107 protein-coding genes and 1 pseudogene (1 of these 108 running past the window's edge) are annotated in these 115,343 nt (G+C 64.0%); 70 read left to right on the top strand and 38 right to left on the bottom strand.

Annotated features, from left to right (window positions below):
- The 3 genes from HK401_RS16780 to HK401_RS16770 form a co-directional block, all read left to right on the top strand.
- Window positions 1–286, top strand: the final stretch of a protein-coding gene (locus HK401_RS16780; RefSeq protein ID WP_181275805.1) for a polyribonucleotide nucleotidyltransferase. It extends 1,943 nt beyond the left edge of the window; the window shows 286 of its 2,229 coding nt (coding positions 1,944–2,229); the start codon falls outside the window, past its left edge; its stop codon occupies window positions 284–286.
- A gap of 62 nt (window positions 287–348) precedes the next feature.
- Window positions 349–1,689: a M16 family metallopeptidase gene (locus HK401_RS16775; protein WP_258234292.1), complete on the top strand. Its 1,341-nt coding sequence runs from the start codon at window positions 349–351 to the stop codon at window positions 1,687–1,689.
- Between the two features lie 76 nt (window positions 1,690–1,765).
- Entirely contained in the window at window positions 1,766–2,425 is a 660-nt protein-coding gene (locus HK401_RS16770; protein ID WP_181275804.1) for a TetR/AcrR family transcriptional regulator, read from the top strand.
- Between the two features lie 107 nt (window positions 2,426–2,532).
- On the opposite strand, the gene HK401_RS16765 is transcribed toward HK401_RS16770, so the two are convergent.
- From HK401_RS16765 to HK401_RS16755, 3 genes are all read right to left on the bottom strand, one after another.
- Complete coding sequence (locus HK401_RS16765) at window positions 2,533–3,198, bottom strand: SDR family NAD(P)-dependent oxidoreductase (RefSeq protein WP_181275803.1); 666 nt, start codon at window positions 3,196–3,198, stop codon at window positions 2,533–2,535.
- Between the two features lie 67 nt (window positions 3,199–3,265).
- Window positions 3,266–3,658: a VOC family protein gene (locus HK401_RS16760; RefSeq protein WP_181275802.1), complete on the bottom strand. Its 393-nt coding sequence runs from the start codon at window positions 3,656–3,658 to the stop codon at window positions 3,266–3,268.
- Window positions 3,659–3,661: 3 nt separating this feature from the next.
- The gene (locus HK401_RS16755) at window positions 3,662–4,120 is read right to left on the bottom strand and encodes a bleomycin resistance protein (protein WP_181275801.1); all 459 of its coding nucleotides are present in this window, start codon (window positions 4,118–4,120) and stop codon (window positions 3,662–3,664) included.
- A gap of 162 nt (window positions 4,121–4,282) precedes the next feature.
- Between HK401_RS16755 and HK401_RS16750 the strand changes: the two genes are divergently transcribed.
- The 4 genes from HK401_RS16750 (at window position 4,283) to HK401_RS16735 (ending at window position 8,609) form a co-directional block, all read left to right on the top strand.
- Window positions 4,283–5,443, top strand: a complete 1,161-nt coding sequence (locus tag HK401_RS16750; RefSeq protein ID WP_181275800.1) for a glutamate dehydrogenase — start codon at window positions 4,283–4,285, stop codon at window positions 5,441–5,443.
- Between the two features lie 32 nt (window positions 5,444–5,475).
- Complete coding sequence (locus HK401_RS16745) at window positions 5,476–7,113, top strand: thiamine pyrophosphate-binding protein (RefSeq protein WP_181275799.1); 1,638 nt, start codon at window positions 5,476–5,478, stop codon at window positions 7,111–7,113.
- Between the two features lie 201 nt (window positions 7,114–7,314).
- Window positions 7,315–7,941 (top strand): superoxide dismutase, encoded by a 627-nt coding sequence (locus tag HK401_RS16740; RefSeq protein ID WP_135539373.1) that lies wholly within the window; start codon window positions 7,315–7,317, stop codon window positions 7,939–7,941.
- A gap of 116 nt (window positions 7,942–8,057) precedes the next feature.
- Window positions 8,058–8,609: a GNAT family N-acetyltransferase gene (locus tag HK401_RS16735; protein ID WP_181275798.1), complete on the top strand. Its 552-nt coding sequence runs from the start codon at window positions 8,058–8,060 to the stop codon at window positions 8,607–8,609.
- A gap of 32 nt (window positions 8,610–8,641) precedes the next feature.
- On the opposite strand, the gene HK401_RS16730 is transcribed toward HK401_RS16735, so the two are convergent.
- On the bottom strand, window positions 8,642–9,400 hold the full coding sequence (locus HK401_RS16730; RefSeq protein WP_181275797.1) for an MBL fold metallo-hydrolase: 759 nt from the start codon (window positions 9,398–9,400) through the stop codon (window positions 8,642–8,644).
- 51 nt (window positions 9,401–9,451) lie between these two features.
- Here HK401_RS16730 and HK401_RS16725 point away from each other — a divergent pair, with 51 nt between their 5' ends.
- From HK401_RS16725 to HK401_RS16715, 3 genes are all read left to right on the top strand, one after another.
- Complete coding sequence (locus tag HK401_RS16725; protein WP_181275796.1) at window positions 9,452–9,823, top strand: MerR family transcriptional regulator; 372 nt, start codon at window positions 9,452–9,454, stop codon at window positions 9,821–9,823.
- A gap of 183 nt (window positions 9,824–10,006) precedes the next feature.
- Window positions 10,007–10,753, top strand: a complete 747-nt coding sequence (gene dapB / locus HK401_RS16720; protein WP_181275795.1) for a 4-hydroxy-tetrahydrodipicolinate reductase — start codon at window positions 10,007–10,009, stop codon at window positions 10,751–10,753.
- Entirely contained in the window at window positions 10,753–11,211 is a 459-nt protein-coding gene (locus HK401_RS16715) for a hypothetical protein (RefSeq protein WP_181275794.1), read from the top strand. The genes dapB and HK401_RS16715 overlap by 1 nt, the downstream gene beginning before the upstream one ends.
- A 6-nt stretch (window positions 11,212–11,217) precedes the next feature.
- Here HK401_RS16715 and HK401_RS16710 read toward each other — a convergent pair whose 3' ends face one another.
- Entirely contained in the window at window positions 11,218–12,543 is a 1,326-nt protein-coding gene (locus HK401_RS16710) for a heparan-alpha-glucosaminide N-acetyltransferase domain-containing protein (protein ID WP_181275793.1), read from the bottom strand.
- A 71-nt stretch (window positions 12,544–12,614) separates the two neighbouring features.
- Between HK401_RS16710 and ypfJ the strand changes: the two genes are divergently transcribed.
- Window positions 12,615–13,493, top strand: coding sequence for a KPN_02809 family neutral zinc metallopeptidase (gene ypfJ, locus HK401_RS16705; RefSeq protein WP_181275792.1), 879 nt, complete (start codon window positions 12,615–12,617; stop codon window positions 13,491–13,493).
- Between the two features lie 49 nt (window positions 13,494–13,542).
- Here ypfJ and HK401_RS16700 read toward each other — a convergent pair whose 3' ends face one another.
- Complete coding sequence (locus tag HK401_RS16700; protein ID WP_181275791.1) at window positions 13,543–14,286, bottom strand: class I SAM-dependent methyltransferase; 744 nt, start codon at window positions 14,284–14,286, stop codon at window positions 13,543–13,545.
- 123 nt (window positions 14,287–14,409) lie between these two features.
- On the opposite strand from HK401_RS16700, the gene HK401_RS16695 reads away from it, so the two are divergent.
- The gene (locus HK401_RS16695; protein ID WP_181275790.1) at window positions 14,410–15,033 is read left to right on the top strand and encodes a 4a-hydroxytetrahydrobiopterin dehydratase; all 624 of its coding nucleotides are present in this window, start codon (window positions 14,410–14,412) and stop codon (window positions 15,031–15,033) included.
- A gap of 68 nt (window positions 15,034–15,101) precedes the next feature.
- Here the strand turns inward: HK401_RS16695 and HK401_RS16690 are convergent, their stop codons facing one another.
- Window positions 15,102–16,427, bottom strand: coding sequence for an ATP-binding protein (locus HK401_RS16690; RefSeq protein WP_181275789.1), 1,326 nt, complete (start codon window positions 16,425–16,427; stop codon window positions 15,102–15,104).
- Window positions 16,428–16,666: 239 nt separating this feature from the next.
- On the opposite strand from HK401_RS16690, the gene dapA reads away from it, so the two are divergent.
- From dapA to HK401_RS16670, 4 genes are all read left to right on the top strand, one after another.
- The gene (dapA, locus tag HK401_RS16685; protein WP_181275788.1) at window positions 16,667–17,590 is read left to right on the top strand and encodes a 4-hydroxy-tetrahydrodipicolinate synthase; all 924 of its coding nucleotides are present in this window, start codon (window positions 16,667–16,669) and stop codon (window positions 17,588–17,590) included.
- Window positions 17,591–17,624: 34 nt separating this feature from the next.
- Complete coding sequence (locus HK401_RS16680; protein ID WP_181275893.1) at window positions 17,625–19,271, top strand: ribonuclease J; 1,647 nt, start codon at window positions 17,625–17,627, stop codon at window positions 19,269–19,271.
- Window positions 19,272–19,742: 471 nt separating this feature from the next.
- The gene (gene aceB, locus HK401_RS16675) at window positions 19,743–21,347 is read left to right on the top strand and encodes a malate synthase A (RefSeq protein ID WP_181275787.1); all 1,605 of its coding nucleotides are present in this window, start codon (window positions 19,743–19,745) and stop codon (window positions 21,345–21,347) included.
- Between the two features lie 160 nt (window positions 21,348–21,507).
- Window positions 21,508–22,722: an FAD-binding oxidoreductase gene (locus tag HK401_RS16670; RefSeq protein ID WP_181275786.1), complete on the top strand. Its 1,215-nt coding sequence runs from the start codon at window positions 21,508–21,510 to the stop codon at window positions 22,720–22,722.
- Window positions 22,723–22,798: 76 nt separating this feature from the next.
- On the opposite strand, the gene HK401_RS16665 is transcribed toward HK401_RS16670, so the two are convergent.
- Both HK401_RS16665 and HK401_RS16660 read right to left on the bottom strand, forming a co-directional pair.
- Window positions 22,799–23,260 (bottom strand): universal stress protein, encoded by a 462-nt coding sequence (locus tag HK401_RS16665; RefSeq protein ID WP_181275785.1) that lies wholly within the window; start codon window positions 23,258–23,260, stop codon window positions 22,799–22,801.
- A gap of 13 nt (window positions 23,261–23,273) precedes the next feature.
- A complete protein-coding gene (locus HK401_RS16660; RefSeq protein ID WP_181275784.1) occupies window positions 23,274–24,785 on the bottom strand; it encodes a CitMHS family transporter in 1,512 nt (503 codons plus the stop codon).
- A 143-nt stretch (window positions 24,786–24,928) separates the two neighbouring features.
- Between HK401_RS16660 and HK401_RS16655 the strand changes: the two genes are divergently transcribed.
- Complete coding sequence (locus HK401_RS16655) at window positions 24,929–26,716, top strand: ATP-binding protein (protein ID WP_181275783.1); 1,788 nt, start codon at window positions 24,929–24,931, stop codon at window positions 26,714–26,716.
- Complete coding sequence (locus HK401_RS16650; RefSeq protein WP_181275782.1) at window positions 26,716–27,372, top strand: response regulator; 657 nt, start codon at window positions 26,716–26,718, stop codon at window positions 27,370–27,372. The genes HK401_RS16655 and HK401_RS16650 overlap by 1 nt, the downstream gene beginning before the upstream one ends.
- Window positions 27,373–27,513: 141 nt before the next feature.
- Here the strand turns inward: HK401_RS16650 and HK401_RS16645 are convergent, their stop codons facing one another.
- Window positions 27,514–28,866, bottom strand: a complete 1,353-nt coding sequence (locus HK401_RS16645) for an MFS transporter (RefSeq protein WP_373563661.1) — start codon at window positions 28,864–28,866, stop codon at window positions 27,514–27,516.
- Between the two features lie 130 nt (window positions 28,867–28,996).
- On the opposite strand from HK401_RS16645, the gene HK401_RS16640 reads away from it, so the two are divergent.
- The 14 genes from HK401_RS16640 to HK401_RS21105 all read left to right on the top strand — a co-directional run bounded on the left by HK401_RS16640 (window position 28,997) and on the right by HK401_RS21105 (window position 43,016).
- Window positions 28,997–29,614: an ArsR/SmtB family transcription factor gene (locus HK401_RS16640; protein WP_181275780.1), complete on the top strand. Its 618-nt coding sequence runs from the start codon at window positions 28,997–28,999 to the stop codon at window positions 29,612–29,614.
- Between the two features lie 352 nt (window positions 29,615–29,966).
- The gene (locus HK401_RS16635) at window positions 29,967–32,735 is read left to right on the top strand and encodes an FtsK/SpoIIIE family DNA translocase (protein WP_181275779.1); all 2,769 of its coding nucleotides are present in this window, start codon (window positions 29,967–29,969) and stop codon (window positions 32,733–32,735) included.
- Between the two features lie 154 nt (window positions 32,736–32,889).
- Window positions 32,890–33,615, top strand: coding sequence for a CDP-diacylglycerol--glycerol-3-phosphate 3-phosphatidyltransferase (gene pgsA, locus HK401_RS16630; protein WP_181275778.1), 726 nt, complete (start codon window positions 32,890–32,892; stop codon window positions 33,613–33,615).
- Window positions 33,608–34,189, top strand: a complete 582-nt coding sequence (locus HK401_RS16625) for a CinA family protein (protein ID WP_309136028.1) — start codon at window positions 33,608–33,610, stop codon at window positions 34,187–34,189. Before pgsA ends, HK401_RS16625 begins: the two co-directional genes overlap by 8 nt.
- 177 nt (window positions 34,190–34,366) lie before the next feature.
- Window positions 34,367–34,696 carry a helix-turn-helix domain-containing protein gene (locus HK401_RS16620; protein ID WP_139470108.1) on the top strand — a complete coding sequence of 110 codons (330 nt, stop codon included), beginning with the start codon at window positions 34,367–34,369 and terminating at the stop codon, window positions 34,694–34,696.
- Window positions 34,696–34,923 (top strand): DUF3046 domain-containing protein, encoded by a 228-nt coding sequence (locus HK401_RS16615; protein WP_166972610.1) that lies wholly within the window; start codon window positions 34,696–34,698, stop codon window positions 34,921–34,923. Before HK401_RS16620 ends, HK401_RS16615 begins: the two co-directional genes overlap by 1 nt.
- Window positions 34,924–34,975: 52 nt before the next feature.
- Window positions 34,976–35,383, top strand: coding sequence for a VOC family protein (locus tag HK401_RS16610; RefSeq protein WP_181275776.1), 408 nt, complete (start codon window positions 34,976–34,978; stop codon window positions 35,381–35,383).
- 191 nt (window positions 35,384–35,574) lie between these two features.
- The gene (recA, locus tag HK401_RS16605) at window positions 35,575–36,672 is read left to right on the top strand and encodes a recombinase RecA (protein ID WP_181275775.1); all 1,098 of its coding nucleotides are present in this window, start codon (window positions 35,575–35,577) and stop codon (window positions 36,670–36,672) included.
- Entirely contained in the window at window positions 36,653–37,648 is a 996-nt protein-coding gene (locus tag HK401_RS20860; protein ID WP_258234290.1) for a regulatory protein RecX, read from the top strand. Before recA ends, HK401_RS20860 begins: the two co-directional genes overlap by 20 nt.
- Window positions 37,649–37,765: 117 nt before the next feature.
- On the top strand, window positions 37,766–39,262 hold the full coding sequence (miaB, locus tag HK401_RS16595; protein WP_181275774.1) for a tRNA (N6-isopentenyl adenosine(37)-C2)-methylthiotransferase MiaB: 1,497 nt from the start codon (window positions 37,766–37,768) through the stop codon (window positions 39,260–39,262).
- A 1-nt stretch (window position 39,263) separates the two neighbouring features.
- Entirely contained in the window at window positions 39,264–40,022 is a 759-nt protein-coding gene (locus HK401_RS16590) for a hypothetical protein (protein WP_181275773.1), read from the top strand.
- The gene (gene miaA / locus HK401_RS16585) at window positions 40,015–40,947 is read left to right on the top strand and encodes a tRNA (adenosine(37)-N6)-dimethylallyltransferase MiaA (RefSeq protein ID WP_181275772.1); all 933 of its coding nucleotides are present in this window, start codon (window positions 40,015–40,017) and stop codon (window positions 40,945–40,947) included. The genes HK401_RS16590 and miaA overlap by 8 nt, the downstream gene beginning before the upstream one ends.
- 41 nt (window positions 40,948–40,988) lie before the next feature.
- Window positions 40,989–41,582: a hypothetical protein gene (locus HK401_RS16580; protein WP_181275771.1), complete on the top strand. Its 594-nt coding sequence runs from the start codon at window positions 40,989–40,991 to the stop codon at window positions 41,580–41,582.
- 18 nt (window positions 41,583–41,600) lie between these two features.
- Window positions 41,601–43,016, top strand: coding sequence for a helix-turn-helix transcriptional regulator (locus HK401_RS21105; RefSeq protein WP_181275770.1), 1,416 nt, complete (start codon window positions 41,601–41,603; stop codon window positions 43,014–43,016).
- 110 nt (window positions 43,017–43,126) lie between these two features.
- Here the strand turns inward: HK401_RS21105 and HK401_RS16570 are convergent, their stop codons facing one another.
- On the bottom strand, window positions 43,127–44,914 hold the full coding sequence (locus HK401_RS16570; RefSeq protein WP_181275769.1) for a sigma-70 family RNA polymerase sigma factor: 1,788 nt from the start codon (window positions 44,912–44,914) through the stop codon (window positions 43,127–43,129).
- A 488-nt stretch (window positions 44,915–45,402) separates the two neighbouring features.
- On the opposite strand from HK401_RS16570, the gene HK401_RS16565 reads away from it, so the two are divergent.
- A complete protein-coding gene (locus tag HK401_RS16565) occupies window positions 45,403–47,562 on the top strand; it encodes a SpaA isopeptide-forming pilin-related protein (protein ID WP_181275768.1) in 2,160 nt (719 codons plus the stop codon).
- A gap of 59 nt (window positions 47,563–47,621) precedes the next feature.
- Here the strand turns inward: HK401_RS16565 and HK401_RS16560 are convergent, their stop codons facing one another.
- A complete protein-coding gene (locus tag HK401_RS16560; protein ID WP_181275767.1) occupies window positions 47,622–48,401 on the bottom strand; it encodes an AraC family transcriptional regulator in 780 nt (259 codons plus the stop codon).
- Between the two features lie 7 nt (window positions 48,402–48,408).
- On the opposite strand from HK401_RS16560, the gene HK401_RS16555 reads away from it, so the two are divergent.
- The 3 genes and pseudogenes from HK401_RS16555 to dapF all read left to right on the top strand — a co-directional run bounded on the left by HK401_RS16555 (window position 48,409) and on the right by dapF (window position 50,709).
- Window positions 48,409–48,957 (top strand): DUF2000 family protein, encoded by a 549-nt coding sequence (locus HK401_RS16555; protein WP_258234289.1) that lies wholly within the window; start codon window positions 48,409–48,411, stop codon window positions 48,955–48,957.
- A gap of 12 nt (window positions 48,958–48,969) precedes the next feature.
- Window positions 48,970–49,623, top strand: a pseudogene (locus HK401_RS16550) (transposase); the annotation flags it as partial.
- Window positions 49,624–49,719: 96 nt separating this feature from the next.
- Complete coding sequence (gene dapF, locus HK401_RS16545; protein WP_181275766.1) at window positions 49,720–50,709, top strand: diaminopimelate epimerase; 990 nt, start codon at window positions 49,720–49,722, stop codon at window positions 50,707–50,709.
- Window positions 50,710–50,711: 2 nt separating this feature from the next.
- Here dapF and HK401_RS16540 read toward each other — a convergent pair whose 3' ends face one another.
- The gene (locus tag HK401_RS16540) at window positions 50,712–51,326 is read right to left on the bottom strand and encodes a class I SAM-dependent methyltransferase (RefSeq protein WP_181275765.1); all 615 of its coding nucleotides are present in this window, start codon (window positions 51,324–51,326) and stop codon (window positions 50,712–50,714) included.
- Between the two features lie 130 nt (window positions 51,327–51,456).
- On the opposite strand from HK401_RS16540, the gene hflX reads away from it, so the two are divergent.
- Together hflX and HK401_RS16530 are read left to right on the top strand one after the other, a co-directional pair.
- Complete coding sequence (gene hflX, locus HK401_RS16535) at window positions 51,457–52,929, top strand: GTPase HflX (protein ID WP_181275764.1); 1,473 nt, start codon at window positions 51,457–51,459, stop codon at window positions 52,927–52,929.
- The gene (locus HK401_RS16530) at window positions 52,926–54,893 is read left to right on the top strand and encodes an ATP-dependent DNA helicase (RefSeq protein WP_309136027.1); all 1,968 of its coding nucleotides are present in this window, start codon (window positions 52,926–52,928) and stop codon (window positions 54,891–54,893) included. The genes hflX and HK401_RS16530 overlap by 4 nt, the downstream gene beginning before the upstream one ends.
- Window positions 54,894–54,989: 96 nt before the next feature.
- Here the strand turns inward: HK401_RS16530 and lexA are convergent, their stop codons facing one another.
- Window positions 54,990–55,745 carry a transcriptional repressor LexA gene (gene lexA / locus HK401_RS16525; RefSeq protein ID WP_181275763.1) on the bottom strand — a complete coding sequence of 252 codons (756 nt, stop codon included), beginning with the start codon at window positions 55,743–55,745 and terminating at the stop codon, window positions 54,990–54,992.
- A gap of 234 nt (window positions 55,746–55,979) precedes the next feature.
- On the opposite strand from lexA, the gene HK401_RS16520 reads away from it, so the two are divergent.
- The 9 genes from HK401_RS16520 (at window position 55,980) to HK401_RS16480 (ending at window position 64,395) form a co-directional block, all read left to right on the top strand.
- The gene (locus HK401_RS16520; RefSeq protein WP_181275762.1) at window positions 55,980–56,318 is read left to right on the top strand and encodes a LysM peptidoglycan-binding domain-containing protein; all 339 of its coding nucleotides are present in this window, start codon (window positions 55,980–55,982) and stop codon (window positions 56,316–56,318) included.
- A 195-nt stretch (window positions 56,319–56,513) separates the two neighbouring features.
- A complete protein-coding gene (locus HK401_RS16515) occupies window positions 56,514–57,749 on the top strand; it encodes a histidinol-phosphate transaminase (RefSeq protein WP_181275761.1) in 1,236 nt (411 codons plus the stop codon).
- On the top strand, window positions 57,746–58,342 hold the full coding sequence (hisB, locus tag HK401_RS16510; RefSeq protein WP_181275760.1) for an imidazoleglycerol-phosphate dehydratase HisB: 597 nt from the start codon (window positions 57,746–57,748) through the stop codon (window positions 58,340–58,342). The genes HK401_RS16515 and hisB overlap by 4 nt, the downstream gene beginning before the upstream one ends.
- Complete coding sequence (locus tag HK401_RS16505; protein WP_181275759.1) at window positions 58,339–58,941, top strand: hypothetical protein; 603 nt, start codon at window positions 58,339–58,341, stop codon at window positions 58,939–58,941. The genes hisB and HK401_RS16505 overlap by 4 nt, the downstream gene beginning before the upstream one ends.
- Window positions 58,938–59,582 carry an imidazole glycerol phosphate synthase subunit HisH gene (hisH, locus tag HK401_RS16500; RefSeq protein ID WP_181275758.1) on the top strand — a complete coding sequence of 215 codons (645 nt, stop codon included), beginning with the start codon at window positions 58,938–58,940 and terminating at the stop codon, window positions 59,580–59,582. The genes HK401_RS16505 and hisH overlap by 4 nt, the downstream gene beginning before the upstream one ends.
- A 94-nt stretch (window positions 59,583–59,676) precedes the next feature.
- Window positions 59,677–60,414 carry a bifunctional 1-(5-phosphoribosyl)-5-((5-phosphoribosylamino)methylideneamino)imidazole-4-carboxamide isomerase/phosphoribosylanthranilate isomerase PriA gene (gene priA / locus HK401_RS16495; protein WP_181275757.1) on the top strand — a complete coding sequence of 246 codons (738 nt, stop codon included), beginning with the start codon at window positions 59,677–59,679 and terminating at the stop codon, window positions 60,412–60,414.
- Window positions 60,415–60,418: 4 nt separating this feature from the next.
- Complete coding sequence (locus tag HK401_RS16490; protein ID WP_181275756.1) at window positions 60,419–61,258, top strand: SseB family protein; 840 nt, start codon at window positions 60,419–60,421, stop codon at window positions 61,256–61,258.
- A gap of 80 nt (window positions 61,259–61,338) precedes the next feature.
- Complete coding sequence (locus tag HK401_RS16485; protein WP_181275755.1) at window positions 61,339–62,685, top strand: M20 family metallopeptidase; 1,347 nt, start codon at window positions 61,339–61,341, stop codon at window positions 62,683–62,685.
- A 42-nt stretch (window positions 62,686–62,727) separates the two neighbouring features.
- Window positions 62,728–64,395 (top strand): AbgT family transporter, encoded by a 1,668-nt coding sequence (locus HK401_RS16480; RefSeq protein WP_181275754.1) that lies wholly within the window; start codon window positions 62,728–62,730, stop codon window positions 64,393–64,395.
- A 40-nt stretch (window positions 64,396–64,435) separates the two neighbouring features.
- Here HK401_RS16480 and HK401_RS16475 read toward each other — a convergent pair whose 3' ends face one another.
- Complete coding sequence (locus HK401_RS16475) at window positions 64,436–65,512, bottom strand: Rossmann-fold NAD(P)-binding domain-containing protein (protein WP_181275753.1); 1,077 nt, start codon at window positions 65,510–65,512, stop codon at window positions 64,436–64,438.
- 143 nt (window positions 65,513–65,655) lie between these two features.
- Here HK401_RS16475 and HK401_RS16470 point away from each other — a divergent pair, with 143 nt between their 5' ends.
- Window positions 65,656–66,375: a TetR/AcrR family transcriptional regulator gene (locus HK401_RS16470; protein ID WP_181275752.1), complete on the top strand. Its 720-nt coding sequence runs from the start codon at window positions 65,656–65,658 to the stop codon at window positions 66,373–66,375.
- 191 nt (window positions 66,376–66,566) lie between these two features.
- On the opposite strand, the gene HK401_RS16465 is transcribed toward HK401_RS16470, so the two are convergent.
- Window positions 66,567–66,938 carry a DUF1844 domain-containing protein gene (locus HK401_RS16465; protein WP_181275751.1) on the bottom strand — a complete coding sequence of 124 codons (372 nt, stop codon included), beginning with the start codon at window positions 66,936–66,938 and terminating at the stop codon, window positions 66,567–66,569.
- A 285-nt stretch (window positions 66,939–67,223) separates the two neighbouring features.
- Here HK401_RS16465 and infC point away from each other — a divergent pair, with 285 nt between their 5' ends.
- The 4 genes from infC (at window position 67,224) to HK401_RS16445 (ending at window position 69,661) form a co-directional block, all read left to right on the top strand.
- Entirely contained in the window at window positions 67,224–67,874 is a 651-nt protein-coding gene (gene infC / locus HK401_RS16460; RefSeq protein WP_258234288.1) for a translation initiation factor IF-3, read from the top strand.
- Between the two features lie 100 nt (window positions 67,875–67,974).
- Window positions 67,975–68,181, top strand: coding sequence for a 50S ribosomal protein L35 (gene rpmI / locus HK401_RS16455; protein ID WP_181275749.1), 207 nt, complete (start codon window positions 67,975–67,977; stop codon window positions 68,179–68,181).
- A gap of 149 nt (window positions 68,182–68,330) precedes the next feature.
- Window positions 68,331–68,720: a 50S ribosomal protein L20 gene (gene rplT, locus HK401_RS16450; RefSeq protein ID WP_166972574.1), complete on the top strand. Its 390-nt coding sequence runs from the start codon at window positions 68,331–68,333 to the stop codon at window positions 68,718–68,720.
- Window positions 68,721–68,839: 119 nt separating this feature from the next.
- Window positions 68,840–69,661: a TrmH family RNA methyltransferase gene (locus HK401_RS16445; protein ID WP_181275748.1), complete on the top strand. Its 822-nt coding sequence runs from the start codon at window positions 68,840–68,842 to the stop codon at window positions 69,659–69,661.
- Window positions 69,662–69,767: 106 nt separating this feature from the next.
- On the opposite strand, the gene HK401_RS16440 is transcribed toward HK401_RS16445, so the two are convergent.
- Complete coding sequence (locus tag HK401_RS16440; RefSeq protein WP_181275747.1) at window positions 69,768–70,502, bottom strand: FadR/GntR family transcriptional regulator; 735 nt, start codon at window positions 70,500–70,502, stop codon at window positions 69,768–69,770.
- 139 nt (window positions 70,503–70,641) lie between these two features.
- Here HK401_RS16440 and HK401_RS16435 point away from each other — a divergent pair, with 139 nt between their 5' ends.
- Genes HK401_RS16435 through HK401_RS16400 form a run of 8 tightly spaced genes read left to right on the top strand, consistent with a single transcriptional unit; the run spans window position 70,642 to window position 78,331 of the window.
- Window positions 70,642–71,721: an ABC transporter ATP-binding protein gene (locus tag HK401_RS16435; protein ID WP_181275746.1), complete on the top strand. Its 1,080-nt coding sequence runs from the start codon at window positions 70,642–70,644 to the stop codon at window positions 71,719–71,721.
- Complete coding sequence (locus HK401_RS16430; protein WP_181275745.1) at window positions 71,711–72,652, top strand: ABC transporter permease; 942 nt, start codon at window positions 71,711–71,713, stop codon at window positions 72,650–72,652. The genes HK401_RS16435 and HK401_RS16430 overlap by 11 nt, the downstream gene beginning before the upstream one ends.
- 55 nt (window positions 72,653–72,707) lie before the next feature.
- Window positions 72,708–73,457: an ABC transporter permease gene (locus HK401_RS16425; RefSeq protein ID WP_181275744.1), complete on the top strand. Its 750-nt coding sequence runs from the start codon at window positions 72,708–72,710 to the stop codon at window positions 73,455–73,457.
- Window positions 73,458–73,460: 3 nt separating this feature from the next.
- On the top strand, window positions 73,461–74,210 hold the full coding sequence (locus tag HK401_RS16420; protein ID WP_181275743.1) for an SDR family NAD(P)-dependent oxidoreductase: 750 nt from the start codon (window positions 73,461–73,463) through the stop codon (window positions 74,208–74,210).
- A complete protein-coding gene (locus tag HK401_RS16415; RefSeq protein ID WP_181275742.1) occupies window positions 74,207–75,601 on the top strand; it encodes an amidase in 1,395 nt (464 codons plus the stop codon). Before HK401_RS16420 ends, HK401_RS16415 begins: the two co-directional genes overlap by 4 nt.
- A complete protein-coding gene (locus HK401_RS16410; RefSeq protein ID WP_181275741.1) occupies window positions 75,598–76,401 on the top strand; it encodes a polysaccharide deacetylase family protein in 804 nt (267 codons plus the stop codon). The genes HK401_RS16415 and HK401_RS16410 overlap by 4 nt, the downstream gene beginning before the upstream one ends.
- Window positions 76,398–77,213 (top strand): SDR family NAD(P)-dependent oxidoreductase, encoded by an 816-nt coding sequence (locus HK401_RS16405; protein WP_181275740.1) that lies wholly within the window; start codon window positions 76,398–76,400, stop codon window positions 77,211–77,213. Before HK401_RS16410 ends, HK401_RS16405 begins: the two co-directional genes overlap by 4 nt.
- Before the next feature lie 41 nt (window positions 77,214–77,254).
- Window positions 77,255–78,331 carry an ABC transporter substrate-binding protein gene (locus tag HK401_RS16400; RefSeq protein ID WP_181275739.1) on the top strand — a complete coding sequence of 359 codons (1,077 nt, stop codon included), beginning with the start codon at window positions 77,255–77,257 and terminating at the stop codon, window positions 78,329–78,331.
- Window positions 78,332–78,596: 265 nt separating this feature from the next.
- Here the strand turns inward: HK401_RS16400 and HK401_RS16395 are convergent, their stop codons facing one another.
- The 3 genes from HK401_RS16395 to HK401_RS16385 all read right to left on the bottom strand — a co-directional run bounded on the left by HK401_RS16395 (window position 78,597) and on the right by HK401_RS16385 (window position 80,743).
- A complete protein-coding gene (locus tag HK401_RS16395) occupies window positions 78,597–79,007 on the bottom strand; it encodes a VOC family protein (RefSeq protein WP_181275738.1) in 411 nt (136 codons plus the stop codon).
- Window positions 79,008–79,094: 87 nt separating this feature from the next.
- Window positions 79,095–80,138: an AF_0692 family protein gene (locus HK401_RS16390; protein ID WP_181275737.1), complete on the bottom strand. Its 1,044-nt coding sequence runs from the start codon at window positions 80,136–80,138 to the stop codon at window positions 79,095–79,097.
- Window positions 80,135–80,743: a TetR/AcrR family transcriptional regulator gene (locus tag HK401_RS16385; RefSeq protein WP_181275736.1), complete on the bottom strand. Its 609-nt coding sequence runs from the start codon at window positions 80,741–80,743 to the stop codon at window positions 80,135–80,137. The genes HK401_RS16390 and HK401_RS16385 overlap by 4 nt, the downstream gene beginning before the upstream one ends.
- 117 nt (window positions 80,744–80,860) lie before the next feature.
- On the opposite strand from HK401_RS16385, the gene HK401_RS16380 reads away from it, so the two are divergent.
- A complete protein-coding gene (locus HK401_RS16380; protein ID WP_181275735.1) occupies window positions 80,861–81,520 on the top strand; it encodes a pentapeptide repeat-containing protein in 660 nt (219 codons plus the stop codon).
- A gap of 35 nt (window positions 81,521–81,555) precedes the next feature.
- Here HK401_RS16380 and HK401_RS16375 read toward each other — a convergent pair whose 3' ends face one another.
- The 8 genes from HK401_RS16375 to HK401_RS16340 form a co-directional block, all read right to left on the bottom strand.
- On the bottom strand, window positions 81,556–82,062 hold the full coding sequence (locus HK401_RS16375) for a hypothetical protein (RefSeq protein WP_181275734.1): 507 nt from the start codon (window positions 82,060–82,062) through the stop codon (window positions 81,556–81,558).
- Between the two features lie 90 nt (window positions 82,063–82,152).
- Window positions 82,153–83,211, bottom strand: coding sequence for a DNA polymerase III subunit beta family protein (locus tag HK401_RS16370; protein ID WP_181275733.1), 1,059 nt, complete (start codon window positions 83,209–83,211; stop codon window positions 82,153–82,155).
- A 51-nt stretch (window positions 83,212–83,262) separates the two neighbouring features.
- Complete coding sequence (locus HK401_RS16365; protein ID WP_181275732.1) at window positions 83,263–84,147, bottom strand: amidohydrolase family protein; 885 nt, start codon at window positions 84,145–84,147, stop codon at window positions 83,263–83,265.
- 52 nt (window positions 84,148–84,199) lie between these two features.
- A complete protein-coding gene (locus tag HK401_RS16360) occupies window positions 84,200–85,192 on the bottom strand; it encodes a 3-hydroxyacyl-CoA dehydrogenase NAD-binding domain-containing protein (protein ID WP_181275731.1) in 993 nt (330 codons plus the stop codon).
- Complete coding sequence (locus HK401_RS16355) at window positions 85,189–87,249, bottom strand: acetoacetate--CoA ligase (RefSeq protein WP_181275730.1); 2,061 nt, start codon at window positions 87,247–87,249, stop codon at window positions 85,189–85,191. Before HK401_RS16355 ends, HK401_RS16360 begins: the two co-directional genes overlap by 4 nt.
- 11 nt (window positions 87,250–87,260) lie before the next feature.
- Window positions 87,261–88,106, bottom strand: coding sequence for a crotonase/enoyl-CoA hydratase family protein (locus HK401_RS16350; protein WP_181275729.1), 846 nt, complete (start codon window positions 88,104–88,106; stop codon window positions 87,261–87,263).
- Complete coding sequence (locus HK401_RS16345) at window positions 88,103–89,680, bottom strand: acyl-CoA synthetase (RefSeq protein ID WP_219922024.1); 1,578 nt, start codon at window positions 89,678–89,680, stop codon at window positions 88,103–88,105. Before HK401_RS16345 ends, HK401_RS16350 begins: the two co-directional genes overlap by 4 nt.
- Complete coding sequence (locus HK401_RS16340) at window positions 89,677–91,065, bottom strand: MFS transporter (protein WP_181275728.1); 1,389 nt, start codon at window positions 91,063–91,065, stop codon at window positions 89,677–89,679. Before HK401_RS16340 ends, HK401_RS16345 begins: the two co-directional genes overlap by 4 nt.
- Before the next feature lie 159 nt (window positions 91,066–91,224).
- Between HK401_RS16340 and HK401_RS16335 the strand changes: the two genes are divergently transcribed.
- Complete coding sequence (locus tag HK401_RS16335) at window positions 91,225–92,037, top strand: PaaX family transcriptional regulator (protein ID WP_181275727.1); 813 nt, start codon at window positions 91,225–91,227, stop codon at window positions 92,035–92,037.
- A 35-nt stretch (window positions 92,038–92,072) separates the two neighbouring features.
- Here the strand turns inward: HK401_RS16335 and HK401_RS16330 are convergent, their stop codons facing one another.
- Entirely contained in the window at window positions 92,073–92,987 is a 915-nt protein-coding gene (locus HK401_RS16330; protein ID WP_181275726.1) for a LysR family transcriptional regulator, read from the bottom strand.
- A gap of 139 nt (window positions 92,988–93,126) precedes the next feature.
- On the opposite strand from HK401_RS16330, the gene HK401_RS16325 reads away from it, so the two are divergent.
- Both HK401_RS16325 and HK401_RS16320 read left to right on the top strand, forming a co-directional pair.
- Window positions 93,127–96,252 (top strand): cytochrome P450, encoded by a 3,126-nt coding sequence (locus HK401_RS16325; protein WP_181275725.1) that lies wholly within the window; start codon window positions 93,127–93,129, stop codon window positions 96,250–96,252.
- A gap of 94 nt (window positions 96,253–96,346) precedes the next feature.
- Entirely contained in the window at window positions 96,347–97,732 is a 1,386-nt protein-coding gene (locus HK401_RS16320; RefSeq protein WP_181275724.1) for an MFS transporter, read from the top strand.
- Here HK401_RS16320 and HK401_RS16315 read toward each other — a convergent pair.
- Window positions 97,707–99,338: an acetolactate synthase large subunit gene (locus HK401_RS16315; RefSeq protein ID WP_181275723.1), complete on the bottom strand. Its 1,632-nt coding sequence runs from the start codon at window positions 99,336–99,338 to the stop codon at window positions 97,707–97,709. The genes HK401_RS16320 and HK401_RS16315 overlap by 26 nt on opposite strands.
- Before the next feature lie 233 nt (window positions 99,339–99,571).
- Here HK401_RS16315 and pheS point away from each other — a divergent pair, with 233 nt between their 5' ends.
- The 3 genes from pheS (at window position 99,572) to HK401_RS16300 (ending at window position 104,246) form a co-directional block, all read left to right on the top strand.
- The gene (gene pheS, locus HK401_RS16310) at window positions 99,572–100,615 is read left to right on the top strand and encodes a phenylalanine--tRNA ligase subunit alpha (RefSeq protein WP_181275722.1); all 1,044 of its coding nucleotides are present in this window, start codon (window positions 99,572–99,574) and stop codon (window positions 100,613–100,615) included.
- A 1-nt stretch (window position 100,616) separates the two neighbouring features.
- Window positions 100,617–103,202, top strand: coding sequence for a phenylalanine--tRNA ligase subunit beta (gene pheT / locus HK401_RS16305; RefSeq protein ID WP_181275721.1), 2,586 nt, complete (start codon window positions 100,617–100,619; stop codon window positions 103,200–103,202).
- 162 nt (window positions 103,203–103,364) lie between these two features.
- Window positions 103,365–104,246, top strand: coding sequence for an SDR family NAD(P)-dependent oxidoreductase (locus tag HK401_RS16300; protein WP_181275720.1), 882 nt, complete (start codon window positions 103,365–103,367; stop codon window positions 104,244–104,246).
- Between the two features lie 43 nt (window positions 104,247–104,289).
- Here the strand turns inward: HK401_RS16300 and HK401_RS16295 are convergent, their stop codons facing one another.
- The 8 genes from HK401_RS16295 to HK401_RS16260 all read right to left on the bottom strand — a co-directional run bounded on the left by HK401_RS16295 (window position 104,290) and on the right by HK401_RS16260 (window position 112,561).
- A complete protein-coding gene (locus HK401_RS16295; RefSeq protein ID WP_181275719.1) occupies window positions 104,290–105,165 on the bottom strand; it encodes an ABC transporter substrate-binding protein in 876 nt (291 codons plus the stop codon).
- A gap of 160 nt (window positions 105,166–105,325) precedes the next feature.
- Entirely contained in the window at window positions 105,326–105,736 is a 411-nt protein-coding gene (locus HK401_RS16290) for a RidA family protein (protein ID WP_181275718.1), read from the bottom strand.
- A 390-nt stretch (window positions 105,737–106,126) separates the two neighbouring features.
- Window positions 106,127–107,125 carry an Ldh family oxidoreductase gene (locus HK401_RS16285; RefSeq protein ID WP_181275717.1) on the bottom strand — a complete coding sequence of 333 codons (999 nt, stop codon included), beginning with the start codon at window positions 107,123–107,125 and terminating at the stop codon, window positions 106,127–106,129.
- Window positions 107,126–107,129: 4 nt separating this feature from the next.
- The gene (locus HK401_RS16280; protein ID WP_181275716.1) at window positions 107,130–108,146 is read right to left on the bottom strand and encodes a hydroxymethylglutaryl-CoA lyase-like TIM-barrel protein; all 1,017 of its coding nucleotides are present in this window, start codon (window positions 108,144–108,146) and stop codon (window positions 107,130–107,132) included.
- Window positions 108,147–108,156: 10 nt separating this feature from the next.
- Complete coding sequence (locus tag HK401_RS16275; RefSeq protein ID WP_181275715.1) at window positions 108,157–109,809, bottom strand: AMP-binding protein; 1,653 nt, start codon at window positions 109,807–109,809, stop codon at window positions 108,157–108,159.
- Window positions 109,810–109,812: 3 nt separating this feature from the next.
- Window positions 109,813–110,838, bottom strand: a complete 1,026-nt coding sequence (locus HK401_RS16270; RefSeq protein WP_181275714.1) for an LLM class flavin-dependent oxidoreductase — start codon at window positions 110,836–110,838, stop codon at window positions 109,813–109,815.
- Window positions 110,835–112,034 (bottom strand): flavin reductase, encoded by a 1,200-nt coding sequence (locus HK401_RS16265; protein ID WP_181275713.1) that lies wholly within the window; start codon window positions 112,032–112,034, stop codon window positions 110,835–110,837. The genes HK401_RS16270 and HK401_RS16265 overlap by 4 nt, the downstream gene beginning before the upstream one ends.
- A 41-nt stretch (window positions 112,035–112,075) precedes the next feature.
- The gene (locus HK401_RS16260; RefSeq protein ID WP_219922023.1) at window positions 112,076–112,561 is read right to left on the bottom strand and encodes a MarR family winged helix-turn-helix transcriptional regulator; all 486 of its coding nucleotides are present in this window, start codon (window positions 112,559–112,561) and stop codon (window positions 112,076–112,078) included.
- A gap of 183 nt (window positions 112,562–112,744) precedes the next feature.
- Here HK401_RS16260 and HK401_RS16255 point away from each other — a divergent pair, with 183 nt between their 5' ends.
- The 3 genes from HK401_RS16255 (at window position 112,745) to HK401_RS16245 (ending at window position 115,036) form a co-directional block, all read left to right on the top strand.
- The gene (locus tag HK401_RS16255) at window positions 112,745–114,076 is read left to right on the top strand and encodes an MFS transporter (protein WP_181275712.1); all 1,332 of its coding nucleotides are present in this window, start codon (window positions 112,745–112,747) and stop codon (window positions 114,074–114,076) included.
- A 194-nt stretch (window positions 114,077–114,270) separates the two neighbouring features.
- Window positions 114,271–114,672 (top strand): winged helix-turn-helix transcriptional regulator, encoded by a 402-nt coding sequence (locus tag HK401_RS16250; RefSeq protein WP_181275711.1) that lies wholly within the window; start codon window positions 114,271–114,273, stop codon window positions 114,670–114,672.
- A gap of 40 nt (window positions 114,673–114,712) precedes the next feature.
- Window positions 114,713–115,036, top strand: a complete 324-nt coding sequence (locus HK401_RS16245; protein WP_181275710.1) for a YciI family protein — start codon at window positions 114,713–114,715, stop codon at window positions 115,034–115,036.
- The last annotated feature ends 307 nt before the right edge of the window (window positions 115,037–115,343 follow it).

Raw genomic sequence — 115,343 nt, 5'->3', positions numbered from 1 at the left:
GCAGGTCCCCGAGGTCGGCGAACGCTACCTCGGCACCGTGGTCAAGACGATGAGCTTCGGCGCTTTCGTCTCCCTGACCCCGGGCAAGGACGGGCTGCTGCACATCTCCGAGCTGCGCAAGCTCAACGACGGCAAGCGCGTCGAGGACGTCGAGGACGTCGTCGGCGTGGGCCAGAAGGTCCAGGTCGAGATCACGAAGATCGACGATCGCGGCAAGCTCTCGCTCGCCCCGGTCACCGAGGACTCCGATGAGTCCGAGTCGAACGACGAGGGATCAGACAACTGATACTGGATAGTTCACACACCGGGGAGGGCAGCCGAATCGATCGGTCTGTCCTCCCCGGTGGTTTGACGCTGACCACCGAACACATGCCGGGCCTGGCCTCGGAGACGATCGGCATCTGGGTCGCTGCGGGTTCCCGCGACGAATCCGCCGAGACCGCAGGCTCCACCCACTTCCTCGAACACATGCTGTTCAAGGGAACGGGGTCGCGGGATGCGAAGTCGATCGCTGCGGCCTTCGACCGCACGGGCGGGGACTCGAACGCGATCACCGCCAAGGAGCTCACCTGCTATTACTCGCGGTGCCTGGTCACCGACCTGCCGAACATCACCGGGCTGCTCATCGACATGGTCTCGAACTCGCAGCTCGATGCTGACGAGTTCGAACGTGAGCGCGGTGTCATCATCGAAGAGCTTGCGATGTCGGCCGATGATCCCGGTGATGTGCTCTTCGACGATTTCGATGCTCTCGTCTTCGGTCAGCATTCGCTGGCCCGTCCCGTGGGGGCGACGAAGGATCAGATCCGCGTGCTCGGCCACCACACGGTCATCGACCATTACGCCTCGACGTATATCCCGCCGAGGCTGGTCATCGCGGCCGCCGGTGGGGCAACGCATGAAGAGGTGCTCGCGATGGTCGAGGACGCCCTCGCCGAGGCGGGGCTCGGGTCCCGCGCGGACGTCTGGTCGGGGGCGGAGAACGATCCGGGTTCGCACGACGCGGGCAGCATCGACACGCGCGCGACCGACGGCGGGGCCGCCTCGGTGGCGGTCGGTTCGGATTCGGTAGCCAAGGGATCGCACCTGGGCGGCGCCGCACGTGTGCGTCCGGAATTCCACTCGGGGACCTCGCGCACCGTCAAGGACATCGAACAGCTGGGGATCATGCTCGGCTGTGAGGGCCTGGAGGAAGGCCACGAGGATCGGTTCATCTACTCCGTCATGCTCACGATGCTCGGCGGCGGAATGTCCTCGCGACTGTTCCAGAGCGTGCGCGAGGAGCGTGGGCTGGCCTATGCCGTCAACTGTGTGGCCAGCCAGTTCACCGACACGGGAACGTTCGGCATCTACGCCGGATGCACGGCCGAGAACGCTCAGGCCGTCGTCGATCTGGCGCTGGCCGAATGGGATCGGCTGGCGCAGGAGGCTCCGAGCCGGTTCGAACTCGACGAGATCGTCTCTCAGCTGTCGGGGTCGATGGTCCTCGGGCTCGAGTCCTCGGCTGCGCGGATGAACCGGTTGGCTAGGTCGGAGATCTTCGGTCTGCCGCTCGAGGCCCCGCTGGATCTCATCGAACGCGTCCGCTCAGTCACCTCGGAGCAGGTCAGCGAGATGGCCGGTCGTCTGCTGGCGCGGCCCAAGGCATTGGCCATGGTCGGCCCCGCCGCCGAGGTGAAGCTGGCCTGAGCGTTCGTCGGCGTACCAGGGCTGTGACTTCAGCCGTGGGAAGCCAGGCGACAGGAGGCGGAAGGGAGGCGGAGAGATGGCGCGGAAGAACCCGGCCGTCCGTCGGGAGGAGATCCTGGCGGCGACGGTCGAGGAGATCGAGGCGACAGGGCTGCGCACCCTGCGCGTGTCCGATGTCGCCGCTCGTCTGGGTCTGAGCGCCAGCCTCATCATCTACCACTTCGAAACGAAGGAAGCCCTCGTCGCCGCGGCCTTCGACTATGCGGGGCGGCAGGATATCGATCGCGCGCGGAAGCTGGCGGCAGGAACCGATTCTGGGCGCGAAGTGTCGGCCGGTACCGTTTCGGCGCGGGAGCGGCTGCGAGCAGTGGTCGGCTGGTACCTGCCCAGCGGTTCCTCGCGCAGCTGGAAGATCTGGATCGACGGCTGGTCGGCCGGTCTCTTCGACGAGGAACTGAAGTCGACGTTCGCGGCGATGGACAGGGAATGGAAGTCGATCCTCGCACGTCTCTTGGAGGAAGCCATCGCAGCGGGGGAGTGTGCCGCTCCTACCAGCGGCGTCCACGCTCCTACCCGGCGTGCCGAGACTCCTACCGGCGGCACCGACGCGAGGGCAACCCGTATCCTCGCCTTCCTCGACGGACTTGCCATCCAGATGATGGTCAATCCGGAGGCCGTTGAGGCCGAGCAGCTGAGGGTGTGGGCTGACGACTTCCTCACCCATGAGCTCGGGTGACTCGTCTGCGCGGCTCTGGATGGCGATTGTTCGGTCGATCCGCCGCGTTTTCGTCGCCGAGAACGCGGTGGAATGCCCAAAATCGCGCGCAGTTCACGGCTCCGCTCTCAGCAGCGGGCTGAGAAGCCGCCGTCGGCGGAGAGGAGCTGGCCGCTGATCCACCTGCCTTCTGCGGAGAGCAGGAACGCGGTGACGCCGGCGATGTCGCGGGGAGTCCCCATTCGGCCGAGCGGTTGATAGGGAACCAGCCCGGCCCTGGTCTCCTCGTCCATCCATCCCGTGTCGATCGGGCCCGGATTGACCACATTGGCAGAGATCTTCTTGGGTCCGAGCTCTCGGGCCGCCGAGATGACGATGCGGTCGAGTGCTCCTTTCGACGCACCATACGGGAGGTTTCCGGTGGTGTGGTCGCTGGTGAAGGCGACAATGGCTCCGCCCGACTCACCGACCTGCCGTGCGAATGCGGCGATGAGGAGCAAGGAAGCACGAGCATTCACTGCGACATGGCGGTCGAAGCTGTCTGCTGTGGTGTCGAGGATCCCGGACTCCTCATCGTGAGCGTGACTGAGGACAAGCCCGTCGATCGCGCCGTGGTCCTTTCGCACTCGATCGATCAGCCCTTGCGCTTGTAGGGCCGAAGACAGGTCGCAGGGATAGTCGCCGGAATCGATGTCGCTGGTGAGCACCGTCCACCCGTCGGCCTTCAGGCGTGAGGAGACCCCTGCGGCGATGCTGTTGGTCCGGCCGGCTCCGGTGACGAGGACTGTCGGCATGCCTTGATCTTAGCGACCGGCCGCAGTAGTGGGAACCGCTCGGCCGGTGGTCGTGGTTCTGCAGCGCTCAGTCCGACTCCGCGACGATCTCAGCTTTGAAGCCGGACTGGTTCTCCAACCATCCGGCGTAGTGTTCGTCTCCTCCGGCATTGGGGTATCGGTCGTCGTAGAGCGGGATCCAGCCGTGCTCAGGTGCTTCGTCCATGACCGAATCGACGCTCGTCGGATCTCTCGCCTTGAACGCGAGGTGGTTGACACCCGGCCGCCTCCGATCGTGCGGGACCGCGGTCGAGTTCGGTGACCTTGTCAGCGACAGGTAGGCCCCGCCCGCGCTCCAAGACTGTCCGTTCTCCCACTCCGCCATGAGTGTGAAACCGAGCCGGTCCAGCAGCCAGCCCCATTCCCGCAGGTCATTCTCGAGATCGGCGAGCCAGATCTCGACATGACGGATTCCGGCCACTAGTCATTCCTCACTTATTGTCGCGAATGGGTGTGCTCGCCGGTGCCCAATCGACTCTTGGAAACGCGCAAGATATCCGTCTGGATCTGCGACGACGAATTGTCTGACTCCTGCCTCTTCGTCGCTGCCTACCCGGTACCACTTCGTCTCGGGCGGCGCGAAGAGCGGGTAAGAGGCTTGGTCAAGTGAGTCTGCGATGGATTGAACATCGGAGACTGCTATCTGGAAATTGATGCCACGTCCGAACGGCCTATCGAGATCTCCGGTGACCCAGTTACGCCCGGTTCCGTGTTGTTCCAGCATGAGGTGAGCCGAGCCGGTGGTGACGTAGGCGAAGCCCTCTTCCGGACGCTCATACATGATCTCGAACCGGCAGAGCCGGCACCAGAAGTCGAGACTGTCACCGAGATCGCTGACCAGCAGCTCCGGCACCAGCGACGGAGTGAGCGGATTCTTCACCATGCAGCCATATTCGCATACAACTCGCCTTTGACTGAGGCAGCTTCGAGCGACCACACTGAGTGGTGACACCTTACTGAACCACGATTCAGTAAGATTGACGGATCCGCAGACACCGACTGATCGATCAGCGGAGTTGCGTTCGACCGACCGCCTGGAGGCCCTATGTTCATGGACATCACCTGGCAGGACCCTGCCACCGGCGCACTCGGCTATGTCGTCATCGACACCCTCGTGCGCGGCACTGCCTCGGGCGGCTTGCGCATGCGCAAGGGCTGCACCCTCGACGAGGTGCGCGGGCTCGCCCAGGGGATGACGCGCAAGGAAGCCATCCACCTCCGCGAAGGACGGGCCTACGTGCCCGTCGGAGGTGCCAAAGGCGGCATCGACTTCGATCCCCGCGCGCCTGGCGCCAAAGATGTCCTCGAACGATTCCTCGTCGCGGTCAACCCGATCATGCACTCTTACTGGGCACTCGGGGAGGACCTCGGAGTCCGGCAGGACGACATCGACGAGATCCTCGACCGTCGTGGCCTCGGTTCGGGACTCACTGCCGTCGACAAACTCCTCGATGACCCCGCAGCCGCCTCGGCGCGCGTGGAGCGCTCCTTCACTACCGTCGTCGACGGCATCGCACAGGACGAACTCGTCGGTGGGCTCGGCGTGGCCACCTCGGTGATCGCCGCACTCGAAGCGGCCGGCCGGGAACCGGGCGAATCCACCGCCGTGATCCAAGGCTTCGGGTCGATGGGCGGCGCCACCGCCCGCTACCTCGCCGAGGCGGGACTGCGGATCGTCGGCATCGCCGACGCCGATGGGTTCGTGTCGAACCCCGACGGACTCGACGTCGAGGCCCTGCTGGCCACGCGTGATTCCTTCGGCGGCATCGACCGTGCGGCACTGCGGGCAGAAGATTGCGATGGGAATCGTGACGACTGGCTGGCCGTCGACGCGGACGTCCTCGTCCCGGCCGCCGTCAGCTACGCGATCACGCCGGAGAACTGCGATGCGATCCGAGCCTCGCTCATCGTCGAGGCCGCGAACATGCCCGTCTTCCCCGCCGCCGAAGAAGCGCTGTTGGCCCGAGGCGTCACTGTCATTCCGGACTTCCTCGCGAACTCGGCGACGAACGCCTGGTGGTGGTGGGTGACATTCGGTGACGTCGACGGCAGCTGGGACGACAGCCGCACCATCGTCACCGAGACACTGCGCGAACTCACCACCGAGGTGCTCGCCACCGCCCGTGACCAGGGCATCAGCCCTCGCGCGGCCGCCCAGACGAAGGTCGATGCGAACCTCGCCGCACTCAATGGGGGCGACAGATGAGCAGCACCGACCTCTCAGGCGAAGGGACAGTCATGACCACGCAGGACCTCACCGGCGGCGCCCACCTGGCCAAAGCTCTCAAGGCCGAAGGCATCACGCGCGTCTTCGGGATCCCCGGCACCCACAACCTCGAGATCTTCGCCCAGTTGAGTGGCCACGGCATCGAGGTCATCTCGCCCCGCCACGAACAAGGCGCCGGCTATATGGCCGACGGTGCAGCGCGGGTCACCGGTGAGGTCAACGTCGTCGTCACGACCACGGGCCCGGCCGTGCTCAACGCGCTCACCGCACTGCTCCAGTCCTTCACCGACTCGGTGCCCGTCCTCCTCATCTGTCCCGGCATGCCGCTGACCCACCCCGGGCGCGGCAACGGACTCCTCCACGAAGTGCGCAACCAATCCGGTGCACTGTCCGCCGTGCTCACCGAGGTCACACGGGTCACCAGCCCCGGCGAGGTGTCGCTGGCCGTCGGGCAGAGCCTGTCGGCGATGCGCTCAGGCCGCACCCGACCGGCTGCCATCGAGATCCCGCTCGACCTCATCGAAGCCACAGGCCCCGGCCGGCTGCACCCGTCCATCACACGCCCGCATCCGACCGCTGATCCGCAGGCCCTCGAGACCGCCGCCGAGGCGGTCGCCACCTCCCGACGTCCGCTCATCATCGCCGGCGCCGGAGCCCGATCCGCCGGTCCCGCGATCCTCGACGTGGCCGCGACCTTGGGTGCCGGGATCATCCTGTCTTCGAATGCGAAGGGCATCATCGACGACCGGGAACCGGCCTGCCTCGGGGCCGTCGGGGTCCTCGACTGTCTGCCCGAACTGCTCGCCGATGCCGATGCCGTCATCGCGATCGGCACCGAACTGGCTCCGAGCGACTTCTGGCCCGAACCGCTGCCCCTGCCCGAGACCGTTGTGCGCATCGACATCGCCGAGGTGCAGATGCTCACGAACGCGAAGGTGAGCCACCCGATCCTCGCCGACGCTCAATCCGCGACGGCCGGGCTCGACGGTGTGCTGAGGTCTCGCCGCGCTGATGAGACCACTCGGGCGGCAGCGGCATGGGTCGGGCAGCGGAAGGCGGCGGCAGCCTCGGCGGCCGAGGAATCGGGCCGACCGTGGGCGGACCTGTGCGGAGTGCTCAACTCCTTCACCGCCCAGGCGGAATCGCCCGTGATCGTCGCGGCGGATTCGACGATGGCCTGCTACTACGGAGTACAGACAGGCTGGGCTGCTCGGGCGGGGGATCGGTTCCTCTACCCGGCGGGAGCGGGAACACTCGGCTACGGTCTGCCCGCGGGGATCGGGGCGAAGCTCGCGGCCGCCTCGGCGCGGGTCATCGCCATCGAAGGCGACGGCGGATCGATGTTCACGATCGCCGAACTCGCCGCAGCGGTGCAGGCGAAGGTGCAGGTCACACTCATCATCGTCGACAACGGCGGCTACGGGGAGATCCGCAACGAGATGGCCGACCGCGGCGACGCACCCTCCGGCGTCGTCCTCGACGGGCCGGATTTCCCGGCGCTGGCACAGGCGATGGGCGCACGCGGGGTCCACGTCGAGGGAGAGGCGGACCTGCTGGCAGCCCTGCTCGAGGCTGACGAATATGCAGGGCCGACGCTCATCCACATCACCGAGCGATCGTGGGCGGGGGAGGCGATGCTCCCCGCCTGACCACCTCGGCGGCGGTCTCGACATGCAGGACACTGTGTCGGCAGAAGTCATGCGAGGGTGTGATTCGGGCAGGTTTTCCGGTCATTTCATGGGAATTGGAATAGAGGCCGCGGACCCCTTGTTGTCCGAGATGTGACCCTGGGATAGGGTCGAAATGAAGCCACCGTTCGGTGGACATCACATCTCATCAGGAGGAATCTCATGGCTGAGCAGTACACACTTCCGGAACTGCCCTACGACTACTCCGCTCTTGAGCCGCACATCTCGGCTCGCATCATGGAGCTGCACCACGACAAGCACCACGCCACCTACGTCAAGGGCGCCAACACCGCCGTTGAGCAGCTGGCCGAAGCCCGCGAATCCGGCAACCTCGCCAACGTGCCGAAGCTGACCCGCGACCTCGCGTTCAACCTGGGCGGTCACGTCAATCACTCGATCTTCTGGAACAACATGTCCCCGGACGGTGGAGACAAGCCGGTCGGTGAACTCGCTGCAGCCATCGATGACCAGTTCGGTTCGTTCGACAAGTTCCGCGAGCACTTCACCACTGCGGCCACCACGATCCAGGGCTCCGGCTGGGCCGTTCTCGTCTACGACCAGCTCGGCGGAAACCTCTTCATCGAGCAGCTCAAGGACCAGCAGTCCGACATCCAGCTCGGCGGCACCCCGGTTCTGCAGCTCGACATGTGGGAGCACGCCTTCTACCTCGACTACCAGAACGTCAAGCCCGACTACGTCAAGGCTTGGTGGAACATCGTCAACTGGGCCGACGCCGGCGCACGCTTCGACCGCGCAGTCGCTCAGACGAAGGGCCTCCTCCTCGGCTGACCCCTCCCAATTGCTACCTGACGGCGGCCCAGCAACCTCGCGCAAGGTTGCTGGGCCGCCGTCAGGTGTTTTGGGGGTACGTTTTTGGGGTGGACGAGCGCGGATAGGCTGAGCACATGAGCGCAATCCTCAGACATTGGCGCACTGAAGATGCCGAGGCATTGGCTGAGGTGTATGAGCAGGCCGACGACGCTCTGCTGTCCAACATTCCCGATGACCGCAGTCCCGATGGCGCTCGTACATGGATCGAGACCATCACCGGCGCCGAGGCGAAGGGCAAGGTCTGTGCCTTCGCCATCGTTGACCATGCCGACGGATCGGACCTACGCATCCTCGGCAACGTCATGGCCTCCGGGATCGATCACCGGCATTCGACCGCGTGGATCTCCTACTGGATTGCCGCCGAGGGAAGAGGCCGAGGTCTGACCTCGGCGGGACTGCGCAGCCTCGTCGATCATCTCCACGACGATCAAGGGATCTATCGACTCGAACTCGGGTACCGGGTGAACAATCCGGCCTCGGCCGCAGTGGCGATGAACGCTGGTTTCCTCATCGAAGGCCGCGAACGAGAGAAACTGGTCTATGACGGCATCCGCTATGACACCGAAGTCTGCGCCCGGCTGCGTGGGGACCCGCGGCACAGCGGAACCCGGCTTCGCGTGATCTGAAACATCGGCGGCGCCACAACCGGAACCCAGAACTACACCTCACTGGGGTCGTGGGAATTGACGATGCGAATGTCTTTGTCGCCAGACAGAGTGGCGATCTTCCTGACCGTGCTCATTCGTTCGGCTTCGTCGTATTGGACTGAACGGGCGAAGTCCTCTACTCCGGCCGGCGCGGTACTCAGCAATTGGGTGTGATGATGGAAGGCGTCGCCGACGTGAAGCAGCAAATGGTCGTCTGTAGGGACGAGAACCCCTACGTGTCCCGGTGAATGTCCGCCCAGAGCTATGAGTCGGATCGTATTCGGCAGCCCGTCCAATGTGAACGTGGCGAATCCTCGCCACTCGGGAGCAGGTCGGGGACTCGGCGCCCAGACGATATCGTGTGACCACTGCGCGGGCACCAGCCCGGCGCCACCGTCGCGGACAACATTGCGACACTCGTCGGCAGCATGGATTCGTGCCCACGGAAAGTCGGAGAGGCCGTCGACGTGGTCCCGGTGATGATGCGTGACGATGACGTCGGTGACTGAATGCGGGTCCCACTTGTGCGCCGTCACTTGGGATTTCAGCGTCTCGTCCGGATCGAGGGCCGGGCGTGCAAGGTCGAGCCACTGCTTTCCGAAACGAGAAACCGGGTCTGCGATTCCGGCGTGGCCGATTCCTGAATCCACCGCGATCAGCCGGGCCCCATCCTTGATGAGGAGCACACGGCAGACGAAGTGATCGGTTCCGAAAGCGGCCTCGCCGCCGCGCATGTTGAGTGTCCCGCAGTTGAGTTCGACGATGTCCATGGCTATGACTGTAGGAGTTCGAGTCGACACGAAGTCAACTACCATGACGCCATGAGGATCGGAGAAGCCGCAGAATATCTTGGGGTGAGCACACACCTGCTCAGGCACTGGGAGGGCGAGGGCGTCATAGATCCGCCTCGGACGGCCGGTGGAGCGCGGCAATACAACGCTCAGCAACTCGGTCTTGTGACAATTGCGTTGAGATGTCAGAAAGCGGGAATGCCTCTGCCTGTGATCGCACGCCTGCTCAACGGAACTCGCGATGAGAAGGTCGAACTCGTAGCCGCTCAGCGTGATGAGATCCTCCGTCAACGAGAACTTCTCAATGCGTCGGCCGGATACCTCGGCCATGTGCTCGAATGCACGCATCCGCTGATCAACGACTGTCCGGCCTGTTCGTCGTTCGCTTCCGGTGGCCGCTGACCCTGCATCTGCCCTCCAGAACTACCCGACGGGAGCCCAGATACCTCGCGCCAGGTTGCTGCGCCGCCGTCGGGTAGCAAATGGGAGTGTTCTTTGGGTCACCGGATGTGAGGAGACACCCTCAGGGTCGCTAGACTGGCGAGCGGAGATCGCAGGGATCGTCACACGAGGAGTCACAGACATATGAGCATTCGCGTAGCCGTCATCGGAGCCAAAGGGCGGATGGGATCCCATGCCGTCGATGCGATCGAGGCTGCCGATGGCCTCGAGCTCGTCGCCGCACTCGGCAGCAGCGACTCGCTCGAGGCCCTGCTCGAGAAGAATGTCGACGTCGCCGTCGAACTCACCGTCCCGAAGTCCACCGAGGACAACGTCACCTTCCTCGTCGAACATGACATCGACACCGTCGTCGGCACCACCGGCTGGGACAACGACCGACTGGCCCGCCTCGAAGGCACACTCAAGGACCACCCGAAGACCGCGGTCCTCATCGCCCCGAACTTCTCGATCGGTGCGGTCCTGGCGATGCGCTTCGCCGAACTCGCCGCCCCCTACTTCGACTCTGCCGAGGTCGTCGAAACCCACCACACCCGCAAACTTGATGCCCCCTCAGGCACCGCGAACCACACGGCCCAGCGCATCGCCGCCGCCCGCAATTCAGCCGGACTCCCGGCCGTCCCCGACTCCACGGAATCCGACCCGCTGGGTGCCCGGGGAGCGGTCATCGACGGCATCCACGTCCACGCCATCCGGCAGCAGGGCATGAACGCCCACGAGGAGATCCACTTCGGCTCCGATGGTGAAGCCCTGACCATCCGCACCGACTCGCACTCCACCTCGGCGTTCATGCCGGGCATCGTCACTGCGGTCCGCTCGATCGCCGACTATACGGGGCTCATCCACGGCCTCGAGAACATGCTCGACCTCTGATGTCGAAGGCCAAGATCGGAGCGATCGTCGTCTCCGTCGTCCTCGTCTTCTACTTCGTCCTCATGGGACAGCGGGCCTGGATCCTCGTGCGCGAACCCGACCTCATCCCGCGCATCATGGGCATCGCCCTGTTCGTGCTGCCGATCATCGGCGCCTGGACGCTCATCGTCGAACTCATCTTCGGTGCGAGGACCGAGAAACTCGCCCGCATCCTCGGCGACGAGGGCGGACTGCCCGTCGATGATCTGCCGCGGACACCAGGCGGGAAGATCATCCGTGAGGCCGCCGATGAGGAATTCGTGAAGTACCAGGCCGAAGCCGAGGCCGCACCGGATGACTGGCGATCCTGGTTCCGCCTCTCCTGCGCCTACGACGCCAGCGGCGACCGCAAACGCGCCCGCGCCACGATGCGCAAGTCGATCGCCCTGTTCCGTGAGGGGCAAAAGCAGGGCGCTTGATCGCGGTCAGGAATTGTTCGCCGAGGCGGCTGATCCCGACCCCGAACCCGACCTCGTCCCCGCCGAGCCCGTCCCCGACCCTGGCGATGCCGACCGGATGATCGCCGCGATCCCACCTTCCAAGGGCCCGCGCTGACCGACGAACATCTTCCACAACAGCGGCATGAGCACGAACGTCAGCGCGTGCACCAGATACTCCGTGGACTGTTCGGCCACGGTTCCCGCGCCCTCCGCCGGATCACCGACGATGGCCGGCCGGGTGATTTCGAGCAGGACCACATGCGCGGCATACACGCTCAGCGGCATCGATCCCGGCGCCGACAACGGTGCGAGCACCCACGACCGGTGTCCCAACAGCACCGCAGCGGCCTGGCACGCCACGATCGTCATCACCGCCGTTCCGGCCGTGGAGAGCAGGTCGAACGGCGTCGCCGAATGCGGTCCCGCGATCGCCAGCCACCACCACGAGGTCGCCGGAGTCACCCCATAGCTGCCGGTGAACAAGGCCGCGGTGAGATCGATGCCCCACATCTGTGAGTCCTCGACAAGTGCCGCATCCCCACCGAAGACGTTGAGCAGCAGCCAGGAGGAACCGCGACCAACGACGAAGAGTGAGAGTCCGACGGTGAACAGGCCGAGCAGATGTCGGCCGATGTCGAGCTTCGCCACCGCCATGCCCAGCAGAATGTAGGACATCCACTGGAGCACTGGGTAATACCCGGTGAGGAAAAGGTCGGTGAGCATCGTGCCCGGAGTGGCGAAGTCGAAGAAGCCCATCGGCAGATAGCTCGGTTCGAGGAGGAACGTCGACCGCGCCCACATCGAGACCACGGGAGTCAGGAGCATCCATGCTCCCGTGATCGCGAACAGGGCGCCGGCGCGCAGCCGCAGGAAGAGCAGTGCGAGGGCGAACATGATCCCGTAGTTGACGAGGATGACCGCCAACAGGCTGGAGATCGATCCGAGGCACAGTCCGATGAGGACGATGGCGGCCGCGCGGATGAGCACGCTCGGTAAGGCATCGCGCAGTCGCCCCCGGCTGTGATGGGCACCGTCCAATCGGGAGCGGGTGGAGAGCACCAGCGAGCAGCCGGCGAGGACCGCGAACAGGGCCGAGGCGCGACCGGCGAAGATCGCTGCCCACGTCGGCATCCCCGTGTCATCGGCGAGTGCGAAGATGTGCGTGATCATCATCGCCAGCAGGGCGATCCCGCGGGCGGCATCGAGACCGATGAGCCGTCCGGCAGGACTGAGCCGATTCGCCACCGTCGCCGAGGTGGTGCCTGGGTCGGATCCCTGCGCTCGGTGAGGGTCTGCCGGGTGAGAGCTCATGGTTCGATTCTCACACGACTTCGTCCCCTCGTGCCGTCCGCGAGGGTACGCGCCCGGGGTATCTTTATGCCATGACCTTCAACCCGAATGCCGATATCAGCGGCAACAGGACGAGCAAGCGCGGCCGCAACACCGCGATCGCCGGCGGCGGCGTCGGCATCGTCGGGCTGCTCGTCTTCCTCATCGGTCCGCTGCTCGGCGTCGATGTCACCGGACTGATGGGCGGGTTGGAACTCGATGACGGAGGCGGCCAGAATTCCTCGAGCGGGACCAGCATGTCCCAGTGCGACACCGGCGAGGATGCGAACACGAATGTCGACTGCCGTATGGCCGGGACTCAGGTCATCCTCGACGACTACTGGGAGAAGAAGGTCGATGGGTATCAGCCGCCGGAGCTGACGATTGTCGACGGGCAGACGTCGACGGCGTGCGGCACCGCGTCGAACCAGGTCGGTCCCTTCTACTGCCCCTCCGATCAGGGCGTCTACATCGACCCGAGCTTCTTCGACATCATGCGTCAGCAGTTCGGCGCTTCCGCCGACGAACTCGCCCAGCTCTACATCGTCGGCCACGAGTGGGGCCACCACATCCAGAACATCACCGGAGTCATGCGCGAACACCCCAACGACGGCACCGGGGCCGAGAGCAACAGTGTGCGCACCGAACTCCAGGCCGACTGCTACGCCGGGGCGTGGCTCGGCAATGTCACCACGCTCACCGACGACAACGGCAACCCGTACCTCGAGGAACCCACGCAGGAACAGCTCGACGACGCGCTCAACGCGGCCTTCGTCGTCGGCGATGACCACATCCAAGAGCAGTCGGGGTTCTCCAACCCGGAATCGTTCACCCACGGCTCGAGCAAACAGCGCCAGAAATGGTTCACCTCCGGCTACAACGAGGGCTTGAACAGCTGCGACACCTTCGCGGTCTCCGGCGACGAGCTCTGACGCGCGAGTTCTGGGTGTGCCGACGGCCCGAATTCGGCGCCCGATTTCCTCAGCCCCCGGCAGTGGCGATGAAGAGCCAGCCACGTCCGGGAGCATAGGGGAGATCATGAACCTCAACGTAGCTGAAGCCCGCATCCGACAGAGTCCGCTCGACCGCAGGTTGTGATCTGAAACGCAGCGTTGACGTCGAATCAATGTGTTCCTCATCGAGGTGGAAGATCGTCGGTGACTCGAAGGTGACGAACTCACCGTCGACGTGAGTCGTCGCGACCCACTGCTCCACAATGCCTACCTCGCCGAGATCGACGGTGCGGCGAGTCGTCTCTTTGGTCCACCGCTCCCAGGCGCGGTCAAACGGGTCACGCGTCTCGAACACCAGCCTTCCTCCGGGGCGAAGGCAGCATCGAATAGCACGTAACGTGGAAAGCCAGTCACTGTCGTCGAGGAAGACCTGCGCGACATTCGCAGTCATCGTTGCCATATCGAAGGAGTTCCACCGGGCAATGTCGTCAGCCACGTCCGGGGCTGTGCCGACGACAAACTCCGCTGTGCCTTGTGTCAGTTTGGACTGTGCAACGTCCACGGAGGCTTGAGCGGGATCGACGCCGAGAGCCTCGACATCCATATCGACAAGCCGAGTGATGAGTTCCCCCGTGCCGCAACCGACGTCGAGCACGGTCTCCGCTCCGAACTCGGCTACCAGATTCACATATGTGTCCAGGTCCGATCGGTCGGGATCGAGCGGGTCATAGACACGTGCGAGTCGGGAATGTGAAAAGAGGGCATCAGGCATGGCTCCAGAGTAACTGCCGCAAACCCGTCAGACATCAGGGCGGCTTGATATGTATCCCTATTGTCGACCTGGTCGGGTCCGATTAGAGTGAGCTGAAACTGTGCGACGAGGGGGTAACACGGTATGGGTTCATCGGACGCACTCAGCAGCGCACAGATCAACGCGGCAGGACTGAGCGACTGGCGACAGCTGGCCGGACCGATTCGCGCACGCTTCCTCACCGCGAACTTCGCCGAAGCGCTGGAATTCGCCGGAGCTGTCGGGGAGGCGTCGGAGCGAGCCGGCCTCGCGCCCGAGATCACGCTGACCGCTTCCAACGTTGTCGTCACCCTGAGCAGCGAAGCCGGACGAGGGGTCAGTCGCGACGATCTCGACCTTGCTCGCGCCATCAGCGAACTCGCCGCCGAACAGGAGCTTCATGCCGAACCAGCGAGCCTGCAGCAGGCGGAATTCGCTCTCAACACGACCTCGGGAGCCCGGGTGGCAGGATTCTACGCGGCCCTCCTCGATGCCGAATTCGACAGGGTCCATGCCAACGGGGGCCTCGTCGACCCGACCGGGCAGGTGAACACAGGGCTGTGGTGGCAAGAGCCGCGGACGGACAGCCGCTTCCCACTGCCCGCAACTGAGATTCCGCAACGCTGGCACCTCGACGTCTGGGTCGGCCACGACGAGGTCAAGAAACGGATCGGCTCCGCTCGCGCCGCCGGCGGACGACTCGTCAGCGACGCAGCCGCACCATCATAGTGGGTGCTCGACGACCCTGATGGCAATCGAGTCTGCATCTGCGCACCGATAATCGAAGGCTAGACCCCTCACAGCCTTGCGATGGTCTCCACATCTTCGCCGAATTCCCGGGCCGTCTCCTCGGACACCGTCGCCCGGGTCGCACGCAGCGCCTCGAGGTAGTCATTGGTCGAGAGCACATCCGTGCGCGACGCAATGTCGACCTGCTGCTGACGTAGTGCCGACGCCAGCGCCTCCTGCGAGGCACGCCGGGCGGCATATTCGATATCGGCCGGGGTCAGCCCGTCACTGGCATCGACAAGCACCGGGAGATCGACAGCAGAGACCGTGTGCTCGGGGATGTAGCGCGACCAGATCGCCTCCCTGGCCGTGGCATCGGGCAGCCCGATGGGAATGACATAGTCGAAGCGACCGTGGCGGAGGAACGCCGCATCGAGGGCGCGCACGAAGTTCGTCGCACAGATGAGCAGCCTGCCCTCCCGATCCCGGAACTCCGCGACCTGCTTGAGCAGCTCGTTCGTCACCCCCTGCGTCGGCGACGGCGGCTCACCCCCGCGCTTTGATGCGATCTCCTCGACCTCGTCGATGAACACGACCGCATGCTCGAGTTCGTTGATCTGCTCGAACGTCGACCGCAGCCCCGCGGCCACACCGCCGGGCTCCCCGGACAGACGCGAGGGGAAGACCTCGACGAACGGCCAGTCCAGACGTGAGGCCACCGCCTTCGCGAACGTCGTCTTCCCCGTCCCCGGAGGGCCGAAGAGCATCACCGCCCGAGGCGGGACGACCCCGAAATGATCCGCCAGATCAGGTTCGGCCAAAGGCACGACGAGGCGGTCCTCGAGCATGTCCTTCTCCTCCTGCATCCCGCTGACCGAATCCCACAGGTGCCGCGGCAGCACCCGACCTCCCACCGCCTTGAGCCGATCGAGCTCCCGACGTTGGACAGGCAGGTGCCGCTCGACGTACTCCAGCTCCGGCCGGGCTTCGAACCCGTTGCCCAGCAGGGCGGCGAACGCCGAGGTGGAGCCCGGCACGAGCATCGACAGCTTGCCCAACCCCAGCGGCATGAGACGGCGTTCGAGAGCATCGAGCAGCCCCGCCTCGGCGCGGGTGCCCTGCTCCGGATCATCGCGCACGGAGTCGAGCACGTGGAAGAACACGATCGCCCCCTGTCCGTGCGCGGCCCGGCCCACGGCAGCACCGACGATCTCCTCGTCCCGGACGGCGACGACGGCCTGATTGCGTTGACAGGAGGCAAGGACCTCGGACAGCGGATACAAGGCAGGGGCGGGAACAGAACCGGTCATGGCCTCCTGCTCGGCCGCCTCGACGAGGCGGATGATCCCGTCGAGATCGTCATCGTGGAAATCGCGGATGCGGGTGCGGGTCATCGAAAGCTCCTTCGGTGGCGGGCAGGCTCCCAGCGTAGACGATTTCGGACCACCACCTGTGATCTGTCTCTCATCATGCCAGGAGCACGGCCGCCTCGGCGGGGGGAGGGCCGAAGCGTGAGCGCGGGGGACCGGGCGGGAAACCCTGGCCACATACGCTGGAGAGGGGAGGCGAACATCATCCGCAACGCGGATGGGCCACTGCACGGCCCGGCGGGTGTGGGCGGTATCCTGGGGGCATGGCGATTCTCGGTGACCAGGCAGCAGCGACTGCCATTGATGCGTTCGGTACCGTCGGCACGGCAATGGTGACGCCGTTCAAGCGTGACGGCAGCATCGACTATCCGGCCGTCGAGAAGGTGGCGAACCACCTCGTCGAACTCGGAAACGACATGCTCGTCGTCTCCGGCACCACAGGAGAATCACCGACGACGACCGACGATGAGAAGATCGAACTCCTCCGCGTCGTCCGCGGAGTCATCGGCAACCGCGCGAAGATCATCGCCGGCACCGGCAACAACGTCACCGCGCACACCATCGACCTCTCGCAGCGCTCCGCGGCCGCGGGAGCCGACGGCATCCTCATCGTCACTCCCTACTATTCGAAGCCGACCCAGCCGGCGATCGAAGCGCATATGCGCGCCGCCGCGGACTCGACCGACCTGCCGGTGATGCTCTACGACATTCCCGGCCGCGCCGGTGCCCCGATCATCACCGACACGCTGCTGCGGCTGTCCGACCACCCGAACATTCTCGCGGTCAAGGACGCCAAGGGCGACCTCTTCGCCTCCTCGTTCGTGATGAACAACTCGTCGCTGGTCTACTACTCCGGCGAGGACGCACTCAACCTGCCGCTGCTCTCCCTCGGCGCGCTCGGCCTCGTGTCCGTGGCCGGACACGTCTGCTCCGACCGCTTCGCCCAGATGGTCCGAGCAGTGGCGAACAACGACCTCAACACCGCACGCATCCTCTCCCGCGACACCGCGGACGTCGTGGATGCGCTCATGAACCACATGCCGGGAGTGATCTCGGCGAAGGCCGCATTGCAGGCCCAAGGAATACTCGACAACCGCGACGTGCGCATGCCGCTGCTCCCAGCTGATGAGGAGCAGGTGGCATTCGTCGCCGCCCAATTGACCAGGAGTGGTTACCTCAGTGAATAATGCATTGACCCAAGAACTGTCCCGTCCGCCGAAGATGGACAAGGAAGCCGTTCGCATCGTCGCGCTCGGCGGACTCGGCGAGGTCGGGCGCAATATGACCGTGTTCGAATACCACGGCAAACTCCTCATCGTCGACTGCGGCGTCCTCTTCCCCGAAGAGGACCAGCCCGGCGTCGACCTCATCCTTCCCGACTTCTCGTACCTCGACGATCGCCTCGACGACATCGTCGGCCTCGTGCTCACCCACGGCCACGAAGACCACATCGGTGCCGTGCCCTACCTGCTGCGCCGCAAAGGTGATATTCCGATCCTCGGCTCGAAGCTGACGATCGCCCTCATCGAGGCCAAGCTCAAGGAACACCGGATCAAGCCGATCACGCGCGTGGTGCGTGAGGACGATCTCGACCAGCTCGGTCCCTTCGACCTCGAGTTCGTCGCCGTCAACCACTCGATCCCCGACGCCCTGGCCGTGTTCATCCGCACCGGCGCCGGCAATATCCTCCACACCGGCGACTTCAAGATGGACCAGCTGCCGCTCGACGGCCGGATCACGGACCTGCGTGCCTTCGCCCGCCTCGGCGAAGAGGGCGTGGACCTGTTCATGACGGACTCGACGAACGCCGAGGTCCCCGGCTTCACCGCGCTGGAGAAGGACATCGGGCCCGTGCTCGAGAACCTCTTCGGCACCGCCGAACGCCGCATCATCGTCGCCTCCTTCTCCTCCCACGTCCACCGCGTCCAGCAGGTGCTCAACGCGGCCAACGCCCACGGCCGCAAGGTCGCCCTCGTCGGCCGCTCCATGGTGCGGAACATGAAGATCGCCGAAGACCTCGGCTACCTCAACGTGCCGCAGGGGTCGATCATCGACATCAAGAAGGTCGACGACTACCCCGAGGACCAGATCGTCCTCATGTGCACCGGTTCGCAGGGAGAGCCGATGGCCGCCCTGTCGCGGATGGCCAACCGCAACCACCGCGTCGAGGTCGGCGACGGCGACACCGTCATCCTCGCCTCCTCGCTCATCCCCGGCAACGAGAACTCCGTGTTCAAGGTCATCAACGGCCTGATGCGCCTCGGCGCCCGCGTGATCTCGAAGGCTGATGCGAAGATCCACGTCTCCGGTCATGCCTCCGGCGGCGAGCTGCTCTACTGCTACAACATCGTCAAGCCGCGCGGAGTCATGCCCGTCCACGGCGAATGGCGCCACCTGCTGGCCAACGGCCGTCACGCCGAGGCGACCGGCGTCGATCCGGACAACATCGTGCTTGCCGATGACGGCTGGGTCGTCGACCTCAAGGACGGTCACGCCGAGGTCGTTGGCGCCGTCGACTGCAACTACGTCTTCGTCGACGGATCGTCGGTCGGTGAGATCACCGAGGCCGACCTCAAGGACCGCCTCGTGCTGTCCGGTGAGGGCTTCGTGACGATCTTCATGGCCGTGAACTCGCAGACGAAGTCGCTCATCGCCGGCCCCGAGATCCACGCCCGCGGTGTCGCCGAATCCGACGACGTCTTCGACTCGATCGTGCCGAAGGTGAAGAAGGCCGTCGAGGATGCCCTCCGTGACGGCACCACCGACCAGTACCAGCTCCAGCAGGTCGTGCGCCGCACCATCGGCCGCTGGGTGTCCTCGAAGCTGCGTCGCAAGCCGATGATCGTCCCGATGGTCGTCATCGTCTGAGGTTCAGAGTTTCTGAGTCCCTGAACTGCTGCGTGTCGCAGCGCGGAACGATCCCGCGCGAGCGCCGATGCATTTACAGCTCGGTGAACCTGCACTAGCTTGGTCCCTGCACCAAGCCCGTGCAGGTTCACCGAGCTGTTGGCGTTTCCGGGGCTGGTCCCGGTGCGACACGTGTCTCCTGCGGGTGGATCCGCCTCGATGTCTCGCTGATTTCCGCGGTGGATCCACCCGCAGGAGACATCCTCGGTCTGAGCAGCCCGCACCCCGACGGCCACCACGTTCGACATGCCGTCTCGAATCCGGGATAGGGTTTGACGAGACGTTCATCACCTCATAGTCTTTCGTCGTGTGAACAAACATTTTCACGATGTGGAAGTTCGCAGGCCAAACCCCGTTGACCAGCGAACACGGACGCACCAGTTGGTGCGGACAAGGACGCAGCACTGCGGTGCTGACTAAGGAGAACCAGCGATGACCGCTCATATCGAAAACCTGGACATCCCCGCCGGGATGGAGATCACCGGTGAGCTGCCGGACGGGGCTGAGAAGGTCCTCACCCCGCGAGCTCTCGAGCTCATCGTCGAACTGCACCGGAAGCTCAACGGCGAGAGGCTCAATCGCCTCGAAGCACGCAAGGTCCGTCAGGCAGAGATCGCCGCCGGCGCCGACCTCGACTTCCTCGAAGAGACCGCCGACATCCGCAACGATCCGACATGGCAGGTCGCACCCCCGGCTCCCGGCCTCGAGGACCGCCGAGTGGAGATGACCGGGCCGACGTACAAGAAGATGACGATCAACGCCCTGAACTCGGGGGCGAAGGTGTGGCTGGCCGACCAGGAGGACGCGAACACTCCGCAGTGGGATTCGGTCATTCAGGGTCAGCTCAATCTGCTCGACTCGCTCAACCGCGAGATCGACTTCACCTCGCCCGAGGGCAAGTCCTACACTCTGGCCCCGGATGAGGAGCTGCCGACCATCGTCGTCCGCCCCCGCGGCTGGCACATGCCGGAGAAGCACATCCTCATCGACGGTGAGGAGACCTCAGGCTCGCTCGTCGACTTCGCCCTGTACTTCTCCACTGCCGGGCAGCTCCAGATCGAAAAGGGCAAAGGGCCCTACTTCTACCTGCCGAAGATGGAATCCCACCTCGAAGCGCGCCTGTGGAACCAGGCCTTTGAGCTCGCTGAGGACACCTTCGGTCTCGACCGCGGAACCATCCGGGCCACTGTGCTCATCGAGACCTACCCGGCCGCATTCGAGATGGAGGAGATCCTCTACGAACTGCGCGAGCACTCCGCCGGACTCAACGCCGGTCGCTGGGACTACATCTTCTCGGTGATCAAGAACTTCCGCGCCCGTGGCTCGGACTACCTGCTGCCGGACCGTTCGGACGTGACCATGACCGTTCCGTTCATGGACGCCTACACCGAACTGCTCGTGCGCACCTGCCACAAGCGCGGCGCGCACGCGATCGGCGGCATGTCCGCGTTCATCCCGTCGAAGGACGAGGCCGAGAACAAGGCCGCCTTCGACAAGGTGCGCGAGGACAAGTCCCGTGAAGCAGGCAAGGGCTTCGACGGTTCGTGGGTCGCCCACCCGGGCATGGTCGCCCTGTGCAAGGAGGTCTTCACCGAGACCCTGGGTGAGAACGCCAACCAGATCGAGAACAAGCGCGAGGACGTCAAGGTCTCCGCCGCGGACCTCCTCAACGTCAAGGCCACCCCCGGTGCGATGACGGAGAAGGGCCTGCGGACGAACGTCAACGTCGGCATCCAGTACCTGCGCGCCTGGCTCGAAGGCAACGGCGCGGTCGCCATCCACGGGCTGATGGAGGACGCCGCGACCGCGGAGATCTCACGCTCGCAGGTGTGGCAGTGGCTCGATGCCGGAGTCGAACTCGACACCGGTGAGACGGTCACGAAGGACCTCGTCGAGCGCATCGTCGCCGAGGAGGTCGCCAAGCTGCCCGGTGACGAAGCCGATTGGAAGGACGCCACCGACACCTTCGTCTCGGTCGCGATCGCTCCCGACTACGTCGACTTCCTCACCCTGCCGGCCTACGCCCGCATGCCCTGACCTGCAAACGGTGACCACACCGAACGCCCCCGAAATCTGTGCCGTGCGCACCGATTCGGGGGCGTTCTTCGCTAAGCTCTAACCACACGTTCATCGGGCGGAACGCACCCCGACCCGCGGAAGTGACGTGCCGACGACGGGTGGATACACGGAGGTGGGGATGAGCCGGACCACAGACGAACTGCCGCGACTGGCCAGTCCCGACAGCATCGCCGAGCTTTCCGAGCTCATGGCCCGCGCCCATGCCGAGAACCGCACCGTCGCCGTCTTCGGCGGCGGCACCGCCTTCGACGACAATCCTCCGGCAGCGACCCCCGGGCTGCTCATCGATATGACCGGCCTCGCCGAGGTGGCCGATCACGCCGAGGTGACCGATCGTTCCCAGACGCGCGGCCGTTCCGTGCCCGCCGACCGTTCCGTGTCAGAGGGAACCCTGCGTGCCGGCGCGGGAGCGAAGATCAGCGCGCTCGAACGCCTCGCCGCCGCCTCCGGGCAGGAGATCCTTCCCGACCTGCCGGTCGACCGGATCGAGGCCGGAGCCAGCCTCGGCGGGATGATCGCCACGTCTGCGACCGGTCCGCGGCACCTGCACCGTCCCCGCCTGTCCGAGTCCGTGGCCGCGGTGACGACCGTCGGCGCCGACGGCACGATCGCCCGCACTGCTGAAGGACTCTCACCGGCCCTGACCGGCCGTGACCTGCCCGACCTGATGGCAGGGTCGTGGGGCACGCGCGCGATCATCGTCGAGGCCGAAATCCGCCTGACCGCCCGGCCCGAAACCCAAGGATTCGTCTGGATCCCCGGCGCCGAGGCGGCCGCCGACCTCCTCGCGGCCCGTCACGTCCCGGATGCGGTCGTCATCGAACGCCCGCCCGAAGCGCCGGCCGCGACCGTCGCCCTCATCGAAGGGGAGACGGCACAGGTCGAGTCCGAGGTGGGCCGCCTCGTCGAGGCTGTCCCCGGTGCCACCGCCTGTGCGCGTCCGGAGTGGTGGGGCAGGCGGGCGGGGGTGCCTGTGACGATCGGTGTGTCGATCGCTCCGGACTTCCTGCCCGACCTGCTCGAGACGACCGCCCGGCTCGAGGACGCGATCGGCTATCCGCTGCAGCTGCGGGGGAGTGCTGTGGGGCGGTTCGAACTCGGCGTCGGAGCACCGGAGACCGAACCGGGAGTGGCGACCAGAGTGGTGCTCGAACACCTGCGTTCCTTCGGCCTGCACCGCGTCGCCGCGCGGCTGGTCCATGCGCCGGCCACCGTGTGGGACGGCGTCGACGCATGGGGTCCGCTGCCGGGCATGCAGGGCCTGCAGGAACTCAAGAACGACTGCGACGCGCGCGGTATCCTCTCACCCGGACGCGGCCTCGGCGGGATCTGAGCCCTACGCCGTACTCCACGCGCCGCCGTACTCCACCCGGAGGCGGGATCTGACCTCTACTTCACCAGCAGCCCCTCTACTTGACCAGCAGCACGGGGCACTCGGCCTCGAGGATGACCTGCTGCGCGCTCGAGCCCAGCAGCAGCTTGACCACGGGGGAGCGGCGTTTGGTCGACATGACGATGAGCCTTGCGTCGTGGTCCTCGGCCAGGGCGAGGATCTGTTCGGCGGGATCGGATCCGGCTCGCTGGACCTCGAACTCGACCCCCGCCTCGGCGAGGGCCTCACCCAACCGGGTGCACTCGGCCAGAGGCGATACCGACAGAGCGGTCGTCGTATCGGTTCCGAACACGACCGCGCGCAGGCAAGCCTCCTCGCGGTGAGCGGCCGCCAGCGCGTGGTCGAGCACCGCGGGTGAGGCATCGGCGCGCATGGCCAGGACCACGGTCGCCGCGGCGGAATCGACGCCCGGAGAGGCCGTGACCCGCAGGTTCGGGGTGGGGAAGCGGGGGTGCGGGGTCGAATACAGGTCAGTCATGGCAGGTCTCCGTTCAGCCGATTCCGATGACGCCGATGGCGACACCCACGGCGAGCATGACGAGGGCGACGATGAGCGCCCGCCACAGCACCTTCTTGTGGTGGTCGCCGAGCTCGACGCCGGACAGGGACACGAGCAGCAGGATCGCGGGCACGAGCGGCGACTGCATGTGCACCGGCTGGCCGGTGATCGAGGCGCGGGCCATATCGGCGGCGGAGATGCCGAAGTGGGCGGCGGTCTCGGTGAGCACGGGCAGGATGCCGAAGTAGAAGGCGTCGTTGCTCATGAAGAACGTCATCGGGATCGACAGCAGGCCGGTGATGACGGCCATGTAGGGTCCCATCGAGTTCGGGATGACCTCGACGAGCCATTCGGCCATCGCATCGACCATTCCGGTGCCGGACATGATGCCGGTGAGCACGCCCGCGGCCATGACCATCGCGACGACGGAGATGATCGCAGTGGCGTGACTGGCCAGCTCGGCCTGCTGATCCTTCATCTTCGGGAAGTTGACCATGAGAGCGATGACCGAGGCGATCATGAACAGGTACGGCAGCGGCAGGATGTCGGCGATGAGCAGGACCATCACGGCCACCGTCAGGCCGAGGTTGAACCAGAACAGCTTCGGTCGCAGGGTCGCCCGGTTCGGGTCGAGGGCCGTGTTCGTCAGGCCCGTCCCGGAGCCCGATTCGGAGTCGGATTCTGAGTCGAGCGCGGATCCGTCGGATCCGGTCGCCGAGGCGGCCGTGCCGATCCCGTCACCGTGGCCTCCCGGGGTGGTTCCATTGCCAGTCGCGGTTCCGGTTGCCGAGGCACCCGCGGTCGCACCGTGGGCCGAGGAGCCGGCGACGGCGCCGACGAGGTCCTTACGCGGGTTCGAGCCGCGCCCCTCGACCCAGGCGACACCGTTCTTGGTCAGGCGACGGCGCTCGGAGATGCCGAGCAGGTACGCGAAGATGAGGCACACGAGCAGTCCGGCGATGAGGGAAGGCACCATCGGGGCGAAGATCTCGTTGGCATCGATCTGCAGCGCCGAGGAGGCTCGCGCCGTCGGTCCGCCCCACGGGACGATGTTGAGGGTGCCGTTGATGAGGCCGGCCACGCAGGTGAGCACGATCGGCGACATCTCGAGGCGCTGGTAGATCGGCAGCATGGCTGCGGTGACGACGATGAAGGTCGTCGATCCGTCACCGTCGAGGGAGACCGCGCCGGTGAGCAGCGCGGTGCCGAGGACGACCTTGACCGGGTCATTGCCGGCGACCTTGAGGATGAAGTCGACGAGCTTGTCGAAGAGGCCGACGTCGATCATGATGCCGAAGTAGATGATGGCGAAGAGCAGCAGCGCCGCCGTCGACGACATCGAGGCGATCGCGTCCATGACCATCTCCCCGATGCCCAGGCCGGCCCCGGCGAAGAGGCCGAAGATGGTGGGCACGAGGATGAGTGCGAGGATCGGTGAGAGTCGCTTGGTCATGATGAGCGTCATGAAGACGATGATCATGGCGAAACCGAGAATGACGAGCACGGGCTTCTCCTTCGAAGACGAATGTGAGGCTCGAAACACCGTAGGGCCCAGATCACGCACCGCGCGCGTTTGTGCGCACTGATGGCGTTTAGATCGTTGACCACCTTTTGCGCATTGCGCTCAAACGCGGCTACGCTTGCGGCGTGTCCCGCCCCCGACGATCGTTCTCCCGCCGTGTGCTGATCTCTCAGCTCGCGCTCGTCGTCGTCATCCTCGCACTCGTCACCGGCGTGTTCGCCTGGTTGGGCTCGCGCACCGTCACCGAGGTGACCGAGACCAAAGCACTGGCGACTGCCCGCACCCTGGCGATCGATCCGAATGTGCGAGCCGCCGCGACGAAGGCCTCGGCCGAACATGCCGATGAGCCCGACGAGCAGATCGTGGAGTCGATGCTGCAGATCACCGATGACCTGCGGGCCCGATCGGGCATCAGCTTCGCGGTCATCACCGACGACCGCGGCATCCGGCTCACCCACCCCGACCGGTCGAAGATCGGTCACCGCGTCTCCACCTCGCCGGAGGAGGCCCTGGCCGGGCGGGAGAACATCTCGCATGAGTCGGGAACACTTGGGGAGACGGTGCGGGCGAAGGTCCCGATCTACTCGACCGCCGATGACGAGACCGTCGTCGGTGAGGTCTCCGTGGGCATCTACGCCTCCGTGCTCGATGCCGATCTGCGTCGCGAGCTGCTCCTGCTGGGTACCGTCGCGGTGCTCGCGCTGGCGCTCGGCGGTGTCGTCTCGGTGATGCTCGGGCGCAGGCTGCGGCGCGAGACTCTCGGCGTCGGCCCCGAAGAGCTTGCCGAGATGGCCCGCGACCAGGGAGCCGTCCTCCACGGCCTCGACGACGGAGTGCTGGGCTTCAGTGCCGACGGCACCCTGACCCTGAGCAACTCGAACGCGAAGGAGCTGCTCGGTGCGGCCGACGGTCAGGACCGGGCCGACGCGAAGGACCGGGCCGACGTGAAAGTCAAGGCCGCCTCGGCGAGGGAATTCGACGACGACATCGACGTGCCTGAGGACATTGATGTGCCCGACGAGATCACCACGATGATGGCCGATGTCCCGGCCGAAGGCGCGCTGCGGCGGCGGATCACGATCGGCGAGCGGATCCTGCTCGCCACGGCCGTACGCGTCCAACGCGACGGGGTGTCCGTCGGCGGGGTCGTGACCCTGCGCGATGAGACGCAGATGCTGACGATGGCCCGCCAGCTCGAGTCCGTCACCGCGATGGCTCGGGCCCTGCGCACTCAGCGCCACGAATTCGCCAACAGGCTGCACACCGTGCTCGGGCTCGTCGACACCGGCGCCACCGACGAAGCCCACACCTATCTGTCGTCGATCCTCGGCACCGGGCCGATCGCGACCCCCGTCGAGGACATCGATCTCGTCTCCGACCCGTACCTGCGTGCCGTCCTCGAGGCGAAGGGAACGACGGCCGCCGAGGCGGGGGTGACCCTGTCCGTGGCCCCGGATTCCCTGGCCGTGGGCACCGTCCGCGACCCCGAGGCGGTCACACTCATCCTCGGCAACCTCATCGACAACGCCGTCCGCGCGGCCGTCGCGGGTCGGGGGAGTGCGGGTGCACGCGTCGTGGTGCAGCTGCTCAGCTCGGGACGCGAACTCCACGCGGTCGTCACCGACACGGGCGACGGGGTCGACGCGGACGTGGCGGAGAAGATCTTCGATGAGGGATTCTCGACGGCGGAGGCCGCCTCGGCGCCGGATTTCGGGATCGGACTGACCACGGGAACCGGGACCGGGGACGGCCACGGACTGGGCATCGGTCTCGCGCTCAGCCGCCGGGTCGCGGAGAAGGGCGGGGGCCGGGTGTGGCTCATCGACGGTCACGACCCCGACCTCGGCGGGGCGAGCTTCGGCATGGTCCTGCCCGATGCACTTGAGGAATTTCAGCAAGATGAGGAGAGTTGATGGTCAACGTTCTCGTGCTCGATGACGACTTCTTCGTGGGGCAGATCCACGCCCGCTACGTCGACGAGGTGCCCGGCTTCTCCGCGCTCGAACCGGTGCGGGATCTGGCGACGGCCAGGGAGGTCATCGCCGACCAGGACGTCGACCTGATCCTCGCGGACTACGTGCTGCCCGAAGGCACCGGGCTCGAACTCATCCGTGAGACGGACATCGATGCGATCGTGCTCTCGGCGGTGACGGACCCGCAGGTCGTGCGGGCGTCCCTGCGGGCCGGGGCGATGACGTACATCGTCAAACCATTCGCCGCCGAGGTGCTGCAGAACTTCCTGCGTCGCTATACCCGATTCCGCCGGTACTGGGAGCGGGAGAAGGTCGGGCAGGCCGATCTGGAGCGGCAGCTGCGCAACCTCTACGATGCTTCGGCCGCCGGTGGGTCCGGTGCGAGCCCGGCCGGATCCTCGACGACGAGTCGGATCCTTGCCGCACTTGAGGAGGCGCACGGTCCGATGACTGCCCTCGAAGTCGCCGAGGCGGTCGGGGCCTCCCGCGCGACCGCACAGCGCCACCTGGCGAAACTCGCCGAGGCTCGGACCATCACCGTGTCCCTGCAGTACGGGTCGACGGGGCGGCCCGAGCATCTCTACGCCACGAAGTGAGCGGGCGTCGGTGCCGACGCTGCGCTGCCACCGCTGGCCCGTTTCGCTCACAGCTTGGTGAACCTGCAGCAGCTTGGTCCCTGCACCGAGCTGTTGCAGGTTCACCAAGCTGATGACGAAATGTCGGCGGTCTCCGAGGCGTCAGTCCGGCGGGTCATTCGCGCTGAGCAGGTCGAGTTCACGCGGTAGCTCCCGCATTCGCAGCAACGGGGAGACAAGCAAGGGCAGCGCTCCGAGAAGTGAGCACGCGGCGAGAATCCACATCGTCGAGGTCACGCCCAGCCGGTCGCCGAAGACTCCGGCGAGGAAGGCACCAAGCGGCATCGGACCCCACACGAGGAAGCGGATCGAGGCGTTCATCCGCCCGAGCAGCGGTTTCGGGCACATGCGTTGCCGGAAGCTGACCTGAGCGATGTTGTATACGACGACGGCCCAGGTGACGATGAACCAGCTGATGAGCAGGGTCGGAAGTGCGGGCAGCACGGATGCGAGCGGCACACCGAAGAAGCAGGTCCCGGCGATCGCCGCCGACACGGCGATGCTTGTGCCTTCGCCGATGAACTTCTGCACCCAGGCGGCCGAGAGTGCACCGAAGATGCCGCCGGCCGAAGCGACGGACATGACGATGCCTAGCTCGACCTGGTTGAGTCCGAGCGTGGTAAGCGCGTAGAGGACAAGGAGGGCAAAGACACCCGAGGACGCGAAGTTCGTCAGGCCTGTGCAGGCGGTGATGCGTCGCAGAAGAGGGTGGCCGAGGACGAAGCTGAGGCCCTCGCGGATTTCGGAGACGAAACCGGCGCGGGTGTCTGTCGGCTGAGGTGTCTCCCGGTGACGGATGAGTCCGACGAAGAGGCTGGACAGTCCCATGCAGATACTTGTCAGCCCCACAGTCAGCGGGGCGCCGATGGCGGTGACGAGCCCCGACGCAAACGTCGGGCCGGCGACTCTCGCGGTCTGTTGGCTGGCCTGGAGTTTGCCGTTGCCGTCGGAGATCGCATCACCGTCGACGAGTTCGGGCAGATAGGACTGGTTGGCGATGTCGAAGAAGACGGTGACGATGCCGACTCCGGCGGCGACGAGGTAGAGCTGAGTCATGCTCAACGTATCGAATGCCCAGGCCAAGGGGATGGTCAGGAGAATCGCGGCGCGGATGATGTCGCCGGAGACGATGACGAGCTTCTTCGGCAGCCGGTCGACCCATGCGCCGGCGGGCAGGCTGATGAAGAGGAAGGCCGCGGATTCCAGGGTTGCGAGGACGCCCATCTCGAATGCGTCGGCATCGAGGAGCTGCACGGCGATGAGGGGGAGGGCGAAGAGCATGAGCTGGGAGCCGAACACGGAGACGGTGTCACCAGCCCAGAGCTTCATGAAATCGAGGTGTCTCCACAACGATGTGCTCTTCGGCTGTTGCGCTGGATCGGCCTGCTGCGAAGGCTGCGCTTCGCGTGCTGAAGTTTCCGGTTCGCGAGGCGGTGGTGAATCAGCTGGAGCCATGGCTCTTCCTCGAGTTCGATGGTCAGTGATTGAGGAGTATCAATCAGTAATCTTCCATGAGCGATTGAGGGAAGTCAATCACTTCGGGTGATTTGATTGACTTCTTTCGATCACTCGCTAGCGTTGAAGCATGAATGATGACACTCCCGCAGCGGCTTCTCTGGCCAGAGCTGTTGAACGCCGGGATGCCACCGAAGCCGAGGCAAAGGCCCTGGCCTCGAGCGTCCGGATCCGAATCCTCCGGCTGTGTCTCGATGAGGCGCTGAGCAATAGGGAGATCGCCGAGGCGGCCGGACTCAACCCGGCGACCTCGCTCCATCATGTCCGCATGCTCGCCGACACCGGATTCCTCGAGGCGCAGGAGGTCCGGCGGGGCAGACGTGGGGCCAGGGAGATTCCCTATCTGGCGACGGGCAAGAGCTGGTTCCTCAATGCCGGCGACATGACGCACCAGCTGCTCGAGGCCTTCACCGCCGAGTTCACCGCCGCGCCCTATGAAGAGCGGACGATGGGACGGATGGCCGCGATGCTCACGCCGGATGAGGTCGACGAGTTCCGTGCGCGCATCGACGAACTCTTCGAGGAGTTCCGGTCGCGTCGGAAGAAGGACGGGGCAACTCAGTGGGGACTGTTCATCGCCATGCACCCGAGCTCGCCCGCGACCAGTTCGGATCGGTCATGTGCTGACGAGTCGAAAGCAGGTAATGGGGAGTCGGTGCACACTACGGAGCCTGATCGACTCCACTAGGGCCGCGACCGGAGGGGAGGATGAGGCGCGACCGGAGGGGAGGCCGAGGCGCGCCCGGTAATGACGCACCGTGCACGACGCAGGGAAGGGTTTCCCACGCGCACCACGCGCACCACGCGCACCCCGTGTGCACCCGACCCACACCCTCCCCGCCACACGCCGAAACCTGCGGATTTGCTGGGCAGGAGCGCAATATCGTCCTAAGATGAGAGACATGGCGACCAGATCGACTTCCCCCGCTTCTGGCTCCGGAAAACGCGCAGCGTCCAAGAACGCTGGTCGGTCCGGTAAAGCGGGGACCGAAGAACCCGGGACAAACGTTGTCACCGGTGCGTGGAATGGAGTGGCCCACATGGCCGGAAACCGTGCGCGAAAGACCCTGAGCGACGAACCGACCGATCAGTCACCGACGAAGAGGGACGGCACAGCGTTCTTCCTCATCGGGCTCTCGATCGTCATCGCCGCCTTCGAATGGTGGAACATCCCCGGCGCGATCAGCGACGTGGTGCGCTCGATCGTCGAGGGCACCTTCGGACGTGTGGCACTCGCCCTGCCGGTGATCCTCACCTGCTATTCGATCCGCCTGTTCCTCCGCGGTGACGACAACCGCGGCAACAACCGGATCCTCATCGGCGGCATCTTCCTGCTGCTGTCCGCCTCCGGCCTCGCCCACATCGCGGCTGGCAATCCGAGCTTCGTCAACTCCCGTGAGGCCATGGCCAACGGCGGCGGAGCCATCGGCTTCGTCATCTCCTCACCGCTGATGACCGCGACCACCGTCTACGTGGCCGTGCCGCTGCTCGTCCTGCTCGGACTCTTCTCCCTCCTCGTCATCACCGCCACCCCGGTCCGTGCGATCCCCAAGCGCCTGACCGATCTCTACTGGCGACTGACCGGGGGAGCCCGGCCCGAATCCGACGCCGAGGCGGCCGAGACCAAACAGTCCGACCTCGTTGCCGAGAACGGCCGCACCTCCGACCTCAAGCCCGTCATGGGCGCCAAGCGCCGCAGTCGGAAGAAGAAGACCGAGATCCCCGATCTCGACGCCGAGTCCGCCGACGACGAAGCCGTGACCAAGGCCTACGACAAGGCCTACATCAACGAGAACGAGATCTCCGAGGACGAGACCGACACCGAGGTCATCGACACCGAGCCGAAGCTCAAGCCCGGTCAGCGCCGCCCGACCAAGGCCGAGCGTGAAATGGCCGCGCTGAAGAAGACCATCGGGATGGACGATGACGCCGCGAACGAGGCGAAGAAGTCCGAGCCCGCGGCCGCCTCGGCGCCGGTGCCGACCACCAACGCCCCCGCGCCGCCCCCGACCGAGCAGCTGCCCGAACGGGTCGAACAGCTCACCCTGGCCGGCGACGTCACCTACACCCTGCCGTCATCGGACTTCCTCGTCCCCGGTCCGCCCGCCAAGGAGCGCTCCGAGGCCAACGACCGCGTCGTCGAGGCTCTGCGCGACGTCATGACGCAGTTCAAGATCGACGCCGAGGTGACCGGATTCTCCCGCGGACCCACGGTCACCCGCTACGAGGTGGAGCTCGGCGCCGGCACCAAGGTCGAGAAGGTCACGGCACTGAGCAAGAACATCGCCTACGCCGTGGCCAGCGCCGATGTCCGCATCCTCTCGCCGATCCCCGGCAAGAAGGCCATCGGCATCGAGATCCCGAACTCCGATCGTGAGAACGTTGCGCTCGGCGACGTGCTGCGTTCGAAGGCCGCCCGCAAGACCGACCACCCGATGGTCATGGGCGTGGGCAAGGACGTCGAAGGCGGATTCGTCGTCGCCGATCTGTCGAAGATGCCCCACCTGCTCGTCGCCGGTGCCACCGGTGCCGGTAAGTCGAGCTTCGTCAACTCGATGATCACCTCGATCATGATGCGCGCGACCCCCGATGAGGTGCGCATGATCCTCGTCGACCCCAAGCGCGTCGAGCTGACCATCTACGAAGGCATCCCGCACCTGATCACCCCGATCATCACGAACCCGAAGAAGGCCGCCGAGGCGCTCGAATGGGTCGTGCGCGAGATGGACGCCCGCTACGACGACCTCGCGAACTACGGGTTCAAGCACGTCAAGGAGTTCAACAAGGCCGTCCGCGAGGGCCGCATCCAGCCCCCGGCCGGTTCCGAACGCGTGCTCCAGCCTTACCCGTACCTGCTCGTGGTCGTCGACGAGCTCGCCGACCTCATGATGGTCGCCCCGCGCGACGTCGAGGCTTCGATCCAGCGCATCACGCAGCTCGCGCGTGCCGCCGGCATCCACCTCGTGCTCGCCACCCAGCGACCCAGCGTCGACGTGGTCACCGGTCTCATCAAGGCCAACGTGCCTTCACGTCTGGCGTTCGCGACCTCGTCGCTGGCCGACTCGCGCGTCGTGCTCGACCAGCCCGGTGCGGAGAAGCTCATCGGTCAGGGTGACGCCCTGTTCCTGCCGATGGGTGCGGCCAAGCCGATGCGTGTCCAAGGTGCGTGGGTCAACGAGTCCGAGATCGAGAAGGTCGTCGAACACGTCAAGAGCCAGCTCACCCCGAACTACCGCGAAGACGTCGCCGTCGAGGCCCCGAAGAAGCAGATCGACGAGGAGATCGGCGATGATCTCGAGCTCCTGCTCCAGGCCGTCGAACAGGTCGTGACCACCCAGTTCGGTTCGACGTCGATGCTCCAGCGCAAGCTGCGCGTCGGCTTCGCCAAGGCCGGCCGCCTCATGGACCTCATGGAGTCCCGCGGCATCGTCGGGCCCTCCGAGGGATCGAAGGCCCGCGACGTGCTCGTCCGTCCCGACGACCTGCCGGGAACGCTGGCCATCATCAAGGGCGAGACCCCGCCCGAGGACTCCGGCGGCGCCGCTGCCGAGGCCCCGACAGGCGGCGGTCAGGGCCACGGTGAGTCCAAGTATGCCTCGGCTGCCGGTGACTACGACGAGGAGTTCGACGACGACTACGGGCACACGTCCCACGGCTCGGCCCCCGCGCACGGTTCCGGTTCGTCCGATCGTTATGCCCACGGTGTCGGCCATGCCGCCGATCTCAGCGTCGGCGACGTCGACCCGGAGACCGGGCTCGAGGTCGTCGAGGCCAGCGGCGAGGACGCCTGGCAGCTCACCGGCCGCTGAGGCTCTCTCCTCACTGCGGCGTCGCGGACAGAGCGTTCGTTCCCGACACGAACAACCGAACCCATCGCCGAGGCGGGGCACCGGATCACCGGAGCCCCGCCTCGGCGATGGTCTTTGCGATGATCTGCCCAGCTCACTCCGATAGGGTGGAGATGTGAACGATCGAGCCGAGGCCGGAGCCTCTCAGCAGCCCTCCGCAGAACCGAGTCCGTGGAACCTTCCGAACGCGCTCACTGTGCTGCGCATCCTCATGGTGCCCGTCTTCCTGGTCCTTCTGCTGGCCCACGGAGGCGATGACGTGGCGACCCGGTGGTGGGCGCTCGTCGTGTTCCTGCTGGCGATGCTCACGGACAAGATCGACGGGGATCTGGCGCGCAAATACAACCTCGTGACGAACTTCGGCAAGATCGCCGATCCGATCGCCGACAAATCGCTCATGGCCGCCGCGCTCATCGGACTGGCGATCATCGTCGAACTGCCCCCTTGGGTGCCGGTGATCATCCTCGTGCGCGAACTCGGCATCACCGTCTTGCGGTTCTTCATGATCCGCATCGCCGTCATGCCCGCCTCCCGCGGGGGGAAGATCAAGACAGTGCTCCAGACCGTGGCGATCGGGCTGTTCCTGCTCATCTTCCCGCTGGCGCCGCTCGTGCCCTCGGTCGTCTATGTCATCCTGCTCGTCTTCGCATGGGTCGTCATGACCGCGGCCATCGTCGTCACCATCGTCACCGGCGTCGACTACTGCGTACAGGCGGTCAAGCTCTACCGTGAGGCTCAGAGCGGTGGGGCCGCTGGTGCCGGGACGGGTGACGGCAGCGGCCGCGGCGACGGCGGTCAGGGGAACGGCGGCCAGGGTGAGGGGAACGGCGCTCGTGGCTGAGTCCGACCAGCTCGAGACCAACCGGCGCATCATCGCCACGTGCACCCGGTTGGGACTGTCGGTCGCCTCGGCGGAGTCGTTGACCGGCGGGCGCTTCGTCGCCTCCCTCGTCGACGTTCCCGGAGCCTCGGCCGTCGTACGCGGGGGACTTGTCACCTATGCCACCGATCTCAAAGCGAGCCTGGCCGGCGTCGATGCCGACCACCTCGAGGAGACCGGACCGATCGACCCGGTCGTCGCCGCACAGATGGCTGTGGGCACGGCCGCGAAGTGCGTCGCCGACATCGGGATCTCGTGCACCGGAGTCGCCGGACCGGAGCCACAGGACGACAAACCCGTCGGGCTCGTCTACACGGCGATCGCCTTCGGCGGCAAGGCGAAGGTCTTCGAACACGAGTTCACCGGTGATCGCGACGCCATCCGCACGTCGACGGTTCAGGCGATGTCGGTCAACCTCGACGAGTTCGTCGCCGAGCTCGCGTACGGGCCGAGCGCGAGTGATTCGGCTGAGGCGGAAGCGGCCGATTCTGCGGTACCGGGTGCGACGGATACTTCCGAACCGAGCGCGGAATAAGTTTACCGTCGACGGGGTTGACCGGGTAATGCCTATAGGACGAAAATTCTCCAGAGTCTTCGAATGGACTGGCAATACCATCCGCTCGGGGCACCAGGTTGGTGCTGTGTCACGGCCAGGTTGTAAGGTTGATGGAACTACCACGACGGGACGCGCTGACAAAGGGAGGGCCGCGTAATGTTACTGAGAGTCGAAATCGGCGACGCGCTACGTTCCGCCCGCCGTCGTCAGGGCCGCACCCTGCGCGATGTCTCGACAGGGGCCAGCGTGTCGCTGGGTTACCTCAGCGAAATCGAGCGCGGACAGAAGGAAGCCTCGTCCGAGTTGCTGTCGGCTATCTGCGAAGCACTCGACCTGCCGCTGTCGGCGCTACTGTCATCGGTGTCCGATCGATTCGCACTCGAAGAGGGTGTGCAGATCCCCGACACCATTCCGCAGGAACTCTCGGACAAGATCCTCGGTCACCCCGAGGGATACTCTGCTCCGCGGCTGGCTGCTAAGCCCTGATGCGCCACACTCTCTACTGGATCCTCATGAACGAGGAGTTCGGTGAGGCTCGTGCTGCCTCCCTACACACCGATCTGACACTGAGTTCCTTGGGTTCGCGAACCGCGGCGCAGGCATTCGACGCAGGCGTCGAACCACGCGATATCTGGATCGCCGTCTGCGATTCCATGGGAGTCCCCGAATCCCGCCGTCTCGGCAAAGAGAAGCCGCGGTCCCGTCCGTTCTGAGGCGGGATTCGGTTTCAAGATCGCGCGGGTCGCTCGAGAGTAGACTGGTGAGATGAATCAAGCGGTCCCGTTCATCACGTTCCAGCCCAGTCGCGGCCAGAGCACGGTTGAAGCGATGGAGTCCTACCTCAAGATCTTCGGAGACGGGCGAGTGCTCCTCGACAATCGGTATGGCCCCGGAGGCCCTGGTGCCGAGGGCACGGTCATCATGGCGGAGATCGAGATCGCCGGCCAGCGCCTGCGATTGAGCGACAGCTTCGTCGAGCACGAATGGAACCTCACCCCTGCTGTGTCCCTCATGGTCGACTGCGAGTCGTCCGAGGAGCTGGAGCGCATATTCGCCGAGCTGAGCGAACATGGGACCGTATACATGCCGCTCGACGACTATGGATTCGGCCCTTTCGGGTGGGTGGGCGATCGCTTCGGACTCACCTGGCAGCTGGGTCTGGCTTCCGCGTAGATCGCGGGGAGACACGCGACACGCTCGAATATATAGAACACCTGTTCCCATGTGCGTTATCCTGGTGAGGAATCGCGGGACCTGTGATGTCGAGTGGCTGGTTATCCACCGAGGACTTCCTTCCTCTGTCGTTATGTCAGTGCCATCTTCTAGCCTTGGTCTCAAAGGAAAAGCAACGATGAGGAGACGTCATGGCACGTACACCCAAGAACCTCCAGGTTCCCACCGGCGGAGACAAGTCGAAGGCTCTCGACGCCGCGCTGGGGCAGATCGACCGCAACTACGGCAAGGGCGCGATCATGCGTCTGGGCGAGGGCGTTCGCGAACCGATCGCTTCGATCCCGACCGGTTCAGTCGCCCTCGACATCGCTTTGGGCATCGGCGGACTGCCGCGCGGCCGCGTCGTCGAGATCTACGGTCCGGAGTCCTCCGGTAAGACGACCGTGGCCCTGCACGCTGTGGCCAACGCACAGAAGGGCGGCGGCATCGCAGCCTTCATCGACGCCGAACACGCCCTCGATCCCGAGTACGCGAAGAAGCTCGGAGTCGACACCGACCAGCTCCTCGTCTCCCAGCCGGACACCGGTGAACAGGCACTCGAGATCGCCGATATGCTCATCCGCTCCGGCGCCCTCGACGTCATCGTCATCGACTCCGTCGCGGCCCTCGTGCCCAAGGCCGAGATCGAAGGCGAGATGGGCGACAGCCACGTCGGCCTCCAGGCCCGTCTGATGTCGCAGGCGCTGCGTAAGATCACCGGTGCCCTCGCTCAGTCGAAGACCACCGCGATCTTCATCAACCAGCTGCGTGAGAAGGTCGGCGTCTTCTTCGGTTCCCCGGAGACCACCTCGGGTGGTAAGGCGCTGAAGTTCTACGCCTCGGTCCGCATCGACGTCCGCCGCATTGAGACCCTCAAGGAAGGTCAGGACGCGGTCGGCAACCGGACACGGGCGAAGATCGTGAAGAACAAGGTCGCCCCGCCGTTCAAGCAGGCCGAGTTCGACATCCTCTACGGACACGGAATCTCCCGCGAGGGCAGCCTCATCGATATGGGCGTCGACAACGGAATCGTCCGCAAGTCCGGCTCCTGGTTCACCTACGACGGCGACCAGCTGGGACAGGGCAAGGAGAACGTCCGCAACTTCCTCCGCGACAACCCGGGACTCGCCGAAGAGATCGAGCTGAAGATCAAGCACAAGCTGGGTCTCATCAAGGCCGACGAGCCTGAGGCTGCGGAAGAGACCGAAGCAGCTGGAGAAGCACAGACGGATGACGTCGAAGTCTCCTGACACTTCGCAGCCCGGCGACGAGTCCGCCGCACCGGCCCAACAGGACGGTGCGGGGGAATCAGCGCAGGCCGCGACCCTGTCGGAGCTGCGCAGTGCAATCTCCGAGATCGACCAGCGCCATGCCGAAGGCGAGGCCGGGTTCTTCGCCGGGCTGACCAGCCTCGACGAGGATCGCGGTGCAGGCTTGGGCACGGGCCCCGGCTCGGACTCCGCCGCCACCGCTCGACGAGGTGGCCGTACTGGTACCACTACTCAGGGGCCGAAGCGGGGTTCAGGAACGGGTTCGGGCGGCCGCCAGAAGAAGAAGTCAGGCAGCAATAAGCGCCCCGGCAGAGAGCCCGACAACGGGTGGGTAGAAGGCGACACCGAGTCGGTTCCCGACTTCGTCGATGCCTCAGACCTCCTAGCCGACGACTGGGCCGATGCCGGTGCCGGTGCCGATGCCAGCGCCCGCGGCTTCTCCGGCGACGCGGACCCGGTGGACTTCGACACCGACGAGGACGATGCGCCGGACTTCGACGCCGACTATGCGCAGGCGAAGAAGACGGCGATGAACATGCTCGCGATGCGCGACCACTCGCGTGAGGAGCTGCGGAAGAAGCTGCTCAAACGCGACCTCATGCCCGAGGCCGTCGACGTCCTCCTCGACAAGCTGGAGAACTCCCGGCTGCTCAACGACGAAGAGTTCGCCCATCGTTTCGTCCGCGCGCAACGGGAGAACCGTAAGCTGTCGAAATCCGTGCTCAAACGCGAACTCAGCAAAAAGGGCATCAGCCCCGAACTCGCCTCCGAAGCCGTCGCCGACGTCGATGGCGAAGAAGATCTCGCTCGCGAAGTCGCCGCAAAGAAGGCCGCCTCCACACGCCGCCTCGACTATGCGGTGCGCGAGCGCCGCATCCTCGGCATGCTCGCCCGCCGCGGATTCCCCTCGGCGATATGCATCAAGGTGACCAGAGAGGTCCTCGCCGACGACTGAGGCTCCCCGGGGCGCCGGTGACGCCATGGTTCCCGGGTGACGCAGCGTTTCCGCCGGTGGTGCCCCCGGTCCTCGAGTGACGCCCCGGAGGCCGGGAACGGCTAGAATGGTTGCGCCATGACTGAACTGATTGACTCTCCGACGACGACCGGGAACACCCCGCGCAGCTACGAAGTGAAGACCTACGGCTGCCAGATGAACGTGCACGACTCCGAGCGACTCTCCGGACTCCTCGACGACGCCGGGTACATTCAGGCAGACACCTGCGATCAAGCCGACGTCGTCGTCTTCAACACCTGCGCCGTGCGTGAGAACGCCGACAACCGCCTCTACGGCAACCTCGGCCAGCTCGCGAAGGTCAAGGAGCACCACCCAGGTCTGCAGATCGCCGTCGGCGGCTGCATGGCACAGAAGGACCGGGACACCATCGTGAAGAAGGCCCCCTGGGTCGACGTCGTCTTCGGCACCCACAACATGGGATCCCTGCCGGCACTGTTGGAGCGCGCCCGCCACAACGAGGAAGCCCAGGTCGAGATCCTCGAGAGTCTCGATGTCTTCCCCTCCACCCTGCCCAGCCGCCGCGAATCCCAGCACTCCGGATGGGTCTCGATCTCCGTCGGCTGCAACAACACCTGCACCTTCTGCATCGTGCCCAGTCTGCGCGGCAAGGAGAAGGACCGCCGCCCCGGCGACATCCTTGCCGAGGTCGAAGCGCTCGTGGCCGACGGAGTCGTCGAAGTCACTCTGCTGGGACAGAACGTCAACTCCTACGGCGCGGAATTCCGCGACAAGGGTGCCTTCGCGAAGCTGCTGCGCGCCGTCGGCAGTGTCGACGGCATCGAACGCGTCCGCTTCACCAGCCCACACCCCGCCGCGTTCTCCGACGACGTCATCGACGCCATGGCCGAGACTCCGACCGTGATGCCGCAGCTGCACATGCCGTTGCAGTCCGGGTCGGACACGATCCTCAAATCCATGCGCCGCTCCTACCGGACCAAGCGGTTCATGAACATCCTCGACACCGTGCGCGAACGCATCCCGCATGCGGCGATCTCCACCGACATCATCGTCGGATTCCCCGGCGAGACCGAAGAGGACTTCCAAGGCACGATGGACATCGTCCGCCGGGCCCGCTTCTCCCAGGCATTCACCTTCCAGTACTCGATCCGCCCCGGCACACCGGCGGCCACGATGGAGAACCAGGTGCCCAAGGAAGTCGTCCAGGAACGCTTCGAACGCCTCACCGCTCTCCAAGACGAGATCGCGTGGGACGAGAACAAGCAGCAGATCGGCCGCGAGGTCGAGGTGCTCGTCACGAAGCTGCCGCACGACGATTCCCCGCGCCTGAGCGGACGCGCCGCCGACAACCGCCTCGTCCACGTCGGCATCCCCGAAGGCGCCGAGCTGCCCCGCCCGGGCGACTTCGTCACCGCCACCGTCACCGAGGCGAAGCCCTACTTCCTCCTCGCCGACTCCGGCTACTCGGTGCGCCCGTCCCGCGCCGGCGACGCCTACGATCGGGCACAGGCCGACAGCTGCGGAGCGCCCACCCCCGGGCAGGCCGCGGCCGGCACGACCAACCTGGGCATGCCGACCATCCGCCCCCGCGCCTGAGATGGGCACCTGCGCCCTCACCCCCGCGGCCCCGGTGCTGCTCGACGACATCGACCGCAGCGAACCGCCGCGGATCGCACAATTGCGCGAATCCATCCGCCAGGTGCTGCGCACCGAGGAATCGTGGGCGCTGCCGGTCGAGACCCTGCCACGAGTGGCAGGACTCGGAGGGTGGGGCATCGACCGCGGAATCGACATGGAGACCGGTCGGCTCCTCACAGGCGAAGAATGGGTCGAGGCCGTCGAATCCCTGACACCGGAAGAACGTCAGATCGCCGAGGCGGCCGCCCCATCCGTCATCATCGCGTTGCTTCACGCGCACGCCGCCGAGACCACGGTCGGACCGATCGGGAGCAGCGAGAACCTGCTCCTGCCGCTCGACCTGTCCGGAGCCGCCACGGACGATGCGCCGTTGGCTCCCATCGACGGGGCAGCTGAGTTCGACGCAGCACTCGTCGAGGCACTCACTGCCGGCGGTGCTTCGGACCTTGGCTCGGGCAACGCTGCCCGTCCGCGTTCAGATCGTTCCCCCACCACCACATCGGACTCTGTTGCCGCGATCGACACCGGTCGCGTCCTCGACCTCTGCTCCCAAGCACACAGCGTCCACGCCGACCTCACCGTGGTCGAAGCAGGAATCCGAAACCTCACCAGCGCGAATGCCACACTGTCGCCATTCGACCTCGTCTTCGATGAACCGGTGCACGAGGTGCGTTCGATCTGCGGAACCAGCACCTGGACGCGAGCCGACGATGACTGAGCCCGTGAACGACGACCGGCAGCCGATCATCACCGTCGTCGGTGCCACTGCCACGGGGAAGTCGAATCTGGCGCTCGATCTTGCCGGCCACCTCGGCGGGGAGATCATCAACACGGATTCGATGCAGTTCTACCAGGGGATGGACATCGGCACCGCGAAGCTGCCCGTGGGTGAACGGCGCAGCATTCCGCACCATCTCATCGACTTCCTCGATGTCACCGAAGAAGCGAACGTCCAAGACTTCCAATCGCGGGCACGGGAGGCCATCGCCGAGATTCGAGGCCGCGGGCGGCGGCCCATCCTCGTCGGTGGATCCGGGCTCTATGTCCGTGCCGCCGTCGACCACATGGAATTCCCCGGCACCGACGCTGAAGTCCGCGCCCGGCTCGAGGCCGAGGTCGCCGACGACCGGTGGGGGATGCATCAGCGGCTGGCGGCACTCGACCCGGCGGCAGCGGAGAAGATCACCGTCAACGATCAGCGGCGCATCGCCCGCGCCCTCGAGGTCATCGAGCTCACGGGGCGACCCTTCAGCGCGCAGCTGCCTGACTATCAGGAGATCGAGCCGACGATCCACCTGGGTTTGAGCATGGACCGTCCAGTCCTCCACGAGCGCATCGCGGCACGCGTGGAAGCGATGTGGGAGATGGGTTGGGTCGATGAGGTCCGGCGCCTGCTCGATGTCGGCCTCGCGGAGGGAAAGACGGCCTCTCGCGCGATCGGCTACGCACAGATCCGACGCCACCTCGACGCAGAGCTCACCGCAGCGGGGGCGAAGGAGGAGACGACGGTCAGGACCCGACAGTTCGCCCGCAGGCAGGACACCTGGTTCCGCCGAGACCCGCGCATCCACTGGATCGACGGCACCGCAGTCGACCCAGAAGCGAACCTCGCGGCCGCGCTCGAGGTCCTCGGTCGGTCCTGAACGCGGCTCGGGACCAGGGCATGTCTCCTTTATGTGAGGTCTTGCTCAGCACGCTCTCCGAGTCCGAGCTGGAGCAGGTCTTCCGCGCGAGCGGCGGCCGCACCCGCATCGCCGCCTCCCTCCTCCGGGCCCGAGTCGAAGCGGGCCTGCCTGCGGGCGACACCGACCCGGATCGGACCGTCGCAATGTTGTCCCCGGAACTGACTCCGACCGTCGGCGCAGGCTCCCGCGAATCTGCCGTCCTCTATCTGCTCGCCCTCTTCGCCTGGACGCCGCAGATCACCCCGAGCATGGTCGATCTGGTCCACGCCGCCTTCGCCGCCGCAGAGGTGGCGACCTCGGCCACGCCCGAGGAGCTCACCTCGCTGCTGACCGCAGAGGGCCTGCTCGCCGCATCCGCCGACACCGATGTGGTGTTCACGGTTCCGGACCTCATCCGCGCACTCATGCGTCGAGTCACCTCTGTCGACGCGAATCTTGCCGAGAAGAGTCCGCGCGAGGCTCTCGGAGCGGCGGTCTCCGATTCCATCGGCCGACAGCGTTCGGACAGACGTGAAGGTCTGACCGAGGTCGTCGAACTCGTCGTCGAGCTTCGTGATTGGCATGTGCTCGAACGGGGATGGGCGCGCCGTTAGGTCAATGTCTTCATCGATGTGCCCAGCGCCGTCGAGGCTTACCTCAGCGTCCCCGAGGAGGTGTTGGCGCAGAACCCGATCCTCACTCTGGCTCGCAGTGCTGCTCGTCGCATCGACTCGATCCGCACGCGATTGGGCACCGACGATGTGCCGACATTGGTCTCGCCCACCGATTTCTCCAGCATCGTGCTGCCGGAGATGCTTGGACTCCTGTCCGCCGAGACCGAACGTCGACTCACCGCGGACGAGGTGACCGCAGTGACCATGCTCGAAGCGCGGACGCACCGGCTCAACCGGGAGAACGAAGCCGCGTTGAACGTCATCGAGGTGGGACGCGACCGTCTGCGCCGCCTCAGGGCGGGAGAGCCAGGGCCCGCCCTGATGCTGCAGGCCGAACTCAACCTCGAGCACGGGCGGAATCTGGTGGGGGCCGGTCGCTTCCCCGAAGCGATGCGCGTGCTCCAGCGGGTCGTCCAGTTCGCCGAGATCTACGCCCCGAACTCCCCGCACCCTCTGCTCGCGGGTCTCGTGGAGACCGCCCTGGCTGGAATGGGGCACGGGCAAGGACCTGATATGGACCGCAACCTGGAACGCGCACGTGAGGACGCTCGCAGATTCGGAATGGCCGCGCTGCCGGACGAATACACGGCCCTGTGCATCGAATTGATGCGCAGCCTGGACCAGCTCGCTCTCGATGCGGCCGGACAGATCCTCATTGCACTCGAGCAGGCGAAACCCACCCAGTTCCTGGGGCCCATTCCGCACATGCTGAGAAGTCTGTGGTTAGTGTATGAAGGGCGAGCCTCGGCCGCGGCGAAGCTGCTGGTGGAGAGTCCGCAGAGTCAGGAGTACTCGGTCGTCAAGGCTCGTCAGGCCTTCGTCTTCGGGCAGCACGATCCGCTGTGGACCGCCACCGGGCAGTTGCTGGCCGGCGATGAGGGGCCCAGGCTCAAGAGCTCAGCCATGGCTCTGCGTGCCGACATGCTCCACCATGAGGGCCGTTCCGTTGAGGCGCTGGAAGCCTTCGTCGACATGCTCGACTATTGTGCGATCACGGCTTCGGTGGTTGCCGTCACTCAGTTGTCGAAGTCTGCTCGAGAGGCGCTCATTCCCGCTTCGGCCGATTGCTCCGAGTGGGTGGCCGTGGCGCGGTCGTTCAATTCTGTGGAGATCACGGCGGCCGTGCTGCAGAAGCGTCTGCTCGAGCTGCCGGAGACTTCTCCGGTGTCCCCGGATTTCCAGACCGATCTCACGCCGGCCGAGCAGTCGCTGCTGTTCGCGATCGACTCATCGAAGTCGATCGCGCAGATCGCCCGCGAGTTCGGAGTGGTGGCGGGTACGCTGAAGAACCGACTGTCTGCGCTTTACCGCAAACTCGGCGTGCGCAGCCGAGCCGAGGCCGTGGCCCACGCCCACCGCGCTCAGCAGAGGTGACTGCGTGCGAATCGTCTGCGGCGAGGCGACCGCCTGCCGGCCAGCTGTCGGAGGCGTCGGAGCGATCGATCCACCGCGAGCAGTCTGAGCTCTCCGTCTTCAGCGGTGGATCAGTGGCAGAACTCCCACCACCAGCCGACGAGGTGACAGTGGGGGTCTTCGTCAGAGTCTTCTCCATCGGCCTCTGAGGCGTCAGAAGCATCTTCTGCAGTCGAATCGTCTGCGTCTGCGTCTGAGGTCGAATCGACCCCTGCATCCGGTTCGCTGGGCGCGGTCGAGGAGCCCGCGTCGCTGTTCGCAGCCGCATCGTGAGTGCCTTCCGACGATTCCGATGAGGAGTCGGAACTCGGTTCTGCTGGGGTCGTAGGAGCACTGCTCGGTTCGGGGCTGGGCTCGCTCGAGTCCGTCGGCTCCTCGGCCGATGTTGGTTCGGCAGTCTCTGGGGTCGTTTCGGATGAGGGCTCGTCCGGTTCCACAGGCGGAACCTCGGCAGGTTCCTGTTCTTCGTCATCGTCCGTCGGCTGCTGCCGGTCGGACGAGGAGGGGGCATGGATCTCTTCCTGCGGGGTCGGCGCTTGAGCGTTCTTCCGGGCGGCCTGCGACCGCTCCGCATCGCCTGGAGCGGAGTGCTCAGCGGCGGTTTGCTCGCGTTCGTCCGAAGTCTCACCTTTCTCATCGCCTCCGTCCGGCCCAGCAGCGGGTGGTGGAGAGGCTGAAGAAGGCGTCGTCTTCGGTGGGACAGCAGGCGCCGAGGAGGTCACTGCCTCAGCAGCCGACTGTGGGACTGGGCCGCTCTGAAGATTCACAAGTGCGGCGGCACCGGCCGCAATGGCGGCGCTGGCGGCGATGCCTGCGATCACAGCCTTGACCGCCGAGGCTCCGGCCGCGACTCCGGCAGTGCCGCCTCCGGAGCTGCCCGCGGCCGCAGTGCCCGTGCTGCTTTTCGAAACTGCGGCTGCCGCACTCGAGTGCGGCTCGGCGGCGACCGAACCCGAGTGCCCACCGGGCCCGGCGTTCGCCGTTTCTGCTCCCGCCAGCAGCACAGCTGCTTCCGGGAAATGGCCCCATTCGATGAGCGCGGCTGCGAGAGCCGCCGGTGTGATCCATGCCTGGAACGTCGCATTGACGCTGCGGAGCTTAAAGGACTGACGGCGGCAGTGACTGCAGTGACTGAGATGAGCCTCTATCGCTTCGGCGCGTTTCGGGCTCAGCTGCTGACGCACGAATCGTGCAAGGGCAGAGGAGTACTCCGCGCATTCGGTGGCGCTGGGTTCGACGTGTGCCTGCAGATAAGCGGCCCGCAGTCCCTCTCGTGCGCGACGCAGGAGCGAACTGAAGGAATTCGACGACAGTTCCATCGTCGCGGCCGCATCAGCGGTCGATGTCCCATCGATGTCGATGAGTATGAGCGCGCTCTGCCAGGCTCCGGGGAGAGATTTGAAGGCACGGCCAAGCTGATCTCGCTCAACCACCTCGGCGGCGTGATCGCCCGGTTCGCTGTCTGCAAGGAACGTCAGCACATCGGGTTCGACGATCGTCGTCGCACGAACCATCGCAGTGCGCCGATACGATTCGGAGCGCACAGCGGCCATGAGGTACGCCTTGAAGGACTCATTCGGCCCTTTCCCGTGCCCCCACGCGCGCCAGATCTTGGCGAAAGCCTCGGCGACGGCATCTTCTGCTTGCGCACGATTTCGGTTGAGGCGCAGTGCGAAATGCAATGCGGGCAGCCGATGTCGGGCATAGAGCTCACCGTATGCGGCCCGTGCAGCTGCCGATTCGGGCCGGTGGTCACGGATGCGGGCACAGAGGTCGGAGTCGCTGAGTTCGCTGCCCGGGCGCGGCAGTCCGAAAGGGGAGCGGGAACTATCGGCTGACGATGACCACGCTTCGGTCATCGGCTCACCGCCTCGGGGTAGAGGCACGGAAGTCGGCGCTGAATCTGCATGGGGACCTCAACTGTGATTCGGGGAACAGTTCGGGGTATTTCAGGGGAGTTCTGAAATTCTACAGGAGAAGTTCTCGGCTTCCCAAACATTCGAAACCAGGTGCTGTGGGCTCGAAATGTCAGCCGCAGGAGAACAGATGCCTTTCCGATGTGGTCCTGTTTGCCGTGTCGCGGAGAAAAACTTCTGGAACTCGCGAACAAAAGCCTCCACGCGCAGGTCTCAGTCTATGGAGAGGTCAAGACCCACGATCGCTCCGAGCCTGAGCCGGCAGTTGTACAACTGCCGATTCGGGTCCCCTCCGAGTCCCGGACTCGCCCGAGGCGACCCTGCAGAACCACGTGGCTGCAGGGTCGCCTCACACCCCCATGGTCAGTGCATCCGCTTACCTGGCATTCCTCGAATGTGCAGGTGACGGCTTTTTCTGAAGGAGCCAACTCTTGTCCCTGAAGCGAAATCCTCTGACGAGGCACGGAGCGGCGATCCTCGCATCGTCTGTTCTTGCTTCGTTCGCATTCCTCGGTGCATCCGTCGCGCCGGCACAGGCTGCGGCAGAACCCCTGCCGAACCCCTCGTTGGCTGACAAATGCGGCCTCGATATCGGGATCGTCCTCGACCTGTCGAATTCCCTGTCCGATCGAGACGTCGACGATTCGAAGTCGGCCGCCAAATCTGTCGCCAGCGGCCTCTCGGGGACTCCCAGCAGAGTATCCGTGAACTCGTTTGCGACGTTCGGGCCTGACGGCACCAACGAGCCGATCAACAGCACGTCTGTCGCAACCTCGGACTCAGTCGACGAACTCAACAAGCAGATCGACGCGCTTCGGCGGGTTCCTCAGGACTCGGGAGGCACGAACTGGGACCGCGGCCTCGGGCAGCTGGGCGACACGAACCACGATCTGGTGCTGTTCGTCACCGACGGCAAGCCCACGGCATACGGGGTGCCGGGGTCCGAACAGGGCAATAATGATCGCGGTACGCGAACCGATCAGATCGACATCGACAAAGCCGTCGAATCGGCGAATGCGCTGAAATCGCAGGGTACCAAGGTCGTCGGTTTGGGAGTGGGGAGCGAGATCAACGAGGGCAACATCAAGCTGGTCTCGGGCCAGGCCTCAGGAGACGACTACTACGTGGTCTCGGACTACTCCGAATTGGCCGAACAGCTCCGTGAGATTGCCACGAAGAGCTGCCGAGGCACTCTCAACGTCACCAAACTCATCGACCCTGCGGCCGGCGCGCACGCGAAGGACACCGCGAAATACCCAGGCGAGGGCTGGACGATCTCGTCCCCGGATTCGGTGGACGGGGTCGAGAAGACCACCGATGCGGCCGGGACGGTGAGCTTCAAACTGTCGACCCCGGCCGAAGGGGTGCGGGCCTCGGAGAAGCAGCAGGAAGGCTACCGGCTTCAGCAGCAGTCCGGTTCGAACGCGGTCTGCACGGCCGACGGACGCGCCGTCGGCACCAGAGACATCGCCGACGGATTCGAATTGACCGAGACGGTCGACACGGATGCGATCATCACCTGTCGGCTCGTCAACGAACAGATCCCCGGAGGACTGAGCTGGAAGAAGGTCGACGAAGACGGCGAAGCGCTCGCCGGTGCGGAATTCACATTGACTGGTCCGGATGGCGAGGACTTCGTCGTGGCCGACAACGGTGAGCTCGACGCCGACGAGGCGGCCGGGCAGTTCGAAGTGACCGACTTGGCTTGGGGTGACTACACCATCAAGGAGACCAGCGCTCCCGACGGGTATGTGCTCACCGACGAGACTCAGACCGTGACGATCACCGGTGAGAAGCGGGACGTGGCGTTCTCCGACATCGTCAACAGGAAAGATGTCGGAGTCGGTGCCGATCCGGATGGCGAAGCCTCTGCAGACCCAGGTCCAGGTGCGGACGCTTCCACTGATCCTGATGCAGATGCATCGACTGACCCGGACGCGGACTCTGACTCTGACGCGGCCTCTGACCCGAACGCTTCCACTGATCCTGATGCAGACGCTGACTTGAACGCGTCGCCTGATGCAGATGCATCGACTGATCCTGACGCGGTCTCTGACCCGGACACGGCGTCCGCCGTGGATGCCGAATCCGAAGCATCGAAGGAGTCGGATGCCGAGGCTTCGACCGATCCCGACGGTGGTGACGATGCCTCGACTGGCCCGGACGGCAAGGACGAGGATTCAAAGGATGCTGACGTAGACGCCACTGCCGATTCGGACGGCCAGGAAACGGCAACGCCGGACGCCGATGCCCAGGCGGCGACCGACCCAGGTGCTGATTCGGCAACTGATCCGGGTGCTGGCGACTCTGCCGCAGCTGATCCGGACGCTGACGACTCGGCCGCGACGAACTCCAACACGGACAGCGCTGCGTCGAGCACGTCCGCGGTCGGAAACACCTCAGCAGATGGATCCGCGAGCGACAGAGGAGGGAGCACCAGCGGAGGAAGCGACAGCGGCAGCGACGGCTCTCATCTGCCGAGAACTGGCGCCGCTGGAGCGATGACCTTCGGCTTCCTCGGTGTGATCCTCGTCGGGGGCGGAATCGCCGCTATTCTCATATCGAGGCGACGGAAGACCGACCTGCTGTGATGCAGTCTCGTATCTGATCCGAGCAGAGGGCGGAGCCGAATCGATATCGGCTCCGCCCTCTACCGTCTGGAGAATATGGCGGGTGTCGCACCCAACGTCGACCGGAAATGGCGGGTGAGATGGGCCTGATCGTGGAATCCTGACTTCGCGGCCGCCTCGGCGGGGGAATGCCCGGCCAGGAGAAGCCGGCGGGCGCGATCGACCCGGCGGCCGATGACATACCGGTGGGGTGCGATCCCGAACGTCGTGGTGAACACCCGCACCAGGTGGCTGCGGTGGGCGGCGAGCTTCGCGGCCGCCTCCGCGATGGTGAAGGACTCGAGCAGACGATCGTCGAGCATTTCGCGCAGACGTCGGGCAAGCGGCGCATCGGGCGCGGTCTCGGTGGCGGGGACGAGTCGGGAATTCGCGATCTCCCGCAGGGCCAGCACTCCGCATTCGGCAGCGAAGGCATCGGCGGGATCGGCCAGGGCGGCGTGGATGTCGGTAACGGTGCTCAGCGCATCGGCGCCGAGCAGGGTGGGCGAATCGGTCGCAGCGTTGATGGTGGCAGGTGGCAGCCAACCAGGATCGAGGTAGAGTACGCGTTTGCGAAAGCCCTGCTCAGTCAGCGCGGAACGGCCGTCGTGGGGCACCTGCGGCGGCAGCAGAGTCACGGCTGTGGGAGTGGCAAGGTGGTCGTGACGGTCGAGATCATAGGTCACGGCGCCGTCGTCGATGAGCAGCACCGTCCACGAATCGTGGGTGTGCGCGGGGTAGGCGTGATGGTCGAAACGCGCATGCAGGACTTCCTGCACCTGCGGGACCGCCGGGTGCCACGCGCGGATGACATCGACCATGCAGCAAATGTACAAGACCGCGGTGTGGGGGATCGATGAAGCTGGATCCATGCACGAGAACACGAATTCCACAGATCAGACCGAAGGTCAGCCCACCCCCGCCGAGGCGATCGCCGAGAACCCGACCACGGACCCTACCGCTCCGGTCCGGTTCGACACCAAGGTCGTCGTCATCCTTCGCGACGACCTGCAGCCGTGGCAGGAACTCAACGTCACCGCCTTCCTCATGTCCGGAATCGCCACGAGCGATGAGGACCTGGTCGGGGAGAACTACCGGGACGCCGACGGCAACGACTACCTGCCGATGCTGCGCCAGCCGGTCATGGTGATGACGGCGGATGCGGATAAGCTGCGGTCGATCCGGACGAAGGCGATGGGGCGCGGGTTGGCGACGGCGATCTATACCGAGGAACTGTTCTCCACCGGCCACGACGCAGCCAACCGGGCTGCCGTCGCCGGTGTCCCGGCGGAGGAGCTCAACCTCGTCGGGGTAGCCCTGCGCGGTGCGAAGAATGGTGTCGACCGGGTGGTGAAAGGCGCGCGGATGCACCCGTGAGGTGGGGCTAGGGAGCAGTGGGAGAATATCGAACCACTCCTGCCCTCGAACGTCGGCAAAAGAGCCCGACCGTTTGAGAACAACCGCCGAATCGTCGAAGGAATCGTCTACCGCTACCGAGCTGGCATCGCTTGGCGTGATCTGCCACGCGAGTACTTCGGGCCCTGGCAGACAGTGTGGAAACGTCACCGCCGCTACGCCGCTGACGGCACCTGGGACCGCGTCCTTGCTCAGGTGCTTTCCGATGCTGACGCTGCCAGTGACATCGAGTGGAACATCTCGGTCGACGGCACCATCAACCGTGCCCACCAGCGCAGCTCCTGGCTGAGATTCGAGTGCCGCGGGTCGGCGGCGGTCGTCCTCGCGCCTGTCGGGACGCTGCTCTGGCTGATCGGGCGTATGGGCCCAAGGCCAATCGAGACTATCTGCGTTCGCGTGGCAGTCGGACGGTGATTCCGGAGAAGAAAGATCAGTTCGCGACCAGGAAGAGGCGCGGTAGGAAAGGTGGACGACCGCCAGCATTCCATTCCGGTGTCTATCGGAACCGTTGTTGAGCGTTCGTTTGCCTACGTCAAGCAGTGGCGAGGGTTGGCGACGAGATACGACAAGCTCGCGATCACCTATCGAGCGGCCGTCGTGATCAGCGCGGTTCTGACACGGCTCCGCAAATCAAGGAGACATGCCCCAACTCCGAGGCTGACCCACTTCGGTCCTGAACGCCGACTGTATCGTTCGCCGTCGCCTCACCGATAGGATGGAGACATGAGCACCCCGGATTCTCCCTTCGCCGCCTGGGCCGAAGCCGAGTTCGTCAAAGGACACGGCACTCAGAACGACTTCGTCCTCCTCTCCGACGACGACAGCCGCCTCGAGATGCACCCCGAAACTGTGGCGATGCTGGCCGATCGGCGGGCCGGGCTCGGCGCCGATGGGATCATCCGCATCGTCCGTTCGGCTGCCAGCGGCATCCCGGGTGCAGCCGAACAGGCCGAAGCCGGTGCCGAATGGTTCATGGACTACTACAACAGCGACGGCAGCCTGTCCGAGATGTGCGGCAACGGCGTCCGCGTCTTCGCTCACGCGCTCGTCACCAGCGGACGTGTCCCCGCCGACGCCCGCGACATCCTCGTCGGCACTCGCGATGGCATCAAGACCGTGCGCACCACGCTCAACCCCGCCCTCGGAGTCCAGACCGGCGACGACGTCTTAGGCGCCCGTACCACCGTTCCCGGTTCGGTCGGCGACGCCTGGTACACGATCGACATGGGCGAATGGTCGCTCGACCCGTCGAGTTCCGTGCTCGTGACCACCGGCGGCATCGAAGTCGCCAGGCCGGGTCTGCGCATCGCCACCGGCAACCCGCACACCGTCGTCGCTCTGGCCGAAGACTCCGAACTCGATGCCGCCGATCTCCGTGACGCACCCGTCCTCGACCCGGTTCCCGGCCAGGGATCCAATGTCGAATACATCGTCATGGAACCGGCCCGCTCCGATGTGGCCGGGGGAGAGGGCGCCCTGCGCATGCGCGTCTTCGAACGCGGCGTCGGCGAAACCCGCTCGTGCGGCACCGGAGCCTGCGCCGCCGCGATCGCCGCCCACCACTGGGCAGGAGAGAAGTCACCGCTGCAGTGGCGAGTCGACGTCCCCGGCGGCCAGCTGCGCATCGAGATCGATCCGAACCCCGAAGGCACCAGCGGCCGCGTCAGCCTCGCCGGACCCGCCGTCCTCGTCGCCAGCGGCACGATCAGCTGAGATCAGTCGCGGTTGACGGTGAGCACGCGGAAGCCCTTCGATGACCCCGTTCGTGTGACCTCGAACTCTGACCCCAGCATCCCGGCGATCCACTTCTGCAGGGAATCGGCACCGAGGTTCTTCGACACCACCAGATCCGCACGACCGTCCGGCGCCAAGCGCGGCAACCACGTCTCGAGCAACTCGTGCAGCGCCTCCTTGCCGATGCGGATCGGGGGATTGGACCGGATCGCGGCGAACTGCAGATTCGTGGGGATCTCATCGGCGGTGACGGTTCGGATCGAATCGAGACCCAACCTCCGAGCATTGGCCGCAGTCGTCTCAAGTGACCGGGAATTGACGTCGAGTGCCCACACCCGCACGTCCACCTCGGCGTCGGTGGCCTGCAGTCCCGTATGCAACGCGATCGGCCCCCAACCGCAGCCGAGGTCGAGCACATCCCCGGCCGGAGGCTCGGGCAGATGCCGCAGCAGCACGGCCGTGCCGAGGTCGAGGCGCGTGGGTGAGAAGGTGCCTGATACGGTTTCGACGGTGACATCATGGCCGCCCAGATCGAGGCTCAGCTGCCGGGTCTTGGCCTCGCTGCTCGGCGATTCGGTGAAATAGTGCTCTGACACCACTTCAGTCTAGACGGCTGTGGGAGAATTGATGGACACCGTCGTCGGTGCACAGCACCACCGCCGGTGCGAAGAATGACGACCCCCGCACGCTTTGTCACGTGCGGGCGGTACACGAACAAAGGAATGAATGACGTCTGAAGACAAGGAGCGTCGCGACGCGATGCTCGACCGTGTGCTCTCCCGCAGCGCCCAAGCGCTGAGCGATCATGACACCACCCACGAGGACGACCAGTTCGACCTCGCCGAACGTGCCGCACTCACCCGTGTGGCCGGACTCTCCACCGAACTCGAAGATGTCACCGAGGTCGAATACCGCCAGATCAGGCTCGAGCGGGTCGTGCTCGCCGGGATCTGGAACACCACACAGGCCGAGGCCGAGAACTCGATCCGTGAGCTCGCAGCTTTGGCCGAGACCGCCGGCTCCGAGGTCCTCGACGCGCTCATCCAACGCCGCGACAAGCCGGACCCCGGCACGTACCTCGGCAAGGGCAAGGCCGCGGAACTCGCCGAGATCGTCGCCGCCGTCGGCGCCGACACCGTGATCATCGACTCCGAACTCGCCCCCAGCCAGCGGCGCGGACTCGAGGACGTCATCAAGATCAAGGTCGTCGACCGCGTCGCCCTCATCCTCGACATATTCGCCCAGCACGCGAAGTCCCGCGAGGGCAAAGCCCAGGTCGAACTCGCCCAACTCGAATACCTCCTGCCCCGCCTGCGCGGCTGGGGCGAATCGCTGTCCCGTCAGGCCGGCGGCCGTGTCGCCGGCGGTGCCGGAATCGGCTCCCGCGGACCCGGTGAGACGAAGATCGAGCTCGATCGCCGTCGCATCCGCACCCGCATGTCGAAGCTGCGCCGCGAGATCGCGAACATGGCCCCATCGCGGGAGACGAAGCGGAAGAACCGTGCGCGGAACCATGTGCCCTCCGTCGCGATCGTCGGGTACACGAACGCCGGCAAGTCCTCCCTGCTCAATCGCCTCACCGACGCCGAGGTGATGGTGCAGAACGCCCTATTCGCGACCCTCGATCCCACCGTGAGACAGGCCCGCACCGCCGAGGGCATCACCTTCACCTACACCGACACCGTCGGATTCGTCCGCAACCTGCCCCACCAGCTCGTCGAAGCCTTCCGCTCGACCCTGGAGGAGGCCGCCGGCTCGGATCTCCTCCTCCACGTCGTCGACGCCTCCCACCCGGACCCGCACGGACAGATCCAGGCCGTGCGGGATGTGCTCAAGGACGTCGAGACCGAAGAGATCCCCGAACTGCTCGTGTTCAACAAAGCCGACCTCGCCGAGGAGGCTGTGATCACCGGTCTGCGCGCGGAATATCCGCACGCTCGGTTCGTCTCCGCCGTCACTGAGAACGGAATCGACGGACTCGTCGAAGCCATCGAAGAACGCCTGCCCGCCCCCGACATCGACATCACCGTGCTCATTCCATATGAGCGTGGGGACCTCGTGTCGAAGATCTACGCACTCGGCACCGTCGAACACGAAGAACACGGCGCAGAGGGCACGAGCCTGCAGGCGAAGGTTCCGGCCGAAATCGTCGACGAACTGCGTGAATTCCAGCGTCCGGACCTGGTCATCGATCAGTGACGGTCGAAGAGCTCCTCGAGTCGGCCGTCGGAGCGATCGGCGGTTCGACACGCACCGGTCAGCAGGAGATGGCCCAAGCGGTCGCCTCGGCGGTGGACAAGGGAATCCACCTCCTCGTCCAAGCCGGCACGGGCACGGGAAAGTCCCTGGCCTACCTCGTCCCCGCGGCCGAATACGTCACCCGCACCGGCGGCAAGGTCGTCGTGTCCACGGCGACCTTGGCGCTGCAGACTCAGATCATCCACCGGGATCTGCCGCGACTGTTCAAGGCCGTGAAGAAGGATCTCGATCCGCTGCCACGGGCCGCTCTGCTCAAGGGGCGCCGGAACTATGTGTGCAAGCACAAGCTCTCCGGCGGCTACCCGGACGAGGGCGAGGGAATGCTCTTCGACCTCGGTGCCGACGCCGAGGCGGGGCGCAAACCCTCCGAACGCTCGGGGTTGGGGAAGGAGATCCAACGGATCCGCACCTGGGAGAAGACCACCGACACCGGTGACCGCGATGATCTCCTGCCCGGCGTCAGCGATCGTGCCTGGTCACAGGTCTCGGTCAACGCCTTCGACTGCCTCGGCGCGAACTGCCCGCTGGTGACCGAATGCTTCGCCGAGATCGCCCGCAACAAGGCCGCCGAGGCCGACATCGTCGTGACCAACCACGCCCTGCTGGCCATCGACGCCTTCGGCGAATCGAACGTACTGCCCGACCACGACGTCATCATCATCGACGAGGCACACGAACTCAAGGACCGGGTGACGAACGCCCTGTCAGGTCAGATCAACGCGAGCATGCTCTCGGCCGCCACTTCCTCGGTGCGCAAACACACCACGGTCCAGGACGGCGTCGTGTCCCTGCTCGACTCCGCGGCGGCGGCACTCGAACGTGCCCAGTCCTCGGTGCCCGAGGGGCTCATCCTGCATATGAGCGAGGCGCTCGGACTGGCACTGGCACAGATCCGCGACTCCGCACGCCAGATCATCAACGACATCGGCGGGAAGACCGAGGAGGCCGACGCCGGACGGCAGATGGCCAAGGCCCGCTGCCAGGAGATCTTCGAACTCGCCGAACGCTTCTGCGATCCGGGCAAGAACGACGTCATCTGGCTCTCACGGTCGACGTTCAGAGAGAAGGAGACGACGAACCTCGTCGTCGCACCCCTGAGCGTGGCCGGAACCATGCGCAACGGCATCTTCGAGGAATCCACGGTCGTGGCCACCTCGGCGACCCTGTCCCTGGGCGGGAACTTCGACGCGGTCGCCGCCTCGCTGGGGCTCTTCGGACCCGACGCCCCGAAATGGGACAGCCTCGATGTCGGCTCGCCCTTCGACTACGGCAAGCAGGGCATCCTCTACGTCGCCTCCCACCTGCCCAAACCCGGTCGCAGCGGGCTGAGCGAAGAGACGCTGACCGAGCTCGAAGAACTCGTCAGGGCCTCGAACGGCGGAGCTCTCGGCCTGTTCTCCTCACGGGCGGCGGCGAACGCAGCCGCCGAGCACCTGCGGGACAAGTTCGACTTCCCGATTCTGCTCCAGGGCGATGACGGGCTGCCCGCACTCGTCTCCCAGTTCACTGCTGACGACCAGACATGCCTGTTCGGCACGATGTCGCTGTGGCAGGGTGTGGACGTGCCGGGTCGGACGAACCGACTCGTCATCATCGACCGGCTGCCGTTCCCCCGACCTGATGACCCGCTCATGCAGGCGCGGGCGAGGGACGCCGATCAGCATGGGGTCAACGGCTTCATGGCGGTGTCCGCGACCCATGCCGCTCTGCGACTGGCCCAAGGGGCCGGTCGGCTCATCCGCTCGACCGGTGACAGGGGAGTCGTCGCCGTCCTCGACTCACGGCTGCGCTCGGCACGCTATGCCGGGTTCCTCGTCAATTCGATGCCGCCGATGTGGCCGACGACGAACGCGCAGCTCGTGCGGACGAGCCTGAGCCGCCTCGCCGAGGCTGAGTCAGAGTAGCTCGCCGACGCTGAGCCGGAATAGCACGAACGCCCGCAACCGAGTGGTCGCGGGCGTTCGATTCAGCGGCGGGAGTGGCTCTGGCCGGAGGTCGAGTCAGAGGCGGCGGATGACCGCGACGACGAGGCCCATGATCTGGGCGTAGGTGCCGTCGATGGGTTCGTAGTTCTCGTTCTGCGGCATCAGCCACTGCTGACCGGCCTTGCGCTTGAGCGTCTTCACCGTCGCCTCGCCGTCGAGGAGGGCAGCGACGATCTGACCGTTGTCCGCTGTGTGCTGCTTGCGCACGACCACCCAGTCGTCGTGGCAGATGGCCGCCTCGATCATCGAATCGCCGACGACCTTGAGCAGGAACATCTCGCCCGAGCCGACGACCTGGGTCGGCAGGGAGAAGACATCGTCGACCTCCTGTTCGGCGAGGATCGGACCGCCCGCGGCGATGCGACCGACGACCGGGACCTGCACCGTGTTGTTCGACAGCTCCTCGAACTTCGCGCGCTCCGCCTCTTCCTCTTCGAAGGGGTTGACCACCTCGATGGCACGCGGTCGCTTCGGATCGCGACGGACGTAGCCGAGGCGTTCGAGCTGTGAGAGCTGGTGGGCGACGCTCGAGAGCGAGGCGAGTCCGGCGGCCTTGCCGATCTCACGCATGCTCGGCGGGTAGCCGTTGGCGACGACAGCGCGTTCGATGGTCTCGAGCACGAGACGCTGCCTGGGGGAGAGGCGGAAATCGCCCTCACCGGTCGAACCCTCGGGGATCCGCACCACTTCGTCATCGCTGCGGGCGGCAGCGATCTCGCTGGCGACATCCTCGTTGCGAGGCCTGCCTCTGCCTCGTTTGTTCTGAACCATTGCTCGTTCCCCTTCGTTCTATTCCCCGCCGATGAACACCGTGTTCTCCGCTGCGGAGAATCTCGTGTCAGTGCCGACTGAGATGGTTCTGACAGATCAATCAACAACGCTGGTTCCCTCTCATTGTCGCATAGATGTTCGAGTCGGACTGGACATTTGTTCGATTGGCATGTTGAATAGAACAGACGTTCTACCGATTACTGGTGGAATCGTACGGATGAAAGAGGTAATGCGATGTCTGCACAGAACACAGGACTGCGCCTGACCACTCGTGGACGCCAGGCGGTGCGCCTGCTCAGAACTCTGCTCATTGCTCTCGTCGTCATCGGCGGAGCACTCTTCCTGGCAACTCAGTCGTTCTCGGCCGCCGCTGTGGCCGAGACGGAATCCGAGAGCGTCGGCATCGCCGCCGACTCGGTGGTCGTCGGCGACGGCGAATCGCTGTGGACCGTGGCGGCGAATCTCGGCATCGACCGCGACACCCGTGATGTCGTGTCCGACATCATTGAGATCAACCATCTCTCGACCCCGACAGTCCACCCCGGACAGACCCTCGACGTTCCCGTCAGCTGAGGCCGTACCCGGCCTCGGCCCGGCGGACGCCGGACCGGGCCATATCGGGTCGGCGCCGGACGTGCATCCGCGTGCCCTGGGTCAGGCGGGCCCGAGGTCGGCAGTTACGGACTGAGTCTGGCAGGTTCGCCATCTCGGCGTCTCGCGGCCCGACCCGCCGCGTAGTCGAACGGTGTCTCTCGGTAGACTGATCGCGTGGGAAACTTCGAATCTCTGCCAGTGCGTTCGGACCTCGTCGGACTCAAGCCGTACGGGGCGCCGCACCTCGACGTGCCGGTCCAGCTCAACGTCAACGAGAACGCCTATCCGCTGCCCGAAATCGTCGTCGACAGCATGCGCTCCGCAGTCGAGGACCACTATGCCGGTCTCAACCGGTATCCCGACCGCGAGTTCACCGCGCTGCGCGAACACCTCGTGACCTACCTCGACGGCGTCAACGACCGTGCCGGCGACACGGTCGAACTCACCCCCGACATGATCTGGGCCGCCAACGGCTCGAACGAAGTCCTCAGCCACATCGTCCAGGCCTTCGGCGGACCGGGTCGCACCGTGCTCGGCTTCACCCCGTCGTATTCGATGCACCCGCTCATCACCACGGGGACCGGGGCCACCTGGCAGGATTCGGCGCGCAAGGGCGACTTCACCCTCGACGCGGACTCTGTCGCCGCCGAGGTCGCACGCGTCGATCCCGACATCGTCTTCCTCTGCACCCCGAACAACCCGACCGGCACTTCGATCGGCCTCGACGTCATCGAAGCCGCCTACGACAACTGCTCGGGCATCGTCATCGTCGATGAGGCGTATGCGGAGTTCTCCCGACCCGCGAAGTCATCGGCAATGACCCTGCTGGCCGGTCGCCCCCGCCTCGTCGTCTCCCGCACCATGAGCAAGGCCTTCGCCTGCGCGGGTCTGCGACTGGGCTACGCGATCGCCGCCCCCGAACTCATCGACGTCCTCCGCCTCGTCCGCCTGCCGTATCACCTCTCCGAGATCACGCAGGTCCTCGCGTGCACCGCACTCGAACACGCCGAGGTGCTGCTGGGCAACGTCGACCGACTCATCGACTCCCGCAACCGGATGTCCGCCCACCTCGCCGAGGTGGGATTCCGCGTCCATGACAGCGATTCGAACTTCGTGCTCTTCGGCAACATCTCCTCCCCGGCCGAGCTGTGGCAGAAGCTGCTCGACCGCGGAGTGCTCATCCGTGACATCGGCATCGACGGACACGCCCGCGTCAATGCCGGCACCGAGGAAGAGACCGAGGCGTTCCTGCACGCGATCGACGACATCCTCGCCGAGGACCCGAGCATTCTCTTACAGCAGCCGGATTCCGCGACCGCCGCCTCGGCGACAGCGGCGACCCCGACGACCGCCCCAAACCCGGCGACCCCGACCCCGTCATCAGCCGCCCCGACGAAAGGCACTCCATGAGGCAGGCCCAGAACTCGCGCACGACCTCCGAATCCACGGTGTCCGTGTCCGTCGACCTCGACGGAATCGGTGCCTCGACGATCTCCACGAGCGTGCCGTTCTTCGACCATATGCTCACCGCCCTGTCGAAGCACTCGATGATCGACCTCGACGTCACCGCCACCGGTGACACCCACATCGACGTCCACCACACCGTCGAAGACACCTCGATCGTGCTCGGCCAGACCCTTAAGGAGGCCCTCGGCGACAAGGTCGGCATCCGCCGCTACGGCTTCGCCGCCGTCCCGCTCGACGAGGCCCTGGCCCAGTGCGTCGTCGACGTCTCCGGGCGTCCCTACTTCGTCCACGAAGGCGAACCCGAAGGTCAGCAATACCACCTCATCGGCGGTCACTTCACCGGGTCGATGACCTCACACTCGCTCGAATCCATCGCCTTCCACGGCGGACTGACCGTCCACCTCGACCTCGTCCGCGGCCGCGACCCGCACCACATCGTCGAAGCCCAGTACAAAGCCTTCGCCCGGGCCCTGCGCGAAGCCGTCGAGGAAGACCCCCGGAGCAATTCCGTCCCCAGCACCAAGGGAGTCCTGTGAGCACCACCGTCGTCGTGACCCCCTTCGGGGTCGCCCAGCAGCTGGCCGCCGCCTGCGTTCTGTCGAACATCTCCGGCACCATCGTGCCGATCGGAGAGTTCACCGGCATCGTGCTGAGCAACACCGATGTCGCCTCCGGCAACGAGGCGGCCGCCGCGATCTCGAAACTCGCCGGCAAACATGAGGTCCTCCTGCTCGTCCGCAGCGAGGAGCAGATCGACGCCGGACACTACCGCCACGGCACACGCGAATACGACGTCCCCGCCGGGCTGGCCCTGAAGAATCTGCCCGATGTGCTCGAAGGCCTCCTGCTCGAGACCGTGTCGGCACACGACGTCGACGGCAGCATCGAGACCAGTTCGATGACGAAGCTGCAGGCCAGCGCCGCAACCATGAGCCCCGGCCGAGCGGCCGTGGCCCGAACTGCCCTGCTGTGGATCATCGTGGCGATCCTCGCGGGACTGGTCACCGCCTTCGGCCTGGCGCTGGGAATCGGCGGCAACACCGTCGCCTGGGTCGTCGCGGTCTTCGGAGCCATCGTCCTCCTCTTCGCCCTGTGGCGGATCTGGTCGGTGCTCGGCAAGGGAGCGAAACGATGACGACAGTCGCTGTCCTCGACTACGGAGCCGGCAACGTCCGCTCGGCCGTGCGCGCGGTTTCCGCCGCGGGCGCCGAGGTGACCCTGACGGCCGATCACGACGTCATCGACGACTCCGACGGACTCCTCGTCCCCGGCGTCGGCGCATTCTCCGCGGTGATGGCGGGGCTGGAGAACGTCGGAGGCGTCGACCTCATCCGCAAGCGCCACGAACAGGGTCGACCGCTGTTGGGCATCTGCGTGGGTCTGCAGGTCTTCTTCGCCCGCGGCGAGGAACACGGCGTCAAAACCGAGGGCATCGGTCTGTGGCCGGGTGCTGTCACCGGACTCAACGCTCCTGTCGTCCCGCACATGGGATGGTCGCAGATCAGCGCACCGGCCACCTCGGCGATGTTCTCAGGCATTGAGGACGAACGGTTCTACTTCGTCCATTCCTATGCGGCGACCGAGCCGCCACCCGGCACGATCGTCACCACCGCCCGACACGGTGAGGACTTCGTCGCCGCCGTCGAGGACGGGACCACCTGGGCCGCCCAGTTCCACCCGGAGAAGTCCGCCGGGGCCGGGCAGCAGCTGCTGCGCAACTGGCTCGCGACGTTCTCCGGCCCGACGTCCGCATCCGGCCCGACGCCCAGCTCCTGACCGAGCACACCGATTACCATTGCCCGAAACCCTGGAACCGTCCGAAGATCCGGAACCGCCCAAACCCCGTGGGCACCTTCGCAGAAAGGTCACAATGACAGACACCCCGAACAAGCTCGTCCTCCTTCCCGCAGTCGACGTCGCCGACGGCAAGGCCGTCCGCCTCGTCCAGGGTGAAGCCGGCACCGAAACCGACTACGGCTCACCCATCGACGCGGCCCAGGACTTCGAGAATCGGGGCGCCGAATGGATCCACCTCGTCGACCTCGACGCTGCCTTCGGACGCGGCTCGAACTCCGATCTGCTCAACCAGGTCGTCAAGGCCGTGGGCATCAAGGTCGAACTCTCCGGCGGCATCCGTGACACCGAAAGCCTCGAACGGGCACTCGACACCGGTGCCGAACGCGTCAACATCGGCACCGCCGCACTGGAGAACCCCGAATGGACGGCCGAGATGATCGGCCGCTTCGGCGATCAGGTCGCCATCGGCCTCGACGTCCGCGGCACCACCCTGGCCGCCCGCGGCTGGACCCAGGACGGCGGCGACCTCTACGAGGTGCTCAACGCCCTCGAGGCCGCCGGCTGCGCCCGCTACGTCGTCACCGACGTGCGCAAGGACGGCACCCTGCAGGGCCCCAACGTCGAACTGCTCAAGACCCTGGCCGAGAAGACCGAGACCCCGATCGTCGCCTCCGGCGGTGTGTCGAGCCTCGACGATCTGCGTGCCCTGCGCGAACTCGTGCCCTACGGCGTCGACTCCGCGATCGTGGGCAAGGCCCTCTACGCCGGCAAATTCACCCTCGAAGAAGCCCTCGACGTCACAGGACGGTGAGCCGGTGAGCACGCACTCACACGGGCCCGACGGTGCGCCCGAACAGTCGGGCCATCAGCAGCCCGCGGGCCATCCGAACGGTTCCGACCACTCGCACGGGCCGACCGACTCGGCCGGGCAGGCCTGGGCCGGGCGCGATCTCAAGCCCAATCCGTTCTCCGGTGACTCCGGACTCGCCGATGCCGGGCTGCTCGAGGCGCTGGCCGAGGTCGCGAACGCGCCCTTGGACCCGAGCGCCCACCAGAAGGTCGTCACCGCCCTGTCCGGGGTCCGGCTCTATGCCCCGATCGTGCCGATGGTCGTCGACCAGGAGGTCGGGGAGAACGGGCTGATGTCGGATAACTCCTCGGAGATGGCGATGGTCCGTCTCCAGGCCGAGGACGGACGTGAGTGCACCCCCGGATTCTCCGGGATCCCACCGCTGACCGCGTGGCATCCCGATGCCCGTCCCGTGCCGATCGAATCCGAGCGGCTCGTGCTCGGCGCGATCGAGGCCGAGTCCCAGCTCGTCGTCCTCGACCCCGGCGCCGAGACCTCGTTCCTGCTGCGCCGACCCGCGATGTTCGCGTTCGTCCAATCCCAGCCGTGGACCCCGTCCTGGGCCGACGCCGAGGTGGCCCGACGTCTGCGTGCCATCGCCGAATCCTTCCCCTGGCTGTCAAAGCTGGCGATCAGTCCTGGCAGGTCCAGCGTCCACCTCGGGGGACCGGAGCTCGGAATCACCCTCGGCGTCGAGACCGATGTGGCGCAGGACGACGTCCGCCGGTTCCAAGAGGCTGTGGCCGGAGACGAGGAACTCGTCACGAAGATCGACTCCCTGGCCATCCGCCTCGTGCGATCCTGACCCGGCAAGCCGCCTCGGCGAATTCGACCGATGACGGACACCGGTGTGTCGCAGCGGCACGGCCCCTATGCTTAAGTCCCATGAATGAACTCCGTGACCTCGGCCACCCGACCACGCCCGATGAGAGCTACCTCGACGAGATGTCCCGCCAGACCGAAGCGCGCGCCGCACGGGCAGACGCCTGGGAACCGGACTTCACCGGCGCCCCGGAGACCAGCCGTACAGGCATCGCAGCCGCCCTGAAGGACGCCGGCGACGAGCTGACGGACCTGCTGCACACCATCCATTCCCTGGCCGAGACCGCCTTCGTCGAATACGACTCCGTCGCGGCGATCGCGAAGATGCTGGCCAAGCACGGCGTCGACGTCGACACTGGACTCTTCGGCGTCGACACCACCCTGCGCGCGACCACTGGATCCGGGCACGGTCGCACCATTGCGATCCTCGCCGAATACGACGCCCTGCCGGAGATCGGCCACGCGTGCGGGCACAACATCATCGCCACCGCAGGCGTCGGCGCCTTCCTCGCCCTCCACGCCCTCTGGCAGCAGGACCCGGACGCGGTTCCCGGCACCGTCGTGCTGCTCGGCACCCCGGCCGAGGAAGGACACTCGGGCAAGGAGGTCATGGCCCGGGCCGGAGCCTTCGACGGCATCGACGCGGCCATCATGGTCCACGGGTACGGCTATGACTGCGCCGACCAGGTGTGGCTGGGCCGCCGCCTGCTCACCGTCACCTACTCCGGCATCGCCGCCCACGCCTCGGCGCAGCCGTTCATGGGCCGCAACGCACTGGATGCAGCCAACCTCTTCTACCAGGGACTCGGCCTGCTGCGGCAGCAGATGCCGCCGATCTCGCGTCTGCACGCGGTCATCAGCGACGGCGGCACCCGACCGTCGATCATCACCGAATCCGCGACCGTGCAGTGCTACGTCCGCTCGAAGTTCCCCGAGACGCTCAAGGAACTCTCCGACCGGGTCGAGGACGCCGCGAAGGGTGCGGCGCTGATGACCGGGACCGGTGTCGACGTCGAATGGGACGAACACCCGCCCTCGCTGCCGGTGCGGACAAACCAGGCGCTGACGGCTCGGTGGGCCGAACACGAGCAGAACCGGGGACGTTCCCCGCTGCCCGGCGGCGTCCTCGACGAGTCGATCGCCGCCTCCACGGACTTCGGCAACGTGTCCTACCGGATTCCCGGCATCCACCCGCTCATCAAGACCGCCGACGCCGAGGTGGCCCTGCACACCCGTGAATTCGCCGAGGCTGCGAAGACTCCCGCAGCCGAATCCGCTGCCGTCGACGCGGCTTACGGGCTGGCCTGCACGGCGTTGGACTTCCTCGTCGATGATGCCCTCGCCGCCGAGGTGACCGAGGAGTTCACCCGCGACGGGGGAGCCATCGACGTCGCACACTTCTTCGACTGAACTCGACCCTCCAGCCCTCGCCACCGACCAGAAGGACTGCTCATGGCAACGACGACCACCGGAAAAGTCGGCATCGGCCAACGCATGCTCGACGGAATCGAACGGGTCGGCAACAAACTTCCCGAACCGTTCACCCTCTTCCTCGGACTCTTCCTCCTCACCGGAGCGATCTCGACGGCCATGGCACTCGCCGACGTCTCGGTGTCGATCCCCGGCAGCGACGAGACCGTCGCCATCAAGGGACTCTTCACCGGTGAGGGTCTGTCGTGGCTGACGACGACGATGGGGGACAACTACATCGGGTTCCCGCCGCTGGCCACCGTGCTGCCGATACTCCTGGCCGTCGGTGTGGCCGAGAAGTCGGGGATGCTCGCCGCGGCCGTGCGCATCGCCTTCGGATCGAGCCCGCCATGGCTGCTGCCCTACGCCGTCGGTTTCGTCGGCGTGGTCGGTTCGATCATGGCCGATTCGGCGTTCATCATCATCCCGCCGCTGGCCGCGCTCGTGTTCAAGGCGGCAGGACGGCACCCGATGGCCGGACTCATCGGCGGATTCGCCGCCACCGGAGCCGGCTATTCGACATCGATCGTGCCCACCAGCCTCGACGCCCTGTTCGCGGGCATCACCACCTCGGTGATGGACACCCTGCCGGGCACCGAATACTCAGCGGTCAACCCGGTGTCGAACTACTACTTCAACATCGCGGCCTCGATCGTGCTCGCGCTCATCGCGGGCTTCATCATCGATAAGCTCATCGAGCCGAACATGATCCGCAAGGGAGTCCCGCGCGAGTATGCGAACGTCGGCGGGAAGGGCCTGGCCAAGGAGTATCAGGCCAAGGACAGCCCGTATAGCGACCAGCAGGCCGCGGCCGACCGGCGAGGTGTCACCTCGGAGGAGTCAGGTTCCGAGGAGTCCATGGGCAAGGAGATCCAGGCCCACCTCGAACCCGAGGAGAAGAAGGGCCTGATCTGGTCGATCATCGCGGCACTCCTCCTCACCGCGGTCCTCCTCTTCGCCTTCCTCATCCCGAACTCGCCGTGGCGCAACGACGACGGTGGGTTCCTCCCGAAGTCGCCGCTGCTGTCGTCGATCGTGTTCATCGTCTTCGCGTACTTCATGCTCATGGGCGTCGTCTACGGCTTCGTCGTGCACACCGTGCGCTCGATGAACGACCTGGTGAGGATGATGAGCCAGTCGATCATCGACATGATGTCCTTCCTCATCCTCGCGTTCATCCTCGGCCAGTTCATCGCCCTGTTCAACTGGACGGGAATCGGTTCGTGGATCGCCGTCGCCGGTGCCGACGGGCTCGAGAGCATCGGCCTGACCGGGTTCGCCGCTGTCATCGGCTTCATGCTGCTGGCCAGTCTGCTCAACCTCTTCATCGTCTCCGGTTCATCGATGTGGACGCTCATGGCCGCGGTGTTCGTGCCGCTGTTCGCGATCCTCGGCTACGAACCGGCATTCATCCAGGCCGGATTCCGCGTCGGCGACTCGGCCACCCAGGTCATCACCCCGCTCAACCCGTACATGATCGTCCTCCTCGGCCTCGTCCGCCGGTACGAGCCGAACGCGGGGCTGGGCACGATCATCTCCCGTATGTTCCCGTTCGTCATACCGTTCTGGCTGGCCTGGGCCGCGCTGCTGGCGATTTGGTTCTTCTTCGATCTGCCGCTGGGCCCCGGCAACGGAATCTTCCTCAAGTAGGAGAGTCTTCCTCAGGTAAGGGCTCAGGCACTCGCCGGGCTCAGAGCATCTGTCGCACGCCGTCGCGCCAATCGGTCGTCGGGACGGAGCCAGCCAGCGTGCCCGGCTCGATGACGCAAGGTTCGTACCAGATGGGTCCGAGCTGGCCCACCTCGTACATCGAGCGGTCGAACAGTCCGATGGTGCGGATGACCCAGTGAGGCAGCGCCAGCGGCCGCTTCGCCCGGGAGCCGAGTTCGGCGTGAGTGAACTCGGCGATCTCGGACAGAGTCGGATTCGACGCGGGTGCGAGGAGGAGTCGGTGCGTCCCCGCGGGGACGTCGGCCAGCACCTCGGCCGCCCGGATCATCGCAGCCGCGAGGTCGGCGATGACCGTGATCCCGTGGGCGACATCGGCGCGAGCGGGAACGAAGGCTCGCCCTCCGTGCGCGATCGGTTCCGTGATGCACATCCTCACCACCGAAGTCTTCGGCTCCGCCGTCCTGCCGAGCAGATCCCCGGCAATGACGCTCGCCGAGGTGGCCGGATGGGCCGCACGCGCCTCGAGGAGGCGTTGACGGATCCGTCCCTTGGCGTCGACGGGCGCGAAGGGCGAGCTCTCGGTGATCGGACGGTCGAGTCCCGCGAAAGCATAGACGGATTCGGGGAAGACGACGGGGATGCCGAGCTCGGCGGCGGTGTCGAGGACCGCAGAGTCAAGTGCCGGAAGGACCCGCTCCCACACCCGGCTGTCATAGACCGCGTGAGCGCACGCGAAGATCACGTCGGCCCCGCGGGCGGCCGCGATGAGCTGTTCGCGATCAGTTGCGTCGGCCTTGATGTGGGTGGGCACAGGCGCCGGGGTCGCGGGTGCCTCGGCGGTGGATCCGGGGATCGCCGAGGCGGCGGATGAGCGTTCGGAGTCGGCTGTTGATGGTGCGAGGGCCCGACTCGGTGTGGAGGTCACGGTCGAGGCCGAGCTCCCGGCTGCGCCGCCACCGGAGCGGGTGGCGATCCGGACCGTGGTCCCGGCCTGGGTGAGTTGAGTGGCGATCCGGACCGTGGTCCCGGCCTGGGTGAGTTGAGTGGCGATCTCTGCGCCGATCTGTCCGTTTCCGATGATGAGTGCAGTGGTCATGGCGTTAAGTCCTTCTCATGAAGAGTTCCCGAATGAATGTCAGAGAGCAGTGCTCTCTCAATCGAGGGTAGAGTGGTCAGACGCAGAAAACAAGAGCGGTGCTCACTTTTGTTATAGACGCTCTCGGATCGTAGAGTGAAGCCATGACCGAGACGACTCCGCGGCAGCGCGCACGGCTTGAGACGGAAGCGCAGATCACACAGATCGGCAATCGGATGATCGACGAGGGCGGTGTCGCCGGCCTGTCCCTGCGGGCGATCGCCCGCGAGCTCGGCGTCGTCTCGAGTGCGGTCTATCGGTATGTGAAGAGCCGCGACGAATTGCTGACGATCCTCATCCGTGATGCGTTCACGCAGATCGCCGACGAGGTCGATGCGGCCCTCGAGGATGAGCGGTCCGTCCAGGCCCTGGCGTTGAGCATGCTCGACTGGTCGCGGCGGTTCCCCAGCCGCTGGGCGCTCATCTATGGAACTCCGGTGCCTGACTATGAGGCGCCCAGACAAGAGACCGTTGTGCCGGGAACGCGGGTCATGGTGGCGCTGACGCAGCTCATAGCGACAGCGGCGGAGACGGTCGGCGGGGGAGATCCGCGGAATGCGGGCTCACATTCGGCGTCGAGGCCCGGCGCAAAGGCTGGGTCCGGATCGACCGATACGACGACGGTGAGTGCGCTCGGCCCACTCCGTGACGGCCTGAAAGAACTTGGGATCGACTGCGATGACGCAGTGATCCTGCGGACGCTGAGCGTCTGGGTCGCGATCATCGGGGCGATCAATGGTCTGCGCTTCGGTCAGTTCGGCCCGGGCTTCGACGACTATGAGGACGATCTCGTCAGGGCGCTCATCGCCGACCTCGGGTTCTGAGGAAGACACACTGTCACCTCCTCCTGCGCGGGACGCAAAAGGGGCCCTGCGCACGAAGTAACGGCGCCTTCCTGTCCACCATGCGAAGGCGGCTCCCGATGCGAAGTCGGGAGCCACCTCGGCGATTGGAGATATGACTGCGGCCCCCGATCGATGATCGAGGGCCGCAGTCGAACCTGTCGGAGGGGGGCTCAGCGGACGGGGCCGGTGAACTTCTCTCCGGGGCCCTGGCCGGGCTCGTCCGGGAATTCCGAGGCCTCGCGGAAGGCCAGCTGCAGGCTGCGCAGGCCATCGCGCAGCGGGCGTGCGTGGTGGTCGCCGATCACCGTGGCTGCGCCGGTGACGAAGCCGGCGAGTGCGGTGATGAGTTTGCGGGCCTCATCGAGGTCCTTGAGGTCGGCGCCCCGACCTTCGGGGGTGTCCTCGGCCAAGCCGCACTTGATGGCGGCGGCGGACATGAGATGGACGGCGCTGGAGGTGATGACCTCGACGGCGGGCACCTCGGCGATGTCGCGCGTGACGTCGGCCATCGCCTCGGCGGGAACGGAATCTTCAGAACTCATGCCATAAGCTTGACATAGAAATCAACGCACCGATCACGCAGGGGCCTCGATGTGCGAAGAGTCATGAAGCGTAGTACACTGAATGCTGGTGCGAAGCGGAGTCTGACTCCCACCTTGATCGCGAAGAGCGATCGGGTCCAGAGATCTGCCTGAAGGATCACTATCCGGATGGATCACAGATCGAGGTGTATTCACTGAATCGGTACGATCCACCGTACTGCTCGTGTGTGCAGGCTCCCTTGGCATATGTGTCAACGGGAGCCTTTTTCGTTGTCACGACCACATTTGAGCAAAAGGAGTGAACACATCAGCGAGACGCGCATCAATGACCGGATTCGGGTTCCCGAGGTCCGGTTGGTCGGACCCAATGGTGAACAGGTCGGTATCGTTGCCATTCGCAAGGCACTCGATCTCGCCCGCGAGGCAGATCTCGATCTCGTCGAGGTAGCACCGCAGGCGAAGCCACCCGTAGCCAAGCTCATGGACTACGGAAAGTTCAAGTACGAATCGGCCCAGAAAGCCAGGGAAGCCCGGAAGAACCAGGCGAACACTGCGCTCAAGGAGATCCGCTTCCGTCTCAAGATCGACGAACACGATTATGAGACGAAGAAGGGCCATGTCACCCGCTTCCTCGAAGGCGGCGACAAGGTCAAGGTCATGATCATGTTCCGCGGCCGTGAGCAGTCCCGCCCCGAGATGGGCATCAAGCTGCTCAACCGCTTGGCCGAAGATGTGTCGGAACTCGGCACCGTCGAATCCTCCCCGCGGGTCGACGGACGCAACATGGTGATGGTCATCGCCCCACTCAAGTCAAAGTCTGACGCCAAGGCGGAAGCTCGGAAGGCATCGGCTGGTGCCAAGGGCAAGTCCGCCGAGGTGAAATCCCGTCGCGATCGGGTCGCTGCTGAGAAGAACGCAGGCGACTCGGACGCGTAAGAAGTAAGTAACGTCGCGTTCCGGACCGGTTTCGGTCTGTGCGCGGAAAGTAGTTGCAGGCGGTCACCGCCGGCAACGAATTGCAAAGGAGAACGGCACTATGCCGAAGCAGAAGACGAACAGCAGCGCCAAGAAGCGCATGCGCGTGACTGGCAGTGGCAAGATCATGCGTGAAGGCGTGAACAACCAGCACAAGTTCGAGGGCAAGTCCTCGGCTCGTAAGCGGCGCGTGTCCACCGACCAGGTCCTGACCGGCGGAGATCGCAAGATGGCCCGCAAGCTTCTGGTCAAGCTCAAGGGCAGGTGAGACCCCTTACGGGTCTTCTCGTCCTGGACATGGTCCAGGGCAACCCGGATACGATCCGGGACTTCCCAAGGTTGCCGACCATCGGCTCCCACAGCTTTCACCAGAGACCGGCACTGCCGGCTGATTGAGAATTTTCAAAGGAGTAACACGTGGCACGTGTGAAGAGAGCGGTCAACGCTCACAAGAAGCGCCGGGTCATCCTCGACCGGGCAAGCGGCTACCGCGGACAGCGCTCGCGCCTGTACCGCAAGGCCAAGGAACAGGTCATCCACTCGCTGGTCTACAGCTACCGTGACCGCCGCGCCCGCAAGGGTGACTTCCGTCGCCTGTGGATCCAGCGCATCAACGCCGGAGCCCGCGCGAACGGCATGACTTACAACCGTTTTATCCAGGGCCTCAAGGCCGCTGGCGTCGAGGTTGACCGTCGTATGCTCGCCGAGCTCGCCGTCAACGACTCGGCCACCTTCGCGCACCTGGTCAAGGTCGCCAAGGATGCTCTTCCTGCTGACGTCAACGCAGCGAAGACCGACGCCGCCTGAGCGACGTCACCACAGACAGACTGCCGATCACTGACGTGATCATCAACGGTCCCGAACTTCAGGTTCGGGGCCGTTGAGTCTGTCCGGACCACCTCGAGAACACGGGAACCACGAACCTCATGAAGCTTCCAGACGTTATCTCCTCGCCCCAATCCAAGCGGATCAAGAATGCCGCGAAGCTGCAGGGGCGCCGTAATCGCAAGCTCACCGGCCAGTTCCTCGTCGAGGGGCCGCAGGCCGTGCGTGAGGCGCTGGCGTCGACGGGGTCGGTCGTGGAGCTCTTCATCACCGAGGAGTCCGCCGAGGTTCACCCTGAGTTCGTCTCTGCGGTGAAGGACGCGCGGATCCAGTGGAACATCGTCACCGCCGAGGTGCTCACCGAGTTGGCGACGACCGTGAACTCCCAAGGCGTGGTGGCCGTGTGCAAGACCCTTGACGTGCAGCTGACCTCAGTTGTCGACAAGGAAGCTCAGCTCATCGTTGTGCTCTCCCAGGTCCGCGATCCGGGCAATGCCGGCACGATCATCCGCCTGGCCGATGCCGCCGGGGCCGATGCCGTGGTGCTCACCTCCTCGTCGGTGGATGTCTACAACGACAAGACAGTGCGCTCGACCGCGGGTTCGCTGTTCCACATTCCCGTGGTCACGGGTGTCGGCCTCGCTGAAGTGGCTGAGCTTGCCCGTGCCCGTGGCCTGCAGGTGCTCGCCGCCGATGCGAACGATGACGCTCACGATCTCCACCATCCGTGGGATACCGGGCTGGATCTGTCTGCCCGGACCGCGTGGGTGTTCGGCAATGAGGCGTGGGGAATGAGCGCAGACGATCTGGCCCTGTGCGATTCCTCCGTGGCCGTGCCGATCTACGGGACAGCGGAAAGCCTCAACCTCGGCACCGCCGCCGGGGTATGCATCTACGAGAGCGCACGCAACCAGCGGATGTGATGGCCCGCCTATGTGGGGTGCAGAAATCGCCAAACATTCATCGCACCCAGATGGTCGGCTATAGCCATCACAGGCGGCACGTTCGCAACCCTGCTGCCTAGGGTGCTCACAATAGCATTCTCAGTTCAACTCGCCGTTTCTCATCAACCAAGTGGGAATAGGTGTCGTAGAGCGATTGTTTGGCGATGCGGCCAGCTTCTCCGGCGTTCCGTTCACGGATTGCTACGATGATCTCTCGGTGGAGTGCGTTGAACTCTTCCCGAGTAGCGCTGGGGCGGTCTGAGCTGGATATCAAGCTTGACACTTGGTCGACGATGACATCTTGTACCGAAGAGTTGAGCAGACTCATGAGATGGTTGCCTGCGATTGAACGGATGCGTTCGTGGAACTGTGCGTCTAATTGGGCAAATTCGCCATCGTCAAGGGCATCCTGCATTTTTGCGACGAGGGTTTCCAACTCTTCGAGATCAGCATCCGTTCGCCGGGCACAGGCAAGTCGATTCGCCATTTCTCCAGATACCATTCGATACTGAATGAGGTCGGCAAGACTTACGCCCTTGGTCCGAAGTGTCCCTGCCAGCAGTCGTGTTATCCCTGAACGGGTGTGAAGAGATACCAAAGGTCCTGTTTTGCTGCCGGGGCGTGTCGTGATCAGACCCATACTTTCCAGTATCCGTAGAGCTTCTCGAATCGATGACCGACTGACTTGGAATGTCTCGACTAGAGCCCTTTCCGAAGGGAGGGTATCGCCTGGAGCGAGCTCGCCTGAATAGATCGCCTCTTCAATCTGGTCGACGACGGACTCAAACGCCCTGGATCGCTCTACCGGGGTAAACGTCATAGATCCTCCTCATTGCTTGACTCGAAGTTTGTCATAGCTCACAATTATCTTCATCATACTGGACCACTGAACTACTGGTCGGACCAGTCGTCCGGTTCGGGCGACGCCAGCCATGACGGAGAGACGAGGCGATTCAACGATGATCGACATCAAAAGCATTTCAGTCGACTATGGTTCCACACGCGTTCTTGAGGGGTTCGATCTCGAAGTCGATGCTGGAGAACTTGTATCTCTCCTCGGTCCCAGCGGAAGCGGAAAGACGACTGCACTGCGCGCAATTGGCGGATTCCTCCACCCAAGTCAGGGGCAACTCATCATCGGGGGCAAAGATGTCTCATCATTGCCACCCGAGAAGCGATCTATCGGAATAGTGTTTCAGTCATATGCGCTGTTTCCGCACATGTCAGTTTTCGAGAATGTTGAGTACGCGTTGCGGATACGGGGAGTGGGGCGATCGTCGCGCCGGAAGACGGCTGAGTCGCTCATTGATTTGGTCCGTCTCGGCGGGCAGGGGGAAAAGAAGCCGTCTCGACTTTCTGGAGGACAGCAGCAAAGAGTAGCGCTGGCGCGCGCGCTGGCGATGGAACCACAGGTGCTGCTCTTGGACGAGCCACTTTCCAATCTTGATGCCAACCTGCGTAAAGACGTGGGCGAAGAGATACGTCGACTTCAGCTCGATCGTGGTCTGACCGCTCTAATGGTCACACACGATCGTCAGGAAGCCTTCGGTATGTCTGATCGGATTGCCGTACTGTCGGGTGGGCGGATCGAGCAATTGGGCAGTCCGGCCGACATTTACAGGAATCCATGTAGCAGTTTCATTGCAGAATTTGTGGGGCAGGCCAATCTCATTCCCGCGACAGTGCGATCGGTCAATTCGTCGACTGTAGATATCGAATGTTTCTGCGGTCGACTTCCAATTCCTCGCGGACCTTATGACTACACGAGCGGATCGACAGTCCAGATGCTCATCAGGCCGGAAGCGCTGAAGCCAAATCCGCCGGACGGACACGCCCGACTCGCGACCAGGGTTGCTGAGTCGTTTTACTACGGATCGACTTCACATCTTGAGATTGAGATGCACGGTCAAAATTTGCAGATGACAGCTTCAGGCGCCCACCGGATAGCGGCGGGAGACCAACTGACAGTGGGCTTTGATCCGGAGGAGATCGCTCTAATTCCTAATTGTGATCGAAGCGGGCCGACTCATGCCGATTGAACCGTCGACGGCCGGGTCGCTGCTCACGGCGCAACGATCAGCATCGGTTGAAACCAGCACCGGCAATCGCGCCGGAATGTCGCGAAGCAGCAAGCGAATTCGTGCCGGCGTCTGGAAATCGATCTTGCCGATGTTGCCCCTAACGATCATCTTCATCATCGGCTTTTTGCTCCCGATGCTCACGGTCCTCCGGTTCTCATTTGACCAGTTCGACTTGGGGACTGGCCTTCAGATCCCGGCGTGGTCTTTGGATCAAATCGGCATCGTACTCTCCAGCCCGCTGTATCGTTCGCTCGTCCTTCGTACTCTGTCGATGGCGGCAGTTACGACGGTCATTGCTGCGCTGCTGTCCTATCCCTTGGCTCATCTCATCAATCGTGGACCGCGTGTTCTTCGCGGTCTGCTGCTAGCAGTGGTTCTCACACCGATGATGGTGTCGGTTGTTGTCAAGACCTTCGGCTGGACAGTTCTACTCAACTCGAACGGGCTACTTCAGTCGTTCGTGAGTGATCTGGGCATACCCGTCCAGCTGCTCTACAGTCCGACTGGAGTTGTCATAGGCCTCGTGCATACCTACATGCCATTCATGGCGATGAGCCTGATCGCTTCGTACGCCACTGCTGATCCACGACTCGAGGATGCGGCGCGATCATTAGGCTCGACACCGCTCGGAGCGTTCTTCCGAATCACCCTTCCACAGACTTATCCCGGCCTTGTCGCCGGGGCGGTGCTGACCTTTGTGACGTCGATGAGCGCACTGGTAACTCCGCAATTGCTCGGAGGCGGAAAAGTGTCAACTATAGTCACGTCGATCTATGACCAAGCGATGACGTCGCAGAACTGGCCGTTGGCTTCCGCGCTGGGGATCGTGCTGATGGTCCTCACCGCTCTCATTCTCTCCATTCAGGTGGTGTTCCGTCGTGTCAACTGATCCTCGCTCTGCTAGGAAACTCCGACGACTGCGACTGCCTCAGGTGCTCCTGTGGATGATCACCGCGGTCATCATCCTCTTCGTCATAGCACCATTGGCCGTGGTCATCGTCTCGTCGTTCACAACCGAAGGCTATCTGAACTTTCCCCCACAAGGATTCTCGCTGAAGTGGTATGGCGAAGCATTCGGCAACGACTCCTTCACCCAGTCGCTCATTACCAGTGCTCTGCTGGGTCTCTCAACCACTGCAGTCTCGGTGATCTGTGGAGTTCCAGCGGCGTTCGGCGTCAGTCGTCTCGGTGGGCGACTCGGGTTCGCACTCGAGCAAATCTTCCTCTCGCCTCTGACACTGCCCGCAGTCATTCTCGGGTTGGGGGCGCTGTTCGTACTCACCTCATATGGATACAATGGCACGTTCGTCGGCGGTCTGCTCGCTCACGTCATTGTGGCATCGCCATTTGTCTTGAGAAGTGTGCTCGCGGGCCTGCAGTCTCTGGATCGACGGCTAGAAGACGCGGCCCATTCGCTGGGGGCCGGTTCGTTTCGCACATTCTTCGACATTGTGTTGCCGTCCATCCGCGGCAGCATCATCAGCGGCGCGATCTTCGCCTTCGTCATCTCGTTCGACGAGGCTGTCGTGACACTCTTCCTGACGAGCTCCCGGTTCGAAACACTCCCGGTGACAATCTTTTCGTACGTCCAGTATTCCAATGATCCTTCGGTCGCAGCTATCTCATCGGTGCTGGTGTGCATAAGTGTCGTGATCGTTTTCCTGTCGACACATTTTTCAACGAAAGAGGTTTGATTCATGAGCGTCGTTCTGATCACCGGTTCCTCTAGCGGGATCGGTCGTGCCACAGCCGAACGGCTCGCAGACTCTGGGCATGCCATCGTCATTCACGGGTTGGACAACACCGAGACCGCTGCGGTCGAACGATCGCTTCGATCGAAGGGCGCGAGCGTGGCCTCGGTGTGCGGAGACGTTGCTGAAACCTCGACGATCAACAGTCTCCTCGATGCTGTGCAAAGTCTGCCAGGACAGTTATCCGGCGTGGTGAGCAACGCGGGTGCGGGACTGACTAAAGAATTCGAGAAAATCGATGACGAAGGGTGGCTGCGACTATTCGAAACCCATTTATTGGCCGCCGCTCGACTGTGTCGGGCAACTAGCGCACCTCTAGCGGAAAGCAAAGGCGCCGTCGTCATCACGTCCAGCGTCGCTGCCCGCCTCGCGGTCCCAGAGAGGGTCGGTTACGGAGCGGTGAAGGCAGGTATCGAGGGGCTGGTCCGGGGACTCGCGTCGGAATGGGGTCCCCGTGGAGTGCGGGTCAACGCCGTATCGCCGGGAACGATAGTGACCCCGTTGGTCCAGCGCAACTTCGATACCGGACTGCTTGATCCCTCCGGAGTGCTAGAACGCACTCCACTTGGTCGATTCGGAGAACCGCAGGAAGTCGCTTCAACAATCGAATTCTTACTTTCCACAGATGCGAGCTACGTCACCGGACAGACGATAGCTGTTGATGGGGGCTGGAGCGCGTGGGGAGGCTGGTCATGATCGATCGTTCCGCAGCAGAGATCGCTGAGCAAGTGCGATCCGGGGAGGTCGCCGCTGTCGATGTCGTCTCAGCTCACCTCGAGCGCATCCGAGCTTTTGAGCCGCAACTGAATTCGTTCATAACCGTCGCCGAAGATGCGGCACTGGAACAAGCGGCTCGGGTGGATGAATTGGTCGCCCTAGGCAAAGATCCGGGGCCGCTCGCCGGAGTCCCGTTCTCCGTCAAGGACACCTACGACACTGCAGGCATGAGGACGACATACGGCTCCACAATCTTTGACGATAATGTGCCGTCGGAGAGCTATGCGCCCGTCGAACGCCTGATCAACGCCGGAGGTGTACTCGTCGGCAAGACGAACACCCCTGAATTCGCAGTGTTCATCCGAACAGTGAACAAACTCATGGGTGAATGTAGAAATGCATGGGACCGTCGACGAATAGCCGGTGGCTCGAGCGGAGGAGCCGCGGCATCTGTAGCGATGGGACTGACACCGATCGCGCTTGGCAGTGATGGTGGTGGCTCTGTGAGAATTCCGGCCGCTCTCAATGGAGTATTCGGACTGATGCCAAGCCGCGGGCGTTTGCCGAGATCGAGGCACGGCATCTCCACCCGGAATTTCAGTGCGGCAGGTCCGATCACCAGATTTCCCCGTGACCTCCAGCTGATGCTGGACGTGATGACTCAGGCTAATGCCGACGATCCTCTCAGTCGTGGAATCTGTCCGCCTGTGCTGCCGACTCGTCGCGGCCATGTCCGGGGAATAAGATGGATCGAGCGCAACGGAATGGTCAAATGTGACGCACGAGTGAGCCGCATCGTGAAGACTGCCGCGGCAAATCTCGCCGATGAGCTGTCAGTTGATCTCATTGATGACGGCAGCTCACTGCCGAGCAAAGAGTACACGGACCTCTTCTACGCGATGATGAAAGCTGACAGGCTGGCAAGCGGCGGTGGCGAATTGCTGGATTCTCCATTCAGTGACCAGCTAACCGACTATGCGCGACACCACCTGCGCGGAGCGCGTGAGGTCTCCGGCGCTGAATACTCCCGCGGATTGGAAGCTCAATTCCACGCCACGGACGCGATCTTCTCACTCTTGGAAGAAGACCTGATCGTGGCCACCCCGACTGTCCAGATCACGGCTCCGCTGATTCCACGGGGTGTCCAGCCGTTGCCGGAGGACGCACGTGCCTCCTTCGTGGCTAACACATTCCTGATGAACTTCACCGGATTTCCAGCGGTGACTATTCCCTGCGGGCATATAGACGGGCTTCCGGTCGGTCTCCAGCTCGTCTCCGTTCCCTTCGACGAAGAACGGCTCATCGAACTCGCCGAACACGTCTGCCTGAAAGCACCATCACCCTCGATGATTAAAGGAGAAATGCCATGAGTCTTCCCGTGATGCTGACCTTCGACATGGATGCAGAAAACCTATGGACAGCAAGAGACCCGAAAGGAAAAGGCAAACCTGTTTGGGTATCCCAAGGTACCTACGGACCGGAAGTTGGTCTGCCGAGGATATTGAGTCTGCTGTCTCGGTATGACCTTCCCGCCACGTTTTTCGTTCCCGGGGAGGTCATCGAAAATCACCCTGTTGCGGTCGAGTCAATTCTGGAGCGCGGACACGTCGTAGAACACCACAGCTACACCCATACGTGGTCAGACGAATTGGACGAGTCTGCGGAGCGGGAGGAATTCCAGAAAGGGTGGGACGCCATCGTTTCAGCCACAGGTCGGAAACCGAAGGGGTGGCGCTCTCCAGCAGGCGAGCTAACAGAGAACACGATCACGCTCATGGAGGAGTTCGGTTTCTCTTACTCGTCGAACCTATTCGACAGCGACACTGCGCATTGGCTCACAGACCGCGGGAGAGTCACCGACATCGTGGAACTCCCGTTTGCCTGGGTACTGGACGACGCGCCGTTCTTCCTATATTCCAACCGACTTCCAGGGCGGACTATGGCGGCCCCGAGTGCAGTTGTCGAGTCATGGATCGCCGAATTCGAGGGACTACGAACCGAACCAGGCACGCACATGCTAATCGGAATGCATCCGCAAGTGATCGGCAGGCACTCCCGACTTACTGTTCTCGAACAGACGGTCCGCCACATTCTAGAATCGGGGGACGGTGAGTTCATCGCTTGCGAGGATTACGCTGCGCGAATTCGAGAAAGCAATACTGGTCGATGACTCCCGTAGATCTGAAGACCGCTCTCGGCGATCGGAAACTCGTAATCGTCACGGGAGCATCAAACGGCATAGGGGCGGCCTGCCTGGAGAAGCTGGTCACTGAGGGCTATTCGGTCCTTGGGCTGGATCGGGCCTCGTCAGAAGCTGGCAAGGACAGTGGCCATTCCCCTCGAGCGACGCAGAGCTCCACCTCGGTCCGATTCGACCGCGCTCCGGGCAAGAGTGCCGTTTTTGAATGTGACGTTCGTGACTACTCACGGATGTCGGACATCGCAGACGACCTCAAACATGCTGAACTCACCGTCAACGGTATTGTGAATGTGGCAGGTGTCTCGCCCACAGGTGATGTGTTCGAGACTACAGACGAAGAATGGGAACGCACGTTCGCTGTCAATGTTGGCGGAATCCGGAATACGACACGAGCGTTCGCGCCGCTAATGCATCGCCCCGCGAGCATCGTCAACGTCGCGTCAGGAGCTGGACTCCGCGCCCTTCCACAACTCGCGGCTTATGTCGCTTCCAAACATGCAGCAGTCGGACTTACCAAAGCCATGGCGTTGGATCTGGCTGGTCGAAACGTCCGAGTCAATTGTGTCTGTCCCGGGCAGGTCGACACGGCCTTGGCACGTCAAGTGCAAGAAGGACGCAAAGGGGAGTCTCGCGAGCGGGCTGCCTCATTGAGCGACTATATGATCCCGCGCATCGGACTTCCGCGGGAAATTGCTGAACCGGTCAGTTTTCTGCTCTCAGATTCCGCTTCCTATATCACCGGGTCGACCGTGTCCGTCGACGCCGGGAGAACACAGCACTAGAGAACCCAATTGCACAGTTCGGATTCAAAGAAGGAATGACTATGACGACCATGGACCGTCGAAAGTTGCTGACTGGCGTTGGCCTAGCGACGCTCAGCATCCCGTTGTTGGTAGGGTGCCGGCCGAGAGAACAAAGCGGGGGAAATAATCGATCCTCGCTGCAGATCAACAGCTTCGGAGGAACGTTCCAAAAGGCAGTCGAGGATACAGTCGTCGCGCCATTCCAGAAGGACAGCGGCACATCGGTGGACGTAACTACCGCAATCTCGAGCGATGCCCTGGCTCGCTTGAAGTCGTCGCCGAAAGACAGCCCAGCCTACGATGTTGCGTATATGGATCTCGCGGTCATTTACCAAGCAATCGCAGCCGATCTCGTGCAAAAGATCGACACGGACAAACTCTCCTCACTAAGTGACATTTATCCGTTGGCAGTGGACGAAGAAGGTTATTGGGTTGCGGAACTGGTGTCGATGACGGGAATCGCCTATAACACTGAGAAGGTCGATACTCCGCCGAACAGTTGGAACGACCTGTGGGACTCGAATCTTAAAGACAAAATCGCCATAAGTGACATCGGTGGAACAGCTGGCTATCAGTTTCTTGTGCAGTCGGCCAAGTTGAATGGCGGAAATGAGAACGCTATCGACCCGGGATTCAGCGCAGTCAAGAAGTTGTCGGACAACATTGTCTCCTACTACAAGACGCCTGACGAGATGAGCAAGCTTTTATCATCTGGTGAGGCCTATATGGGCCCCTGGTACGCGGACCGTGCTAGCGCATTGAAGAAGAGTGGCGCACCGGTCGACTTCGTCGTACCGAAAGAAGGCGCCATCGCCGTGTTATCGGCAATGTGTGTTCCCGCTGGCACGAACATGCTAGACGAAGCACATGCGTACATCGATTATCAACTTGCGGCAAAAACGAACTCGGAATTCGTCAAGGCGATCGCCGAGGGGCCAACCAATAAGGAGGTGAAATTGGACGATAGCTATCTCAATGACAATTTCATCCCTTACGGCGAGGATGCGATCAGCGCACTCATCGAACAGGATTCAAAGGCGATTGCGCAGAACCTATCCGGTTGGGTTGATCGGTGGAACTCCGAAATAGTGAACTAGCGCGACCAAGCTCTTTTCGCAACGGAGTATAAGTAGCGCCAAGTTCAAACGCTGTGGGTTAGTACTGGATTCAGTTTGCTGTCGTTACGTTGTGGGCCGGAATTAGAATCGATTTCGGTTGCTTCCATCCCGTCGGCAGACGAAGACAATGTGTAGTTGCGGGCGCATTCGTTATGCACGTCGCAACGACCGAATCGGGATTTTGCCGATCGAAGAGTATCGATTGAAAGGAGGTGTTTTCTTCTGCTCTTGACCGAAGCTAGCTTTACGTTGCCGCCTTCGCCGTCTGCTCATTGGCGACGAGCTCCCAGATGTACCCGTCCTGGTCGGCGAAGTAGCCCATGTACGATGCGTCGACATCCTGCGCCGGCTCTGCGGACCCGCCGGCAGCGACGGCCCGGTCGATGACATCGTCGATTTCCCCTCGGGTGGCAAAAGCACAGGAGATGATGCTGGCTCCGGGAACCGGGTCCTTCGAACCTGCTGGCCCCGAAAGAGCGAGGTACTCACCGTACTCGTCTGCCGCAATGAAGAAGACGGACAGATTCGGCAGCTCGAAGGCGACGATGCCGTCCTCGACCCCGTCTGTCTCGAGGCCGAGGCCGTCGCGGTAGAACTCTGCCGTGCGGTCGGGGTCGACAACCGGCAATGACATGATCGTCGTCAGTGGCTTCATGCTGGCGGTCTAGTGGCCGAGAACCCCTGTGGGGAGGGCCCAGCCTCATCGGCATCGGCGAAGTCTGTCGGGAACAGACAGGCAGAGTCAGCGGACGTGATCGCCTGCTGTCCCGCGCGAGATACGTACTTGCAGGCGACGATCGAGCCCGATCATCGCGAGGACGGTCACGACGAGGATGACGACCAGACCGATGAGGTTGATCGTATTGGGCATGAGGAAGATCATCCCACCCACGGTGTGGGCGACAAGTGCCCCCGCGATCACGGCGAGCGTAGAGCGCTCGTTCCATTGTTCCGATCGCGACGCCGCATTGAGGATCCAGGCGGAGACAGCCGTGAGAGCCAATGCGAGCAGCATCGGCACCAGGACGAGTGACCCCTGGGTGAAGACCGGCTGCTCTGCTCCGAAGGTGGGGAAGGTGAGGTACATTCCGACCAGGACTGCCGCGCCGGCCCCGATCCGCCACCACCAAAGATTCACGGGCGCCAGTGCCCGCGACGTTCGTGATGACAGAGGCGTTCCGTCGGAATCGAATCGTCGGGGAAGCACGACGAGCGCGATGATGCCCAGGCCGACGATGACGATCGCAAACGCGACGATATATGGCATCGGAGCCTGATATCCGGGATCTTGTGAAGGCGGCACAGCCACCCGAAGGATCGCAGTGCCGAGGACGGCCACTACGGCAACGAGGGTCGTGGTGCGTTTCCTCAGGTACGGGCGTCTGCGCTGCTCGGGGAAGAGGAGTTCGACGAGGGCGATGGGGATGAGGACCGTGAAGACGATGTGATAGAGCGCATTCGCCTCCCAATAGGGAACATTGAAACCGAAGACGCGCAGGCCCCATTGAGCGGCATCGTAGAGATGCGGACTGGTCAGGGCCTGCAGTCCGAGTCCGTCTTCGAGGAGCTCATAGGCGACTCCCAAGACCACCAGACTCGGCCATCCGCGACCGGCTCGAAAGGTCAGCTCACGGATCAGGAGCACGCCGGCACCATAGACAGGGACCCAGAGAATCACAAACCAGGCAAGCGTGATCGGAGTGGAGCCCAATGACAGTTCGGCGATGAGGGGTGTGAGCACGACCAGAAGCCATGCGGCTTTCCTTTTGCTGCTGCGTTGAGTCATGACAGTGACGACCTTCCTTCTGGTGAACCGACGGCGCGATGGAACGTCGCGACGAGTTCGTCGGCGTAGTGGTCGAGGTCGAGGTCCGGGTTAAATCGCAGGATGAAGGGGATTCCGTCGACCGAGCGTTGAATCGTCGTGGCCATGATCGTCGTGTCGAATTCTGTGAACTCGCCGGCTGCTTGGCCGTCGATGAGGATCCGTTCGACCTCGGAGACCACATGGGATTCCTGCTCGTCGCCGTAGACCTCGCGTCCTTCTGTCAGGTGGTGTTCGAGCATGATCGTCATCAGCGCACTCATCGGGTCCCGGTGATCTTTGGTCAGCCCCACAGCGGCGCGGACGTAGCCTTCGAGCGCCGAGGTGGGGGAGGAGGCCCGATGGTGCCCGGCATCCGCCATATACGTGCTGATGAGTTGGTAGATATGCGACACGACGGCTTCGATGAGGTCGTCTTTGTTCGCGAAGTGATAGGAGATCGTCCGCGTCGACTTCACCCCTGCCTGTTTCGCGATGTTGTGGAATGTTGCCACACGATAGCCGGATTCTGCGAGCAGGCTGATCGCTGCTTTGACGATCTGCGCTCGGCGTGCCTGGTTCGTCAAGGACGAATGTACTTGCATGAGTAAATTATTACTCGCTCGAGTACTGGCGTCAACGGTCCATGGCATCTGCCCGTGGAGGAGACGCCGCATGTCACCGCTAACCGATACCCTGCGATCATGACGACTGACGCTCCCCGCCCACCGAAGATCGACAACGGACCACTGACTCCCGGCTACCTCGGCGATCTTGGTCCGGAGGAGTTCATCGAGGGCATGGAATTCACCGATCTCGACCTCACCGAGGTGGATTCCTCTTTGGCGACGTTCCTTGACTCGTCCCTGAGCAGAGTGAACTTCGGCGAGACCGAATCACCGGTGAATCTCACCGGCGCGCGATTGTCCGCCACCACGATCGCTGACTCCCGTGCCGACACGTGGACGATGCCGCGAGGCAACCTCCTGCACACCGAAATCAGCGGCACACGGATCGGTGCCGGGGTCGTCCACGACAGCGTGTGGGAGAAGGTTCTGGTCAGCAACTGCCGCATCTCCTACCTCAACCTCCGCGGCGCCAAGCTCACCGATGTCGAGTTCCGTGACTGCGTCATCGATGAGATCGACCTCGACCGAGCGAAGGTCAACCGCGTGTCCTTCCCAGGGAGCACAGTCGGTGTCTTCCAATGCGAAGGAGCCACACTCGGCAACGTCGATATCCGCGGACTGCAGCCGCACAAGATCTCCGGAGTGCACTCGCTGCGCGGAGCCACCATCGACGAGACGCAGCTGATGCTCTTCGCCGAACTGTTCGCCCGTAAACTCGGGATCAGTGTGGAGTGACGTGAGCGGTCCTGCTGCCGTGACGGCTCAGATACTCACGATGCGCCAGGAGCAGACTCGCGGCGGGCGGAGTCCCTATCGTCGATGGACCGATGCACCTCACGGATCGCCGTCCGGATCGTCTCACCGTAGCCATCATCGGGCAAAGCACCGCAGCGTTCTTCGGCCTGGGTGATGTGCTCCAGCGCAGAGTCAAAGGCTTCCAACCTGCGGAGATTGTCCGCGATATTGAGGAAGAGACTCGGATAGAATCCGGCAACCTGGAGGCTGTGATGGTGCTGTTGCGCACGGTCATCGGTGATCGACGCAGCGGCATCGAGTGCGCGAGTGTCCCAGATGAGTGCCTCGGCCGGATGGTCGCAGAGATCGGCCAGATAGTGCGCCAGGGTGCAGCGATGGAATGGGTCGCCGGAGGCACCGATCTGCTGCCACACGTCGAGCAGACCTATTCGAGCTGCAGCGACGTCTCCGGATCGTCCGAGCTCGACGGCTCTTCCGATGATCTCCATGGTGGAATCAGGTGCGACGGGGGATGAGGTCATGTGAATGGTCCGTTTCTGTCAGGACGATGAGTGGTGAGGGCGAGAGGTGCAGATGTCTGCAGGACGCACGAGGAGGGCTGTGATTCGGGTCTACTCCGCGGGTTCGCGGCACGGCATGACGATCGTGGTGAAGTCACCGTCGTCAGCAGATCGCAGGACCGCCGGCTGATCTGTCCCTCGGAGATCGAGGAGCAGATCATCTCCGACGGCGCTGGCGAGTGCCGGGTACAGTGTCGTCATCTCGAACCAGAGTGTCAGCTCGGAGCCGTCAGCTGTTCCGTCGAGATCGACATCGCCATCCGGACGCAGAAGTCGGAGTCGACCCGAGTCGACTCGGAGACAGACATGCTCCGCTTGCTGCTGTTCCAAGACTCGGAGAATCTGTCGTTTGTCGACCGTGCAGCGATGAGTTGCGGTGGCCAGAGAGCCGACGAGCTGCTGGAAGTCGGGATACGCCTCATCCGTCAGCTGGCAGTGACTCACCGAGCCGTCACTGAGGCGGAGGCAGAGGAGGTTGCCTGCTGCAGTGAGAGTTACTGTTGCACTCCTGCGGATTACCGAGACGGCGTTGCGCAGGTCGTCGCCGGACACCGTGCCGGACCAATCGGTTGAGGCCGGCTGAAGCGGCACCAGCGTGCGCATGGCGAAACGGTATCGATCAGTGGCCGCGAGGGACACCGAATCAGGTGCAACGACCAGCCGGACGCCGTTGAGAACCGGAAAATCGGGATCGACGGCGGCAGCGGTGAGTATCTGGTCGACCGCGGAGGCCAGGACTGGACCCGGCAGACTGCACAGTGTGAGCGACGCATCCGCACCGAGCGAATCCTTGAGGCGTGCGGCGGATCGCTGCATCTGTGCAGTCTTGGCAGAGACCTTCGACATGTGGTCGCCGAGGATGCGCAGAGATTCCGCATTGTCCGAACCGAAGAACCGTGTTACGTCCGCCAGCGGCATCCCGATATCGCGAAGCTGACTCAAACGATGTGCGGACGCCACCTGCGAATCGCTGTAGAAGCGATAGCCGGTCTGGGCGTCGACACGCTCGGGTCGGAGGATTCCGACATCGTCATAGAATCGCAGTGCGCTCGCAGTCAGGCCGACTATTCTGGCGAATGTGCCGATCGGCATCAGGTCTGAATCAGTCACACGATCATTGTCAGGTCTCAATCAGGGTGAAGGTCAACCTCCCACTTCTTCTCACAACCCCAGAATCCGAACTGCGTTGTCCTTCATGATCAGCGGTACGGCATCGGGCTTGATCTCGAGCTTCTCGAAGTCGCTGATCCATCGTTCGGGTGTGATGAGTGGGAAGTCGGATCCGAAGAGCGTCTTATGTTTGAGCATCGACCCGATTGCCCGAGTCAGCTGCGGTGGGAAGTACTTCGGCGACCATCCCGACAGATCGATGAAGACATTGGCCTTGTGAGTGGCGATCGAGATCGAGGCGTCTGCCCACGGCACCGAGGGGTGGGCGAAGATCATCGTCAGTTCGGGGAAGTCCGCCGCGACGTCGTCGAGGAGCATCGGATCCGAATACCGCAGCTTGATGCCGCGGCCACCGGGCAGACCGGCACCGATCCCGGTCTGCCCGGTGTGGAAGAGCGTGACGAGTCCGTGTTCGGCGCAGGCCTCGTAGATCGGATAGTACGTCCGGTCGCTGGGGTCGAAGCCCTGCAGGCTCGGGTGGAATTTCATCCCCCGGACCCCGTAATCGACGGCGAGATCATGGATCCGGGTGACCGCCGCGGCGGTATTGAGAGGATCGACCGATCCGAAGGGAATGAGGACGTCGTTGTGTTCGGCGGCCTTCTCGGCGATCATCTCGGACGACACGGCCGGGTGGCCGCCGAGAGCGGTCGTGGCGTCGACGGTGAAGATCACAGCCGCCATCTTCCGTTCGCGATAGTACGTCGCGAGATCGTCGACCGTGGGCGTGCGAGGGACCGGTGCTCTGAAGTACCCCGCCGAGGCGTCGAGGAGCTCTTGATCGAGCGAGGTGTGCTGGTGATCATCGGCTTCGACGTGAGTGTGCACGTCGATGGCGGTGATCGTCGAGAGGTCGATGTTCGGCTGGTAGATCATGAGTGTTGCTCCAGGAGAGTGGTGGTCGATATCGGGCGGGAGGCGAGGAGCCCTACGGCAGCTCCCCGTACCTGCGCTTGAGGGCGATGAGTTCGAGCAGCATCTCGTCGCGCTGCTTGGCCATGAGCACCGGATCCCTGCCTTCGAGCTCATCATCGACTCCGGCGACGAGCTTGTCGGTCAGTTCCTCGCCGAGGTGGACCCGCCCCAGATCCCGCATCCACACCTCCTGCGGCGGCCCCAGGTGTTCGAGGAGGTGCCGCATCCCGTCGGGACCTCCGGACAGGCCCTGCTGCACGAGCGGACCGAGGATCGCCCACCGCAGTCCGGGACCGTAGGAGATCGCCCTGTCGATGTCGGCGACCGAGACGACACCGCGCTCGACGAGGGAGTATGCCTCCTGCCACAGTGCCGCCTGCAGTCGGTTCGTGACATGACCGGGAAGTTCAGCCCGGACGAGGATCGGCTTCTTCCCGATCGATCGGTAGATCTCGAGACTGCGCTCGACGACCTCGGCGGAAGTCTGGGGTGTGGGCACGAGTTCGACGAGGGGGACGAGATGTGCGGGGTTGAAGGGGTGACCGACGACGATCCGCTCGGGGTGCTCAGCGGCCGTGGCTGCGAGCTCGCTCGGAGCGAATCCGGAGGTCGACGAGGCGATGATCGCCTCTGCGGGTGCCGCCGCGTCGGCTTCGGCGAGCATCGCCTGCTTGACCTCGAGGCGCTCGGGACCGCTCTCCTGGACGAAATCGGCATCGCCCACCGCCTCGGCCAGGGAGTTCGTGAAGTGCAGGCGCTCCATCACCGAGGCGGCGTCGTCGTGAGCGAGGACCGCGAGATTGCTCTCGACCTGCGTCCGCAGACGGGCTTCGGCCCCGTCGGCCGGATCGAAGGCCGTGACCGTGTGTCCGGCGGCGAGGAATCCCGTCGCCCAGGCGGCCCCGATGACCCCGGTGCCGAGGACGGCGACGGTGAGAGCGGCGTTCGGGGCGGCCCCCGACTGAGGGTCCGCGGCCGTGTCCGATGGTGTGGGATTCGTGCTCATGCGCGCACCTCTGCTCTCCGCGACCGTGTTGCTTTCCGTGATTGTGCATAGTCGACGTACTCATCCAGCGAACGCGGATCCTGCAGCGCACCGGCGCTCGCCACCGAATCGGCAGACGCCCCTTGGATGATGCGCTTGACGGGAACCTCGAGCTTCTTGCCCGTGCGACCGAGCGGAATCCGGTGCACGGGCACGATCTCGTCGGGTGCGTGCCTGGGGGAGAGCCGAGTCTTCAGCTCTGCACGCAGCCGCATTGCCAGCTCGTCGATGAATGACACACCGGGTTCGGTCTGGACGAAGAGGATGAGCTCACCCATTCCCCCGTCGGGATCTTCGAGGTGGATGACCAGGGCATCGGCCACCTCGGCGATGGTGTCGAGGACGGAATAGAAATCTGCGGTGCCCAGCCGCACCCCGCCCCGATTGAGAGTGGCGTCGGAGCGGCCGGTGACGACGACCCCGCCGCCGGTGGTGAACTGCGCCCAGTCTCCATGGCGCCAGATACCGGGGTACGTGTCGAAGTATGCGGCCTCGTAGCGGGCATCACCGTCGGGCCCCCAGAAGGTGACGGGCATGGAGGGCACCGGTTGGGTGATGACGAGTTCGCCCAGTTCATCGCGGACCTCATGGCCATCCTGGTCGAAGGCCATCGCCGCGAATCCGAGGGAGACTCCCGACATCTCGCCCGAGTAGACCGGGGTGAGCGGGGATGCCTGGAGGATGCCGGTGCACACATCGGTGCCGCCGCAGCCGACGTTGAGCAGCACGTCGGGTCCGAACTGCTCCATGACCCACTCGTAGCCCGCGGCAGGCAGCGGTGCGCCGGCGGCTCCGAACTGCGAGACGGCAGACAGGTCGAACTCTTCCGTGGGGTTGAACCCGGCCTTGCGCGCAGACATGATCGCGCCCGGAGCCACGCCCATGAGCGTGGCCTTCGTGTTCGCGGCGATGCGCCACAGTTCCTTCGGGTCCGGATAGTTCGGATTGCCGTCGATCATGACGATGCCCGATCCGACGAGCAGCCCGCCGACCAGGGTGTTCCACATCATCCACGCGGTCGTGGAGAACCAGCAGAACTGGCTGCCCGGTCCCAGGTCGAAGTGCAGGGCGTGGTTCTTCAGCGTCTCGAGCAGGATGCCGCCGTGGCTGTGGACGATGGCCTTCGGCTTGCCGGTCGTGCCCGAGGAGAAGAGGATGAAGAGGGGGTGGTCGAAGGGCACGGGGGCGAATTCCAGCTCCGCCGAGGTAGCTCCACCGTCCGCGTCCGCCGAGGTGGCCCCGAGCCGCGCATAGGCGACGACGTCGATCGGGTGGTCGACTCCCGAACCGGACGCGAACGCGTCGCGGGTGTGCTCGTCGATTCTGAAGTCGCCGTAGTCGACGGTGACGAGGTGGGTGAGAGTCGGGAGCGCGGCGACGACCTCGGCGAGTTCTCCTGTGCGGTCGACGGCCTTGTTTCCGTACGTGTAGCCGGAGATGGCGAGGAGCACCGTCGGTTCGACCTGGCTGAACCGGTCGATGACGGACTGCGTGCCGAACTCGGGGGCGCAGCTGGCCCAGATCGCGCCGAGGCTCGCCGCGGCGAGGAAGGCGACGAGGGCCTCGGGCTGATTCGGCAGGTAGCCGACGACCCGATCGCCCTTCTCCACACCGAGGTCCACGAGACCGGCGCGGACGCGGGTCACCTCGGCGCGCAGCTGCGCAAACGTCAGTGTGCAGTCGTCACGGGTCTGAGACACCGCGCTCACGGCCACATCGTCGGCCTGTTCGGGAGCGCCGAATGAGTGCTCGGCGTAGTTGAGCGTTGCGCCCGTGAACCACGTTGCGTGCGGCACGACCCGCTTCTCGAGCACCGAAGTGTACGGGCTGTGGGACTTCACCTCGAAGTATTCCCAGACGGACTCCCAGAAATCCTCGATGTCCGTGACTGACCACGTGTAGAGCTCGTCCCAACCGGTGAAGGAGAAGCCGTATCTGCTGTTGATCCAGCCGAGGAAGTCGCCGATGCGGCTGGTCTCGAGGGCGTCGGTGGGGACGTCGCGGATGATCGTCGACATATCGGGTCCTCTCACTTCGTGACTTTGGGGCCGGAGCCGTCGAGGAAGGAGCGCATGAGTTCCTTGGCCTCGGTGCTCGACTGGGCGACGGTGGCCATGAGGGATTCGAGCATGTAGCCCTCGTCGCGGCCGGATTCGACGATGCGCGGCAGCGCCTGGGTGATCGCGTAGTTCGTCACCGGGGAGTTCGAGGCGATCGAGGCGGCGAGTTCGCGTGCTTTGGCCAGACCTTCTCCGGCGCTGACGCGGTAGTTGACGAGTCCGATCGACTCAGCCTCGACAGCGTCGAAGCGGCGACCGGTGAGCATCATGTCCTGGACCCGGCTGAGCCCGATGAGGCGGGGGACTCGCACCGAGGCGCCGCCGCCGACGAAGAGTCCGCGCTTGCCCTCGGGCAGCGCGAAGTAGGCCGATTCCTCGGCCACGCGCAGGTGGGCGGCGGAGGCGAGTTCGAGACCGCCGCCGATCACTCCGCCCTGGAGGACGGCGACGACGGGGATCTGGGATTCGGTGATCCGGTTCATCGTCGTGTGCCAGCCGCGCGAGTGGTGGAGGCCGGCCACGGCGTCGCGCTCGGCCATCTCGGACAGGTCGAGGCCGGCGCAGAAGTGATCGCCGGTGGAGTTGAGTACGATCGCGGAGACCTCAGGCGGGGTGCGGAAGAACTCGCCGAGGCTGGCCACCGTCGCGTCGTCCAGGGCGTTGCGTTTGGCCGGGCGGTCGAGGGTGAGGGTGCCGATGTCGCCCTCGGCTGCGAAGCGCAGAGTCTCGGAGATGTTGACGGTCGTCGGCTGCGCAGAGCTGCCTTCACCATCAGAGATGTCGGTGAGGTGGTGGGATGTGGGGAGGTCGGTCATGCGCTGTCCTTCGGTGCTGGTGCTGAGTTGTCTGTGCTGGGAGTTGAGGGACCGGTGGTCGAGTGTGCGCCAAGACTGCCGGTGGTGCGCAAAGAGACCTTGTGTACCTTTCCCGAGCCGGTGCGCGGGAAGGAATCGACGAAGTCGAAGTACTGCGGAACCTTGTACTTGGCCAGGCGGGTCAGCAGGAAGTCCCGCAGGTCGGAAGCACTCGGGTGCTGTGCCTGGGACTCCGAGGAGAGGACGATGAACGCATGTCCGACTTCGCCCCAACGTTCATCGGCTGCTGCGACGACGGCGGCTTCGGCGACGGAGGGATGGTCGAAGAGGACGGATTCCACCTCGGCGGGGTAGACGTTCTCCCCACCGGAGATGAACATGTCCTTGAGTCGGTCGACGATGAAGAGGAACCCGTCGTCATCGAGGTACCCGATGTCTCCGGTGTGGAACCAGCCGCCGGGGGAGAACGCTGCGTCCGTTGCGCCCTCATTGTTCCAGTAGCCGTTCATGACGTTGGGGCCGCGGACGACGATCTCCCCGTTGACTCCCGCTGAGCAGGCGTTGCCTGATGCGTCACGGACCTCGACCTCGGTGAAAGGCACGGCCCGTCCGGCTGAGCCGGCCTTCTCCAGCGCGAATGCCGCGGGCAGGAAGGTGCACCCGGGGGAGGTCTCGGTGAGTCCGTAGCCCTGACAGAACATGATGTCCTTCGCCTGATACGCCTGGATCAGGGAGACGGGGATCGGGGCACCGCCGGAGTTGACGAACCGCAGCGATGACAGATCTGCGGTCTCCCACCTCGGCGACTGGAGCATGTCGGCGAACATGGTCGTCACTCCCGCCATCCAGGTCAGACCCTCGTGCTCGATGGCGTCGAAGGCCCGGTCAACGTTCCACTTGGATTCGATGAGCATCTGCCCGCCGCGCAGGTAGGTGGTCATCACCTGCTGGTCGAGGCCGATGACGTGGAAAAGAGGAGCAGTGACCAGTGTGACGTCGTCTGCGGTGAGATCGGAGTTGAGGAGGAGGTTGAAGGAGTTCCACAGAAGGTTCGCATGCGTCAGCACTGCGCCCTTCGGCCGTCCCGTGGTTCCGGATGTGAAGAGAAGGAACGCCGGTTCGTCGCCCGCGGGACCGGCCGGGGGAAAGGCAGGGGCCGTCGCCGAGGTGGGAGTCGGATCCCAGTCCACCGTGTCCTTGGCGACGTCGACGCTGAGGCGCTCGACGGTCTCGGCATGCTCGGGGGCGACGATGAGCAGCGAGACCGCGGCATTGCTCAGCTGAAAGTCGAGTTCGGTTGGAACGAGTCGCCAGTTGAGCGGAATGAAGATGGCTCCCAGACGCAGGCAGGCAAGCAGGACCTCGATGAGAGCTGGGTGGTTGGGCCCGAGGTAGGCGACCCGGTCGCCTCGGCGGATGCCCCGCGAGTGGAGCGCGGCCGTCCGGATGAGGGTGCGTTCATGCATCTGGACATACGAATAGTCGATGCCGTCGAAGGTGATCGCGGTCTTCTCGCCGTAGTCGACGGCCTGGCGTTCGGAGAGCCGGGCCAGGCTGGGATGGGTGAAGGTCACGGAGTCGGTCCTTCCATGGCTGCTGGTGGGGTGTCGGCCGTCGGGGCGCTGCCGGAGGGCGCGGTGGTTTCAGCGAAGCGCTGTTCGGACAGGGATCGTGATTTCGTTTCACCCAGTCGCCAGATGCAGAGGATGCTGATTGCCGCCACAGCGAGGAGGACGAGGGAGAGCGGAATGGTCGACGGTGACCCTGTCGAGCTCATGATCGCGGCGAAGAGAACGGGGGAGATGCCGGCACCGATTCCGGCGATCTGGTACCCCAGGGAAGCGCCGGTGTAGCGGTGCTCGGTGTCGAAGAGTTCGGAGTAGAGGCCGGCCAAGGGACCGTAGATCATCGGATGGATGATGCCTTGTCCGACGACCATGCCGATGGTGATGATGAGACCATTCTTCGTCTCGAGGAGGGGGAAGAGCGCGAAGCCCCAGACGGCGATGAGCACGGCACCGGCGATGACTAGTGGTCGCCGGCCGACCGCGTCGGAGAGACGCGACCAGCCGATGATGCCGAAGATGGCGAAGAAGGATGAGAAGGACAGCGCATTGAGGATGGTCTGACGTTCGATGCCGATCTGGACGCCGTAGGCGATGGAGTAGGTCGTGAGCAGGCCCTGGAACATGAAGGCGGACAGCCCGACACCCACGGCGAGGAGGAGTGTGTGGGGTTGCTTGCGCAGGGTCGCAAAGATCGGAATGCCGACCTTCGGCGTGCGCTTCTTCGCTGCCAGGAATTCGGGAGACTCGTCGACTGCGGAGCGGACGATGACACCGACCACCAGCAAGAGGATCGAGGCGAGAAACGGCAGACGCCAGCCCCAGGCGATGAAGGCGTCCGGGCCCATGGCTGCCAGGGTGCCGGCGATGACGAGCGCGGAGACCAGCTGACCCGTGGGCGCCCCGGCGCTGGTGAAGCTGGCCCAGAAACCGCGATTGGAGGTGGAGTGTTCGGCGGACATGAGCATTGCGCCGCCCCATTCGCCGCCGATTGCCACACCCTGGATGACGCGGATGAGGATGAGGAGAACTGGGGCGATGAGTCCGGCCTGGTCATAGGTCGGCAACAGGCCGATTGCGGTGGACGCGATGCCGATGGTGAACATGCTCACGACGAGCATGCGTTTGCGGCCCAGTTTGTCGCCGAAGTGGCCGAACACGATGCCTCCCAGCGGACGGGCCAGGTACCCGGTGGCGAACGTGGCGAGACTGGCCAGAGTGCCGACTGCCGGGGAGAGGTTGGAGAAGAAGACATCTTTGAAGACCAGTGCTGCGCACACGGAGTAGACGAAGAAGTCGTAGTACTCGATGACGCTGCCCAGGTACGCCGAGGCGGCCGCCCGTTTGAGCATCGGTGTCGATTTCGTCGGTGCGGTCGAATTCGTGGAAGCCATGTGATCCTCGCTGATGATGGGGAGGCCCGGTCGCCGGTGATCGGGCTCACGATAATGCTATGCAATTCAACGCCGGTACGTCAATTAAATGCGGTATATAAATTCGCCGAGGCGGTCCGAGGGCCTGGGATCGCCGCTGCGGGACCGTAGAGTGAAGGCATGGCAGTCAATCCGCAGTCCCTCTTCCTCGCGCTCGCCGGCGTCCATATGCTCGACGACGACCGGCCGCTCAGCGGGGCGTCGATCGTGTTCGTCATGAGCAGACTTGGGGTGGGTGAATCCGCCGCGCGGTCGGTGCTGCAGCGCAATGCCGCAAAGGGCTTCATTGTCCGTCGCAAGCAGGGGCGGAAGACGTTCTACACGTTGAGCGAGCGAGCGCGGGGCGTCCTGCGCGAAGGGCAGGAGAAGATGTTCTCCGGCTGGCAGCCGCAGAACTGGGACGGGCGATGGACCTTTGTGCGCGTCCCGGTTCCCGAGTCGAAGCGTGCACTGCGGCATCAGCTGTCCTCGAGGCTGTCGTGGGCCGGATTCGGGCAGGTCGAGGGTGGAACATGGGTGGCGCCGGGACCTCATGATGTGGCTGGGATCTTGGGTGAGGCGCGGGCAGAGCTGACGCCGATCGCCGTCTATGGGGCACCGCAGGATCCGACGACCGATCAGATTCTGCTCGACGCCTTCGATCTGGACGAGCTGGCCGAGCGCTATGAGGCATTCGGGCGGAAGTGGGCGACTGTGGGCTTCGAGTCGCAGGCGTCGATTGACGCTTTGGGATCATGGGAGTCATTGGTGCGGCGCGTCGAACTGCACTTCGACTGGTTGACTCTGGCGCGCACGGATCCGCAGCTGCCCGCGGCACTGTTGCCAGAGGGCTGGCCCGGCGCAGTGCAGGGTGAGAGATTTCGGGAACTGAGCACGCGATTGGAACAAGCCGAGAGCGCCGCGATCGAAGAGTTCTTCGCTGGCCTCAGCTGAGGCGTCAATGCTGCTGTGGCGGGCGGCCTTCACGGTCATCGCCATCCTCGAGCAATGGCGAACTCAATCAGCGCCTGTACCCGCGGTGCCACGGAAACGCGTGCGGGCCAGATGACTTCAACGGCCACCGGATCCACCGCAGGCTCGATCTCCTTGACCACCAACGGGTATCCCTCGTAGCTCGCGGTGTTGTTCAGCCGCTGCACCAGCACCCCATACCCGAGTCCGCGGCCGACGAGGGTCCGCACCACCTCGTAGCTCGTCGTTCGGTGGCGGATCCTCGGCTGCAGTCCGCGGCCGTGGAACATGCCGAGAGTGTGCTGGCTCGACGGTGGAGAGTCGAGGAGGATCATGTCGCGTTCGACCAAGTCTTCGAGCCGAACGGCTTCCCGTGAGGCCAGGGGGTCATCGGCAGAAAGAATGACATGCGCCGGCTGAGCGAAGAGCTGTGCGTGATTGGGCGTTCCAGGGATGAGGGTCTCGTAGACGAACGCCACGTCGATCTCGCCGGACTCCAGCTTCCCCGTCAACAGATCCTGCGTCGTCTCGACGATCTCCAGACTCACCCGCGGGTGCTGATCGCCGAACTCTGCCAGCAGCACAGGCAGGATCATCGGAGCCAGTGTGGGGTAGCAGCCGATCGTGATCGGGCCAGCCAACTCGCCATCCGTCGTTGTCAGGTCACGTTCGAGTTCGTTCGCCTCATTGATGAGACTCGTTGCCCGTGCTGCCAGCTGTTTTCCGGCGGCAGTGAGCACGAGCCCTTGCGCTTTCCGCCTGATGCAGAGCTGCGTACGCATCTGATGTTCAAGTGCCGTGATCGAATCCGAGATCGCCGATGAGGAGACATGCAATTCGGACGCTGCGGCAGAGATCGTGCCCAATCTGGCGGCGGTGATGAGATAGGAAAGTTGGCGCAGGGAGAAGTTCGGGACCTGGTGAATGTGCATATTCGCTTTTCCGGACTAGTTGTCAGATTAATTCCGCGTTTCCTTGCATAGTAGCCGTCGCACACTGGACTGTGAACGCGATCACAGCAACGAGTGATCGCACGAACTGCACAGACTCAACGATGAGGGGGAGACGATGATGACTTCTGGACTCCACACGGACACCCGTTCCACCGAGACCCACCCGGGTGCGACCTCGGCGTCGGTGGCGGACTGGGTGACGATCCCCGAACTCTATGACGACCCGTTCCCGATCTACGAACGTCTCCGCGCCGAAGGCGGCGTCCACTGGGTGCCCGCGGTCAATCGATACCTCATCACCAGCTATGACGCAGTCAGTGCCACCGAACACGACCAGGACGTCTTCTCCGCGAACGAAGAGGGATCCCTGCAGATCCGCGCGATGGGCCACTCCATGCTGCGCCGCGACGATCCGGACCACTATGCACAGCGGCGGGCCTGGCAGCCGATCCTCAAACCCGGCTACGTCAAGCGTGTGTGGACGAAGATGTACCGCGAAGTCGCGGAAGATCTTCTTGCAAAGATGGTCGCCAAAGGCTCCGACGTCGACCTCATCTGGGACTTCGCCGCACCCTACGCAGCAGAGACCCTGCGCCGCATGCTCGGCCTCTACAACGCCGATCAGCTCGATCTGCAGCGCTGGTCGCAGACGATGATCGACGCGACCGGCAACTACGCCGACGACCCCGACGTCTGGGCCAAGGGCGAGAAGTCCTTCAATGAGGTGGATGCAGCGCTCGACGAGATGCTCGAACACCACCTCACCCACCGCGATGACTCGCTCATCTCCGGGCTGTTGTCCATGCCCGGCGATCAGATGCCGATCGAGCAGATCCGCGCGAACATCAAGATGACGATCGGCGGGGGACTCAACGAACCTCGTGACGCGCTCGGGGTCGCTGCCCTGGCCCTGTTCAACCACCCCGAACAGCGCGCCGCAGCCATGGCCAATCCCGCCCTGTGGCCCACCGTGTTCGAGGAGACCATCCGCTGGATCGCGCCCATCGGCATGTACTCCCGCCAGGTCACCCGGGACACCGTGCTCGCCGGCACCCACCTGCCGGCCGGGGCGAAGCTCGGCATCTGCGTGCTCTCAGCGAACCGGGACGAGACCATCTGGGCCAGCGCCGACCAGTTCAACATCCACCGTGAGGCCAAACCCCATCTGGCCTTCAGCAAGGGCGTGCACGTGTGCCTGGGCAACTGGGCTGCTCGCGCAGAGATCGCCGATGTGGCGCTGCCCCTGCTCTTCAACAGCCTCGAAGGACTGCGCATCGACGAGACCCGTGAGACGACGATGGGCGGCTGGGTCTTCCGGGGCATGCTCTCGCTTCCCATCACGTGGTCGAAAGCCAGCGAGACACCCGACTACGGGGCCGAGTCCACCGGTGGCGCCGCCTCGGCGGGCAATTCCATGTCGTCTGCAGTGTCGGAGTACGCAGGAGCCGGGCCGAAGATCGCCGTCATCGGCTCGGGACCCTCTGGCTGCTTCAGCGCGAAGGAGATCCTGCGCCAGGTGCCCGGATCATCCGTCGACGTGTACGACAGACTCCCCGTGCCCTACGGACTGCTGCGCTACGGTGTGGCCGCAGACCACCAGGGCACAAAATCCGTGTCGACGCAGTTCGACCGTCTCTTCGCCGATCCCCGGGCGAGGTTCATCGGCAACACCGAACTGGGCGCCGATGTCACCATGGACGAGCTCAAAGCCAACTACGACACCGTGGTCCTCGCCAGCGGACTCTCCCACGACCGTGTTCTCGACATCCCCGGCGCGGACCTGCCGCAGGTCTATCGCGCAGGGACGATCACCCGCCTGCTCAACGGGCACCCCGACGAGGTCGAGTCGGCCGATGGTGATGTCGAGCCAGTGCTCGGGCGCCATGTTGCCATCGTCGGGCAGGGCAATGTCGCCATCGACATCAGCCGCCTCCTCACCTGCGCCTCCGAATCTTTGGACGGCAGCGACATCAACGACCGCATCCACGGAAATCTGCGCGCAGGCATCGCCCGCGTCGACGTCATCGGCCGGTCTGAGCCGCGTGCGGCGAAATTCGACCCCGTCATGATCCGCGAACTCGCTCGAGTCCCCGGACTGACCCATGTCCTCCATGGAGTGAACCTGTCGAGCGTGAGCGTCGGCAAAGACGCGAAGCTCGACGCACTGCGCGACCTCGTCGGGCCCGCGAACCGGTCGGCATCAGCTGAACAGGGCGGTCTCTCGGGGCAGAAGATCGAGGTGCACTGGTGGTTCTCCAGCACACCCGAGGCAGTGACCGGTGCTGAGGCTGTGACCGGCATCGACATCACCCACGACGGTGAAGCCGTCCACCTCGATGTCGACTCGGTCATCACTGCAATCGGATTCGTCCGCGACCCGATGACCGTCGCGAAACAGGGCATCTGCCCGGTCTCGCCGATCCCCGCAGACGGAAAGATCAGCGACGGGCTCTTCGCTATCGGCTGGCTCAAAGGCAACGGCCGCGGCACCATCCCCGACCAGCGCACCGATGCCAGATCGCTGACCGCCGCCATCGCCGCCGAGGTGACTGCCGGCTCGATCTCGACCGGTGCGGCCGGTCTCGACCCGCATGAGAACGCTACCGACTTCGAGGGATGGCGTCGGATCGACGTGAAGGAGCGCCTCGGTGCCGGTGGCGGTCGCTGCCGGACGAAGCTCACCACACGATCTGAGCTGGTGGAAGCTGCACGGGACGCCGGTCTCGACGAACAGCTGAGCACCGCCTCGGCGAGTGCCGCCCACGATCTGGCGCCCGGGCTGCCGGTGACGATTCTCTTCGGGACGGAATCGGGCAATGCCGAACTCGTCGCCGAGGAGCTCGGTGCCTTCCTGGGCGAGAGATCCGCTCTCGAGATCTCGGATCTGGACTCTCTCTCACCCGCCGATCTGGACCCGTCACGGTTCTACCTGGTGGTGTGCTCGACCTATGGGGACGGCGATGTCCCGAGCTCGGCCACACGGTTCTATGCGGAACTGGGGGAACAGGCCGTCGATCTGGGGGGAGTGCGGTTCGCGGTCTTCGGGATGGGCGATGCCAGCTACACGAAGACGTACTCGCGCGGCAGCGAGCTGCTCACCGAAGCGCTTGAAGCACGTGGTGCCGCCCAGGTAGGGGAGTACGGCCGTCACGACGCCGGGGGACCGGTGCCGGCTGCAGAAGCCGCGCGCGAATGGGCGGAAGGAGTGCTGTCCAACCTGTCCGCAGAACTCACGGTCGCCTGATCTTCTGAATCTGCAGGTGCCCGCCACTTGATCCATCGCCACTGAACGACGACAAGCACTGTTGATATCACCACTACTGAACAAGGACGTTCTCATGACCGCCACACACGAATTGACGCCGCCGGCGCAGAAGAAGAACCAGAGGAGGGTCGCGTTCGCGTCCATCATCGGGACGACGATCGAATGGTACGACTACTTCACGTACTCGACCGCGGCCGCTCTGGTCTTCGCGCACCTCTACTTCGCTCCCGCCGGAGAAGGCGTCGGTCAGCTGCTCGCGTTCGCCACGATCGGAATCTCGTTCCTGTTCCGACCGATCGGCGCATTCCTGTCCGGACACTTCGGCGACAAGCTGGGACGACGATTCATCCTCGTCGTCACATTGGTCACGATGGGCGTGGCCACGGCCCTCATCGGTCTCATCCCCACCTACGAGACGATCGGGGTGACCGCACCGATCCTGCTCATCCTCCTGCGGATCATCCAGGGACTCTCGGCCGGAGGCGAGTGGGGTGGCGCTGCCCTGCTGGCCGTCGAACACGCTGATGACGACAAGCGTGGACGCGCAGGGTCCTATCCGCAGCTGGGGGTGCCGTTGGGCATGCTGCTGTCCTCGGGCGTCATCGCACTCATGACCGGAGTCATCTCTCCCGGCGAGGCATTCATGGAGTGGGGCTGGAGAGTGCCGTTCCTGCTCTCCGTTGTCCTCATCGGCGTCGGCTACTGGGTGCGTCGGACCGTCGAAGACACTCCCGTGTTCAAGGAGATCCAGGTCGAATCGGCCAAGCGCAAGGCCCCGATCCTCGTGCTGCTGAAGAAACATCTGCTGCTCGTCGTCGTCGCTGCGCTGATCTTCGCCGGCAACAACGCCAGCGGATACATGACCACCGGCGGGTTCGTCACGAAGTACGCGACGACCGATGCGGTGGGCTTCTCCCAGACCGACGTGCTGTTGGCCATCACCTTCGGGTCCTTCGTGTGGCTGGTGTCGACCGCGGTCTCCGGCTATCTGGCTGACGTCATCGGCAGAGTGCGCACCTATGTCATCGGTTTCGTGATCCTCATCGTCACCGCATTCCCGCTGTTCTGGCTCGTCGACACCGGATCATTGGGTCTGCTCTACCTGTCGCTGGGAATCTTCTCCGTCGGACTCGGACTCTCCTATGGTCCGCAGGCCGCGCTCTATGTCGAGCTCTTCCCGGCCTCGATTCGCTTCAGCGGAGTCGCGATCTCCTACGCCTTGGGTGCTGTCATCGGCGGTGCCTTTGCACCGACGATCGCCCAAGCCCTTCTGCAGGCGACGGGGACAACCGCGTCGGTCTCGCTCTATCTGGTGATCATGGCGGTGATCTCACTCATCGCCGTGTCATTGGTCAGGGACCGCAAAGGCATCGACCTCTCCGTCGGAAACGAGGAGGAGCAGAGCGCCGGAGTGTGGCGAGTGGGGAAGAATCTCACCGCGACCCCAACTCGTCGATGAGCACCCGCTTGTTCTCCGAGTAGTCGACGGGCACGACCACGACGTGCACACCTCCGGCCGAGAACGCCGATTCCAAGGCGTCGCTGATGGCGTCGACGTCCTCGACACGGGTGCCGGTCGCCCCGTACGCCTCCGCGTACTTGACGAAATCCGGGTTGCTGAACGTCAGCCCGAAGTCAGGCATCCCGTCGTTCTCCTGCTTCCACCGGATCATGCCGAAGGCGTTGTCCTCGAGGATGAGCACGACGAGGTCGAGACCCAGCCGGACAGCGGTCTCCATCTCCTGACTGTTCATCATGAACCCGCCGTCGCCGACGACGGCCATCACCCGACGTTCCGGGTACGTCAGCTTCGCCCCGATCGCCGAGGGCAGCCCGGCTCCCATGGTCGCCAGGGCGTTGTCGAGCAGCAGGGTGTTCGCCCGGGTGGTGCGGTAGTTGCGGGCGAACCAGATCTTGTACATCCCGTTGTCCAGGGCGACGAACCCATCGACGGGCATGACGTCGCGGACCTCCTGGACGATCCGCTGGGGGATGAACCGGTCCTCATCGGCACCCTCATGGATCTTGATGAGGATGTCATCGCGCATCGGCAGCAGCGCCTCGGCGGTGGGCACGGGACCGCCGAGCGACTCGGCGAGCTTATCCAAGGACGGACCCAGGTCACCGATGACCTCGAACTGCGGGAAATACACCTGCTCGACCACCGCGGCACGGTAGCCGACGTGCACGACGGTCGGTCCGTTCTCATCCATCGTGAACGGCGGCTTCTCCGTCGTGTCGTGACCGATGGTGACGATGACATCGGCGGCATCGATCGCGTCGTGGACGTAGTCACCGGCCGTCAGCGCCGCCGTCCCCATGTAGAGATCCGACGCCCCCGTCACCGACCCCTTGCCCATCTGCGTGGTGACGTAGGGGATGCGCATCTCGGCGACGAATTGCGAGAGCCGATCGGTGCAGTCGGCCCGAGACGCATCCGCGCCGAGCATGAGCAGCGGCCGCTTCGCCTCGCGAATGACGTTCGCCGCATTCGCGATCGCCGTCTCCCCGGCGACAGGGCGAGAATTCGTGTGCGGTTCGATGAGTTCGAATCCGTCGACCGGCGACCCCGCGATGTCCTCGGGCAGTTCGAGATGGACCGGACCGGGACGTTCGGCCTGGGCGACGCGGAACGCCTCCCTGACCAGCGTCGGAATCATCGCCGCCGAGGTGATCTGCCGGCTCGACTTCGTCAGCGGATCCATCGTCGCCACCGTGTTGACCATCTGGAACGCCGCCTGCTCAGCCGTGCGGATGCCCTTCTGACCGGTGATCATGATCACCGGCATACCACCGAGGTGGGCGTACGCCGCCCCGGTCGCAAGGTTGAGCGCCCCCGGCCCGAGCGTCGTCAGGCACACCCCAGGCTTGCCCGTCAGCCGCCCATAGGTGGCGGCCATGAACGCGGCGGCCTGCTCGTGGCGGGTGAGGATGAGCTCGATCGAGGAATCCCGCAGAGAATCGACGAAGTCGAGATTCTCCTCACCGGGAATGCCGAAGATGCGCTCGACGCCTTCGTTCTCCAGGGCTCTGACCATGACATCGGATGCACGCTGTGTCGTCATGGTCCCGACCCTACGCTTCTCCCGTTTCGATCCCTATGACCCACCCCACACCACCGGCACCGAGGCGGCCCGCCCACCCAGCGGATGGGCGGAACCACGGGGCCACCTCGGCGAGGGAGGGCTCCGTGGGAACCGCACCCACCCAGCGGACACCGCCCCGACCGCTGGGACCAGAGACGATAGACTGGCAGCGACGAGACATTCGGTCCATTCGACACGGATAAAGGACATTGATGACAGACCAGCTCGACCCTCTGGACGAGTCGGCCGTGAAGGCGGCCGTCGACGCGGCACTTCAGGCATTCGCGGACGCACGGACCCTTGATGACTTCAAACAGGCGAAGATCGACCACACCGGTGACAAGTCGCCGTTGGCCCTGGCCAACCGGGCGATCGGGTCACTCGACAAGGCCGACAAGGCCGCCGCCGGCAAGATCGTCGGCAAGTCCCGCGGACAGGTCAAGCAGGCTCAGGAAGCGCGTCTGGCCGAACTCGAGGCCGAACGCGACGCCGCGGTGCTCATCGAAGAGGCCATCGACGTCACCCTGCCCACGGACCGTCGCCCACTCGGCGCCCGCCACCCGCTGTCCCTCATCCAGGAACAGGCCGCGGACTACTTCATCGGCCTCGGCTGGGAGGTCGCCGAAGGCCCCGAGATCGAATCCGAGTGGCTGAACTTCGACGCGCTCAACTTCGGTCCCGACCATCCTGCCCGCCAGATGCAGGACACCTTCTTCATCGACCCGCCCGAGGCCGGCCTCGTCCTGCGCACCCACACCTCACCCGTGCAGTCACGCTCACTGCTCCAGCGCGGTGTGCCGCTCTACGTCGTGTGCCCGGGCAAGACCTTCCGCACTGACGAACTCGACGCCACCCACACCCCGGTCTTCCACCAGATCGAGGGCATCGCCATCGACAAGGGCCTGACCATGGCCAACCTGCAGGGCACCCTCGACGGCTTCGCCCGCGAAATGTTCGGCCCGGAGTCGAAGACCCGCCTGCGCCCGAGCTTCTTCCCGTTCACCGAACCGAGCGCGGAGATGGACTTCTGGTTCCCCAACAAGGTCGGCGGCCCCGGCTGGATCGAATGGGGCGGCTGCGGAATGGTCCACCCCAACGTGCTGCGCGCCGCCGGCATCGACCCCGACGTCTACCAGGGCTTCGCCTTCGGCATGGGCATCGAACGCACCCTGATGCTGCGCGAGGGAATCAACGATATGCACGACATGGTCGAAGGCGATGTGCGCTTCTCGGCCCGTTTCGGAATGAAGGCTTGATATGCGCGTCCCACTGAACTGGCTGGCCGACTATGTCGATCTCCCAGCCGAGACCGATCCCCATGCCCTCGCCGCCGAATTCGCGGCTATTGGTCTCGAGGAAGAGGACTTCTTCGGACCCGAGATCACCGGCCCCCTCGTCGTCGGTCGCGTACTCGAACTCGTCAAGGAAGAGCACTCGAACGGTAAGACCGTCAACTGGTGCCGCGTCGACGTCGGCCCCGAACACAACGAGGATCTCGACGACCCGAAGGACCCCCAGCCCGGCCCCGAAGCGCCCAGCCGCGGCATCATCTGCGGTGCGCACAACTTCGTGCCCGGCGACCTCATCGTCGCCTGCCTGCCCGGAGCCGTTCTGCCCGGTGACTTCGCCATCGCTGCGCGCAAGACCTACGGTCACAAGTCCGACGGCATGATCTGCTCGGCCAAGGAGCTCGGCCTCGGCGAGGATCACTCCGGCATCATCGTGCTGTCGGATTTGGGATTGTCCGGTGAGCCTGGCGATGACGCGATCGCGCTGCTCGGCCTTGACCAGGTCACCCTCGACGTCAACGTCACCCCCGACCGCGGCTACCAGCTGTCGATGCGCGGCATCGGACGCGAATACGCGCAAATGAAGGGTCAGACTTTCACCGATATCGGATCCGCCGAGGTGGCTCCCACCAACGCTGCCACCGACGATGGATTCCCGGTTGCGATCGAGGACAACAACCCCATCAACGAGGTGGCCGGCTGTGACCAGTTCACCGCTCTTCAGATCACCGGGCTGGATCCGGCCGCGAAGACTCCGTTCTGGATGCAGCGTCGCCTGCAGCAGGCGGGAATGCGTCCGATCAGCCTGACCGTGGACGTCACGAACTACGTCATGCTCGAACTCGGCCAGCCTCTGCACGCCTACGACACTTCGCTGCTCGGCGACGAGATCGTCGTGCGCCGTGCGAGTGCGGGGGAGAAGTTCACGACGCTTGACGATGTCGAGCGCAAGCTCGATCCCGAGGATCTGCTCATCACCGACCGCGGGGACGGACCCAGCGGAAAGGGCGGGAAGATCATCGGCCTGGCTGGCGTCATGGGCGGCGCCGACGTTGAGGTCAACGACCAGACGACCGACGTCGTCATCGAGGCCGCACACTTCGACCCGATCTCGATTGCCCGCACCTCGCGTCGCCACAAGTTGTCCTCGGAGGCCTCGCGTCGTTTCGAGCGCGGAGTCGACCCGAAGCTTGCTCCCGTGGCGGCCCGGCGCTGCGCGGACCTGCTCGTCGAACTCGGCGGCGGCACACTCAGCCCCGCCACCACGCAGGTCGGTCAGGCTCCCGAGCCGAAGGTGCTCGACCTCAAGGTCGCTCGTGTCGCTTCGCTAGTCGGCATCGATTACTCGATTGACGAGGTGACCTCACTTCTTGAGGGCATCGGCGCGACCGTGACCGCCAAAGACGAGGAGACTGTAACGGTGACCGTGCCAAGCTGGCGCACGGACATCACCGACGACGTTGACCTCATCGAGGAAGTCGCCCGCACCGGCGGCTATGACCGGATTCCGTCCGTTCAGCCCGCCGCTCGGGCCGGCAACGGACTGACGGTCGCGCAGAAGACGCGTCGCCGTGTCTCGAACCTGCTGGCCGCCGACGGATTCACCGAGGTGCTGTCCTACCCGTTCACGAACGACAAACGGGACGATCAGCTGCGGCTCGAGGCCGATGATGTGCGTCGCAAGCACGTGCGCCTGGCCAACCCGATGTCCGAAGACCTGCCGCTCATGCGCACCAACCTGCTCTCGACACTCGTCGACCTCGTGGTTCGCAACCAGGGCCGCGGGGCGAAGGACGTCGCACTGTTCGAGGCCGGACTCGTGTCCACCTCGGCGGGCCTGCCTGAGGGGCCCGGACCGCGTCACCTGCCCGGATACCACCCGAGCGATGACGAGCTGGAAAAGATCTACGCATCGGTGCCGCACCAGCCCTACCACTACGCGGGCATCATCTCCGGGAATGCGGAGATGCCCGGAGTCTGGGGCAAGGGCCGCAAGGCCGAGGCCGCCGACGTCATCGACACCGTCCGCCGGATCGCTGAAACGAACGGACTCGAAGTCACCGTCGAGGCCGATCAGATCGCTCCGTGGCATCCGGGGCGGGCGGCGAAGTTCGTCCTCGCCGATGGTCAGGTACTCGGCCATGCGGGTGAGCTGCACCCGAAGGTCTGCGAGAACCTCGGCCTGCCCGCCAGGACCGTCGCCTTCGAGATCGACCTGGATGCGCTGCTGGCCCAAGACGACCTGCGAGCCTGGGACGGTGCCCTGTCGACCTATCCGGTGTCCCGCCAGGACGTCGCTCTCATCGTCGATGCCGAACTGCCGACTCAGACGCTGGCGGCGACGTTGCGTGAGGGTGCGGGAGAGGAGCTTGAACTGCTCGAGACCTTCGACCGATACACCGGTGACCAGCTGCCCGAGGGCAAGAAGTCGCTGGCGTTCCGCCTGACGTTCCGCGCCCCGGACCGCACGCTCAAGGCCGATGAGGCATCGGCGATGCGTGAGGCGGCGACGAAGTTGGCTACTGAGCGTCACGGCGCCGAAGTTCGCAGCTGATACGAGTGCGTTACAGAGCCCGATCGACCGCTACAGTGGTTCGACCGGGCTCTGTTGTACCCGGCCCGAGAGCCGCGGCAAGCCCCCGCGGCATTGAACATCCGCACCGCACACCGCGACACCTGATCATCCGTACCTGAGCACCACCGAGGAGCCGTGACCATGTCAGAGAAGCTGCCCTACGGAACCACCTTGCCCACGGGCGACAACGCATCCGAGGCGACCGCGGTCCCCGCCGAGACGATCGCCGTCATCACCGGCGGTGCCCGTGGCATCGGACGCCACCTGTCGGAGGCGTTCGCGAAGGCCGGGTATCACGTGGTCGTCACGGCCACCTCGGCGGAGAAGGCCGAGACCGCAGCGGCGGAGATCCTCGACGCCGCCGGGGGAGCGGTCACCGGAACCGGGCTGCGCACCGACGACATCGACTCGGTGAAGGCTTTCCGCGACTTGGTCGCCGGGCTCGAGTCCGAGACAGGCCGTCGCATGCAGGTGCTCATCAACAACGCCGGCCGCATCGAGTCGACCGAAGGCCCGCTGTGGGAGGCGGACCCCGGAGCCATCAAGGGCGTCGTCGATGCGAACGTCCTCGGTGTAGCACTCATGGTGAACACGTTCGCCCCGGTGCTCATCGATTCCGCCGAGGCGACCGGTCGTCCCAGCCGCATCATCGACCTCAACTCGGGGTCCGGGGCGCAGGGAACTCCGGCGTATGCGGTGTACTCGGCGTCGAAGGCGTCGCTGTTCCGTCTCGCCGATTCGGTCGTGCACTTCGGGCACGAGAACGGGTTGCGGATCTTCGAGATGGCTCCCGGTGTCGTCGAGACCGCGATGACGAAGTCCATGCCCGTGCACGATTTCCGTGAAGGCGATGACTGGACCTCACCCGAGCAGGTCACCGACCTGGCGCTGGCGCTTGCTTCGGGGACGCTGGATGCTTTCACCGGACGGTACGTCCGTGCGGGTAAGGATTCGGAAGAATCCCTGCTCGCCGAGGCCGCTGCTGGCCTGTCGGACACGTGTCGTCGACTCGTGCTGGGGTGAACTGAGCACGAAACGGGCCTCGGTGGTGCGGACACCGCTGACTTCAGTTCTCGGGAACCTTCTCGAGTCCGGGACGGATCTCATCGAGCAGCCACGGCACGGAGACCACGTTGGGGTCCTGCAAGGCGGTCGCCGCCTCGAGCCCGACAGGAACGTAGCGATCGTCCATGATCGGCTGCTCGGCAATGATCGGGTTCGACTCGAAGGCCGTCTTGGCCGCGTCGGATTGGTAGGTCATGAACATCACCCCGGCGTCGTTGAACAGATCGGCCTGCTCCAGGCTTATGTCGACTGCTCCGGGTACGGACCCCTTCCCTCCCAACTCTGCGACTGCCGGCAGCGCTTCCATGCCGAGTCCGAGCATGAAGCGGGCAGTGACATTCTCCTTATCCACGAGCATCGCCGCGACATCATCACGAGCCTGCCCATAAAGGAAGGTGCCCCCGTCGAGATTTGGCAGATCCTGCTTGACTTGAGCGACAGCGTCGTTGGCGTCAGTGATGAGTTGTTCGGCCATCTCTTCCTCTCCGAGTACTTCGCCGATGCGCTGAGACGAAGCCTCGCTCGATGCCTGATAGAGGCCCTCCTCATAGCTGACGACCGGGGCGATGTCGTTGAGCTGGCTGTAGATATTCTCGTCGAGGGAGAAGGCAGCGGTCGCGAGGATGACATCGGGTTCGGCTGCGGCGACCTGTTCGACATCGATGCTCATCGGGTTGAGCCATTCGGTCTCGGCAGGCAGCGAATCGATATAGGGCAGCGATTTCTCTGTGTCACCGCCGGACACGGAGGAGAAAAACTCAGGGGCGAGGACGATTTCGGATCCCATCGACGAGGCGAGCGCAAGGTCTGCGTACCCGAGAGTCGCCACACGCTCGGGCTTCCTCTCGATCGTGACGTCCCCGAAGCTGTTGTGCACGGTGAGGGGATAGTTGCTGCCTCCGGCCGTGGCATCGTCATGGGAATCTGAGGTCGAGTCGGAGGCACATCCGCTGAAATCGCCTTCAACTGTTTGTACTGCAGGTGCGTCGGTCTCCCGGTGGCGAGGTACCGACGCACCTTTTTGATGTCGGCGTGGACTATGGGAGGACTGCGGTCGTTTCGAGTTCGACTCTTACCTCAGGCTCGAAGAGGTAGTCGACGCCGATCAGCGAGGCAGGTGGTAGCGGTAGCGGAATCGCCAGTTCGTCAGCGACGCGTTCGACACCTGTCATGAACGCATTGATTTGGTCGGGGGACCATCGTGTGACGTAGAAGGTCAGGCGTACCACATCCCCGAATGAAGCATTTGCCCCCTCGAGGGCGTGGGCGGTGTTGCGAAGCACTTGCTCAACCTGGGCAGAGAGGTCGTCACCGCCAACGTGATTTCCTTCGCTATCGCGAGAGATCTGGCCACTGATAAAGATTTGTCGGCTTCCCGAGGCGATGGCGACATGATCATAAGGTGTGTGAGGCTGGAGGCCTTCAGGGGTGAAGCGGTGCACTGACATTGGTGAGCTCCTTCTTGAGAGACGGTGTCCTCTATTGAAGCCTGGTCACCCGTGGATACTGCAAGGAGACGTAGTTTCGGCAACGATACTCCGAAGGCCTTTTCGAAACACTCAATGAACAGCGCAGTCAGGAGAAATCTGGACAAGGATCGATCTTTCTGTATCTTGAGACGCGGCGTGAGGTGCACCGCGCTGGCTCTCGTCCGATGGTCTGTTCGTAAGAGCTGCTTTGAACCTCGGTGCGGAGCATCGCAAGTATTCACGAAGGCTCTTAGCTCCATCATGCATGTCATAAGGCGGCGTCAAGATATTCGTTTGTGCCGAGAGTGGTGCCGCGACCTCACTTGAACTGGCAACGAGGCTGTAGCGTCTCGGGGATCTAGACTTCAACTAATCGACCAGACTCTTCAGAGCTTCGACAACGACGCTGTCGACGTCGATTGAGCCCCGTTCCCGCGCGGCTTCGCGCTGTCTGCGCGACCTGTCGAACGGCACCCTGACAGGTGACTCGTCATGCTCCGGTCGTGCGTTACGTATTCGATCCGCGTGCTCGGCGACATTGCGAATGTATTCGGCGCGGTCTCCCAACAGTTGCGGGTCGATGAGGATGAGGAGGAATCCGAGATCGCCTATGGTCTGCGTTGGTATTGCTGGGGACCCGGCCATCATCCCCAGCAGATGAATGCCAAGGGAAAGTCCGGATCCTCGGTGTCCGCCCCAGGTCGCCAGTGCTCCTTCTAATGCCTCACTCGGCGATGTTGTGGGTGTGCCGTCTGCCGCCCACGCCACTCCGGTAGGGAGGTCTCGGCCTTGTCTTTCAGCCAGTTTGACTTCTGCATGCACCAGCGCAGAGGTGCCGATGTCCCAGATGACCGGGTCCTCGGAGCTTGGGAATCCGAATCCGATCGGATTGGTCCCCAGCAGCCCCTCGGTGGAGCCGTATGGTGCCACGAAAGTTCCAGCGTTGCCGGCAGCCATACCGACGTACCCTGCGTGCGTTACCTGCTCCAGATACCAACTGAACATGCCTGTGTACCAGGTGTTGTTCGCCCCGACGATGCAGAGCCCGGTCTCAGCCACGAGTTCCAGTGCGAGTTCGGTCGCTTGTTGAGCAACGATGTAGCCGATTCTGTCTGCTCCGTCGAGGGTTGCGGACAGTCCAGTGCGTCGTATGACTGAGATTTCTCCAGGTGCGGGTGAGGAAGCGATTCTTTCTGCGATGGATACTGCTCGAGCTAGCCCTCCGTAGGCCAGGCCGCGCAACTCGCAGTCGATGAGGTGATCGACCGTGATTGCTATGTCGGCGTCAGGCAATCCTGCAGACCGCAGTGCATCGGCCGCGAGTTTCCGCGCCTCGGTGAGTGTCAACGTGGTGGTCTTTGCGGGCATAGCGTTATCCTGCCTTTCCGACTGAGGCCGGAGACTGCCAAGTGAAGTCTGCGGACGGTCTTTCGTTTGAGGCATTGGGGACGGGGCCGATGTGGCGACTGAAACCTGGTGAAGGCACGCCGACCTCATCTGCCCACCACCTGGAAGTCTCGATCAAGGATGAAAGGTCGATCCCGGTTCTTACACCCATGCGTTCGAGAATCTGGACGACGTCTTCGCTGCAGGTGCCGCCTCCTGGGTAGTTCGGCATGGCCGGATGCCCTCCGGACCCGCCTAGGGAGACATCGATGTTGGCGATCCCAAGTCGGGCTAGCTCGACCGCATTTGCTACTCCCATCCCACGTCCGTCGTGGACCTGAACAGTGATACGATCCGCGACGTTGTGTTCTAAAGCGGTGGTGATCAGCTGTGTCATTTGCAGCGGAGAGGCGTAGCCGCTCGAGTCTGCGAGAATCCACTCACTCACTCCCGCGTCGGAGAGCATCGGTGCCATGTTGTTGATGAGTTCAGGGCCTCGGGGTGGGCCGCTGGGTCCGCCCCAAGCAAAGATCAGGTACGTGCCGAGCGTGACGCCGGAGCCTGCTGCGATTCTCCTTAGTTTTGCAAGCTGCTCAATGGAATCTCTCGTCGTCATCCCCGTGTTGGCTTTAGAGAACCCCTCATCTGCTGACAACAGGAACCAGGCATAGTCGACTCCAGCGTCGATTGCTCGGGTGAGGCCGCGTTCGTTGCCGACACAGCAGTGCCATTGAGTTCCGTAGGAGCGGTCGACGCGTTGCATCACCTGCTCGGCATCGGCTAGACCCGGTACGAGATCGTGGCGGACGAACGAGGTCGCTTCAATGGCTTGAATTCCTGCGGCGCTCAGCCGGTCGATGAGTTCGACCTTAATGGGCGTTGGGACTGTGTGGGCCTGACAGCCGAGCCGGGGCGCGATGTCTTTCAGCCGAACGTCCGTCGATGGCCCTTCGCTTGCCGATTTGGTAAGTGGCGATGTCACTGGATTGTTATCAGAGTTCATGGTCAGATCCTCAGATCACTCGGGTTGGTTTGCGACCGGCGGCGTGCGAATCCCATGTCAGATCGGTAACTCCTCCGGACCGCAGCTCGGCCTTGCGGATCTTGCCGGTGGGAGTACGCGGGAGGTCCGCGAGCACTCGAAAGTAACGTGGCACCATGAAGTGGGGGAGTCGTTGATCACAATGCTCGTACAGTGCATCCAAATTGAGATTGTCGGGGTTATCGGTTCCGATCACCGCCAGAACTTCGTCCTCACCGAGCTCAGAGGGCGTGCCCACCGCTGCTGCCTCGGTGATGCCGGGGAACGACAGCAGCACCGACTCGACTTCGTAAGAGGAGATGTTCTCGCCTCGGCGACGCAGAGCATCCTTCTTTCTGTCGACGAAGTAGTAGAAGCCGTCGTCGTCGGCATACCCCAAGTCGCCGGTTCGCCACCACAGGTCGCGCATTGATGCAATGGTCGCCTCGGGGTCGGCGAGGTAGTGGGTGTACATGACGCCTGAGGTTCGTGGCCGGTAGACGATCTCACCAACTGCGCCCGGTGCCAGCGGCTCTCCGTTCTCGCTTTGAATCTGGAGTTCGGTGGTTCTGGTGGGCTTGCCGATTGATCCGATCTTTCGACCGGTGAGGGGGTTGTACGTGACGTTCTTGATTTCGCTGAGACCGTAGCCTTCCACGATGTGAAGATCGAATCGGTCTTCGAACGGCATGAGGACTTCTGGCGGAGCCGGGGCGGCAAAGACTTTGCGGACGGGATTGTTGCGATCATCCGCACGAGGTGGTTGGGCCAGGAGCATGGGAAGCACAGAGCCCAGGGCGTTGAACATCGTGATGCCATTGGCCTTCACATCTGTCCACAATCGGCTGGCGCTGAAGCGATCTCCGATGACAACGGCAGCTCCTGCGTAGATGCCGTGGAGCGTGATGTTGAGCAGAGCCGCGCCGTGGAACAGGGGCAGGCACGTGTACAGTCTGTCCCAACTTTGAGTCTCCATCGCTTCGACGTTCTCCCGTGCGGCGACGGTGAGCATCTGGTGCGGGCACACCACGCCCTTGCTACGACCAGTAGTACCTGAGGTCAGGGCGATCATGGCCACATCGTGCGGATTCAGCTCAGGCGCAGAATAGTCTGCATCAGCTTGCTTCTCCAGGTCACTCCACCCAATCACTCTCGGAACGGACGAGTCGTTCTCCATCGGTGCAGTTGCTGGTTCGGAAGAATTGATACAGACGACGTGCACAGGGTGTGCGAGCTCAGCTGTGACTTCCTCGAGCGCGGGCAGAAACGCCGGTTCGGTGATAATTACTCGGGCAGATGTTAGCTGCAGTGCGTGGAGGAGGAACGTGCCCTTATACGCAGTGTTGACTGGTACGCAGACGAACCCGCAGCGAGCCGCACCGGCCCATGCGGCGATCCACTCGATGCGGTTTCGCATCAGAATGGCGACGCTGTCGCCGACTTCTAAGCCGAGTCCAGTGAGGCCTGCTGCGACTCTGGAGGCGGTGAGGTCGAGTTCACCGTACGTCATGGATCCGGTTGGAGTCACGATGGCCGATTTGTCAGGGTGGCCGGCTGCTCTGCGTGCGATGAGCCCACCGACAGTGCCCCCGCCGAGGTCATTGAGTCTGCGGTTGTTCGTGCTCAGCGTCTTCGTTGACGGCATCTGTCATAGGCCTTTCTTGACTGCGGAGACGAATTCCTCGATTGATGGATCCCACGCTGCCTCGACGCCGGTGGTGAACAAAAAGGCATCGATTCCAAGCTCACGGTAGCTCTTCAGAGTGGAGTACACCCGATCGTAGGAGCCAACCAGTGCCTGTGAGTTCGCGAAGCCACCCAAGAGCTTAGTGAGACCGGTCCAGAAGCAGTCATCATGGAGCTCTTCATCGGTCAACGCAAGTGCGCGCTGGCGGCCGACGGATGTGTCGCCCTTTGACGACCGCAGAAACCGATTTGTGCCTTGTGCTTCGCTGATCTCGTGTTCCGCGGCGCGGGCCAGCTGCCAAGCTAGCTCATCGGTCTCTGCAACGAAGAGGCGGAGGTTGATTGAGTATCGCATGTTCCGATGGTGTTCTTCGGCTGCTCGGTTGACCCGCTTGATCCGTTCCTCAGTACCCGCCAGCGGCTCGCCCCACAGCATGTAGAGGTCAGCGTGCTTTGCTCCGAACTCGACGGCATCGTCGCTGTCTCCACCCATGAAGATGGGAACCTGTCCTTGGTAAGGGCGGGTCTGCAGGGAGACTCCGGAGGCCGAATAGAACTCGCCTTCGTGGTCAAAAGGTTCGACGCTTGTCCAGGAACGCCGAACGACGTCGAGATACTCGGTAGCTCGCCGATACCGATCGGCCTTCGGCAGTGAGTCTCCCTCTCTCTGCAGATCCTTATCGCTTCCGCCGACAACCACGTTGATAGCAAGCCGACCTCGAGACACTACGTCGAGCGACGCGAAGTATCGGGCCGCCGCTGTTGGCGGCATCACTCCGGGACGGTGGGCGAGGATGGGGGAGAAGTGAGATGTGCGTCCCAGCGCATAGGGGACAACCGCGTGGTTATGGGGCCAGACAGAAGAATATCCGATGAGGACTCGATCGACTACGTCTGATTTGTCGAGGGCGTCGATTCTGTCGTGAAATGCCTCGGGGTCGATTTCACCGCCGACTAGCGGCTGGGCTCCTGTGAAGATCTCAGTCATGATGCGTCCTTTGGGTTGATGACTTCGCTCGCAAGTGCCGCGAGCGTCTGGAGTCGGTTGACGATGAGCTTCAGGTCATCCGTCGTTGTGGTGGGTGGGAGTCCATATGCGGTGAAGACGACCTGTGCAGTTTCATTGGTGTCCAGCACCGGGACCGCTACGGTGCGTAATGGTGGAGCGTGGTTGCCCGCGCCGAAATCGCTGTGCAGGTCGGGTTCGTAGAGTGGACTGCTCGGATCCAGCATCTGTTCTACCTCGGCGATCTCATCACCGCCAGGGCCGGTGAGAGGTAGCTTGGCGAGGGCGCGTTCCAAATCCGAAAAGGGTGTTCCGTCGCTCAGGCTTGCCGACCAGCCTCGTTCTCGAACTCGCTCGACCAGTGAAGCGGCGTACTCCCTCTGTGCGCCTGGTACTTGGCGGATCCACTCCGCTGGTTCCGACCACGCCGCGAAAGCAGCCCCCAAAGGAGGGGTATACGGCATGCGCTGGCCTATCCGAGTTGGGAGCCTGTCTGGATCTGGGTGCCCACTGGTGGCAAGGGCGACGATCTCATTGCGCAGCAGCGCCGTGGCCACGACTTCGCCGCCGACAGCGTGTGAAGTTTCGACCATTTCTTCTCGGACGGCATCGACGACGCGCAAGTGACTAATCAGATCGGTCTCACCACTGGCAGTCAGCGACGGCGAGGAAACTCTGCCGTATCCTCCCTGGAAGTACAGGAGAGGCGACGAGGATCGATCGATTGCGAGATCCTCAACGTGACCGACAACAATATAGTGGTCGCCTTCGTCATGCACCGAAACGATCGTGCAGTCGATCCAAGCGACCGCGCCGTGAAGCACCGGGGCACCTGTCTGTTCTGTCCGCCAATCGACCCCGTGGAACTTGTCGCCACCCTTGACCGCCAATTGTCGAGAGATTCCTTCCTGGCCGGCGGCGAGGACGTTGACGCAGAAGCTTCCGGATTCACGGAGCGCTGCGAACGTCGTCGAGGTCTTCATCGGCATGAAGGCCACCAACGGAGGATCGAGTGAGACAGAAGTGAAAGACGTGGCGACCATACCCACTGGTGAGCCGTCGGCTGCTCGTCCAGTGATTCCGACGACACCGGCAGGGTAGTGGCCAAGCACGTTTCGGTGGAAGGCCTGGTCGGTTGCTCTTCGGGGCGGCTGCTCCACCCTTTTATTTGTCAGCATGCTTATACGTTAACGCCGACCGGATAGTTATGCAAGCATGCTTACATTCGGGGTTGTTCGAGCTCCTGAATGTCAGCCTCGACGGCGCGGGCGCTGTCGCGCAGGGCGCTCACCATGACGGAGAGGTCGATGCCGTCGAGATTCTTCGCGATGGCATCGTTGACCTTGAGAACCTCGACATCCATGTCGCGAAGTGTCGACCGGCCGTGGTCGGTAAGAGTCAAAGACATGGCGCGTTCATTGTTTGGGCTCACGGCGCGATCGAGGTAGCCGAGTTTGACGAGGTTGGTGACAATGCGCGTCATTGTCTGAGGTTTGACGAAGCAGCGCCGGGACAATTGAGCCAATGACAGGTGGGGGCGGCTGTCGAGGACGCGCAAGGCCGCATACCCAGAAAGGGTCAGTTTCCATGGCGCGAGCCGCAGGCTGCCAATCTTTGCCGTGGCTCGTTCGAGACGAAAGACGGCGTCGACGAGATACGTCAGGTCCTCGTCGTATGGTTCGGTGGATTCTTTATCTTTAGACACACATTGAGCATAGGGGTGGGGTGTGCTCGGGCGCTACATCAGCGCGGCGAGGCGTGGAGCGGGTGTGATCGACGGGCTATGCAAGCATGCATATAAGCATGCTTGCAAAACCCGGCGTTGGACTCTACTCTTGAAATCGTCCTCATCGGCGAGGGCATCAGTCAGCCGAAAGGAACCCGCACTATGGCTTTTCCCGAGATCAACCTGCAAAGACAGCGCCGGACCTCACGTGCCAGTGTGGCCGCAGCAGTCGGCAACACCATCGAAACTTACGAGTACGCTTCGTTCGGCTTCCTAGCCACGGTTTTGGCATCAGTGTTCTTCCCGAAGGAGTCGTCGACGGCAGCGCTCCTGTCCACGTTTGCCGTCTTTGGCACAGCATTTCTCGTCCGGCCGCTTGGATCTGTCTTCTTCGGCATTCTCACAGACCGACTTGGTCGCAAGCCCGTGCTCGTCGTCACCGTCGTGGGTATGTCAGTGATGACCGGGCTGATCGGTCTTCTGCCGACACCAGAGAGCATGGGAATCTCAGCTACGGTCCTCTTGGTGCTCTTGCGTGTCACTCAAGGACTGATGGTCGGGGGCGAATACACAACTGCTGTCATCTACGCGACGGAGTTCGCTCCTGCTCATCGGCGTCCTGAAATGGCGAGTCGTGTGCAGGTGGGAAGCGTTGTCGGTTTGCTCCTGGCTGCACTGGTCGTCGTCGGGCTCAGCGCGAACCTCAGTCCAGATCAGATGCATGACTGGGGCTGGCGCGTGCCCTTCCTGCTGGGTCTTCCGCTCGGAGCCATCGGACTCTACTTGCGGGCTCAGCTTGGTGAGACACCTGAATTTGAAGAAGTTAAGATCGAGGCGCGCGAAGGGGAAGACCCTCCGATTCGAACTGCGACAACCATAGACCCGACGAGCAAAAGCTTCTGGCACCACGGACGAGAGATCTTCCTCATCGCAGGCGTGGCTGTATTGCACACGATCGGCTTCTACATGACCTATACATACATGCAATCGCTTCTCGCCCAACTCGGCCTCGGATTGTTCGAAAGCACGACGGTCATCGTCGTCGCATTGGTCGTGGGGGTCGTTGCAGTCATCAGCGGTGGTCTCTTGTCCAATCGGATCGGCGCGCGTCGAGTGCTTCTGCTCTCCTCAGCCGGTACGTTGCTCGTCGCCTGGCCCCTATGGGACCGAATTGTTGCAAGTGGCGAATCCGGATCCATGGGAGTCATCGTCGTATGCGTCGCACTCGTCTCCGGTTTGCCGGCGTTATACGCCTCCTCCACCCCGGTTGTATACGGAACGCTCGCCGGGGTCGCGCGAAGGGGGGTAGTGACTGCTGTGGCGTACGGGGTGACTGTGAGTCTGCTCGGTGGGGCCATTTCGTTTGTCGCGCAGTGGATCGTCAACGAAACGGGAGACCCTCGATCGCCGGCGTTGCTCCTCATGGCTGCCGCGTTGATCTCAGGCATCGCTGCATTCAACCTGCCGAAAACAGTGGGAGGCGGCCAACAGTAGCGCAGCCACCGATTTCAAGCTCGCCAGAACAGGGCTTGCTAGCATGGAACAAGTTCGGCCATTCCACGACTGTCTGGTTCGCTACTCCGACTAGATTGAGTACAACTGGATCGTGAGCCAGCACAAGGTGACGTACTTCGGCTCGTTAGCCGAACTGCACGAAATTTGTACTGAGCCGAGAGGATTGGCGACCCGTGACGGATAGTTTCCCTGACCAAGCGACGTCAGTTGAGGGGAGTGACGAACTGCGGATCGATGCTCCGCACCGCGAGCTTCTCGACCAAGTCCTCGACAAATGGTCGCTGAGTGTGCTGAACGAACTGTGCGAACGTCCCAGCCGCTTCAATGAGCTTCGCCGCGCTATCCCTCAGGTGTCGCAGAAGTCTCTGACGGCAACACTGAGGCGTCTGGAACGAAACGGAGTGGTCGGGCGCGAGATCGTCTCAACACGTCCAGTAGCCGTCATCTACCGAATCACGCCGCTGGGCAAAACTCTCCGCGACCCTATCGATGTGCTCCTGGCGTGGGCAGACGACCACTTATCCGAAATAGAACGCGCTCGAGAAGTCTTCGATGACTCTCTTGACGGTGTTTAACTGTACGAAGATTCGCCCAAATAATGAAAAGGAGAAAGACATGAGCATTTTCATTGTGAGGTTAGACCACCCCGACGAGGCCGGGTGGCAAGAATGGGTCGGTCCTCATGTTGAATGGGTACGCGAGCATGTCGCCGCCGGGACGATCATCGCTTCCGGACCCTCAGTGGGAACCGATATTCGACAGGGATGGCTCGTGATGCAAGCCGTGGATGAATCGGAGCTTCGCCAGTACCTGGCCTCCGATCCATTCTGGCAGCATGGCATCGTGGAGAATCTTCTCATCGTAGAGTGGGATCCGATCTTCGGAGAGCTCGATCGATTGTCGAGCTCTCCAGAGAGCGTTCCCTCGTTCGGCGAGTAGGCCGCATTGAGATGTTAAGACTTTCAGCGAGCTGCGAGCGACGGCTCTACCAATTATTGCTATCAGAAACTCCTCGATGCATACCCGTCACCAGCGTCCAGGTGACCGGTGATGGCACTGTCGAGCGCCGGGAAACCAACGGACTCGCCGCAACTGAGATGTCCATCTCTGAGGCTACCCTCGAAGAGTGGACACCCAAGTTAGCGGGATTCGCAGTCCTGCTGGAAGGATGTTCAATATGTCAGATCAGAAGCGACAGCGTCGCTCTTACACCCCGGAATACCGGATCGAGGCGGCGAATCTCGTT

Source organism: Brevibacterium oceani (assembly GCF_013623835.1).
In the GTDB taxonomy this organism is placed as follows: Bacteria; Actinomycetota; Actinomycetes; order Actinomycetales; family Brevibacteriaceae; genus Brevibacterium; species Brevibacterium oceani.
This window is presented reverse-complemented; position numbering and strand designations above follow the sequence as displayed.

Bases quoted from the DNA above. Each gene is read 5' to 3' on its own strand.
- HK401_RS16440 (WP_181275747.1), bottom strand. From the start codon at position 70,502: ATGACGTTTACCCCGGTAGAGCGATCCAGGGCGTTTGAGTCCGTCGTC.
- HK401_RS16695 (WP_181275790.1), top strand. From the start codon at position 14,410: ATGGGTTCATCGGACGCACTCAGCAGCGCACAGATCAACGCGGCAGGA.
- HK401_RS16725 (WP_181275796.1), top strand. From the start codon at position 9,452: ATGAGGATCGGAGAAGCCGCAGAATATCTTGGGGTGAGCACACACCTG.
- dapF (WP_181275766.1), top strand. From the start codon at position 49,720: ATGAGCACCCCGGATTCTCCCTTCGCCGCCTGGGCCGAAGCCGAGTTC.
- HK401_RS16770 (WP_181275804.1), top strand. From the start codon at position 1,766: ATGGCGCGGAAGAACCCGGCCGTCCGTCGGGAGGAGATCCTGGCGGCG.
- HK401_RS16365 (WP_181275732.1), bottom strand. From the start codon at position 84,147: ATGATCTACCAGCCGAACATCGACCTCTCGACGATCACCGCCATCGAC.
- HK401_RS16670 (WP_181275786.1), top strand. From the start codon at position 21,508: ATGAGCCGGACCACAGACGAACTGCCGCGACTGGCCAGTCCCGACAGC.
- HK401_RS16650 (WP_181275782.1), top strand. From the start codon at position 26,716: ATGGTCAACGTTCTCGTGCTCGATGACGACTTCTTCGTGGGGCAGATC.
- HK401_RS16755 (WP_181275801.1), bottom strand. From the start codon at position 4,120: ATGGTGAAGAATCCGCTCACTCCGTCGCTGGTGCCGGAGCTGCTGGTC.
- hisH (WP_181275758.1), top strand. From the start codon at position 58,938: ATGACGACAGTCGCTGTCCTCGACTACGGAGCCGGCAACGTCCGCTCG.
- HK401_RS16520 (WP_181275762.1), top strand. From the start codon at position 55,980: ATGTCTGCACAGAACACAGGACTGCGCCTGACCACTCGTGGACGCCAG.
- HK401_RS16325 (WP_181275725.1), top strand. From the start codon at position 93,127: ATGACTTCTGGACTCCACACGGACACCCGTTCCACCGAGACCCACCCG.
- HK401_RS16395 (WP_181275738.1), bottom strand. From the start codon at position 79,007: ATGAAGCCACTGACGACGATCATGTCATTGCCGGTTGTCGACCCCGAC.
- HK401_RS16555 (WP_258234289.1), top strand. From the start codon at position 48,409: ATGTACAAGACCGCGGTGTGGGGGATCGATGAAGCTGGATCCATGCAC.
- HK401_RS16635 (WP_181275779.1), top strand. From the start codon at position 29,967: ATGGCCGGAAACCGTGCGCGAAAGACCCTGAGCGACGAACCGACCGAT.
- HK401_RS16375 (WP_181275734.1), bottom strand. From the start codon at position 82,062: ATGACCTCATCCCCCGTCGCACCTGATTCCACCATGGAGATCATCGGA.
- HK401_RS16415 (WP_181275742.1), top strand. From the start codon at position 74,207: ATGATCGATCGTTCCGCAGCAGAGATCGCTGAGCAAGTGCGATCCGGG.
- HK401_RS16350 (WP_181275729.1), bottom strand. From the start codon at position 88,106: ATGACCGACCTCCCCACATCCCACCACCTCACCGACATCTCTGATGGT.
- HK401_RS16255 (WP_181275712.1), top strand. From the start codon at position 112,745: ATGGCTTTTCCCGAGATCAACCTGCAAAGACAGCGCCGGACCTCACGT.
- HK401_RS16480 (WP_181275754.1), top strand. From the start codon at position 62,728: ATGGCAACGACGACCACCGGAAAAGTCGGCATCGGCCAACGCATGCTC.
- HK401_RS16640 (WP_181275780.1), top strand. From the start codon at position 28,997: ATGAATGATGACACTCCCGCAGCGGCTTCTCTGGCCAGAGCTGTTGAA.
- pheS (WP_181275722.1), top strand. From the start codon at position 99,572: ATGACAGACCAGCTCGACCCTCTGGACGAGTCGGCCGTGAAGGCGGCC.
- HK401_RS16590 (WP_181275773.1), top strand. From the start codon at position 39,264: ATGGGCACCTGCGCCCTCACCCCCGCGGCCCCGGTGCTGCTCGACGAC.
- HK401_RS16330 (WP_181275726.1), bottom strand. From the start codon at position 92,987: ATGCACATTCACCAGGTCCCGAACTTCTCCCTGCGCCAACTTTCCTAT.
- dapB (WP_181275795.1), top strand. From the start codon at position 10,007: ATGAGCATTCGCGTAGCCGTCATCGGAGCCAAAGGGCGGATGGGATCC.
- HK401_RS16680 (WP_181275893.1), top strand. From the start codon at position 17,625: ATGGACAAGGAAGCCGTTCGCATCGTCGCGCTCGGCGGACTCGGCGAG.
- HK401_RS16285 (WP_181275717.1), bottom strand. From the start codon at position 107,125: ATGCCCGCAAAGACCACCACGTTGACACTCACCGAGGCGCGGAAACTC.
- HK401_RS16315 (WP_181275723.1), bottom strand. From the start codon at position 99,338: ATGACGACACAGCGTGCATCCGATGTCATGGTCAGAGCCCTGGAGAAC.
- HK401_RS16425 (WP_181275744.1), top strand. From the start codon at position 72,708: ATGATCACCGCGGTCATCATCCTCTTCGTCATAGCACCATTGGCCGTG.
- HK401_RS16245 (WP_181275710.1), top strand. From the start codon at position 114,713: ATGAGCATTTTCATTGTGAGGTTAGACCACCCCGACGAGGCCGGGTGG.
- HK401_RS16335 (WP_181275727.1), top strand. From the start codon at position 91,225: ATGGCAGTCAATCCGCAGTCCCTCTTCCTCGCGCTCGCCGGCGTCCAT.
- HK401_RS16400 (WP_181275739.1), top strand. From the start codon at position 77,255: ATGACGACCATGGACCGTCGAAAGTTGCTGACTGGCGTTGGCCTAGCG.
- HK401_RS16360 (WP_181275731.1), bottom strand. From the start codon at position 85,192: ATGAGCACGAATCCCACACCATCGGACACGGCCGCGGACCCTCAGTCG.
- ypfJ (WP_181275792.1), top strand. From the start codon at position 12,615: ATGACCTTCAACCCGAATGCCGATATCAGCGGCAACAGGACGAGCAAG.
- HK401_RS16270 (WP_181275714.1), bottom strand. From the start codon at position 110,838: ATGACTGAGATCTTCACAGGAGCCCAGCCGCTAGTCGGCGGTGAAATC.
- miaA (WP_181275772.1), top strand. From the start codon at position 40,015: ATGACTGAGCCCGTGAACGACGACCGGCAGCCGATCATCACCGTCGTC.
- HK401_RS16560 (WP_181275767.1), bottom strand. From the start codon at position 48,401: ATGGTCGATGTCATCCGCGCGTGGCACCCGGCGGTCCCGCAGGTGCAG.
- HK401_RS16615 (WP_166972610.1), top strand. From the start codon at position 34,696: ATGCGCCACACTCTCTACTGGATCCTCATGAACGAGGAGTTCGGTGAG.
- HK401_RS16730 (WP_181275797.1), bottom strand. From the start codon at position 9,400: ATGGACATCGTCGAACTCAACTGCGGGACACTCAACATGCGCGGCGGC.
- HK401_RS16690 (WP_181275789.1), bottom strand. From the start codon at position 16,427: ATGACCCGCACCCGCATCCGCGATTTCCACGATGACGATCTCGACGGG.
- HK401_RS16340 (WP_181275728.1), bottom strand. From the start codon at position 91,065: ATGGCTTCCACGAATTCGACCGCACCGACGAAATCGACACCGATGCTC.
- miaB (WP_181275774.1), top strand. From the start codon at position 37,766: ATGACTGAACTGATTGACTCTCCGACGACGACCGGGAACACCCCGCGC.
- HK401_RS16700 (WP_181275791.1), bottom strand. From the start codon at position 14,286: ATGCCTGATGCCCTCTTTTCACATTCCCGACTCGCACGTGTCTATGAC.
- HK401_RS16275 (WP_181275715.1), bottom strand. From the start codon at position 109,809: ATGCCGTCAACGAAGACGCTGAGCACGAACAACCGCAGACTCAATGAC.
- hflX (WP_181275764.1), top strand. From the start codon at position 51,457: ATGACGTCTGAAGACAAGGAGCGTCGCGACGCGATGCTCGACCGTGTG.
- hisB (WP_181275760.1), top strand. From the start codon at position 57,746: ATGAGGCAGGCCCAGAACTCGCGCACGACCTCCGAATCCACGGTGTCC.
- HK401_RS16665 (WP_181275785.1), bottom strand. From the start codon at position 23,260: ATGACTGACCTGTATTCGACCCCGCACCCCCGCTTCCCCACCCCGAAC.
- HK401_RS16435 (WP_181275746.1), top strand. From the start codon at position 70,642: ATGATCGACATCAAAAGCATTTCAGTCGACTATGGTTCCACACGCGTT.
- aceB (WP_181275787.1), top strand. From the start codon at position 19,743: ATGACCGCTCATATCGAAAACCTGGACATCCCCGCCGGGATGGAGATC.
- HK401_RS16745 (WP_181275799.1), top strand. From the start codon at position 5,476: ATGACCACGCAGGACCTCACCGGCGGCGCCCACCTGGCCAAAGCTCTC.
- HK401_RS16710 (WP_181275793.1), bottom strand. From the start codon at position 12,543: ATGAGCTCTCACCCGGCAGACCCTCACCGAGCGCAGGGATCCGACCCA.
- dapA (WP_181275788.1), top strand. From the start codon at position 16,667: ATGGCGATTCTCGGTGACCAGGCAGCAGCGACTGCCATTGATGCGTTC.
- HK401_RS16570 (WP_181275769.1), bottom strand. From the start codon at position 44,914: ATGACCGAAGCGTGGTCATCGTCAGCCGATAGTTCCCGCTCCCCTTTC.
- HK401_RS16740 (WP_135539373.1), top strand. From the start codon at position 7,315: ATGGCTGAGCAGTACACACTTCCGGAACTGCCCTACGACTACTCCGCT.
- HK401_RS16750 (WP_181275800.1), top strand. From the start codon at position 4,283: ATGTTCATGGACATCACCTGGCAGGACCCTGCCACCGGCGCACTCGGC.
- HK401_RS16735 (WP_181275798.1), top strand. From the start codon at position 8,058: ATGAGCGCAATCCTCAGACATTGGCGCACTGAAGATGCCGAGGCATTG.
- HK401_RS16265 (WP_181275713.1), bottom strand. From the start codon at position 112,034: ATGCTGACAAATAAAAGGGTGGAGCAGCCGCCCCGAAGAGCAACCGAC.
- HK401_RS16430 (WP_181275745.1), top strand. From the start codon at position 71,711: ATGCCGATTGAACCGTCGACGGCCGGGTCGCTGCTCACGGCGCAACGA.
- HK401_RS16300 (WP_181275720.1), top strand. From the start codon at position 103,365: ATGTCAGAGAAGCTGCCCTACGGAACCACCTTGCCCACGGGCGACAAC.
- HK401_RS16280 (WP_181275716.1), bottom strand. From the start codon at position 108,146: ATGAACTCTGATAACAATCCAGTGACATCGCCACTTACCAAATCGGCA.
- HK401_RS16445 (WP_181275748.1), top strand. From the start codon at position 68,840: ATGAAGCTTCCAGACGTTATCTCCTCGCCCCAATCCAAGCGGATCAAG.
- HK401_RS16355 (WP_181275730.1), bottom strand. From the start codon at position 87,249: ATGTCGACGATCATCCGCGACGTCCCCACCGACGCCCTCGAGACCAGC.
- priA (WP_181275757.1), top strand. From the start codon at position 59,677: ATGACAGACACCCCGAACAAGCTCGTCCTCCTTCCCGCAGTCGACGTC.
- HK401_RS16610 (WP_181275776.1), top strand. From the start codon at position 34,976: ATGAATCAAGCGGTCCCGTTCATCACGTTCCAGCCCAGTCGCGGCCAG.
- HK401_RS16320 (WP_181275724.1), top strand. From the start codon at position 96,347: ATGACCGCCACACACGAATTGACGCCGCCGGCGCAGAAGAAGAACCAG.
- HK401_RS16420 (WP_181275743.1), top strand. From the start codon at position 73,461: ATGAGCGTCGTTCTGATCACCGGTTCCTCTAGCGGGATCGGTCGTGCC.
- rpmI (WP_181275749.1), top strand. From the start codon at position 67,975: ATGCCGAAGCAGAAGACGAACAGCAGCGCCAAGAAGCGCATGCGCGTG.
- HK401_RS16620 (WP_139470108.1), top strand. From the start codon at position 34,367: ATGTTACTGAGAGTCGAAATCGGCGACGCGCTACGTTCCGCCCGCCGT.
- HK401_RS16290 (WP_181275718.1), bottom strand. From the start codon at position 105,736: ATGTCAGTGCACCGCTTCACCCCTGAAGGCCTCCAGCCTCACACACCT.
- HK401_RS16475 (WP_181275753.1), bottom strand. From the start codon at position 65,512: ATGACCACTGCACTCATCATCGGAAACGGACAGATCGGCGCAGAGATC.
- HK401_RS16380 (WP_181275735.1), top strand. From the start codon at position 80,861: ATGACGACTGACGCTCCCCGCCCACCGAAGATCGACAACGGACCACTG.
- HK401_RS16470 (WP_181275752.1), top strand. From the start codon at position 65,656: ATGACCGAGACGACTCCGCGGCAGCGCGCACGGCTTGAGACGGAAGCG.
- HK401_RS20860 (WP_258234290.1), top strand. From the start codon at position 36,653: ATGACGTCGAAGTCTCCTGACACTTCGCAGCCCGGCGACGAGTCCGCC.
- HK401_RS16465 (WP_181275751.1), bottom strand. From the start codon at position 66,938: ATGAGTTCTGAAGATTCCGTTCCCGCCGAGGCGATGGCCGACGTCACG.
- HK401_RS16390 (WP_181275737.1), bottom strand. From the start codon at position 80,138: ATGACTCAACGCAGCAGCAAAAGGAAAGCCGCATGGCTTCTGGTCGTG.
- HK401_RS16410 (WP_181275741.1), top strand. From the start codon at position 75,598: ATGAGTCTTCCCGTGATGCTGACCTTCGACATGGATGCAGAAAACCTA.
- pheT (WP_181275721.1), top strand. From the start codon at position 100,617: ATGCGCGTCCCACTGAACTGGCTGGCCGACTATGTCGATCTCCCAGCC.
- HK401_RS16715 (WP_181275794.1), top strand. From the start codon at position 10,753: ATGTCGAAGGCCAAGATCGGAGCGATCGTCGTCTCCGTCGTCCTCGTC.
- recA (WP_181275775.1), top strand. From the start codon at position 35,575: ATGGCACGTACACCCAAGAACCTCCAGGTTCCCACCGGCGGAGACAAG.
- lexA (WP_181275763.1), bottom strand. From the start codon at position 55,745: ATGGTTCAGAACAAACGAGGCAGAGGCAGGCCTCGCAACGAGGATGTC.
- HK401_RS16645 (WP_373563661.1), bottom strand. From the start codon at position 28,866: ATGGCTCCAGCTGATTCACCACCGCCTCGCGAACCGGAAACTTCAGCA.
- HK401_RS16765 (WP_181275803.1), bottom strand. From the start codon at position 3,198: ATGCCGACAGTCCTCGTCACCGGAGCCGGCCGGACCAACAGCATCGCC.
- HK401_RS16485 (WP_181275755.1), top strand. From the start codon at position 61,339: ATGAATGAACTCCGTGACCTCGGCCACCCGACCACGCCCGATGAGAGC.
- HK401_RS16405 (WP_181275740.1), top strand. From the start codon at position 76,398: ATGACTCCCGTAGATCTGAAGACCGCTCTCGGCGATCGGAAACTCGTA.